80 protein-coding genes (1 of these 80 running past the window's edge) are annotated in these 115,343 nt (G+C 57.4%); 38 read left to right on the top strand and 42 right to left on the bottom strand.

Annotation, left to right across the window (positions count from 1 at the left end; all coding sequences use genetic code 11):
- Positions 1 to 626, bottom strand: a 626-nt coding sequence (locus SFX18_11505) for an aspartate carbamoyltransferase catalytic subunit (GenBank protein MDX1963773.1), incomplete at its 3' end; no start/stop codon positions are given.
- A gap of 297 nt (positions 627 to 923) precedes the next feature.
- On the opposite strand from SFX18_11505, the gene SFX18_11510 reads away from it, so the two are divergent.
- Positions 924 to 2,597: a hypothetical protein gene (locus SFX18_11510; GenBank protein MDX1963774.1), complete on the top strand. Its 1,674-nt coding sequence runs from the start codon at positions 924 to 926 to the stop codon at positions 2,595 to 2,597.
- Here the strand turns inward: SFX18_11510 and SFX18_11515 are convergent.
- The 6 genes from SFX18_11515 to SFX18_11540 all read right to left on the bottom strand — a co-directional run bounded on the left by SFX18_11515 (position 2,594) and on the right by SFX18_11540 (position 11,101).
- Positions 2,594 to 7,099, bottom strand: a complete 4,506-nt coding sequence (locus tag SFX18_11515) for an FtsK/SpoIIIE domain-containing protein (GenBank protein MDX1963775.1) — start codon at positions 7,097 to 7,099, stop codon at positions 2,594 to 2,596. The two genes, SFX18_11510 and SFX18_11515, sit on opposite strands and share 4 nt — an antisense overlap.
- A 319-nt stretch (positions 7,100 to 7,418) precedes the next feature.
- Positions 7,419 to 7,640 (bottom strand): hypothetical protein, encoded by a 222-nt coding sequence (locus tag SFX18_11520; protein ID MDX1963776.1) that lies wholly within the window; start codon positions 7,638 to 7,640, stop codon positions 7,419 to 7,421.
- A 26-nt stretch (positions 7,641 to 7,666) separates the two neighbouring features.
- On the bottom strand, positions 7,667 to 8,293 hold the full coding sequence (locus tag SFX18_11525; GenBank protein MDX1963777.1) for a hypothetical protein: 627 nt from the start codon (positions 8,291 to 8,293) through the stop codon (positions 7,667 to 7,669).
- Positions 8,294 to 8,371: 78 nt separating this feature from the next.
- Positions 8,372 to 8,644, bottom strand: a complete 273-nt coding sequence (locus SFX18_11530; protein MDX1963778.1) for a WXG100 family type VII secretion target — start codon at positions 8,642 to 8,644, stop codon at positions 8,372 to 8,374.
- Positions 8,645 to 8,769: 125 nt separating this feature from the next.
- The gene (locus SFX18_11535) at positions 8,770 to 10,041 is read right to left on the bottom strand and encodes a protein-L-isoaspartate(D-aspartate) O-methyltransferase (protein ID MDX1963779.1); all 1,272 of its coding nucleotides are present in this window, start codon (positions 10,039 to 10,041) and stop codon (positions 8,770 to 8,772) included.
- Positions 10,042 to 10,129: 88 nt separating this feature from the next.
- The gene (locus tag SFX18_11540) at positions 10,130 to 11,101 is read right to left on the bottom strand and encodes an FKBP-type peptidyl-prolyl cis-trans isomerase N-terminal domain-containing protein (protein MDX1963780.1); all 972 of its coding nucleotides are present in this window, start codon (positions 11,099 to 11,101) and stop codon (positions 10,130 to 10,132) included.
- Between the two features lie 259 nt (positions 11,102 to 11,360).
- On the opposite strand from SFX18_11540, the gene SFX18_11545 reads away from it, so the two are divergent.
- From SFX18_11545 to SFX18_11570, 6 genes are all read left to right on the top strand, one after another.
- Entirely contained in the window at positions 11,361 to 12,158 is a 798-nt protein-coding gene (locus tag SFX18_11545; GenBank protein ID MDX1963781.1) for an aldolase/citrate lyase family protein, read from the top strand.
- Positions 12,159 to 12,430: 272 nt separating this feature from the next.
- Positions 12,431 to 16,030, top strand: coding sequence for a hypothetical protein (locus SFX18_11550; GenBank protein MDX1963782.1), 3,600 nt, complete (start codon positions 12,431 to 12,433; stop codon positions 16,028 to 16,030).
- 39 nt (positions 16,031 to 16,069) lie between these two features.
- Positions 16,070 to 16,846, top strand: a complete 777-nt coding sequence (locus SFX18_11555) for a hypothetical protein (protein MDX1963783.1) — start codon at positions 16,070 to 16,072, stop codon at positions 16,844 to 16,846.
- Between the two features lie 155 nt (positions 16,847 to 17,001).
- On the top strand, positions 17,002 to 18,090 hold the full coding sequence (locus SFX18_11560) for a prenyltransferase/squalene oxidase repeat-containing protein (GenBank protein ID MDX1963784.1): 1,089 nt from the start codon (positions 17,002 to 17,004) through the stop codon (positions 18,088 to 18,090).
- Between the two features lie 27 nt (positions 18,091 to 18,117).
- Entirely contained in the window at positions 18,118 to 19,530 is a 1,413-nt protein-coding gene (locus SFX18_11565) for an NPCBM/NEW2 domain-containing protein (protein ID MDX1963785.1), read from the top strand.
- Between the two features lie 190 nt (positions 19,531 to 19,720).
- Positions 19,721 to 21,025, top strand: a complete 1,305-nt coding sequence (locus SFX18_11570) for a glycosyltransferase family 87 protein (GenBank protein MDX1963786.1) — start codon at positions 19,721 to 19,723, stop codon at positions 21,023 to 21,025.
- Here SFX18_11570 and SFX18_11575 read toward each other — a convergent pair.
- The 3 genes from SFX18_11575 to SFX18_11585 form a co-directional block, all read right to left on the bottom strand.
- Complete coding sequence (locus tag SFX18_11575; GenBank protein MDX1963787.1) at positions 20,960 to 22,378, bottom strand: DUF1501 domain-containing protein; 1,419 nt, start codon at positions 22,376 to 22,378, stop codon at positions 20,960 to 20,962. The two genes, SFX18_11570 and SFX18_11575, sit on opposite strands and share 66 nt — an antisense overlap.
- 117 nt (positions 22,379 to 22,495) lie before the next feature.
- Entirely contained in the window at positions 22,496 to 23,959 is a 1,464-nt protein-coding gene (locus SFX18_11580; GenBank protein MDX1963788.1) for a DUF1501 domain-containing protein, read from the bottom strand.
- A gap of 144 nt (positions 23,960 to 24,103) precedes the next feature.
- Entirely contained in the window at positions 24,104 to 26,932 is a 2,829-nt protein-coding gene (locus tag SFX18_11585; GenBank protein ID MDX1963789.1) for a PSD1 and planctomycete cytochrome C domain-containing protein, read from the bottom strand.
- A gap of 538 nt (positions 26,933 to 27,470) precedes the next feature.
- Here SFX18_11585 and SFX18_11590 point away from each other — a divergent pair.
- The 4 genes from SFX18_11590 to SFX18_11605 all read left to right on the top strand — a co-directional run bounded on the left by SFX18_11590 (position 27,471) and on the right by SFX18_11605 (position 32,582).
- Positions 27,471 to 27,659, top strand: a complete 189-nt coding sequence (locus SFX18_11590; protein ID MDX1963790.1) for a hypothetical protein — start codon at positions 27,471 to 27,473, stop codon at positions 27,657 to 27,659.
- Between the two features lie 67 nt (positions 27,660 to 27,726).
- Positions 27,727 to 29,805 carry a hypothetical protein gene (locus SFX18_11595; GenBank protein MDX1963791.1) on the top strand — a complete coding sequence of 693 codons (2,079 nt, stop codon included), beginning with the start codon at positions 27,727 to 27,729 and terminating at the stop codon, positions 29,803 to 29,805.
- Between the two features lie 335 nt (positions 29,806 to 30,140).
- On the top strand, positions 30,141 to 31,280 hold the full coding sequence (aroC, locus tag SFX18_11600) for a chorismate synthase (protein ID MDX1963792.1): 1,140 nt from the start codon (positions 30,141 to 30,143) through the stop codon (positions 31,278 to 31,280).
- Between the two features lie 45 nt (positions 31,281 to 31,325).
- Positions 31,326 to 32,582, top strand: coding sequence for a hypothetical protein (locus tag SFX18_11605; protein MDX1963793.1), 1,257 nt, complete (start codon positions 31,326 to 31,328; stop codon positions 32,580 to 32,582).
- 146 nt (positions 32,583 to 32,728) lie between these two features.
- Here SFX18_11605 and ccsA read toward each other — a convergent pair whose 3' ends face one another.
- The 6 genes from ccsA to SFX18_11635 form a co-directional block, all read right to left on the bottom strand.
- Positions 32,729 to 36,604, bottom strand: a complete 3,876-nt coding sequence (ccsA, locus tag SFX18_11610; GenBank protein MDX1963794.1) for a cytochrome c biogenesis protein CcsA — start codon at positions 36,602 to 36,604, stop codon at positions 32,729 to 32,731.
- Between the two features lie 74 nt (positions 36,605 to 36,678).
- Positions 36,679 to 37,467 carry a hypothetical protein gene (locus tag SFX18_11615; GenBank protein MDX1963795.1) on the bottom strand — a complete coding sequence of 263 codons (789 nt, stop codon included), beginning with the start codon at positions 37,465 to 37,467 and terminating at the stop codon, positions 36,679 to 36,681.
- Positions 37,468 to 37,484: 17 nt separating this feature from the next.
- Positions 37,485 to 37,610 carry a hypothetical protein gene (locus SFX18_11620; GenBank protein ID MDX1963796.1) on the bottom strand — a complete coding sequence of 42 codons (126 nt, stop codon included), beginning with the start codon at positions 37,608 to 37,610 and terminating at the stop codon, positions 37,485 to 37,487.
- A 190-nt stretch (positions 37,611 to 37,800) separates the two neighbouring features.
- Complete coding sequence (locus SFX18_11625) at positions 37,801 to 38,019, bottom strand: hypothetical protein (GenBank protein MDX1963797.1); 219 nt, start codon at positions 38,017 to 38,019, stop codon at positions 37,801 to 37,803.
- 336 nt (positions 38,020 to 38,355) lie between these two features.
- On the bottom strand, positions 38,356 to 39,663 hold the full coding sequence (locus SFX18_11630; protein ID MDX1963798.1) for a helix-turn-helix domain-containing protein: 1,308 nt from the start codon (positions 39,661 to 39,663) through the stop codon (positions 38,356 to 38,358).
- 33 nt (positions 39,664 to 39,696) lie between these two features.
- Positions 39,697 to 40,029 (bottom strand): hypothetical protein, encoded by a 333-nt coding sequence (locus SFX18_11635; protein ID MDX1963799.1) that lies wholly within the window; start codon positions 40,027 to 40,029, stop codon positions 39,697 to 39,699.
- A gap of 545 nt (positions 40,030 to 40,574) precedes the next feature.
- Here SFX18_11635 and SFX18_11640 point away from each other — a divergent pair.
- From SFX18_11640 to SFX18_11660, 5 genes are all read left to right on the top strand, one after another.
- Positions 40,575 to 41,267 carry a 7-cyano-7-deazaguanine synthase gene (locus tag SFX18_11640; protein MDX1963800.1) on the top strand — a complete coding sequence of 231 codons (693 nt, stop codon included), beginning with the start codon at positions 40,575 to 40,577 and terminating at the stop codon, positions 41,265 to 41,267.
- 52 nt (positions 41,268 to 41,319) lie between these two features.
- Positions 41,320 to 41,724, top strand: a complete 405-nt coding sequence (locus tag SFX18_11645; GenBank protein MDX1963801.1) for a 6-carboxytetrahydropterin synthase — start codon at positions 41,320 to 41,322, stop codon at positions 41,722 to 41,724.
- A 546-nt stretch (positions 41,725 to 42,270) separates the two neighbouring features.
- A complete protein-coding gene (locus SFX18_11650) occupies positions 42,271 to 43,614 on the top strand; it encodes a MotA/TolQ/ExbB proton channel family protein (protein ID MDX1963802.1) in 1,344 nt (447 codons plus the stop codon).
- Positions 43,611 to 46,109 (top strand): hypothetical protein, encoded by a 2,499-nt coding sequence (locus SFX18_11655; protein MDX1963803.1) that lies wholly within the window; start codon positions 43,611 to 43,613, stop codon positions 46,107 to 46,109. Before SFX18_11650 ends, SFX18_11655 begins: the two co-directional genes overlap by 4 nt.
- 41 nt (positions 46,110 to 46,150) lie before the next feature.
- Positions 46,151 to 47,272: a hypothetical protein gene (locus SFX18_11660; GenBank protein MDX1963804.1), complete on the top strand. Its 1,122-nt coding sequence runs from the start codon at positions 46,151 to 46,153 to the stop codon at positions 47,270 to 47,272.
- 107 nt (positions 47,273 to 47,379) lie between these two features.
- Here the strand turns inward: SFX18_11660 and bioA are convergent, their stop codons facing one another.
- From bioA to SFX18_11695, 7 genes are all read right to left on the bottom strand, one after another.
- Positions 47,380 to 48,744, bottom strand: a complete 1,365-nt coding sequence (gene bioA / locus SFX18_11665) for an adenosylmethionine--8-amino-7-oxononanoate transaminase (GenBank protein MDX1963805.1) — start codon at positions 48,742 to 48,744, stop codon at positions 47,380 to 47,382.
- 264 nt (positions 48,745 to 49,008) lie between these two features.
- Positions 49,009 to 50,493: an Asp-tRNA(Asn)/Glu-tRNA(Gln) amidotransferase subunit GatB gene (gene gatB, locus SFX18_11670; GenBank protein MDX1963806.1), complete on the bottom strand. Its 1,485-nt coding sequence runs from the start codon at positions 50,491 to 50,493 to the stop codon at positions 49,009 to 49,011.
- Positions 50,494 to 50,502: 9 nt separating this feature from the next.
- Complete coding sequence (gene gatA, locus SFX18_11675) at positions 50,503 to 52,041, bottom strand: Asp-tRNA(Asn)/Glu-tRNA(Gln) amidotransferase subunit GatA (GenBank protein ID MDX1963807.1); 1,539 nt, start codon at positions 52,039 to 52,041, stop codon at positions 50,503 to 50,505.
- A gap of 87 nt (positions 52,042 to 52,128) precedes the next feature.
- Positions 52,129 to 52,419: an Asp-tRNA(Asn)/Glu-tRNA(Gln) amidotransferase subunit GatC gene (gatC, locus tag SFX18_11680; protein MDX1963808.1), complete on the bottom strand. Its 291-nt coding sequence runs from the start codon at positions 52,417 to 52,419 to the stop codon at positions 52,129 to 52,131.
- A 56-nt stretch (positions 52,420 to 52,475) separates the two neighbouring features.
- Positions 52,476 to 52,748: a 50S ribosomal protein L28 gene (rpmB, locus tag SFX18_11685; protein MDX1963809.1), complete on the bottom strand. Its 273-nt coding sequence runs from the start codon at positions 52,746 to 52,748 to the stop codon at positions 52,476 to 52,478.
- A 311-nt stretch (positions 52,749 to 53,059) separates the two neighbouring features.
- Entirely contained in the window at positions 53,060 to 54,538 is a 1,479-nt protein-coding gene (locus SFX18_11690; GenBank protein ID MDX1963810.1) for a hypothetical protein, read from the bottom strand.
- A 601-nt stretch (positions 54,539 to 55,139) separates the two neighbouring features.
- Entirely contained in the window at positions 55,140 to 56,036 is an 897-nt protein-coding gene (locus SFX18_11695; protein MDX1963811.1) for a hypothetical protein, read from the bottom strand.
- A gap of 310 nt (positions 56,037 to 56,346) precedes the next feature.
- On the opposite strand from SFX18_11695, the gene SFX18_11700 reads away from it, so the two are divergent.
- Both SFX18_11700 and SFX18_11705 read left to right on the top strand, forming a co-directional pair.
- Complete coding sequence (locus tag SFX18_11700; GenBank protein MDX1963812.1) at positions 56,347 to 56,949, top strand: hypothetical protein; 603 nt, start codon at positions 56,347 to 56,349, stop codon at positions 56,947 to 56,949.
- Between the two features lie 88 nt (positions 56,950 to 57,037).
- Complete coding sequence (locus SFX18_11705; GenBank protein ID MDX1963813.1) at positions 57,038 to 59,446, top strand: VIT and VWA domain-containing protein; 2,409 nt, start codon at positions 57,038 to 57,040, stop codon at positions 59,444 to 59,446.
- Between the two features lie 638 nt (positions 59,447 to 60,084).
- Here the strand turns inward: SFX18_11705 and SFX18_11710 are convergent.
- Positions 60,085 to 61,446: a hypothetical protein gene (locus tag SFX18_11710; GenBank protein MDX1963814.1), complete on the bottom strand. Its 1,362-nt coding sequence runs from the start codon at positions 61,444 to 61,446 to the stop codon at positions 60,085 to 60,087.
- Complete coding sequence (guaB, locus tag SFX18_11715) at positions 61,382 to 62,860, bottom strand: IMP dehydrogenase (protein ID MDX1963815.1); 1,479 nt, start codon at positions 62,858 to 62,860, stop codon at positions 61,382 to 61,384. Before guaB ends, SFX18_11710 begins: the two co-directional genes overlap by 65 nt.
- A gap of 1,426 nt (positions 62,861 to 64,286) precedes the next feature.
- Between guaB and SFX18_11720 the strand changes: the two genes are divergently transcribed.
- A complete protein-coding gene (locus SFX18_11720; GenBank protein MDX1963816.1) occupies positions 64,287 to 66,815 on the top strand; it encodes a CehA/McbA family metallohydrolase in 2,529 nt (842 codons plus the stop codon).
- Between the two features lie 383 nt (positions 66,816 to 67,198).
- Positions 67,199 to 68,179, top strand: a complete 981-nt coding sequence (locus SFX18_11725; GenBank protein ID MDX1963817.1) for a DUF1559 domain-containing protein — start codon at positions 67,199 to 67,201, stop codon at positions 68,177 to 68,179.
- 64 nt (positions 68,180 to 68,243) lie between these two features.
- Here the strand turns inward: SFX18_11725 and SFX18_11730 are convergent, their stop codons facing one another.
- The 11 genes from SFX18_11730 to ade form a co-directional block, all read right to left on the bottom strand.
- The gene (locus tag SFX18_11730) at positions 68,244 to 68,705 is read right to left on the bottom strand and encodes a chemotaxis protein CheX (GenBank protein MDX1963818.1); all 462 of its coding nucleotides are present in this window, start codon (positions 68,703 to 68,705) and stop codon (positions 68,244 to 68,246) included.
- Positions 68,706 to 68,741: 36 nt separating this feature from the next.
- The gene (locus SFX18_11735; protein MDX1963819.1) at positions 68,742 to 69,107 is read right to left on the bottom strand and encodes a response regulator; all 366 of its coding nucleotides are present in this window, start codon (positions 69,105 to 69,107) and stop codon (positions 68,742 to 68,744) included.
- Positions 69,108 to 69,361: 254 nt separating this feature from the next.
- Complete coding sequence (locus SFX18_11740; GenBank protein ID MDX1963820.1) at positions 69,362 to 69,847, bottom strand: chemotaxis protein CheX; 486 nt, start codon at positions 69,845 to 69,847, stop codon at positions 69,362 to 69,364.
- 16 nt (positions 69,848 to 69,863) lie between these two features.
- Positions 69,864 to 70,691, bottom strand: coding sequence for a protein-glutamate O-methyltransferase CheR (locus SFX18_11745; protein ID MDX1963821.1), 828 nt, complete (start codon positions 70,689 to 70,691; stop codon positions 69,864 to 69,866).
- Positions 70,688 to 71,782 carry a chemotaxis response regulator protein-glutamate methylesterase gene (locus tag SFX18_11750; protein MDX1963822.1) on the bottom strand — a complete coding sequence of 365 codons (1,095 nt, stop codon included), beginning with the start codon at positions 71,780 to 71,782 and terminating at the stop codon, positions 70,688 to 70,690. The genes SFX18_11745 and SFX18_11750 overlap by 4 nt, the downstream gene beginning before the upstream one ends.
- 1 nt (position 71,783) lies before the next feature.
- On the bottom strand, positions 71,784 to 72,152 hold the full coding sequence (locus SFX18_11755) for a response regulator (protein MDX1963823.1): 369 nt from the start codon (positions 72,150 to 72,152) through the stop codon (positions 71,784 to 71,786).
- A 65-nt stretch (positions 72,153 to 72,217) separates the two neighbouring features.
- A complete protein-coding gene (locus SFX18_11760) occupies positions 72,218 to 73,720 on the bottom strand; it encodes a methyl-accepting chemotaxis protein (GenBank protein MDX1963824.1) in 1,503 nt (500 codons plus the stop codon).
- An 82-nt stretch (positions 73,721 to 73,802) separates the two neighbouring features.
- Entirely contained in the window at positions 73,803 to 74,255 is a 453-nt protein-coding gene (locus SFX18_11765) for a chemotaxis protein CheW (GenBank protein ID MDX1963825.1), read from the bottom strand.
- 7 nt (positions 74,256 to 74,262) lie between these two features.
- Positions 74,263 to 76,983, bottom strand: coding sequence for a chemotaxis protein CheW (locus SFX18_11770; GenBank protein ID MDX1963826.1), 2,721 nt, complete (start codon positions 76,981 to 76,983; stop codon positions 74,263 to 74,265).
- A 37-nt stretch (positions 76,984 to 77,020) separates the two neighbouring features.
- Positions 77,021 to 77,539, bottom strand: coding sequence for a hypothetical protein (locus tag SFX18_11775; GenBank protein MDX1963827.1), 519 nt, complete (start codon positions 77,537 to 77,539; stop codon positions 77,021 to 77,023).
- 408 nt (positions 77,540 to 77,947) lie between these two features.
- Entirely contained in the window at positions 77,948 to 79,615 is a 1,668-nt protein-coding gene (gene ade / locus SFX18_11780; GenBank protein ID MDX1963828.1) for an adenine deaminase, read from the bottom strand.
- A gap of 464 nt (positions 79,616 to 80,079) precedes the next feature.
- On the opposite strand from ade, the gene SFX18_11785 reads away from it, so the two are divergent.
- The 8 genes from SFX18_11785 to SFX18_11820 all read left to right on the top strand — a co-directional run bounded on the left by SFX18_11785 (position 80,080) and on the right by SFX18_11820 (position 88,376).
- A complete protein-coding gene (locus SFX18_11785) occupies positions 80,080 to 81,201 on the top strand; it encodes a TIGR03000 domain-containing protein (protein ID MDX1963829.1) in 1,122 nt (373 codons plus the stop codon).
- 263 nt (positions 81,202 to 81,464) lie between these two features.
- Positions 81,465 to 82,301 (top strand): hypothetical protein, encoded by an 837-nt coding sequence (locus SFX18_11790; protein ID MDX1963830.1) that lies wholly within the window; start codon positions 81,465 to 81,467, stop codon positions 82,299 to 82,301.
- On the top strand, positions 82,298 to 83,326 hold the full coding sequence (locus SFX18_11795; GenBank protein MDX1963831.1) for an HTTM domain-containing protein: 1,029 nt from the start codon (positions 82,298 to 82,300) through the stop codon (positions 83,324 to 83,326). The genes SFX18_11790 and SFX18_11795 overlap by 4 nt, the downstream gene beginning before the upstream one ends.
- Positions 83,327 to 83,454: 128 nt before the next feature.
- Positions 83,455 to 84,459 (top strand): aspartate-semialdehyde dehydrogenase, encoded by a 1,005-nt coding sequence (locus SFX18_11800; GenBank protein ID MDX1963832.1) that lies wholly within the window; start codon positions 83,455 to 83,457, stop codon positions 84,457 to 84,459.
- A gap of 48 nt (positions 84,460 to 84,507) precedes the next feature.
- Entirely contained in the window at positions 84,508 to 85,464 is a 957-nt protein-coding gene (gene truA / locus SFX18_11805) for a tRNA pseudouridine(38-40) synthase TruA (protein MDX1963833.1), read from the top strand.
- A gap of 233 nt (positions 85,465 to 85,697) precedes the next feature.
- A complete protein-coding gene (locus SFX18_11810) occupies positions 85,698 to 86,555 on the top strand; it encodes a serine/threonine-protein kinase (protein ID MDX1963834.1) in 858 nt (285 codons plus the stop codon).
- Between the two features lie 443 nt (positions 86,556 to 86,998).
- The gene (locus SFX18_11815; GenBank protein ID MDX1963835.1) at positions 86,999 to 88,021 is read left to right on the top strand and encodes an acetyl-CoA carboxylase carboxyltransferase subunit alpha; all 1,023 of its coding nucleotides are present in this window, start codon (positions 86,999 to 87,001) and stop codon (positions 88,019 to 88,021) included.
- 58 nt (positions 88,022 to 88,079) lie between these two features.
- Complete coding sequence (locus tag SFX18_11820) at positions 88,080 to 88,376, top strand: hypothetical protein (GenBank protein ID MDX1963836.1); 297 nt, start codon at positions 88,080 to 88,082, stop codon at positions 88,374 to 88,376.
- A 415-nt stretch (positions 88,377 to 88,791) separates the two neighbouring features.
- On the opposite strand, the gene SFX18_11825 is transcribed toward SFX18_11820, so the two are convergent.
- The gene (locus SFX18_11825) at positions 88,792 to 89,787 is read right to left on the bottom strand and encodes a CvpA family protein (GenBank protein MDX1963837.1); all 996 of its coding nucleotides are present in this window, start codon (positions 89,785 to 89,787) and stop codon (positions 88,792 to 88,794) included.
- 148 nt (positions 89,788 to 89,935) lie between these two features.
- Here SFX18_11825 and SFX18_11830 point away from each other — a divergent pair, with 148 nt between their 5' ends.
- The 3 genes from SFX18_11830 (at position 89,936) to SFX18_11840 (ending at position 96,792) form a co-directional block, all read left to right on the top strand.
- Positions 89,936 to 91,015: an ADP-ribosylglycohydrolase family protein gene (locus SFX18_11830; GenBank protein MDX1963838.1), complete on the top strand. Its 1,080-nt coding sequence runs from the start codon at positions 89,936 to 89,938 to the stop codon at positions 91,013 to 91,015.
- A 510-nt stretch (positions 91,016 to 91,525) separates the two neighbouring features.
- On the top strand, positions 91,526 to 92,773 hold the full coding sequence (locus SFX18_11835) for a hypothetical protein (protein ID MDX1963839.1): 1,248 nt from the start codon (positions 91,526 to 91,528) through the stop codon (positions 92,771 to 92,773).
- Entirely contained in the window at positions 92,770 to 96,792 is a 4,023-nt protein-coding gene (locus tag SFX18_11840; protein ID MDX1963840.1) for an AAA family ATPase, read from the top strand. The genes SFX18_11835 and SFX18_11840 overlap by 4 nt, the downstream gene beginning before the upstream one ends.
- 101 nt (positions 96,793 to 96,893) lie before the next feature.
- On the opposite strand, the gene SFX18_11845 is transcribed toward SFX18_11840, so the two are convergent.
- The gene (locus SFX18_11845; GenBank protein MDX1963841.1) at positions 96,894 to 98,693 is read right to left on the bottom strand and encodes a hypothetical protein; all 1,800 of its coding nucleotides are present in this window, start codon (positions 98,691 to 98,693) and stop codon (positions 96,894 to 96,896) included.
- 128 nt (positions 98,694 to 98,821) lie between these two features.
- The gene (locus SFX18_11850) at positions 98,822 to 101,125 is read right to left on the bottom strand and encodes a hypothetical protein (protein ID MDX1963842.1); all 2,304 of its coding nucleotides are present in this window, start codon (positions 101,123 to 101,125) and stop codon (positions 98,822 to 98,824) included.
- A 404-nt stretch (positions 101,126 to 101,529) separates the two neighbouring features.
- Here SFX18_11850 and SFX18_11855 point away from each other — a divergent pair, with 404 nt between their 5' ends.
- Entirely contained in the window at positions 101,530 to 103,194 is a 1,665-nt protein-coding gene (locus tag SFX18_11855) for a metal-dependent hydrolase (GenBank protein ID MDX1963843.1), read from the top strand.
- A 205-nt stretch (positions 103,195 to 103,399) separates the two neighbouring features.
- Here SFX18_11855 and dtd read toward each other — a convergent pair whose 3' ends face one another.
- The gene (gene dtd / locus SFX18_11860; GenBank protein MDX1963844.1) at positions 103,400 to 103,849 is read right to left on the bottom strand and encodes a D-aminoacyl-tRNA deacylase; all 450 of its coding nucleotides are present in this window, start codon (positions 103,847 to 103,849) and stop codon (positions 103,400 to 103,402) included.
- A 418-nt stretch (positions 103,850 to 104,267) separates the two neighbouring features.
- On the opposite strand from dtd, the gene SFX18_11865 reads away from it, so the two are divergent.
- Positions 104,268 to 105,122: a fumarylacetoacetate hydrolase family protein gene (locus SFX18_11865; protein MDX1963845.1), complete on the top strand. Its 855-nt coding sequence runs from the start codon at positions 104,268 to 104,270 to the stop codon at positions 105,120 to 105,122.
- Positions 105,123 to 105,193: 71 nt separating this feature from the next.
- On the top strand, positions 105,194 to 106,780 hold the full coding sequence (locus SFX18_11870; protein MDX1963846.1) for an aldehyde dehydrogenase (NADP(+)): 1,587 nt from the start codon (positions 105,194 to 105,196) through the stop codon (positions 106,778 to 106,780).
- Between the two features lie 197 nt (positions 106,781 to 106,977).
- Here SFX18_11870 and SFX18_11875 read toward each other — a convergent pair whose 3' ends face one another.
- Both SFX18_11875 and SFX18_11880 read right to left on the bottom strand, forming a co-directional pair.
- On the bottom strand, positions 106,978 to 108,585 hold the full coding sequence (locus SFX18_11875; GenBank protein MDX1963847.1) for an altronate dehydratase family protein: 1,608 nt from the start codon (positions 108,583 to 108,585) through the stop codon (positions 106,978 to 106,980).
- Between the two features lie 242 nt (positions 108,586 to 108,827).
- The gene (locus tag SFX18_11880) at positions 108,828 to 109,619 is read right to left on the bottom strand and encodes a TerC family protein (GenBank protein MDX1963848.1); all 792 of its coding nucleotides are present in this window, start codon (positions 109,617 to 109,619) and stop codon (positions 108,828 to 108,830) included.
- A 265-nt stretch (positions 109,620 to 109,884) separates the two neighbouring features.
- Between SFX18_11880 and SFX18_11885 the strand changes: the two genes are divergently transcribed.
- From SFX18_11885 to recG, 4 genes are all read left to right on the top strand, one after another.
- Entirely contained in the window at positions 109,885 to 111,138 is a 1,254-nt protein-coding gene (locus tag SFX18_11885) for a putative sugar nucleotidyl transferase (protein ID MDX1963849.1), read from the top strand.
- Between the two features lie 419 nt (positions 111,139 to 111,557).
- Positions 111,558 to 111,827: a hypothetical protein gene (locus tag SFX18_11890; GenBank protein ID MDX1963850.1), complete on the top strand. Its 270-nt coding sequence runs from the start codon at positions 111,558 to 111,560 to the stop codon at positions 111,825 to 111,827.
- A gap of 600 nt (positions 111,828 to 112,427) precedes the next feature.
- Positions 112,428 to 112,916: a ribonuclease HI gene (gene rnhA, locus SFX18_11895; protein MDX1963851.1), complete on the top strand. Its 489-nt coding sequence runs from the start codon at positions 112,428 to 112,430 to the stop codon at positions 112,914 to 112,916.
- Between the two features lie 349 nt (positions 112,917 to 113,265).
- A protein-coding gene (recG, locus tag SFX18_11900) for an ATP-dependent DNA helicase RecG (protein MDX1963852.1) crosses the window boundary here: on the top strand, positions 113,266 to 115,343 show its 5' portion. 58 nt of this gene lie beyond the right edge of the window; only the first 2,078 of its 2,136 coding nucleotides appear in the window; the start codon lies at positions 113,266 to 113,268; its stop codon lies off the right edge, out of view.

Raw genomic sequence — 115,343 nt, forward strand, 5'->3', positions numbered from 1 at the left:
AATGATTTTGGGGCGGCCGGCATTAAGGTTGAAGGCGCAACAAGGCGAACTTCTGCCCCCATCTTCTTAAGCAATATAATATTAGAGCGAGCAACCCTGCTGTGCAAAACATCGCCACATATCGCAATCACAAGTCCATCAATTCTTTTCTTGGCGTGACGAATTGTGAGCGCATCAAGCAAGGCTTGCGTGGGGTGTTCATGCGCTCCGTCCCCTGCATTTATTACGTGAGCCGATACGTGAGCCGCAACCAACTCTGCAGAACCGCTATCCGCATGCCTGATAACTATAGCATCAGAGCTCATTGCATTTAAGGTTTTCACCGTATCAATAAGAGACTCCCCCTTAGAGCTTGAGGAGGTGGAAGCAGAAATATTTATCACGTCCATTCCAAGCCTTTTGCCGGCTATCTCAAATGAAGTGCGGGTGCGGGTGGAATTTTCAAAAAAGAGGTTGGCGACCGTTTTGCCGGTGAGAAGGGGCAATTTTTGGCGGCAATTGTGGGTGGCCCCCTTAAGCGCCGCGGCCAAATCCAACAAATGCGTCAACTCCGCCGCGGAGAGACTTTCCAGGTCCAGTAAATGCCGGTGGGACCAGCTGCCGTGAAAGCGGGGTAAATCAGGCATGGCCGGGTGTTGTGCCAGCGTGTCACTGCTCACAATAGTTCGCTCCTGCGGGATAACATGTTGGCAATTGGTCCACCGCGAGGCCAGTGCCAGTGACCAATAAGGAGAAACGGGAATAACTGACGGATACAAAAGTTAAACTGGGTAGGATTGTACCAGCTAGCAAGTGGCACGCCTAGCCACGGTTGCTCGCTGTCAGCTCCTCTTGTTGTAAATTCCGCTGGACTTTATGATTTGCGGCCTTTCATTGCTCCAGAGAATAGCTCTTCCCGACGTATTTTTGGGAAAGGTATTTGCGTGTCGGATTTTCGCCCCCGTCCCCCGCGGTTTGCGCAATTGCCCTGTCGGCTTGGCTGGCGGTTGTTGCTGCTGGCGTTTTTTGCGCCATTCTGGGGGTGCGCTCCGCTGCGCAGCGATACTTCGGCAGAGCTAGCGGCGTTTCCGTATGCGGGCGGCAGGGAAAAAATCAGCGATGGCCCTAACCAACAACCCCGCCCCCGTGTGGAAGTGATCGCCGAAGACCCTCCGCAACAGCGCGCTGGGGATGATGCGGCCCCCTTGCGGGCAACACCAATAACGGAAAACGAACGCGCGGTCGAGCGGATTGACACCCTCCCCGACAGCAGTGGTTCTAGCAGAAGTTCGCGTGTCCCGGCCCGGAATACAGTCAACGACAATCCCATCGAGGCCGTTACTTCTTCGCCCACCGGCCAGAACGCCCACACGCCATTATCCGCCGCGGCGCAGGCGGAATATTTGCGGGCCTTGGACAAGGCGGGGATCAGCGATCCGGGCGAACGAGCGGATTTATTATCGGCGATCGAAGCGACCGACCCGGCGTATCGGGCGATCTATTTACGAACCTTAACCGCGCGGCGGGAGCCAGCCGTCCCCCGCGCTCCCTCCCGTGCTCCCCGGGCCACGGCGGAAGAAATATCGCAACAAACCAACCTTCCCACCCAGGATGAAAGTCACATTGCCGCGGACCGACAACCACAAGTTACCGCGGTTAGCGCAAATGCCCCTTTCGCCAATCCCGCAGCCGCCCCTACCCCTCCCGTCAACACCGCCGCTCCCCTCCAGTCCGTTAATAGCGCGGCAACCTTGGCGCTCAACGTGCCGGCGGAGTTACCCGACCCTGAAAGCACCCATGTTTCCCCCCGGACTATACCCGCCGCCACGGTCGCCGCGGCGTCCCCCCCGGATTCGCCCGAGGCCGCGCTCTTGGCGGCGCTATCCGCGCTCGAGACCGGTATTCAGCGGGGACAAGGTAATCTGTCCGGCGCGCCCAATCAGCGCGAGCTGATGCGCGTGCGGTTGCTCCAGGCCTTGGCCGGTCAGACCGACGCCGCGCTCGAGCCGATCACGGGGCTAAACCCGCAGCAGCAGGAATTTCTCAATCTGCAAGTCAGCGGATTGGCGGCGCTTTTGGCCCAACAGCCCCAGGCCAGCGCCCCGCGGAGGTTGTCGCTGGCGGCGGAGCACCTCCGCAACGCCGCCGAGCAACTTGGCCAAAGCGCGGGCCTGATCGTCCGCAATTTGCAGTTTTGCACCGAGATCAAGGGCTTTGGCACGTTCACGCGGTTTGCCAAAGAGGTCTTTAAACCGGGGCAAGATTTGCTGCTGTATGCGGAGCTGGATCATTTTACCACCAGCGAGCACGAGCGGGGCTTTCACACCAAATTCGCCGCCAAGTACCAGGTGTTAGATGGCGTGGGGCAGCGCGTGGTCGAACGGGATCTCATCTTGGCAGAGGAAATCTGCCAAAATCGCCGCCGCGACTATTTTGTGTCGTACTTTATCAAATTGCCGGAAAATCTAAATCCCGGCGAATACTCGCTCAAACTGATTGTGACGGACCAGTTTAGTGGACAATTTGGCGAAAGCGCCCTGAAGTTTTCGATTGCCGAACAACAAACGAAAGCCGCGGCGTTGTCCCCGGAAAGCGCGGTCCCCCTGGCGGGCCGCTAAAGGGAATCTGCGTCGTTGCCGGTGGAAATAATCTCGTCCAGCCACTCGGCGCGGGGCCAGGCATAAGGGCGGAATTTTTCTAGTTGGCCGGTCTCTTCATGGGAAAAGAGGGCAAAGTGCCGACCGAGCTTGCTGGCGGCGGGGCTGTCGACCAATTGGCTGCTATCGCTGGGATTCATTTGAAAGAGCACCCGCAGGTCAAATTCGCGCAGGGTGGCCCGGTCCACGGAACGGAGCACATTGGCCAGGGTGTCGCACCAGACTAGCGTATGCACGCCGACGGCGGGCCCTTCACGGAGAATTTTGGCCCAGTTTTTGTCCGGCGAGACCGCCGCGGCCTCGCTCCCAAAGGAATAACCGTAATCATTTTCGTCCCGCCGCAGATCGCGAAAACGGCTGAGGTTGTAAATCACTAGCACTATCGCCGGCGCGCTATCGTCATGCTGAGTGGCACGGCGTTCTACTTCCGCCGCCAAAGCGCCGAGCCGCTCCGCCAGATCGCGCTTGCCCAGGATGACCGTGGGTAGCCGCAATTGCCGGGCGAGCTGCGCCAATGTGGGTTCATCCGGATGCGCAAACGCAGTCTCGTTGGCGCGCCCCTCGAGAATCCATACCCCGCCGGGGAGTGGCGCAGAAGCTGGAGTAGCGGAAAAATCCCCCGCGTCGCCTGCGTCGAGTTTGGCACTGGTGGAGTCTTTGTCACTGGTTAATGCGTCATCCGCGCTTAATTCGGGGGTCACCGCGGGCCCTGCGTAAAATCCCCGCGCCGCCAGACTGACCAGCACCGCCGCCAAGAGATCGGCCGAACGGTCCGCTTCTTGGCCCAAGAGCAGCATATTCCCCCCCGCCTGTCGCCGGAGGGGGGCGGTGGTGGGATCCTTGATGCTGACCGGATCTCCCAGGAATAACTCAATTTCCCGCTGGAGTGGGGTTGCAACTGGGTTAGCGGTAGCGGGCTGATTTAAACCGCGAATCGCCAGCGCGCGGGCCAGTAGGCGGTTTTCCTCGAGATTGGCAGGCGCGCTTCCCTCAAAAATCACTTGTCGCCGCGTTGGCCAATCAGCCACGGCATACTGGTCGCGCCCGGCGCTCTCCGCGGGAGGGGCGGAAGCGGGGGAGGTTAAAGATTTCTCGGCTAGCGCGGCATCAGCCATTTCGCGCAATTGTCGCAGATAATCCTCGCGCTCGACCTCGCTGAGCCAGGCCACCTGAAATGGGCTGTTCCCTTCGAGCCGGCCATTCGCGTCATTGTAAATTGCCTCGCCGGGACGATTGAGCAGCCGCGCGGCGGAGTTGTCGTCGCTGAGGATCAAGTCGGCGTCGCTCTCGCTGCATTGCAAGGCGATCCGCACTCCCATCTGGCTGATCGTGCTGCGGGCGAGTGTAAACGCCCCCCCCAGTGTTTGCGAACCCAACAGCAAATGGATGCCAAACGCCCGCCCTTGCCGCACCAGCCGGTCGAGGAGCAATGTCGCCTGTTGCGATACGCGGTCATCCTCGGTAAAGAATTCTTGAAATTCGTCAATCAATAACAAAATACGCGGCAGGGCGGGCTGGTCGGGGAGCCCGCGGTAACCCTGAATGTCCTGTTTGCCATATTTGCGAAATAGTTCCCCCCGGGCCTGCATCTCGGCATCTAGCCGCGCTAGCGCGCTCAGGCCAAACTCCCGCTCGCTTTCGATGGCGACCACCCGCGCGTGCGGCAAGCGGTATTGGGCGTAATCTTTGAACTCGACCCCTTTTTTAAAGTCAATCAGGTAAACCTCCAACTCGTCGGGAGAAAACGTCAAACAGGCATTGACGATGATTGCGTGCAACAAGGTTGATTTGCCGGAGCCGGTCTTGCCCGCCATGAGCACATGCTGCGAGGTGCCGGAACCCAGCTTGAGGGCCTGGCGTTTGCGCGCGCCTGCGCGTCCCAAGGGAATCTCGATCCCGCCCCGCGTGCTTCCCCGCCAAAATTGCTCGGCGGGGGGTGCGATCATATGGAACGGGACCTCCACCCGCCGCCCATCGCGCGCGGCATGCCCGGCGGCGTGGACCAGGCGGGTGATCATTTCCTCCGGGGGCAAGTCCAGCGGTGCAAGCGCGAATTGGCCAAAATCGCGGTCGGCGTAATGAAACTCTCCATCCTTCCAAACCAGTGTTTCCGCCACCGCCGCCAAATCCTCCAATTGAAAACCGCTAGGCAAGTTTTGCCGCGTATCGGCCAGAAGCAGCACAAACACGCCGCAGCGCGGACCGCTGGCGGCGATGCTTTGCAGCCGCCGCGCGGCGGCTTCGGTAAAGTTACGCGGAAAATTGGCCACCACCAAAAATCGAAACGGTTCGGCCACTTCCCCCGCCGCCAGATTGTAGGCGTCGATGCTGGCAAATTCGTTGCGGAGGTATTTTTGAATGATGGTTTCGATCTGCTCGCTCAGGTCGGTCAGCCGCTGCTCAATATGCAGGGGTTCGGTCCAAATGCGATTGGTGACCAGCGTGTCATCATAATCAGCCAGATGCATCATGCCGGCAAAGTTCTTGCCCAGGCCCACGGGGTCGATAATGGTAAACCGCGATTTAGCCGGGGGAATACTGAGTAGCAGACGAAGCATCAACGCCTGCAAGAGTTGCAAACCGGCGTCGCGCCCTTCGTCCTGGGCTAGAATAACCAGCGAACTGCGGCGGGGAAAATCCAGCACCGCGGGTATGGTCCAGCGGTCGGGCCAAGGCTGGGTGAGGTTTTGGCCGGACGATGGGGCCGCAGCATCGGCGGGGAGTGTCGCGGAACCGGCCACCGAGTCATGTTCGATGGTCAGTTGGCCAAAGGGAACGCCGCGCGGCGCAACGGTCGAGGGGAGCCACTGTTCCCAGCAGGGATCGTCCCAATCAGGGTACAGCCGGGCGTCATGCGCGCGCCAAGCCGCCTCCGCGGCGCGTAATTCAGCCACTTCCGCCGTCCACCGTTCCGCCAGCATTTGCTGGACTTGTCGGCGACGAGCGCGGTTCTCCGCCAATTCTGTCTGAAAAGCTTGGGCGGTCGTGGCTTGGTCGCGCTCGGCGGCGCGCTGGATCGCCGCGAACACCGGCTGAAACTTTTTGTTAATCTCTTCCCGCCGTTCCTGAAAATCTTGCGATAATTCCCCATATTTATCAGAGTAAGTTTGGGTCAATTGCCGTGTCTGCGCTAACTGCCGGGCCTGCAATTCCATGCTTCGCTGGCGAAATTTTTCCTCGCAGCCGTGCAAGTCGCGAGCCAGTTTTTCCCGCAAGTTGCGCTTTTCTCGCTGCATCAAACGCAGCGCATGCTGGGCTAATTCCGTCGCCGCGTCCAGTTCCCGCGCGCGCAAACTTTTCCAGGCGGAAATTTCCGTGGACAGTTGGCCGCGCACCCGCAGCTTGTGCCAAATGGTTCCCGCCAAGCCCGCGGCCAGGCCAATCCCCAGGGAAATCGCCAGGGGAGTCGCGGCGGCTAGCGTGGCGGGCTGGCCCATCCACCACCAGGTGCAGGCCGCCAGTAGCACTCCCGGCAAGAGGGTGAACAGGATGGGCCATGGTCCCTGCAGTAGTTTGATTCTCCAATCAGCACGCAGCTTTTGGCCCGCGGTCAAGGTGCCGGACAAGGCCGCGCGAAAGGCTTCCTGGCATTCGGCGACAGAGCGGGGGGGAGTGGCTGGCTCGGCGGCATTATCGTTAACAGCGGGATGATCGGGCGGGGCGTGCTCGGCATCGCTTTCAGCGAGAATTTGTTCCACCGGCGCGGCCGGGTCGTTGGGGGACGATTGCCGCGCGGCTGATTCCAGTTCACCTGCCCACGCGTGCAATCCCGCGGCTTGCAAGTAGCGCGCGGCCTGGTCAAAGAGCGCTCCCTGTTGCTGAACCTGGGCTTCGATCTGTCCCAGGGCCTGATGATAGCGAATCCGCGGCGTGGGAGAGGTCCCCTCGTAAATGGAGCGAACTTCCCAAGTGTCATGCTGCAGTCGGCGCTCCGAATCATTAACCGCCAACTGCTGTTCGCTGCGCAAATCCTCCTCGGCATGACGGCGCTCTTGATCCAGTTTTTGGCGTAAGCGCGATTCCTCTTGAGCCAATAGTTGCAGTTGTTCGGCCTGTTGCCGCTGGCTGGAATCAAGTTGTTGCCGCAACTGCTCTTGGCCGCGGCGGGTGGCCGTGGCATAGTCCCGTTCCAGGGTCTCTATTTTGGCGGATAGTTCGGCCAGCAATCGTTCATCGGCCCGTCGCTGATTCCACGCCGCGCGAAACGCCCGCCACCAGTGGCGAAGCGCCGTGCCCGCCAGGGGACTTGCGGGATCGGGAGAATCCAAAAGCTCCCATTGCTGTCCAAAGTTGGATAAAAGCCCGCCTAGGGCCAGGGAATCTTCTTGATCGACGTCCGCGGCCAAAACTTTTAACATTGGCTCGGCCGGCAAAGGCGTCCGTGGGTCTATTGTGGGCGGCGTGCCACTACTCGAGTGTGTCCCGGCGGTTTGCCGATCACTGGTGAGTGGTCGATACGACATAATGGGGCGTGGGGGTAAAATGTACTCCGCTCACTCCGTGGGCGGAATGTGTGGAAGCAACGTTATCAAAAAATCAAAAGTGTTGCATCAATCGACTCATGCTTTGTCAACGATTCGTTTTAGGATGAGCCGTAGGGCGCTAGCCCACGGTTGGAGCGGCAAAAACCGTGGACTAGAGCCCAGCGGCTGATTGGCTTAACTCAAATCTTTAACTGTGACAAAGCTCTAACTTACATCTCACGGAGTGAGCTGGGTACTTTTAGCAACTCACGGAGTGCGATGAGTACTTTAAATATCTCACGGAGTGAGCTGAGTACCGTTATTGGCAATCTTGCTCCGCACGTTGAAGTAATACAGCCAATCGCTGCGTGGTATCCAAAAATGTTTGTATTTTCAGCGGCAATGCCGCCAAATGTTCCTCCGCATAGCGGGCCGCGGCGGCATCCCGCCACGTTTCCTGGCAAACTTGCCATTTGACCTGCAAATTTTCCAGGGCGTGGGCGAGTAAACTACCGCCAGTATGAAAATCGGATTGGGGCATAAAACGGCGGAGGAACAACGCTTGCTTTAGGAATTGGAAGATTCCGCGGCGACAGGCTCGCGGGAGGATTGGTCGGCTGGCACTTGTGTAATCGCGGATGAAGTCGCTGGTGGCGGGGGAATTTGCGCATCCTGGCTGGCATCCACCGCCGCCACGGGGGGGATGTCCGGCGCGCGGACCGCCAGGTAATCCTCCACCTGGGCGATGATTTTTTGCAACTGCGCGATTGCCCGGGGCAAGTCTCCATCCAGTAGCGATATTGTCTGGGCAAACCGGGCCTGAAATTCGTTCCAGGCGTGCTGCGCCTCCCGACCCCAGTGCTGCACCGCGGCTAACTTTTGTTCGGTGGTCTTTAACCGTTGTTCCGCGCGGGCCAGGGCTTTTTTTTCGTCGGTGCAGTCGGGAATATGGTCGGACAGTTGCCGCTGAATGCGGGCCTGCCGCAGGTTGTCCTTGGCCACGCCCAGGCCGTCCCAGGCCTTGCGGTTTTCGCTTTTCCAGCGTCGGGGTTGTTCCTTGCAAATCCAATCGACCCCTTGCCGCGCTTCAGTTTCTAGCATTTCCAACGCCTGCCGCGCGGTGGATTGAAAGATGATGAGCGCCGCGCGAAATTCGTGCAGGGCGTCCAGCGATTGTACTTGGGCGGTGGACATGGGGATCGCGTCAAAACCTTTAGAAGTAGAGTATACCCGCGTGATCCATGGCGGGATTTAAGCGACGGCAGGTCCCCCCTAGCGCTGATTCAAATACTCCTCGATCCGTTCCGCCTTGCGCATCAAAAACGGCACATAGAGTTCGCTATGCTGGGCAAAGCGATTAAAGGTCTGCATGAGCTGCGTGAATTCGGCGGCGAATTTTTGTTGTTCCTGGTCGCGCCAGGTTGTTCCCAACGCCTGAAATTGCTTGTTGAGGCCCGATAGTTGGGTCAACAATTCTGTGTTAAAATGCCGCAGTTGGCCCGCAAAACGGCGCACATCGCCGGGATCGACAATTGCTTGGGACATAAGACAGTTCCGTGGGAAAAAGCTAGGTGTTGGGACCGCGCTGCCTGGCATTTTCTTCTTTTGTGCTACCACATCGCGGCTGGTCCCCACCTACGGTGTTTTTACTTTGTGTTGCGAAGGCGAGATCATTTTGGTTGCTCCGCGCGTAGCTCTTGGGCGGTGATGGCCCGCAGCTCGACCGCGTCAAAATCGATCGTGCCGGTCGCTCCGAACATCCCCACATGCACCAGGGCCTCGCGCGCTTGTGCGGGAACGGGGATTCGCAGGCGCTCTTTCTTCCAGGCAAAGCTACCGCTAAACGGACCAATCCAATTGTATCCCACCCGCGCGCGATTTTCGTCAAAAAAGGTGATAGTAACGCACGCTTTTTCATCTTTATTCGCTCCCGCGACTACATTTTCGGCTTGGACATGGCAAGACAACTCGAGCGCGTCGACCTTGCGGCCATCCACGGCCAACCCCTGCATCATCCGCGTCCCCCGTCCGGGAACATCATTGCTAAACCGGATAAATCGCTTTCCCGCGGGAGCTTGGGGATTCTCCATGACGCTCATTTGCCGCGCATAGTACCAGGCCACTGGTTCCTGGCTGTCCCCCGCCAATTCCTCAAAACTGCTGTTTTGAATCTCTGGTTTGGCCGGATCGGGCAGGACTTTGCGTTCATTTTCCGCTTTACCCGTCATCGGCACAAAAAGCGTCGGGCGGAGCAGCTTTTGCTCCAGCTTGCCATCTTTTTTTTGCATCAAATACAGCACCTGCTGGTAGCGCTCACCCACCGGAACCACCATCAAGCCCCCTTCCTTGAGCTGTTCCACCAGCGGCACGGGGACTTCCTCGGGCGAACAGGTGACAATGATCTTGTCAAAGGGGGCATGCTCCGCCCAACCCTGAAAACCATCGCCGATCTTTGTGTGGACATTTTTGTATTTCAACCGATCCAACACTCGTTGAGCCCCCTGGCCCAGGCTTTCGACAATTTCGATGGTGTAGACGTCTTTGACCAAGGGGCTAAGGATAGCTGCCTGGAATCCGCTTCCCGTGCCGATCTCCAACACTTTATCCGTGGGCTGGGGATCGAGTTGTTCGGTCATATAGGCCACCACAAAGGGGGCCGAGATGGTCTGCGATTTGCCAATGGGAATCGCCATGTCAAAATAAGCGAATTGTCGTTGGTTGCCGGCGACAAATTCGTGCCGCGGCGTATCGCGAAAAGCCTGCAACACCCGTTCGTTTTGGATTCCCTGTCCCGCCAGATCTTCCTCGACCATGCGCGCGCGCAGCGCGGTATAATCCGGCTTGCTCCCCGGCCCCGCCGCTTGGGCCAAGCATTTTGGCGCGGCGTTTCCCCCCGCGAGCAAGCCGAGCAGGATCAACCAGCGAGTTGTGAAACTATTCACAAATCTCAGAACTGCCGCGTAACTCCTAGCGTTAGAAGTAGCGCCACGGAACTTTGTTTTTTGGTGGGGGTTCATGCGTTTGCTCCGGCTATTCTTTGACTTCCTTTTCAATTTCCAACAATTCAACTTCGTAAATGACCAATTCATTGGGACCGACATCGGGCAGGCCGGGAAGGGCCGCCTGGCTTCCCTTGGACCCAAAGGCCAGATCCGGGGGAATGTAGACGATCCATTTATCCCCTTTTTTCATGTTGAGTAGCGCCTCCCGCAGTCCGCGTAGCACGCGTCCCACAATCAAGGTAGAGGGCTGGCTCGCGCTGTAGGTATTGATAAATTGCTGGCCCGAGAGAAGCTTGCCGACCAAGTGCAGTTGCACGCTATCCGTCGCCGTGGGGGCAGGTCCATCGCCGGTTTTAAGAACTTTATACTGCAAACCGCTGGAAAGCGCGACCACGCCTTCCTGCTTGCCATTTTCGGCTAAAAACTTTTCCGCCGCTTTTTGATTTTCCTCGCTTTGACGCTTGTGCTTTTCCTCCGCTTTATATTGGGCCTCGGCCATGATCGCCAGCATTAGTTCGGCGTATTCTTGCTCGGTAACCGTTGGTTTAGAATCCTTGGCCAGGCCATCGGTTAGCCCCTTGATCAGCGAGGGGAGGTCAAATTCCATTTCATCCGCCTTGATTCCGCGGGCAATGTCCAACCCATACACATAGCTTTTTTTGGTGTGGTACTCTTCGTCCGTGTACTTGGGCTTGGTTTCGGGGGAGGCGGGAGAATTGGCGGGAGGCGATCCCGCGGAATCAGCGGGCGGCTTGTCGGGCGCGGCTTTGGCGGCGGCATCACCGTTGGGATCGACCTGTGGTTGTTCAGGCTTGGCGGCTTCGGCTTTGGTGGTGTCCGTCTTTGCGCTTCCGCTTTTGCTATTTGTCCCCATGGCCGCAGCGGATTTTCCCGGCGGCACGCGCTTGGAATTGCGAGCCCCCGCGCGGGGTTCTTGGGCATGACCCAGGGTCATACCGACCAGAAAGACGAGTATCCAAAGCGCTGGCAACCGACCCATCCAAGCCAGCCCAACTGGCAGCCTCTGGCGTAAATCTAGGGATGGAAAGTTACGGTTACTGTGTTGATACAATGTGGATGGCATATCAGCTCCCTCGACCGATGACACGGCGTATTTGGCAAATTGTAATTTTCATTGTACTGTAAGGGGCGGGGCGGGGGGGAGGGATTTTGCCAAGCCGCGGCAATTGTGCCAAATTCTGGTAGCTCCCCGCGAGATTTTAACCCGTAATCGCCCGCCTCATTAACAAATTTTCCCCATGCGCACCAATCCCGTCAAACACAAATTACAAAACCGGGAGCCGACCTATGGAACCTGGCTCTCCCTCGGGGATTGGTTCGCCGCGCGGGTCTTGGCCCTGCAGGGCTGGGACTGGTTGACCTTGGATTTAGAGCATCAGCCAATTGACTGGCAGGGGGCGGCGCAGGTGTTTGCCACGGTGGCGGACGCCGGTTGCGTCCCCTTGTGCCGCGTTCCCGAAGGGACGCATTTTTACATCAAGCGCGCCCTGGATGCCGGCGCCTGGGGGATCGTGGTGCCGATGGTTAACACCGTCGAGCAAGCCCGAACCGCGATCGCCGCGGCAAAGTATCCCCCGCAAGGAAATCGCAGCGTGGGGGGCGGATTGCATGCGCTCAACTGGAACGCCCCTCCGGCGGAATATTTTGCCCGCGCTAATGAAGAGATTCTGGTGATCTTGCAAACAGAAAGTCCCGCTGGCGTGCGCCAAGCCGCTGAGATCTATGCCTTGCCCGGTTGTGACGCGATTTTTGTCGGACCAAACGACCTGCGCGCGCAAATGCACGGCGAGGCGGGGCACCCCCCCTCCAACGAAGAATTTGAAGCGACCCTCGCGCGGATCATCAAGTTGGGTGAACAAGCGGGCGTGCCGACCGGCATGCATGTGACGTCCGCCACGGCCGCGCTCGCCCGCGCCGAGCAGGGGATGAGGTTTCTCGCGGTGGGAAGCGACTTGCAAATGTTAGCGCGACAGTCGCAACAAGTGTTAAGCGAGTTATTTCCCCAGCGGGAGGTGGAGGCCGTGGTCAGATACTAAAGTTGCGCAAATTGATTCGTGCCGTTTGGAACGTGCCATGTGACACCCCGGGCAACCGCCAAATTACCCATCTAACATCAAATGGATGCTACCCACCGCGAATTCCTGACCAAGGGTAAATCCGGCCCACCCCTTGACAGTGAACAAAATTATAGATATAATACACTGGCTAGCGAACAGTTTTTTCTGGCAGGAGTTCCTGGTTTTCACCTAAAATAGTTGATGTAACCGACATGTAATTTTTTCTTGTTGCCTATTCGTTGTACCACGCCATGAATTTGCTGGATCACATCCGCGACCTGGGCCAAGCGGCAACCCTGCTCCGCCGCCAGCAGATTTTGGTGTTGGGGGGGACCACCCTGGTTGGTTTGTGGGGACTGCTGGCCGCGGGTGATGCCGTGGTCCAGCCGCGGGACGCGGGACTGCGCTGGATTCTTTTTTTCTTAGCCTTGTTGGCGGCGGGCATGGTCGGTTCTTGGGGAGTACGGGCCTGGAGGCAACTGGGGGCCGATCCATTGTTGCTTGCGCGGCTGATTGAAAAAAAGTATCCCAAGTATCGCGACCGGTTGACCAGCGCGGTGGAATTTTTATTGGCGGATGAGACTGCAGAGCAGGGGAGTTCCCCCGCCTTGCGGAGGCATGTTGTCTTAAATACCGCGGCGGAATTGCAAGATTTTCAGTGGAAAAGCCTGCTAGATTATCGTCCCTTGCGCCGGGCCATGGCGGGATGTTGCGCGCTGTTCACCTTATTGGGGTTAATCAGTTGGCGGTGGCCGACGGAAACGCGATTAGCCACAGAGCGATTGCTGGCTCCCTGGTCCGCGCTCGATTGGCCCCGAGCGCATCGCTTGGCCTTGCGTCAACCGGTCAATCAGGTGGTGCGTGGTTCGGCATTTGAAGTGGACATTTATAATCAAGAAGGGGATTTGCCGGATGACCTGCAAATTGTGTATCGCTGGAGAACTCCGCGCGGCCAGATGCGTTCCGAGACGCAGTCGATTCCCTGGCGCCCCGGCAGCGCGCTGGTGCGGCGCGAACAAGTTTTGGTGCCGTTTGAATTTCGCGTGTTTGGGGGGGATGACGACACCATGCCCTGGCAATCGGTCCGCGTGATCGACCCCGCCCGGGTTACAGATTTTACCATCATCGTGCATCCACCCGCCTATACCGGTTGGCCCGCTTATCCTTCGGGTCCGCAAGTGGTGGCTTTGGCCGGTTCGGCACTCACAATCCAAGGACGAGCCGACCAACCGCTCCTTTCCGCCGTGGTGGTAACCGGGGATGCGCGTATCCCCTTGCGTCTCGGCTCATCCAAGTTGGATTTTTTTGGTCCTGAGCTCCCCCCCGCCACCCAGCAAATTCCCGGGTCCCCCATTACCCCGGTACCTGGCCCCTCTTCTCCGCCGGAAGGTGAAAAATCCGCCCCGCCAGTTCCGCCAGCGGAGGATGCCCCCGCCACAGAGGATGCGCCCGATACCATCATGGCCGGGCAGCTTCCCGCGACCACTTTGGAAAACATTGCGGACTCTCGGGGCATGCGGATTCAACCAGCCTCGCGGACGATCTTGGGTATGAATTCCAATCCGTGGTCCGGGGGTTACGCCCCTGGATTACGGTTTGTTTCCCGGCAAGGCCCCGCCTTGCCACCGACTAAATTACCAGAGGCCCGGCACTGGCTACTAACGGCAAATGCTGATTATCAGGTCACGCTGACGGATAGCCATCGACTAACCAGTCAGGGAACAAATCTATGGAAAGCCCGGGCGGTGGTGGATCAACCCCCGGTGATCGAATGGACCGCCCCTCAAACGGGAATGTTGGTCATTCCCCAAGCCCGCCTGAAATTGCGCGGGACATTGCGCGACGACCTGCGGCTTGCCGGTTGGGGGATTTATTTTCAACGATCATTAAGCGCGGGAGCCGCCACCGAATGGAGGGAGTTTTTTGCCGGGCCGGCAGTCCCCGCCCCTCCCACCACGGATGAATTGGCGCTCATCGCACGGGGCGAATTTCCAGCGGAACTGCGTCCCCTGGAGGAAGAGTGGGATTTGACGCCGTTGCGGCTCCACCCTGGATATCAATTTGAATTTTCCCTGGCCGCCCGCGACTATGCCAATCAAGAAACGCGGTCAACACCGCGAATCCTGAATGTCGTCACTCCCCAGCAATACGCGCAGCGCCTGGCACAGCGCCTGACGGGACTGTTGGCGGAACTGTCGCGCGTCCGTCAATTGCAGGAGCAGGTTCATCGCCAAAGCCAAGATATCGCCTCGGCGTGGCAAGGGACCGCGCTTGCCAACGATGCACCCCAGCCCGCCACCACCCCCATCACTCCCGCGCAAATTGCGGGATTGGCGGCTGCCAGCCAACTGCAAACTCAAATCACGCGCAGTCTGGTGGGGGAGTCGGAAGGCGTGGCGGCGCAGCTTAGATCCCTGCTGGAAGAGTTATATATCAATCGGCAAGAATCCGAACCGAGCGCCCGTCAGGCCGAATCTCTCCTAGCGGCCATTACGCTGTTGCACGAGCGCGACTTGCCCACGGTGGAGCGCGAGTTAGCCCTGGTGGCCAAATCCGCCGGAGAGCTTGCGCCCGCGGGGGGACAACCTAATCCACCTCCCACCGTAAGTAGTTCACCCCAACTCTTGGATAGTCTGCTGGCGTGCGCGCAGGGTCAGCAGAGAATTATCGCCACGCTGGAGGATTTGCTGCTCAATTGGACCGAGGCCACATCCCTGGCGATGGTAAAAGCCGAGTTACAACAGATTTTGGCCGAACAGCAGGAATTATCCACATTGGTCCAGGCCCAAACAGCGGCGGCACTGGGAAAATTGTGGGAAGAACTTTTGCCGGACCAACGGGCGGCCTTGGCCGATTTGCAGCAACGGCAATCAGGTTTGGCGGCGCGTCTGGAAAAATTGCTCCCCCGGCTGCGCTTGTTAGAAACCAAGGAAGACCGCCAGTCGCAACAGGCGGTGCAATACGCCCTGCGGCTGTGGTCCAGGCAAAATCCCAGCGTGCTCCTCCAAACCGCGGCCACCGCCATAGGAGAAAATCGTTTGGGTCCCGCCGCTTCCCGGCAATTGACCGCCACGCAGGTCTTGACCCAACTCATCGAGGCATTGCAACTGCGATACCGCGATCCTCCCGCCGGTCAGGCGAATCAGGCGGGCAATTCCGCAGCCGCCGCAGCCGCCGCCGCACAGCAGGAAATTCAAGAACTGTTGCGGCTAGTCACGGACATTCTCCAACGGCAAACCGAAGCGCAATTAGGCAGCGAACAGTTATTAGTGCGGGCCAATGCCGGAACCTGGAATTCCGCCACGCAGGATGCGCTGGCACAGCTTGCCAATCGGCAAAATTCCCTCGCCCAAGAAACCTTGGTTCTGGCTTTGTCGCTAAAGGCCCAACCGGTTTTGCATTATTCCCTGACCGGGGCGCACGGGGCGATGCAGGGGGCTAGCCGTGAATTAGGTCAATCCACCACACTTACTGCGGCGGTTTCCTTGCAATCCGAGGCGATCGCCAAGTTAAAAATTCTGCAGCAGGGATTAACAGCGGCGGCAAAGTCCCCCCCCGCCGCGCCTCCTTCTAATGCAGCGTCCGCTCCCCCGGGCGCGGACCCACTTCCCCCCGCTCAGCAACTGTTGCAAGCTTTGCGGCTCAAGGAATTGCAGGTTTTGCGTCTGTTGCAGGCCGACCTTAACCGCCGCACGATGGAGCTGGAGGTAAATCGGGTCCCGGGCGAAAATTTGACTCCGGCTCAACAAACTCTGTATGCTAAATTAGCGGCGGAACAAAGTCGCCTCCGTGAACTTTTACGAAAAATGCTGGCTGAGTTGGGCCAGCCAGAACCGGAAAATCCCGAATAGCCATTTGCTGTGGCATTAATTTATCCCCCTTGGATTCCCATGCGATTATACCTATTGCCACGGCGGATTGTGGTTAGCACATTCTTTGGCGCGTTCCTTTTGGCAGGAGGGGGTGAACGCGCGTGGATTTGCCGGGCAGCTCCCGTTCTGTCCGAATCCGCAGAGTCGGGGGGGACAGTCAATTTAGACCAACAACTGTTAGAGGAGCCGCCGACAACCACCCCCCCCGCGCCGGTTATTGGCCAGGGAGGCCCGTTGCCCGATCCATCCCGGCCATTAGCGCCCGGCGACCTGACGCGTCCCCCGTTGACGCCGCTCCCCCCCGTTCCCCCCGATCAAAACCCCTTGTTGCCAATTATGCGGAAAATGGAGGCCGCGGAACAACTGGTGTCGCGGGAGCAATCGGACACCGCCACGCAAAAAATCCAGGCGGACATTTTGAAACAAATCGACGCGCTGATCAACAATTGCCGTCAATGCCAAAACTGCCAGTCCCCCGGCGGGTCGGCGGGGTCACCCTCCGCTAGCCGTCAACCATCACAGCCGCGCCCGGGGAAAAACCCTGCGGGAGGGAGCGCTGGCGAGGCTCCCGCCTTTTCGGGAAGCGAAAAATTGGTGGATCGGAACGCCAAATCCCCCCCAGCGCCAGCGGCACAAAGCCCGCGGGATTTATTGCAATCCAGTTGGGGGCAGTTACCGGAACGCTGGCGGGCGGAAATGTTAGAAGGGCCCGGCGACGAATTTTTGCCTCATTTTGAACCCCAGTTACGCGAGTACTTTCGCAAATTGATGCAAAACCCCGCTGCGCCCCGTTAAGTGGCGGCCAAATTTGGTCACACCCCGGTAACAATGTTTTGGGGGGGCCGCCAACCTGTGTTATAGTAAAGCGCCGTGACCAGCGCGGATCGGCATCAGTGATTCGTGATTCCGCTGTTGAATGATTTCAACATTTTTTACCTAAGCGTGGTGGCATGATGATCCCCGGAACTCGACGAAGCTTCTTACGCGCGGCCCTGACATCCGGATTAACCGCCTGGGGGGCCTCGCAGTTGGGAGGATCGCGGGCTTGGGCTGGCCCCGAGCCTGACGCGGCCTCACTCTCCGCGACCGGCGACGACATCCTCTTTATCACGCCCAAAACGCAGGACGCAATTGACCGGGGCCTCAAGTTTTTGGCCCAACGCCAGCAGGACGACGGCGCTTTTGGCACGAGTGGTTATAGCCGCAATGTCGGCGTGTGCGCCTTGGCCGGGATGGCGTTTTTGTCCGCGGGGAGCATGCCCGGACGGGGACCTTTTGGCGGGCAAATCGACCGCTGTCTGGACTTTCTGCTGGAACATACCGAGGAAAGCGGTTTCATCACCATTCCCGATATGCTGACCCACGGACCGATGTATGGTCATGGATTTGCCACGCTGTTTTTGGCGGAGTGTTTTGGCATGACGCGGCGGGGGGATTTACGTCCCAAGTTGGCCAAAGCGGTCGAACTTATTGTGCAGACCCAAAACAACGACGGCGGCTGGCGGTACCAGCCCCAACGGGAAGATGCCGACATTTCGGTCACTATCTGTCAGATTATGGCGTTGCGGGCGGCGCGTAATTCCGGGTTGCATGTCCCGCCCGAGACGGTCCGTCGTTGTGTCGATTATGTTAAACGCTGCCAGCAACCGGATGGCGGTTTTGTCTATATGCTGCAAACCGGCGGAACCAGCGCGTTTGCGCGCTCCGCCGCTGGCGTGGTGGCCCTGCAAAGCGCGGGTATCTACGAAGGTCCCGAAATCGAAAAAGGTTTGGCGTATTTAATGACCCATTTGCCCAAAGGGGACAATTACCAAAAAGATTCGCATTATTTTTATGGGCATTATTATGCCGTACAAGCGATGTGGCAGGCCGGGGGAGAGTCCTGGGAGCGCTGGTTTCCCGCGATCCGCGATGGCCTATTGCATCGCCAGCAGCAAAATGGCTCTTGGCTCGATCCCATTTGCGCCGAGTATGGCACCGCCATGGCGTGCATCATCTTGCAAATGCCCAACAACTATTTGCCCATTTTTCAACGCTAAACGCCGATGCGCGGGGGATCGCTTTTATTGACACTGTTAGTCGCGGGCTATTGGCTTTGCGCCGGGGCTATGGCGGACGATTCCACCCCCCCGCGTCCCGCCGGTTGGTTATGGACCTGCGATGGCCAAACGCGCTTTGTGCGGTTGCGGGCAATTTCCGAGGCAGGGGAGTTTGCTTTTCAATCCGCGACACTTGACGCGGCATCCGGGCCATCTCCCCGCGCCCTCGCGCCGCTGTCCATGGACAACAACGCCAGCGCTGCGCCCGCGGAGTCATTCACGTTACCGCTGGAAGAGTTGGACCGCTGGGGAAGTTGGCCCCGCGCCGCCGCGGGATTGCAGGTAGAACTGCGCGCTGGGGGCAGAATCATCGGCAGCTTAGTTAAGTGGACGGATCAGCGGGTGCGGATGGACTTGGCGGCGGATGGCGGGGAAATTAACTTGCCACAAAGCGCCATTGCCCGGTTTATCTGGCAGCCGGACGTCTGGAATACCTGGCAACGACATCATCCCACCTTGCGTGTTCCAGATACCGCCGCGGCATTCTCATCTTCCTCCGCCGAACCTGGCGGTGACGCCGCTACCGCGCCGGATGACATAACCTCCAAAACCAGTGATTCGGTCTTGGTGGCAAATAAGCCAATAGAACAGGATCAGGTGTGGTTTATCAATGGTGATGTGCAGTCCGGCACGGTCACCGACTGGCGGGATCGTACGATTTTTTTGCAGACAGCCGCTGGAGAACTTGCGCTCGAAACGGTCAATTTGGTCGCGGTGGAATTTGCCCCGTCCCGATTTGCCGCTCCGGCGGCGGACCTGGCGGAAATCCCGCCGGGAACGAAATTTTGGATCGGCTTGACGGATGGCACGCGGGTTTTGGCGGGATTGCCGCGGGCCACCCCGGCGGGCTTTGAACTGCCGCTGGAGCAGGGCGGCTTTATGAGTGCGTCGGCCGCGGCGCTTTGTGCCATTCAGCCCCTGCATCCCCGGGTGCGGTATCTTAGCGATTTGCCCGGCAGTTATAAACATGTCCCCTGGCTCACCCAGTCTTGGGATTACCAGCGTGACCGCAACGTGTTGGGTGGGTCGTTGCTCTCCGGCGGAGTAGCGGCGGTCAAGGGGCTAGGTTTGCACAGCGCGGCGCGTTTGACGTATGTGCTTCCCGATCATTGCCTGGCTTTTGCCGCCGAAGTGGGGATTGACGACGCGACGGCTGGCGGCGGCGAGGTGATATGCCGCATCTATGGCGACGCGGGGACGGGGGAATGGCGGTTGCTGCGGGTAACGCCGATTGTGCGTGGTGGGGATGCCCCTTTGCCCGTGCGGGTGGATTTGACCGGACAAAAACGACTAAGCCTGCTGGTGGATTATGGGCGAGAGGGAGGGGCTCTTGATCACGCCGATTGGCTGAATGCGCGGGTCATTGTCGCCGCGCCTTGATCCCCCCTCGCGGATGGCAGGTTCTCGGTTGCGCGGTCCCTCTTTTTATGCTAGCACATTTGCTCTCGCGGGAATGACCGGCGGATGTCACGATTGTCCGCTGTGAAGGACTGCCCACCCCCTGGCCGGGTCGTCCAACGGCGGTTATTTTTCCGCCGGTGCTTGTTTGCCATCTTCCCCGGGTACCCCTGTGAGTAGCGCGACTGCGGCCACCTTATCAAGTCTGAGGCAACCAACCATCCCTTGCGGGACCACCGCCAGCTCTCGGCGCTGGCAACTGTTAGCGCTCTGCGCCTGGGGCTTGGTGGGCATGGTTCTGGGCGCGCGACTGGGAATGTTGCCGTATGAGCGCAGCGTGCTCGACGAGTATGCGTTCGGTCCGGCAAGTTGGTGGAGCGATGACGTTTTTGTCTACGAGACCACGATCCATTATTTATACACGCCGACATTCACTGTTTGTTACTCGCTCATCTGGATGTGGCCACCGGGCGTGGCCGCCATCTTGTGGACTATGCTCAACCTGTGCAGCCTGTACGCTGGCCTGCGCGCGCTCAACCAGCGCCTCTTGCCGGTTGTGTTTGCCGGTTGGGGCCCGCGCGAACAGGCATGTTTGCAACTTTTGGCGTTGTGGGGGTGCTTTCGCGGGATGTGGTCCGGCCAGGCCAATGCCCTGGTGGCGGGGCTGGCGTGCCTGGCCGCGGTCGCGATTTACCAGCGACAATGGTGGCGTGCGGCGTTGTGGCTGACTTTGCCCGTCTTTATCAAAATTTGGCCTGTCGCATTACTTTTGTTGTTTGTCGCGGCGTTTCCCCGACAGTTGGCATGGCGGCTAGCGGCGCTTTTTGCCGCCTTCGCTGCGTTGCCGTGGTTCACGCGTGATTGGGCTTTTGTCATGCGACAGCATGTCGGCTATGTCGACATGCTCCTCCACCGCCGCCAACAGATCCGCCTGCACGGCTATCGCGATTTTTGGACAATCTGGGAACAATTTGCCACACCCGTGCCAGCGGCCTATCAGGTGTTGCAAATCGCCTCGGGCCTGGGATTAGCCTATGCCGCGCTCCACTGGGCCAAGCGGGCCAATGACCCCGTCAACCGCGCCAGCATGGTACTACGCGTCACCGCGCTGTGGGCGTGTTGGCAACTGCTGTTGGGACCTGGATCGGAACGACTGACACTGGGGATCTGCGCGCCGTTTGCGGCGGTGGCCTTGATCGCGGGTTGGGGGAGGGGAGTAGCGAGCTGGTCGTACGGAGTGGCCTTGGCCGCGTGGTGCGGCCTGTTTGTGTTGGGGCTAGGAGAGATAGAACGCGCCCTGGCGCGCGTGACACACCCCGCCGTACAGGCCATCGCCCCCGGCGGAGTGATCTTGCTCGCGCTGTGGTGGCTATTTTGGAATCTCCCGGGGGATCAGCCCCGCCCCGCCAGTCTAAAACAGCTCCCGGATCGGACTGCCGCTGTCGATCAAGGGAATCGGACGCCCGCTGTGGTTTAAAAAGTTGATCGTGGGGTCGATGCCCAGGACCTGAAAGATTGTCGCGTGCAGGTCTCCCGGCGTGACGGGCCGATCGATCGGGTGCTCGCCGCGGGAGTTGGTGGCGCCGATGATTCGGCCTCCTTGCACGCCGCCCCCTCCCGCCAGGCAAAACATGGCATTCCCCCAGTGATCCCGCCCCGGCGAACCCATGCTGCCAGGCGCGCCCCCATTTCCGCCATCGTTCATCTTGGGCGTGCGGCTGAATTCGCCGCACAGCAGCACCAGGGTTTTTTCCCATAACCCGCGTTGGGCAAGATCCTCTAGCAACGCGGCAAAAGACCGATCCACCGCGGGAATCATCCGTTCATATGCGGGCTTGATGTCCCAGTGATGGTCCCAGCCCCCGGAATGGATGCTGACAACGGTCACCCCCGCCTCGACCAGCCGCCGCGCCAGCAAGGCCGACTGACCCAGCGTGTCGCGGCCGTAACGTTCGCGGACGGCGTCCGGCTCGGCGGCAATGTCAAAGGCCGCGCGGGCGGCGGGACTGGTAACCAGGTCGAACGCCCGCTGTTGAAATTTATCGAGCGCGGCTTGCGGGTTTGACTTGCCCGTGGATTCCCGAGCGGCGATGTTGGCCGACGCATCCGCCGCGCGGCGCATCTCGTCAATTGATTTGCGCAGGTGCTCGCGGTCTTGCAGGCGGGCGATGGTGACATCGGGCAGGACGGAAAGGTTGGGGACTTGGTAACCGTCGGGGTTGGGATCTCCCGCGGTAAAGGGCTGGTGTTCGGGGCCGAGGTAGCTCGATCCAAAGTAGCCGGGATTGAGGCCCACGCTAGCGGCATGGGGGACGCCGACATGCGCGGGGAGTCCCGCCGTGCGCGGGCCAATCAGTTTTGAAGCCGCGGCGCCAAAGTAAGGATTGCGCGGGGCGGTCTCTAGGCCGTTCGCTCCGAATCGACCCGTCAAAATGGCGTGCGCGGCGGCAAAGTGGTCGCCATTATCATGATACAGGCTGCGGATAATCGAAAATTTGTCGGCCACTTTGGCTTGCTCGGGAAGCAACTCGCTAATTTCAAATCCCGGCACGTTGGTCTTTTGCGGCAGCCAAATGCCCCGATACTCGGACGGGGCCTGAGGCTTCATATCGTACAAATCCAGATGGCTAGGTCCGCCATCCAGCCAAAACAGAATCACGCGGGTGTCCTTATTCACAGTCGTCGGGCCGGCGGCGGATTCCTGGGCGCGCAGGATGGCCGGCAAGCCCAGGCTAGCCAGGCCGGTAAAGCCGATTTGCAAGAAGCTGCGGCGGGAAACGCCATCACAATAGCGGCGGGAACGGGCGGAGGAAAAAGGAATTTGCAACATACGCGTGGCTCCTGGGGTGAGGGAAAGTTCAGGAGGGAAGGGAAAAGCGAGGTGAACAATCGGTTGGGGATTTGAATGATTCCGGATACATGTTCATTTACAATATTTATAAATGATTTACGCGATCAAATCCCGGACGACGCGGCCATGCACATCGGTCAGGCGAAAATCACGACCGGCGTAGCGGTAGGTGAATTTTTCATGGTCAAACCCTAGTAAATGCAAGAGCGTGGCGTGCAGATCGTGGATATGGACTTTATTTTCGACGGCGGCAAAGCCGAATTCATCGGTCGCGCCGTAGACATAGCCTTTTTTCACGCCGCCACCGGCCAAGAGCATGGTAAAGCCGTAATGATTGTGGTCGCGGCCGTTTACCTTGCCCGCGTTTTGGCCGGGAGTGGGGAGTTCCACGGTCGGGGTGCGGCCAAATTCGCCGCTAATCATGACCAAGGTGCTGTCCAGCAGGCCGCTGCTTTTTAGGTCGGTAATGAGCGCCGCGATCCCGCCATCCACCTCGCCCGCTAAGCGGCGGTGGTTGACTTCGATATCGTCATGGTTGTCCCAGGGTTGCCCCTCGCCATGCCAAACCTGCACAAATCGCACGCCCCGCTCGATCAAGCGGCGGGCGATCAGCAGTTGCCTTCCCTGCGTCGACTGGCCATAAGCCTCGAGAATATTTGCCGGTTCGCGACTGGTGTCAAAGGCGTCGGCCGCTTCGGCCTGCATCCGGTAAGCCAGTTCAAAGCTGTGAATCCGCGCATCCAACTGCGCGTCGCCGGGACGGGCGGTTTTGTGCAAACCGTTAAGCTCTTGTACCAGATCCAACTGGCGGCGCTGGTCCTCGCGGGATTGATGCTTGGTGCGGATATGTTCGATCAGCTTTTCCAGGTCGGTATGCTGGGTGTTGATATATGTTCCCTGGTAGATCCCGGGTAAAAAGCCCGCTTGCCAGTTTTGAGTTTCTTGAATGGGATACCCCCCCGGGCACATGGCGATAAACGCGGGGAGGTTCTCATTTTCGGTCCCCAGGCCATAAGTCAGCCAAGAGCCCATGCTGGGGCGCACCAGCCGCGGCTCGCCGCAGTTCATCAATAACAGCGAAGGCTCGTGATTGGGGACATCGGCATGGAGCGAACGCAGGACGGTGAATTCGTCGATCACGCTTCCCACTTTTGCAAATATTTCGCTGACTTCGATCCCGCTTTGTCCGTACTTTTGAAATTTATACGGACTGGGTAACGCCGCGCCGGTCTTGCGCTCGGTCGGACGGTTGTTGGGAATGGGTTTCCCGGCGTATTTTTCCAGCAGGGGCTTAGGGTCAAAGGTGTCCACATGCGAACACCCCCCATTTAAAAAGATATGAATAACACGTTGCGCCTTGGGGGCAAAGTGGGGCGCCTTTGCGCTGAGCGGGGAAGTGTCCGTGGGGGAGGCAGGGGCTACGCCCGGGGACGCGGCGGATGGCTCGAGAGCGCGGGCGTTTCGACTTAGCAAACCGCTTTGCTCTAGCAGTTTCCCCAGGGCCACGGCTCCAAAGCCCAAGCCGCTACGGGTCAGCAGATCACGTCGATTGATGAACATGGAAGTTCTATCTCTGGTTGTTTGTCCGCAAACTTAGAGTTATTGGCTGAATAACGCTAAATCCGAATAATTGAATCGGGCCGTTGGGCCTTTACATGGGGTACTTCTCTTAACCGAGGGGAGCGCCGCGCTTGTCTTATCCACCTAATCCACAAACACAAATTCATTCGTCATGAGGAGCGCCTGGGCCAGTTGCCTCCAGGCATGCTCCGCCGGAGAGGTGGCCACCCCGTCCGCGGGGGTCGGTTTCTCCACAAATTTCAAAGCCAGGCTTTCTTCTTCCGGGGTGGCGCTGCGGCCTAGCACGCACTGATACAGTGCCTGGATTTTGGCGGCGGGATTATCCGCTTTGGCGACGCTCTGTCGTTCAAGGACCCCCTCCGCCATTTCCACCACAAAGGGGCTATTTAAAAAGAATAGTGCCTGCTGGGGAACCGTTGTGTTAAACCGCTGCGGCGTATGGGTGTCGGGGCTGGCAAAATCAAACGTGCGAAAAAAACCGGGTAGGTTTTGCCGTTCGATATGACCATAAATGCTGCGGCGATTGCTATGTTGTTCGACCATTTCGACCGCCTTACCCCCCAGCGTCAAATCTAGCTTGCCGCTTGCGGCCAAGAGCGAATCACGCAATGCCTCGAGGTCCAGCCGCCGCCGGTTTGCTCGCCAATAGTAATCGTTTTCGGGATCGATACTCCGGGCCGCAGGTCGGTCGGCGGAAGATTGCTGATAAACGCTGCTCAAGACTATCTGGCGGTGCAAATGCTTGAGCGACCAGCCGTGCTGGATAAAATCAGCCGCTAAAAAATCCAACAGCTCTCGCTGCGGCGGCGAAACAGTTCGCACGCCAAAATCGCTGGCTGTGGGGACTAGTCCCGTTCCAAAATGATGCTGCCAGACTCGATTGACAATTACCCGCGCGGTCAGGGGATTATCTGCCGAGGCAATCTCGCGGGCTAATTCTAATCGACCACTGCCGTTTTTGTACGAGGGACGCTCGGGCCCGGTAATGATGCTGACAAATCGCCGCGGCACATGCGGGCCCGCCCGGTCGGGATTGCCGCGCAACAGAATCGGCGTAGTTTCGGCAATTTGGGGGGCATCCCGCAGGATCAGGGCCTGTGCGGGAGCCTCGGGTGATTTTGCAAGCTGGCCCACTTCATCCCGCAGCTTTTTTAGTTCATCTTTGACGGGCTTGGAAAACGCCCGATCGAGTTGTTCGGGTCGAATATGAAATGGGGAATTTTCTCCGGCGATGATTTGCCGCAACTCCTCCGCAGCGGGATCGTCCAAGGCTGTGGGAACGGGAAGATTGGCCGCTTGGGCCGCGGCGGTTCGCTCGTTAAATTCCCGTTCCGCGGCGGTCAGCAGTCGGGCAAAGGCGATGGTGAACTGCCGGAGATTGGCGGAGGGGGCTTCCGTAAAGAGTTGGGCGACGCGAGGATTGATTTTTGCGGGTTTTTCCGCCGTCGGGCGGTATTTTTCCCAAATTGGGCCGGCTTGCGCGGCAAAATCCGCCTCCGTGAGCTGGACTAACTCTAAATAAGGGGACCAGATGGGACTATGATCCTTACCCGCTTGCTCTAGCAGTTTTTTCCAGCGCTCGATGATGGGTTTGCTAAATTGCAACTTTCCCAATTCCTGGCTTAGTTGCGGATGCTGGTCGTTGCTGTTGCCCAGTTTGGCCACGAGCAGGTATTCGGCCAGATGGTCGCGCCAACTTTGGCGTAGAGCGGTCTCTTGCTCAGCCCGGTAGTCGGTCAGCTTTTTCTCGACGGCCGCCAGACGGTCCTGATAGGCGGGACTGGGGGGGGAAATGGGAACTAGCTCTTCAACGCAGGCGTCAAATATGCCAAACAACGAGTAATAATCGGCCGTGGGGATGGGATCAAACTTGTGATCATGGCAGCGGGCGCAAGATACCGTCAGCCCCTGGGTGGTTCGCATAAGCACATCAATGCGATCGTCAATAATGTCGAATTTGTTATTGAGGAATCGCCGCCCGAGGGTCAAAAATCCCAACGCCGCCAAGTCCGGCCGCGGTTGATCAGACTGTAGCGGCAATAAATCCGCCGCCAGTTGCTTTATCAAGAACTGATCATAGGGAAGATCATTATTCAGCGCATTGACCACCCAATCGCGATAGACATACGCGAAGGGATAGGCGCGATCCTCCGTAAAGACATAACCTTTGGTGTCGGCATAGCGGGAGAGATCAAGCCAATACCGGGCCCAACGCTCGCCGTAATGGGGCGACGCCAAGAGCCGCTCGACCACTTCGGCGTAGGCCTGCGGGGTGGGATTTTTACAAAACTCATCCACCTCCGTGGCCGTGGGGGGTAGCCCCGTCAAGTCATAATACACCCGGCGAATCAAGCTGCGGGGATCCGCCGGTGGAGCAGGTGTTAAGTTTTTATCTCGCAACTTTGCCAAGATAAATTCATCAATGGGGCTTTTTACCCAATCCGCGGGAATTCCCCCCGCGGCTAGTTCCTCGGGATTATGCCGCGGCACAGCGGGCATCGTTACTTTTTGAAACGCCCAATGGTTTTTGCCCAATTCAGCCGGAGTGCTCTTAGCCTGGGCTTCGGGCTCTTCCGGCCAGGGAGCTCCTTGCTCGATCCAAGAGCGGAGCAATTGCAAGTCTGTATCTGGCAATTTGGCTTCGGGGGGCATCTTGATTTCCCCCTCATGGCGGATCACGGCCAAAATTTTGCTGTTGGCGGGCTGGGCGGGATCAAAAATCGGCCCATCGTCTCCTCCCGCCATGAATCCCTGTTTTTTGTCTAATCGCAGGCCATATTCTTGCTTTTTTGAACCATGACACGCGGAGCAATGGGTGTGCAAGAGGGGACGGATTTTGGATTCAAAATGCTCGATCTGCTCCGGTGTGGGTACCGGTGGGGAAGTGAGTGACTGTTCGGGAATGGCCGGTGGAGGTTGTTCGGCGGCAGTCATCCCTGGCAAAGGGAGCATGCCCAATCCCAACATGGCGACATACCCGAGCCAAGAAGCAATCCTTGGGGGGTGAGCGCAGCGCAGTCTACCAGTGGAAGCATTAACTCCCCGGCCAGCGGAGTCGTAACGGTGCGCGAGCTGAAAAAACATGCAAAACTACGGGTAAAATGAAAGATTTACCAAGGCGGTCGCGGGTGCGCGACCTGCAAACCCGCGACGGGGTCACAGGGACATTTCGCGGGGAAGGAACTGACAAAAATCAAGCACAGGCGGGGATGCCGCCAGGAAATCGTCGGTGCGATTCCCCGGAGCAACGGTGCTTAAAATATAGGTGGCCCTGACCAAATTTAGTTCGATCCGGACCAAGGTCATTATCACCTTTGCCAAGGTGGTTGCCAAGCAAATTTTTGGGGTGGTGCGCTGTTTTTTTGGCTGGTGGACCGCTCCCCGGAGGTGGCATGGGGAGGAAATAGAAAATTCGGGGGAAAACCCGCTGATTGTTTGACAATTCGCGCATACTCAAATAGCATGCAGAGAGAGGAAAAAGGAGTGGAAGATGGCAAATTCCATTCTTTCCGGCAAGAGAAAGAGGCGTCACAGAGGGATTCTCGCGCTGGCCGGATTTTCTGAGGCGATTATCAGGACAATTGCCGCAAGGTTAGATACAGGTCTGATCCCTGGCGGTTTTTTAGTGATGTGTGCCGGGACTTGTCATGATGGGGTTCCCCTCATTATTTCGGCATAACCGCAATCCCAGGTGTCAGCGACCGCTCCGGTTTTGTGCGCACCCGTTTTATTTTTGAGTGAATTCCATGCCACAGCGTCGCAAGGTTTCCCGTCAACGAATCTGCCAGCTTGAACGTTTGGAGTCCCGCTATAACTTGGCCGGGGTGGTCACGATCACTTATGACCCCGCCACGGGCGACCTCATGGCCACTGGGGATGCCGCCGGAAATGAGTTTACCGTCACGGATAATGGCGGCGGCTGGACCCTCACGGGACTTAATGGGACGCAGTTCCTGATGGAAGACGATATGGGGGGTGGCATGGGCATGCCCATGCCGGTGGACTCGCTCATGATCGGTTCGGTCGGGACCGCCACGCTGATGCTGGAGGACGGGGCGGATCTGGTAACCCTCGATGGCGTACAGATTGGCGCCGATCTGATTTTTGAAGGGGGATTGGGGAATGATGAACTGTTATTGACCAATGCCGTTTTTATCGGCGGCAATGGCAACATCAACATGGGTGACGGTAGCAATAAGCTGACAATCGAGTTGGATGTATTCATCCAAGAGCAGCTAAACATTACCGGAGGGAGCGGCACCGACGACATTCTGATATCGGACTTGACTGTCACGGAGTTGATGACGATCTCGCCCAATGGAAATACCAACAACACGACGATTGTCAATGTCATTGTGGGAGAAACGTTTACCTATAACGGCGGGTCGCTGGTGGATAATGTGAATATCACGGATCTGTCAGTGTTGACGGCGGTGACCATTAATTTAGGAAATGGCATCAATGAATTGAATATAGGCGGGTTGGAAACCCTCGAATCCGAGCCAGGAGCGGGATTGGACGTGTTCGGCGGGACCGGAGCGGATACCATCAATATCGATTCCGCGGAATTGTCCCTGGATTTGCTGATTAACGCGGGTAATGGCTTAAATAGCGTGACCGTGACCAACACCACGACGTTGGGACCGGCGAACATCACCACCGGCAATGGCGCGGATTTGATCTTTATTCAGGACTGCGAATTTTTCCGGGATGAAGTGGTCAACGACGTCGACGGAAATTTAAATATCTCCACCGGGAACGGCGCGAACGATATCACGGCCTATGGCGTGGAAGTCTGGGGCGATATCAATATCATCGGCGGCACAGGATTAGAAAAAGTGCTGATCTTTTCGGCGGTGACGGATGACGGCGACGGCGACGCCGACGATCATTTGATTATCAATGTCGGCAATGGCGGTTCGGACATGCGAATTACCAACGCCCTGATCAACGGCAACATTCAGATCACTGCCGCCAACGGGATCGATCAGATCCAAATGGGGCTGTATTTCTCCGTGGCCGAACCACCTCCTTTGACCGGCGATCTGGATGGCGACGGCGATGTGGACGGCGGTATGGTGGTGGTCGCGGGCTTTATGACCATCGACACCGGCAACGGGGCCGACGCCCTGGACATTGCCCTGGTGAATGTCTTTGAGGAAGTGTACATCGTAACCGGCGGATCCGCCGATAATATCCAAATCTACAACGTGGTCTGGAGCGGTGACTCTATCACGATTGACACCTCCACCACGATTGTCGACGATGTGGCCCTGGACAACGATTTGTTGAATATTGGCTATCTTTACTCGCCCATCACTTTGCTAAACATCAATACCGGCGATTTTAGCGATCTGGTCAGTTTTTATGCCAGTGCGATCGGACGCACCCGCATCAATACCGGGGCCCTCCACGACACCGTGGCCATGTTTATCCACAACATCTTTGATGACCTGTTTATCGAGACCGGCACCGGCAGCGATACCGTCCGCATGGACAACTGCCTTTCTAATCTAAATTTCGGCATCCTGTATTACATCGATGCCAATAACGGTTATGACACGGTCCAGGTGAATGGCTCGATCATGGGCGAGCTAAGAATCCTGACCAGCACCGAAAACGACCGCGTCACGATCACCGGCAATATTATGAAGGATTTCTTTGCGGAATTGGGCGAGGGAGAGCTGGACGAACTCTATATGGAATTGAATCAGATCGGCGGGTCGGGTCTGGCTAATGGTGGATCAGGCCGGACGGATCGCCTGGTCCAAGTCAACAACGCCTTTGGCGTCCGCAATACTATTGTTGGCTGGGAATTGCTATAAGTTGTTTGGCAAGCGGCTGTCATTTATCACTATTGCGCCGCAGAATTAGACTCTCCCGCGCGCCGGTTCCGCTCCGGCAGGCCATGCTGTTCGTACGCTTCTTGGGCCGGGTGGTGGATCATCCCCCGGCCCGCTATCATTTTTTCGCGATCAACCAGGCCGCGTCGCGCGGGGGCAATTCAGTCTTTCCGAGTCCTGTTTGGCCTCAATGGATGTCTGCTAGCATGGCCTGACACGCTCTAGCCGCCCTATCGTGAATTCGGGGCCACCGTTAAAATAAATATCGATTTTCAGCCGCGCGGCGCGGGCTTCCTCTCTTTGCTATTTTGCCACTTATGCTTCGTTATTGGACCGCCGGCGAATCCCACGGACAAGCCATGATCGCGCTTGTGGACGGATTTCCAGCCGGCGTCACTCTCGATACCGCCCTTATCAATGATGAACTCCGCCGCCGTCAGGGGGGATATGGGCGTGGCGGCCGCCAGCGAATTGAAACCGACACCGTGCAAATTTTGACCGGTGTGTGGCAGGGGACCTCCCTAGGGAGTCCCATTGCCCTGCAGGTTATCAACAAAGATTACAAACTGGAAAAGCTGGGCGACCTAGAGCGTCCTCGTCCCGGACATGGCGATTTGACCGGGGCGATAAAGTATTTAGGTTCGATTCGGGGAGTCTTGGAGCGGGCCAGTGCCCGGGAAACCGCCATGCGGGTGGCGGCTGGCGCGTTGGCTAAACTGCTTTTGCAAAATTTTGGCGTCACCGTTTTTGGCTATGTCGTGCAATTGGGCGAAATTGCCCTGCCGCCGCTGGCTGGCACTCCCGCGGAATTAGCGGCGCTGCGCGACAGCAGCGAAATCTATTCCCTTAACCCACCGCTTGATGAATCGGCAAAGGAACTGATCGACAAAGTCGGCAAGGAGGGGGACACCCTGGGAGGAATCGTCGAAACGCGGGTAACCGGACTCCCCTTTGGCCTGGGAACGCACGCCCAATGGGATCGCAAGTTGGATGGTCGGCTGGCGCAGGCGGTGATGGCAGTGCAGGCGATCAAGGGGGTGGAGATAGGGCTAGGATTTGCCGCGGCGCGGCTGCGGGGTTCGCAGGTGCATGATCCGATCCAGTACGACGCGGCACAGGCCGATCAGCCGCACCTAGGATATGTGCGGCCGACGAATAACGCGGGCGGGTTGGAGGCGGGCATGACCAACGGGCAGCCGCTGGTGGTGCGGGCGGCGATGAAGCCGATCAGCACGCTGCGCAAGCCGTTGGATTCGATCAATCTGGCGACCAAAGAGCCGGAGGCCGCCGCCTACGAGCGGAGCGATGTCTGCGCTCTGTCGGCGGCGAGCGTCATCGTGGAAAACGTGATCGCCTTTGAGGTGGCCGCCGCCTTTGTGGAAAAATTTGGCGGTGACAGCCTGGTGGAAATGCTGGCCCGCCGCGATCTATTTATGCGGATGGCGCGGGATCGCTAGGGGGTTAGTGGACAAATCGCATTTTTTAGGCACGGAATAACACGGATGTTGCTCCTGCAAGAAGACACTCGTCGCTGGATGTGCCGCTGGAGCTGGCTGCTGCTGGGGTTGCTCCCCACCTGCGTGACCTTGGCCTACAGTTTGCAAAATCTTACCGGTCTTTCTCGGAACGCCGCCGCGGGGGAATTAACCGCGCTTTTAGGTTGGCAGACCACTTGCCGGGAAGTGCGAAGATTGCTGCCCGACAAGGCCGAATACCTGGACGTGCGCTGCATTGATCCCGAATCGGGGATTTGCGTGGCGGAGATCTCGCGCTTAACCCTGCATAAGGCGGGCAATCTGTGGCTGGCAAACATTCCCCGGGCCACGCTGCGATGGCATGCAACAGCGGATTGGCGCGTGTTGCTTTTCGACGGTCCGCCACGCACAAAAACTTTATCAAGCCGGGTGATCCTGGCCATCGACAATTTAACCATTCAAAACGCGGGAAAACGCGAGTTGAATTTAGAGCAGGTGCTCATTCGGCAGGAACAAACAAGCGATGGCGGCCTGTGGCATTTGACAACAGGGACCGGGCCGACACGGACGCCGGGGGTGGATATCGCCCTCAGGCAACCCGTCCGCGCCACGGCGGAAAATACCGGAGATCAGGCCCTGACCCGCGAAAGGGAACTAACGGCAAATTCCTCTCGGTTGCCGCTGCCGCTATCATTGTGCGGCTCGGAGCTGGCGGAAATGCTAGGCCCCGCGGCCACCTTTACCGGCAAAGTCGAGTTGCGGCATGGCCGGGATGGTTGGAGCGGCACCATCCGGGGGAGCCTGGAGGAGATCGATTTAGCAACGGCGGTGGGGGAGCCTTTTGCCCAGCGATTGACCGGACGGGCGACGCTGCTGCTGGACGAACTGCGCTTAGAACGGGGAAGGATCCAATCCGCGAGTTTGGGCGTGCGGGCCAGCATCGAGCAAATGCATAGCCAGCTAGCCGCGTCGCTAGCGGCCACGCTGCATGGGTCGCTAGCGCGGGGGGCGGATCCAGGGCGGGTGATTCTGGAAAACGTCATTTGTGATGCGCAGATTCGGCTGCGTCCGGGAAGATTGCAAGTACGGGGTATGCTACCCCGGGGGGGAATTCTGGCGGACGCGAACGGGCAAATTTTGGCAGAACCAGCGGGTCCCTTGGCCGAGCCGGGATTGTTAATCAAAGCGCTGGCGCCGCCGGATATGCCACTTGTCCCAATCTTACCCGCCACCGCCGCTTGGCTGGCCCGCTTGCCCCAGGCGGCTCAAGAGACACGGCAATAAAACAGCTGTAAGCCGTAAGTGCTTTCTCAAGGCATCGTTGGCGAATTAGCCACTTATCGCTAACCCACGGTAAGGGCCACAAAAAACCGTGGGCTAGCGCCCAGTGGTTGATTTGTATAACTCAAATCTTTGGCTGTGACAAAGCACTAGGCTGACGCCACACGCGACCGCACACTCCACCACAGTGACCGGGGTAGTGTCCCCAGGAGTATGATCCCCATGAGCGCCGCGTCAAAAATAAGCATCTTAAGCAATACCCCCTCGGTAAAGCCGTAGCTATGCAGCCCGACTCCTAGTTCGTTGGTGCCAAAGTACGACCAAGCGGTCACCACCCCGCCAAAAATTGACAGTAGGGCCACGCCCCGATCCTGGACCATTCCTCCCCAGCGGGCATGCAGCACGATAGCGTTCCACAGCACGATAATAAACGCGCCGTTTTCCTTGGGATCCCACCCCCAAAAGCGGCCCCACGAGTCATCCGCCCACAGTCCACCCAGCACGGTACCGATAAAGCTGAAAAGGATCGCAAAGCAAAGGGTGCCATAGATCATCTGGCTGAGCTTCTTTTCTTGTGATTCCTTTAGCAGTGGGGTGCAAATGCCCGCCAAGACAAAGACCGCGCCAAACGCCCCGGCCAACCCGGTAGCCGCGTAGCCCAGGGCGACGGTGGTGACATGCGTCGCCAGCCAAAAGTTAGTGTCCAAGACCGCCTGCATGACGCCCATGGTGTCGCCCCCTGTTTTGGACCAATCGGCAATATCGCCATACAGCCCCGTGGAAATCAAAATGGTAAAAAAGCCCATCAGCGCGGCGACAAAATTCCCCAGGTGCGTGCGGGAAAACCATTCCAGGGCCAGGGCCAGGATCACACAGCCGCAGCCGATAAAAATCGCGGAGGAATACAAATTAGTCACCGGCGGTCGGCCGGATAGATACACCCGGATGGACAGCCCGATCAAATGCATGGTTAACACGCCGAGGAGAAACCAGAATACGCCGGATTGCAGGCCCTTGCCCCAGGTGGTGTCGGCGAATAAGAATCCAGCCAGGGCCAGCACGCCGCCGATCAAATACAGGATCATGGCGGTGGAGAAGGGATTCCAGTGGTTGTACCAGGCTTCGGTTTCGAGCGCGGCGGGGTCGTAGTTGGCGGAGTTGAACCTGTGCCCGGCCAACATTTGCCGATAATCGGCGACCGCCTGGTTAAAGGCGGCGGGTTGGTTGGCCGCATACGCCGCCAGAATGGACTGGAACTTCTTGGCAAAGGGATTTTCCCCGCCAGCGGGACGCAGAACTTTGCGCATTTCTTCCAATTCCTGGACCACCGCTAGCGGCAGCAGTTCCTGCTCAAACAAGTCGGTCGTGGGAAGATACCCATCTGTTTTTAACAGCACATTGAGCGCGCTGGCGGTCAATTTTTGTTGCTCGCTGATTTTTTTCAGGTTTTCCGCCCCGAATTCCGCTGGAATTTCATAAGGAATGAATTGCGGCTTTTGCAGGCTGATATCTTGCAGGTTGTTAAAGTGCATCAACAGGCCAACATCCCCCACCATCTTGGGCGGTATCGCTTGGCGCAGTTGGGCCAGATCGATCTCCCGCGGCGGGATCACTCCCGACTTTAACGCGTTGACCACGCCCAACCGCACGTTCAATTCCATCGCTTTGCGTTCGGTGGTGGTATAGTCGCGCAGGTCCTTGCCCTGGGCGCTGTGGGTGTATTTATCCAGGTTGGCCAGGTTTTTAAAGACTTCGGCCAGGGAGTAAAAATGTTTTTCGCGCCGTTCGAGCTTTAGTTCGTCCAAAATTTGATCGTTTTCGATATAGATAAAGCGTTGATCGGCAAAATCATGGGAGCCAGTGTAGAGGTCCAAGAGCCAGCGTATCGCCGGCTGGGTTTTGTCATTGGTGTCTTTGAAATTTTCCCGCCGCGAGATAATCGTCAGGGCGTTCCGTGCCAAGGAGTCAAAGGGCTTCATCCGCCCCATGAACACCGCGGGAAGCTTGCCAAATTCGCGCAGGTTCATTTCTTGGGCGGTATCCACCGCTGGTTGCCGCGAGATAACTAGCGATAACCCCATCACCGCCAGGGCCAACGCGCCCCCCGCCACCCCTGACCAGAATGTCAGCGGCGAAAACCACGCGCGGGGTCGGACTGCCGCGACGGGGGCTTCTTGCCGATGCAGGTAACGCAACAGCGTCACCAAAAAGTGAAACATCAACCCCGTTCCCACGATCATGCAGGCCAGATAGGGGATCATCCAGGAGGTATTTTCCACGATTTGCAGGCTGGTGAATTCCGCCCCGTAAATGGGGTCGCGGGTATAGCCCGATTGATAAAAAGTTTCTCCCGCGTGCCGCAGGGGATCGTTCATCTTGATATGCTTGGCCCGTATCGGCTGGCCGACAGGATCAAACATTTCAATGTCCGAGGAATAATTGCGAGCGGTTTTGCTGCCTAAGTAATTATCCCCCCGCACTTCCGAGACGTACAGCGCATAAGGTTTGTAATCCCGGGCAAATTGCAGGTTAAGATCGTAGGGCTTGCCGTCAAGCTCCACGCGCCGCGGCGTAAACGGGGAGGACTCGCCGCGCCCCAGGTTTTCGTAGGGAGTGGCATAATACTGGCTGGCCCGCAGCGCCTGCCAATACGTCCCCAGCGGCGTCGTGGCGCCCGGCGCAAACAGCCGCACTTTGACCGCGGGCGTGTTGACCTCTCCCCCGCCGGTCCCTGTCACGGCGGGGACTTGCTGCGGTTTCACGTACAGCGTTTCGCGGCCATTAATAAACTGCAGGCCGCTGGCGGCGTCACCGGGCTGCCGCATGTCCACGGTGGCATTGACGAAAAATTCCTCGACTTCGATTTCCAGGGGCAGGTTCGGGTCTTGAATTCGCGATTTGTTGTTGTAGGCCGCCTGCAAGCGACTGGCGGGGACGCGGATCACTTCAAACTTTTCCGGGTTTTGCGGATCCACATGCGTCAGGGTCAGTTCCGTTTTATTCAAATTATAGGCCACATAGTTATAGCCCCCTTCCGCGATATCCATTTTCCATTCGGTGTGAAACGCATACACAATCAATTCATTCACCAGCAGCAGCATCAGCCCCGAATGCAACAACACCACCCCCGCGCGCTTGCTAAATAAAAACCAGCAGCCCGAAAGCAAAATTCCCCCCGCGATTGTCGCCTTGATCAGTTGCCACAAAATACGGGAAGAGTTGTCGTTCACCGGCGGATCACCGATGGCCACCAGCCAGCAAAACAGCGCAAAGGTCAACACCCCCGCCCCGCCAATCAAACACTTTTCGATGAATTGCCGCTTGTCCAAAGCCACCACCAAATAGCCCGCCATCGCCCACAGCGCCGCCAGCCCAATCTTGATCCCCAGCCATAATACTCGATACGGCTGTCCCCCGGCGTCGTCGATATAGCTATCCACGTGGGTGACAATGACCATCAGGCTAAATACCGTCCCTAGGGCGATCAGGCCCAACCCGGCCCCCAATTTCCAGCCACGGGCCTGCGTGCGAAATTTTAACCCATGCGCGGCCAGCAGATTGAGGGCCATCAGCACGCCCAGCGTCATCCCGCCCGGAAAGGGAAAGGCAAAGCCATCGGCGAAAGTATTGCGCCACCATTCCAGCGGAACCAGGTCCCGCCAACTGTCGCGGGTCGCTTTTTCCCAGTCCTCCACTTGCTTGGTCAGGTTAAATTCTTGCCCAAAGAGCTGGGTCTTGGCAAAAAATGACTCCGGGACCAGATCGCCCAACTGCACCCAGGCGATCGGCGTGCGAAAGTACTGTCCCACCGCGACAAAAGTTTCTTTGCGCCATTGGGCCAGTGTTCCCAAAAAGACCAGGATCACGGTAAGGCTCAAGAGCACCACGGTCAGCCGCAACGAGGCCAGACCCTGCAAACTCGCCAGCCAAAATGGGGTGGCCGCAGTCCGTGTGCGAATAGGGGTCGCCACTTCGACGGCGGGCTGGGACTTGAGGGCGGTTAAGGGGAGGGCTTGGGTGGCCATAGCAATGGTATTGTTAAGGATCGATTCAAATTGAAAATGCCAGGCACGGGGTATAAATCTAGATCAACGACGGCTTAGGGATTGCTGACCGGCGCGGGGTTACTGGGCGGATTCAAACCAGCGGGACGGCGCCCGGTAAACTTTCCCGCTTGATCAAAGAGGGTGACCGTGGCGCTGGGTGATTTTATGATGATGGAATTTTGGGGAAGTTCCGCGGAGGTAAGGGGTGGTTGTTGAAACTGGCTCCGCCAGCGGTTGATGTTTTGGAGCGTGGCCTCGTTCCAATCGCCGGTATAGGAAAGCTCCGATACGGCAATTTCCAGCGGTTGGCTGCCGATTTGCCAGCGGATCTTGGCCACCCCGCCAAAACCATCCTCATACGGTTCTACGTTCCAACCCGCGGGAAGTTTCCACGCGGGCAGGTTGTTGCTAATTTGCCCCGGATCCACGCTTTTCAAAAAATCCTGAAATGTCTCCGTGGCTTGGGCCACTATTTCCGGCGGTCCCAGCAATTTAAAACTGTAATAGCGGGGTTTTTCGGGGACGGGGACCAGAGCCGCCAACATTCGTAAAGGGGCCGCGGATGCCGCGGCTGATGGTGCTTCTTTGCCCGGTTCACCCAGGAATGACTGCACTCCCTGGATAAATTGCTGATCTTGGGCTCGTCGTTTTTGGTTCAGCTCTTGCTGAATTGCCTTGGCCCGCGCGGGGGCCGGGACCATGACGACTTCGCGGGTAATCGGTTCTTCGCCACAGCCATTACAGACCAGACAGGCCGCCAAACACCACCACAACCCCGCCAAAGGTAGCCGGGGAGTCATGCTTAATAGCGGGCCGATCATCGGGCGTGGCGGGGATCGCATGGAGAGTGCGGCGGTGGTTAGGGATCGATACACGAAAAAGTACTCCCCCCCGAGGGCATGTCAGCGGGACTGGCATCTTGAGCGGGGGCCAGGGCCTGCCGCCACGCGAATGTCGCGGCAAACCATATCAGCGCGTCGGGCAAATAAAGGCGGGTCCCGGAATTGCCTTAGGCTAAACAGTAGTTATGCGCTATGGCGGCCTCCCCCACAACGATTCCAGGAAGGAGTGATCTCCTATCCTGATTATAAGACAACTCTCGAAAGAGACCTAGTCACCCGCGGGAAAATCAATTTCGCGGGAAAAAAACGCCCAAGAGAGAGCCTGGGCCTGAATTAGCGGCGAATGGTGTCCAGGCGGGCGTGAATTTCGGCTAACTCGATCTCCGCCTGCTTTAATTTGGAGGCCAGTTGCTCTTCGCGGGTGCGATATTTGGCTAATTCCTCGGTCTGGATGCGATTTTGCTCCAGCAAAAGGCGATTTTGGGTTTCGAGGACCCCCGTTTCGCCGCGATACGACAAACCGCAGCCCGTGGCACAACCCAACAGGAACAAGAGGAGCGCGCCGCCCCTGATCAAGCTCGGTAAAGACCTATGATTTCCCCGCATTCACAATCCTTTGCGAAGCAATTTGGCTTAATAATAAGCTATGCCAGAATTCCTGTTTATTCGGACTGTTTGCATTTCTGCTGCTGACGATGATCCAGGGGGGGCTCGCCGAGGCTCGACCCCCGCCACCCCATCAAATGCAGAATGCAGAAGTATGAATGCAGAATTGAGTGTAGTCATTCTGCCTTCTTCATGCTTCGTTCTTACTTCTAACTTCCTACGGGGGGCTCGCCGAGGCTCGACCCCCGCCACCCTCCCTTTACCATCCTCCCGTCTCCCCCATTACTTACCCTCAAACATCCCCAGCAGCGAATCCATGATGGCACTATTGTAGGCGGTGGTCCCGTGCCAACTCCAAATGCTTTGGCTCAGGTCGTACACCATGATCCCGCCCAAGAGTAAAAACACGATGCAGGCGAGGAGGCTAAGGATATTCCAGACGGAATAGGGAGCTTCGGGGATGCTGGCGACCGGCATCATGGCGACGCCCGCAGCGGGCATGGCGCCACCGGCCAGCGCGTCGGGCATTCCCAAGGGGGATTCCGTGAGTAAATTATCCCCCGAGGAAAACATCGCGCCGCTTGCGGAAAGGTCTTCCTCCGAGTCCAGGGCGATGACTTGCGATCCGCTGTCGGAATCGTCATCGTCCATACCGCCGGGGGTCAGGGCAAAGTCCTCATCCGCGCGGAGTTGCGTCGCCCCCTCGACATCGACATCATCCTCTAGCGTGATCATGTCATCTTCGCCGATGACCAGGTTGTCCTTGTTCTTGCCGCTAGAACCCAGCGTCAAGGGTTGTTCCAGGGACAAGCCGCTATCCGCGGGATCGACCAGCATGATGCCGCTGTCGGCGGCGTTCAGGGTCAGGTCGCTGCCGCTCCCTCCCAGAACCAATTCGTCATCATCGCTCAGCATCAGGCCGGAATCCCCCTTGGTGGTGTCAAATTCCGGATTTTTACGGGCCCGGTCGGAAGGCGAATCCCCCAGCGAAATTTCGTCATCGCTGGATAATTTTAGCTCTCCCGAGCCTAGCGGCGCGCTGCTTCCCAGGGCGTCCACATTCAGTTCGTCGGCAAAGATATTGCTGCCAATGCCGCTCCCTGTCCCCATGCTAATTTTGGAATCATCCGCCAGCGATAAGCCGCTGAGGCCGCTCAGATCGCCGCCGCTTCCCAGCAATTCGATGTCACTGGCCTGGCCCCCCGTGGGACCGTCCGCCCCCTGCAACCGTAAATCGCTATCCCCGGCCAGGCGAATGTCGCTGTCGGCCGCGGCCTGGGCGTTCTTTTGCTTGCCAATGATGGTGCTTTTGGTCGTCTCGGCCGATTCCCCCAATTCCGCCTCGCTTAGCAAAATGGAATCCGGCTCGTTTTCGTCGATCAACTGGATGTCGTTAAGATCGGTTTCCCAACTGCTGGCGCTGTCGTCCTGGTCCCGTTTATAACGTTCCAGTTCGTCGGTGTCGTATTTCCACTCACCGCCGTCGCGCTTGGGAAACAGCTTGCTGCGGTCGCGCAGCGAGTTAATTTCCTCGACGGATTTTCCCAGGATGCGGGCGGCTTCTTCGGTATCAACAAGACGTTTGGCCATGACAAGAACTTGGGTAAAAAAATCTGAACGTTGTTATTTCTGTTCTAAAAGTGTGCGAATTTCCCGCGGCAGGGGATTAGCGCTGTTGTATTCCAGCAGTTGCATGTCCCAGGTTAAATTTCGCGCGCTTTTAAGTGTGATGACGCCCGTCGCCAATTCCACCTGGTACACGCATAACGCCCGTCGCCGTGGATCCAACACGGTCAACAGTTGAAATTTTTCCGTTACCGCGGTGTGTGTGATTAGTTCGCAGCCAATCTGTGCTTCGTGCGCGGACTGGGCGGTGACATTCCAGGGTATGCACAGCGCCCCGCCCAAACAGACAAGCGCAAAGCCCAAGACCCCCCCGAGGACGGTGTGTCGCATGCCAAAGCTCCTACGAAAAGTTACTGAGGTGCCGTGTCAGGCGGGCAACACACCTAAAATTCATTGTAAATGGCCAAGTTTGCCATACAAGAGTTGCCCGCGGATGAATCCCCAAAACGGGGTGAATTCTTAGCGAAAACAACGATTGTGCCAAGCACAACCGGCGTAAACGGACTTTGATCCCCGGGTATCCCATTTTTTATCCTCTGGTCAAATCTGTCACGTTCCGCGCAGCATGATCAGGAAGACCACGAGAGACACCGGGAAAAGTCCCCGTAATTTAATGCTAACTCTAATTCCGACAATAGTTTAGCAAGAATTTGAGGTTTGCGGCAAGGGCGCTTTTCGGCCTGCATCAACCAGCTTGCGGCAATCAGGTCCAGCCGTTCTTCGCCGCTCCCCCGTGTGGCGACCCCACTCGTCCGTTATTCCCCGGGGGAATAAAATGACATTGTCCTAATTCAGGGGAATGGTTGGTGGTGAATCGTAAGCTGCCCCCTTGTCACCGATTTTTTTTGGTATTTTGCCGGGAAAGTTGAATTCGCATGTCGCTACCGCCACCGCGGGGGCCCCTGGGTGTACTTGTCAGCGGGGGACTGGATAGCTCTATTTTGCTGGCAAATTATTTAACAAATGGAATTGCGGTCCAGCCGTTATATATTCGCACGGGGACAGTGTGGCAAGCGGCTGAGTTGGCCCATTTGCGGCGTTTTTTGCAACGAATAGCGGATCCCCGGCTGGCCCCGCTGGTCTGTTTTGAAATGCCGTTGGCCGATGTGTATGGCGGGCATTGGAGCATGACGGGGGAGGCGGTCCCGGGCGCCGAGACTTCGGATGAAGCGGTTTATTTGCCGGGTAGAAATGCTTTGCTCCTGTTAAAGGCCAGCGTCTGGTGCCAACTAAACGGGATACAACAATTGGCCTTAGCTCCTCTAGCGGGCAATCCCTTTGCCGATGCCACACCGGAATTTTTTGCGGCGTTTCAGGCAATGATCAATCTGTCCGCCAGCCCGCCGCTCTCCATTTTGCGCCCCTTTGCCACCCTGGATAAAGTGCAAGTGATGCGTCTAGGACGAAATTTCCCCCTCGAAGAGACATTTTCGTGCATCGCGCCCGTACGGGGAAACCATTGCGGCCAGTGCAATAAATGCGCCGAGCGCCGTCTGGCTTTTTTATCCGCGGACTTGCCCGATCCCACCCGTTACGCCGGAACATCGCGGCTGGCTCAAATTCGCTAAGGCGGAACCTAGAGATTTTTCCGAACTTTTTACACACCCAAGGGTGCCAGACATGTATCGCGTTTCACGGCAAATCGACTTTTGTTATGGGCATCGGTTGTTAAATTACGATGGCAAATGCCGCTATTTGCACGGGCATAATGGCCGGGCGATCATCACGATCGAGGCGGCACAACTAGACGCTAGGGGCATGGTGCTGGACTTTACGGATATTAAGCGGGTGGTTAGCGAATGGATCGACCGCGAGTTGGATCATCGGATGCTGCTGCACCAGGATGATCCTTATGTCCCGGTATTGCGGCAAATGGGGGAACCGGTGAAGTTATTGGATGTTAATCCCACGGCGGAAAACATTGCCCGCCTGATCCATGAATTTGCCGTGTCGCAGGGTTTTCCCGTGGTCGAGACGAACTTGTGGGAAACACAAAACTGCTATGCCACGTACCGGTCGGCGTAGATTCTCTTCCTCTTTGTTGCCAACGCGCTCCGAGAATTGCGCGATAAAATAAACAGTCCGGCGCGAACCACTCCCGATTCGGCCGGACTGAGTTTCCCCCCCTGGGATATTGGATTCTCGCTCGTGGCTTGCTGGCACGCTCCGAGAATTGACTGGCAGTAGGTATTATCGTCCCTCCGCGGGTCGAACTTTGGTAAACTTTGCGGGTTACCCAAACCTGCGCGGTTAAGCGCGCGGCCCGCCGCATGGGATAAGTCTTTCTAGCGAGGGCCATGGTGTGATCTCTTGCTTTGTCACCACCGCCGCGCGCAGCGGGGGCCAACTGACCTAAAAATTTTTTCAGCGCTAAATATCTGATAAGCGGCGTAAGCTTTGCCGATTATGTAAAAGAACCGGGTGTTTTCGCGCCCGCGTCGCTTCCCTCTCCGTGCTAGCAGCTAGCACTTCGGGAATGAGGTCGACACAATCCGCGCTTTTGTGTATTTCCCTAGGGCGTTACGCGGCATTAATCACGGTCAATTATTGTCTTCTTGCAAGGTTTGTCCCATGACCCGCATGCTTTCAGCGATTTGGCGCTCTCCCCTGTTGTGGGCCGCGGTCTTGAGCGTGTTGTTTTATTCCAGTCTGGAAATCGAGGCGCTCCGGCATCCCCTGGTTTTGCGCTATTTTGCCGGACACTGGGTCGAGTATGTCGAAACCGCCGCGTTCTTTTTGGGCTTGTGCGTGCTGTATGTCAAATGGCAGGACATCGTGCGGCAAAAGCAGGCCAGCGAACAGACGTTGTTGCCGATGACTCCGCCCGGGGGCCAGTTGGTCGCGGATTGCCCCAAATTGCTGGCACATTTGCGGGAAAAGAGCGGTGAAACCGCCGATGATTATTTGCCCCGGCGGCTGCGCGACGCCCTGGAGGCGATCTTTCGCCGCGGCACCCCCGACAAATTGGATGATGAGTTAAAATATCTTAGCGACCTCGATGCCGCCCGTTCGCAACAAAGCTATTCGCTATTGCGGATCATCATTTGGGCGATCCCGATCCTGGGCTTTCTGGGGACGGTCATCGGCATTACCGAGGCTATCGCCAATCTCTCGCCGCAACAGTTGGAGGAATCCCTGCCCGAGGTCACCTCCGGTCTGGGCGTGGCGTTTGACACCACGGCCATCGCGCTGGCGTTTTCGATGGTGCTGATGTTTCTGCAGCATTATGTCAACCAAATCGAGGAAACTCTGCTAGCCCGGGTGGATAGCCAGGCCACGCTGGAACTGGGCGGACGATTTCCCCAGCAGCTTTCACTGGACGATCCCTTGCATCAGGCCGTGCAGCGGCTGGTGGGGGCGATCCTACCCGCGCAAGAGCAACTGTTGCGGCAGCAAGTGCAACTGTGGCAGACCTCCCTGGCCGAGGCCAACGAGCATTGGCAGTCCGTCACCACCAGCGGCGGGGCGCAACTGACCCAGGCCATCGGCGGCGCGCTAGAGGAAAGCCTGTCCCGGCATGGAGCGCGATTGCAAGAAATCGAAACCGCGCAGCAAACGCGACTGCGGGAAATCGCCGATGCGCAAGCCGCGCGCCAGGAAACACAATCCACGAACTGGCTGGCGGGTCTGGACCGCGCCACCGATAAACTGGCCAAGCAACAGCACGAACTGGCCCGCCAGGGGGAACTGCTAATCAAGATCGTGGACGCCACCCAGCATGTGGGTGAATTGGAAACCAAGCTCAACGACAACCTAACCACCCTGGCCACCACGCAGCAATTGCAGGAGACTTTGTTAAGCCTGAGCGCTACCCTGCAACTGTTGGTCGCGCGGATGAATCCCTTGTCCGGGGAAGCGGCTCAAGTGGAACTCCCCCGCGGTGGCGTCAAAAAATCACGAGGTCAAGCGGCATGAAGCGTGCCACCGCGCCGCAACAGGGAATCTCGCTCTTTCCCTTTTTAGCCGTGTTGCTTTGCACCATGGGGGCCTTGATTGTGCTTTTAGTGGTGATCAATCGCAACTCGCGGCGGCAGGGGCTGGCTTCGCGCGCGCAGGCCCTGGCCAAACAGAACAGTTCACCGGCGGAAAGCGTCCAGCCGTCTCCCGCACCAATCCCCGCGCTATCCTCCAGCGCTGCCGCTGGTGACAAAGCCACATTACAGCGGGATTTAGCCAAACTGGACACCCAGCTAGAAGCGGCCCGCGACGCCGTGGAGACGCTCAATTGGCGGGTTGGCCATTTACAGACCACGCGCGATAAATCCGCGGAAGATGTCCGCCAAGAGCGTTTGCGCCTAGGATCCGCCGAAGAGTTGTTGCGCGCCGCCGAACAGCAAACGCGGGAGCTTTCGCGGGCATTGCGGGAACTCACCCCGCAAGCGGCCAGTCGCCAGTTAAATCGCCAAGAGTTGTCCGCGCAATTGACCGCCGCGCAGCGCGAGTTCCAATTATTACGAGAAAAAATAGCCGCCAAACAGCAACAGGCCGCCGCCGCCACCCCTAAATTTTCGGTTGTCCCCTATGACGGGCCAAATCGGACCAATCGTCGGCCGATTTACATCGAATGCACCGCGGAACGGATTATTCTGCAGCCGGAAGGGATCACCCTAACGGCGCGGGATTTTGTGGGTCCGCTGGGTCCGGGAAATCCGCTGGCCGCGACGGTCCGCGCGATTCGTGATGAATTAGTCGCTCAGGCCCCCCCCAATCAGCCCGCGACCGAACCTTATCCGCTGTTTTTGATTCGGCCGGACGGCATTGCCGCGTATTATTTAGCCCGCGAAGCGATGTCCAGTTACGCGCATGAGATCGGCTATCAAGCGGTTGACCAGGAATGGGAATTAGCCTATCCCCCCGCGGATGCCGCGGTACAACAACGCGCGACCCAGGCCCTGGCCACCGCCCGCAATTTATACCAGCAGTATGTCCAGGCCCATCCGGGCCAAGCCGCCGACCAAGCCAAGGTCGCTTATCGTGTGTCCCCTGTTACCGGTGGTTTGGTCCCCGCGCAAGGGGGGCTCGGCGAAACGCTGCGTCCCCGAGCTACGCGCCCCACAGGGGGTGGTCCCGGTGGCGGAGGGAATACTGGTCTGGTGGGCAATAACGGGGGAAATTCTGTCAATGGCGTGAGTGATGCTGGCGGTGGGATTAATGCGCCATTAACGCGTCTCAGTCCCACCAACCCCGGACAGCAGTTATTGGGGACGCACCCCGCGCTAGCGGGGGCCAGTGGTGTTGACTCGACGACCCCCGAACCCTGGCGGATTACCCGTGGCGAGGGGAATGCCAATCGCGGTGGGACCGGCATGAGTGCTGGCAGCGGCCTGAATGCGGGCAGCGGCACTGGGCCTGGAAGTGGCAATGGCCTGAGCGGCACGGGCAACGGCGCCAATGGCGCGAATGGACTCAGGGGGACTGGCAATGAACCAGGAGAGCCGGGGGCGAATAATGGCGGTTCAGGGCTTCTTGCAAATACCAACAATTTCACAGGCAGCGCACAGCCTGGCCAAAATCCCGCGAATCTAACCGTAAACTCCAGCACGGGTAGTAACAGCCCGCCGGGAACAACTGCGGGCAATCAACCAGCCGGCAATATCACATCCAACAGTGCTGCTTCGTCCAGACAGAATAACTCCCCAGGAGGCGGAAACTTACCTTATGGAAATGCGGTGGCCGACGCCGGTCAAGCTACCGCGACAAATCGCGCGTCCCCAAATGGATCGAATGGCACTGGAAGGAATGGCAGTGCGGCAAAGGGGAGTGGAACGACTACCAACGGAGCGACGGGGGATACCGCCAACGCTTCAGCCAATGGCGGTTCCGCGGGGAGCGGCGCGGATGGCCCCCCGTCCGGCGGGACCAGTTTTGAATCGCTAGCGGGAATTTCCACTAGTGGTGGCGGCACGCCCAACGCTCCCAGCGAACAACCGTTTCGCCGGACTGCCGATCGCGAGCGGCAAAATGCCAAGCCAAACCAAGAAACCCGCAGCCTGGCCGATACGCGCGGCAACAACTGGGGGTTAAAGCATGCGCGGCAGGACGCGCAGCCCCTCATACGTCCCTTGGGCGTGCAAATCACGGACAAGCAATTGATTTTGGCTGCTGATCCCGCGGCGGATGATCCGCAAAAAGTGATTCCAATGGTTGGAGCAACGGATGAAAGCATACGCGAATTTACTGCGGCTGTGGAGCAGCGCATCAAAAAATGGGGCCTGGCCGGACACAGGCTGTATTGGAGTCCCGAGCTAAAAGTCACCGTGGACCCCGCCGGCGAAGAGCGCTATGCTGAATTTGTGCGCCTGCTCGAGCGGAGCGGTTGGGCCATCACGCGTAAAAATCCTACCAATGGAATAAGCATCCCGGCGACCGCGACCGCGCCAGTTACAACGCCCGTTTTCCCGCAACGTTAAAAAAAGGCTGTCACAACGGCGCTCCGCCACACAGACACTTCATGCCACGCAAACCTGAAGAAATCGAAGCGGTTGGCCAGGATTCCTTTTTGGACGTGATCACCAACGTCGTGGGGATCATGATTATTCTGGTTGTGATCACCGGCATTCGGGCGGGCAAGGCTCCCCCCGCGGCGGAATCCACCGCTGTTGTCCACCCCTCGGTACCACCCGCGGCGGCTAAATATCCCACCGCTAATAATGTGGTGGATCCCACAGAGCTAGAAAAATTGCGGTCCAAGCAAGCCGCGGCCCGGCGGGAGCTGGAGGCATTGAATGCGGAATTGCGGACCGCCGGGCGGAACAATCGCGCGCTGGAGGAAGAAGTACAAAAACTCGACCAAACCACGGCGCAGCTTAAGCAACAGTTTGAAATCACCCTGGCCCGCCGCTCGCAATTTACCAGTCTGCTGGCCGAGGGAGAATTAAAACTGCAAAGCGAGCGGGCCCGCCTGAGCGCGGAAGAACAACGGGATTTTGATTTGCAGCGGCAATTGGCGGCCGCGCGGTCCGAGGTGGCCGCCGCGACCGCCGCGCTCTCGCAGCCTGTCCCGACGGCCGCGCCCCCGGCGGTGGAGATCGCCGCCTATGCCACGCCGCTGGCAAAGGTGGTGGATGGCGAGGAGGCGCATTTTCAGATTAAAAATGGTCGGATCGCCTATGTGCCGATGGATGAATTGATTGAATTGGCTAAGAAGGAGTTGAAGCCGCAAATCGACCGGGCCAATAGCATCACGCTGCTGCAGGAATTGACCGGCGAGGAATTTCGCTGCGGTCCGCGACGCGGTTTTGAGCTGCGGTACTCCCTGGATATCTTGTTGGACCGCGAACAATCCCGCGTCAAAGTGGCCTTGCGGCGGTTCGAATTGGTCCCGGACCAAGAAAACCTGGGCGAGACGCTGGAGGAAGCCCGCCTACCGAATTCGCAATTTCAGCGGGATATTCGGGAATTTAGCCCGCGCAATGTCACGATCACGCTTTGGACGCATCCCGATAGCTTTGCCGCGTACCGCGCGGCGCAAACACTTTTGCAAAACCAAGGCTATGCCACGGCGGGACGCTTTTTGCCGCCGGGAACTTATATCGCCGGTTCGCCCAATGGCAAAAAGTCGTTAACGCAATAGCGGTAATAATTTTCAGAAATAGCCACGGATGAACACGGATATTCGCGGATAAAATCCGAATAAATCTGTGTTCCGTCAGTGAACATCCGTGGCTAAAAATCTGATATTCATTCTAATCCTTCCCTGGCAAACTCTTCCTGAATCGACTCCTCGACCGCGGCGCAGATTTGATCTAGCTCCGCCAGCGTGGTCGTCAGCGGCGGAAAGATCACCACCACATTTCCCAGTGGTCGCAGCCAGACCCCTTTTTCCAAGGCCCGCTGGCACACCCGCCAGCCCCGGCGTTCCGTCCAGGCAAACGACTCACGCGTTGTCTTATCGCGCACTAGCTCGATCCCGACGATCATTCCCCGCTGGCGGATATCGCCCACGTGGCCATGCCGCCCGATGCGGTCCAGGCGTGCACGCAGACGGTCGATTCGGGGAGGAAGATTTTCCAGGATCTGTTGAGTTTCCAGATATTCCAGCGTGGCCAGGGCCGCCGCCGCCCCCAGGGGGTTGCCGCCGTAAGTGTGGCCGTGAAAAAATGTCCTCCCCGCCGCAAAGTCCCCCAAAAATGCTTGGTAAATCTGTTTGCTGGCCAGCGTGGCCGCCAAAGGCAAATATCCGCCGGTTAGCCCCTTGGCCAGGCACAGCAAATCCGGCGCGACCTGTTCCTGTTGGCAGGCAAACAGCGTCCCGGTCCTGCCGCAGCCGACCGCCACCTCGTCAGCGATAAGGAGCACATCGTAGCGCTGTGTCAGCTCGCGCACTTTTTGCAAATATCCCACTGGATGGGCCAGCATCCCCGCCGCGCACTGCATGAGCGGTTCGATAATCATGGCCGCAATCGTGGCGTGATGCTCCGCCAGCAGTTGCTCCAGCTGGGCCGTATAATAATCGCGGGCCTGCTCGGCGGTGACGCCCGGCGGCAGGCGGTACAGGTCGGGCGCGGGGAGCCGTCGCACGGGAAACAGCAGCGGATCAAACAAAGCGTGAAAACGGGCCACCCCCCCCACGCTGACAGCTCCTAAGGTATCGCCATGATACGCGTCGGTCAGGGCAATGTATTCGGTCTTGGCGGGACGGGGATCGGGCCGTTGCCGCTGATATTGAAAGGCAAGCTTGAGCGCGACCTCCACGGCGGAGGCCCCGGAATCCGAAAAAAACACGTGTTCCATCCCCGCCGGAGCCAGTTCCGCTAGTTTGCGCGCCAGTCGCGCCGTCGTGGGGTGCCCCATGCCTAGGAGCGTTACATGCGCGACCTGGTCAAGCTGTTCACGAATCGCTTTGTCAAGCTCTGGCACGCGATGCCCCAGCAGGTTGCACCACAAACTGCTGACACCGTCGAGATACGTTTTTCCATGAATATCCACCAGCGTCCGCCCCTGCGCGCTGGCGATCAGAAACGGCTGGTACTCGGCCATTTGGGTAAACGCGTGCCACACATGGTCGCGGTCCCAGTCGGCCAGTTGCTGGGGCGAAGAAATCATGAAATCAAGCGACAGGTAAGTTTAGCCACGGATGAGCACGGATTTTCACGGATGAATTCAGGAAATATCCGTGTTACATCAGTGAAAATCCGTGGCTAAAAATTGGTTTTATGATTGAGCGAGCCACTGCAAATCAATCCAAATCTGAAATCTCAAATTTGATAATCTCAAATTTCAAATCAAATAATCTGAAATCTCAAATTAGCAATTCTTGAAATCCGTGGCTAAAATCTCTCTTCCCCCTCGTGGCACTTAAACACCGATCTACGATCCCATTTTGGCAATCAGCTCCAGGCACAGTTCGCGCACGCGGGCGGGGTTGACATTGGGATTGAGCTTTTTGGCCTGGCCCACAAATCCCCCCGCCGCTTGCAGTTTGCCCGCTTTGACATCCGCCACAATCCGGGGATTATCGGCCAGTAATTTTTCGCACAGGGCCACGAGTTCGCTCTCGTCCACCCGCGTGATGCCCAGTTTGGCAATGGCGTCCGCGACGGACAAGTCCTGTGCGAGCATGGCCTCGAACACTTCGCGGGCCTTGCTGGTGTTGAATTCCCCCGCTTGGACGCGTTGGATAAGCTCCGCCAGCGCCGGCGGACGGATGGGAAATTCGGCCAATGGCACCTGGCGCTCATTCAGGGTTCGGGCCAGATCCTGCGTCACCCAGTTGACGGCGGTTTTGCCATCGCCGATGAGTCCGGCCAATTCCAAAAAGTACGCGACCATGGGTTTACCCGAACTTACCAGCACTTCGCAATCGTAGGGTGTCAGGCCAAACTGTGCCTCAAACCGCGCTCGCAGGGCGGGGGGGGGCTCGGGCAGTTGGTCCCGCACCGCCGCAATTTGCTCGCGGGTGACGGTCACAGGGGTAAGATCGGGATCGGGAAAGTAACGGTAGTCGGCGGATTCCTCTTTTTCCCGTTGGGGACGCGTCACGCCCGCGGTGTCATCCCAGCCACGGGTGGTTTTGTGCCCGCCGGGCTGGCCCAATTCGATCTGGCGTTCCCGCCACAGATCGTATTGACGGTCGGCCTCGTAGGCAATGGCCCGCTCGACGGCGCGAAAGCTGTTCATGTTTTTGATTTCGACGATTGGCGTTTTGGCCAGGCGTTCGCCGGGAGCGTCGATATGCAGATTGACATTGGCATCGACCCGCAAAGAGCCTTCCTGCATATTGCAGTCGGATACTTCCAGGTATTCCAAGAGCAGCTTGAGTTCGGTGAGATAAGCTTTGGCCTCGAGCGCGGAGCGCAAATCCGGCTGGCTCACGATTTCCAGCAAGGGAGTGCCGCAGCGATTGAGGTCGATTCGGCTATCGGCCCGGCCGGTCGCCTCATCATGCATGCTTTTGCCGGCGTCTTCCTCCAGATGCGCCCGAATAATGCCGACTTTTTTAGCCGGAAAGCGCTCCTTGGGATCGCTGATCGCCAGCCACCCGTCAAACGAAAACGGCAGATCGTATTGGCTGATTTGATACCCCTTGGGCAGGTCGGGATAAAAATATTGCTTGCGGTCCCATTTGGTATAAGGGGCAATCTCGCAATTGAGGGCCAGCGCCGTCCGCAGGGCCAGTTCAAACGCGCGGCCATTCATCACGGGAAGCACCCCCGGCATGCCAATGCAGACCGGGCACGTCTGGGTGTTGGGCGCGCCGCCAAAGCGCGTGCCGCACCCGCAAAAGAGCTTGGTCGCCGTGCTCAATTGCACGTGCACTTCCAGCCCGATGATCGTGGTGTAGGGAACGCTCATGGAGGTAGCTTACATTTTTGGCCGGCGGGTGTGCCAGTCGGTCGCGGTTTGGAACATGTGCGCCGCGCGCAGCAGGCGGTCTTCTTGGAACGGGGGGGCGGTCAATTGCAGGCCAATCGGCAGGCCCGCCGCGCTCATACCGCAGGGAATGGCAATCCCCCCAATCCCCGCCAGATTCGCGCTCACGGTGTAAAGGTCGTCCAAATACATCGCCAGCGGATCGTTGGCTTTTTGACCAATGGGAAACGCGGTGGTGGGGCTGACGGGCCCGACGATCAAATCGACATGCTCAAACGCCCGGTCGTAATCCTGGCGGATCAGCCGCCGCACCTTGAGCGCTTTGACATAGTATGCGTCATAGTACCCGGCGGAGAGGGCGTACGCCCCGATCATGATGCGCCGCTTCACCTCCGTCCCAAAGCCCTCGGCCCGGCTCTGACGGTACATGCGCACCAAATTATTATCCACTTTGGCGGCGTCCGCCGCGCGCCCCGCCGCCAATAGCTCTTTCCTTTCGGCGGCTAGCTCCGCGGTCAATGGTCCCATCTCCGCCCGGCGGCCATAATGCACGCCGTCATAACGGGCTAAGTTGCTCGAGGCCTCGCACGGGGCAATGATGTAATAAGTGGCCACCGCATATTGGGCGTGTGGCAGTTCGACCTCGCGCACGCTGGCGCCTAGTGTCTCGTACACGTTAATCGCGGATTTCACGGCGGCGGCCACTTCGCCATCCAGGCCGGCGGCAAAGTGCTCGGGCACGATCCCCAACCGCAGTCCCGCCAAAGGCTGGGTCACCGTTTGCGAATATGGGGGCACCGCCGCATTTACGCTGGTGCTATCGCGCGGGTCGTGTCCGGCGATAACCTGTAGTAAAAGGGCCGCGTCCCGCGCGGTGTGCGCCAGCGGACCAATCTGGTCCAAGCTGCTGGCAAACGCCACCAGCCCATAGCGGCTGACACGCCCATAGGTTGGTTTCAGCCCGGTTACGCCGCACAAGCCGGCTGGCTGGCGAATAGAGCCGCCGGTGTCGGTGCCAATGGAGAGCGGGGCAAAGTCGGCGGCGATGGCCGCCGCCGCGCCGCCACTGGATCCGCCGGGGATACAGGCGGTATTCCAGGGATTGCGACAGGGAAAATAAGCGGAGTTTTCGTTGCTCCCCCCCATCGCAAACTCGTCCATATTTGTCCGGCCCAAGAGCACCGCGTCGGCCGCTGTCAGTCGCTCAATAATACCCGCGTCATAGGGAGAGCGAAAGTTTTCCAGCATCCGCGACCCGCAGGTCAGCAATTCGCCCCGCTGCGCGATCACATCTTTCACCGCCACCGGCAAGCCACCGAGTAGGCCCACGGGTTGTCCCGCTTGGCGCTTGGCGTCAATCGCGCGGGCCTGGGCCAGCGAGGAATCGGCATCCACCCGCAAGAACGCCCCAATCCGCGCATCATGGGTGGCAATCCGGTCCAAATAATGCCGTGTTAGCTCCACGGATGTCAATTGGCCCGTGCCGAGAAGCTCTAACAGTGAGCTGGCGGTGGATTGGGTAAGGTCCATAAAATTAGCCAACCCCACGGCGGCACAGAGCGCCGAAATAATCTAACGCCGTGGAATAAGCCAAACCGGGGTCGCCGCGCCGCATGGTCATTCTCCTAGAACGGCGGGGACCAGGTAGCATTCGCCATCGGCCCGGGGGGCATTGACCAACGCGGCTTCCCGTGGCAACGACGGAATCAATTCATCAGCGCGAAAGACATTTGTCAGTTCGACCGCGTGGGCCATGGGACTGACATCGGTGGTGTCCAATCGGCCTAGCTGTTCGACATAATCCAGGATCGCACCGAGTTGCGGCGTGAACAGATCAATTTCGGCGGGAGTCAGCCGCAACCGAGCCAGCAGCGAGACTTTTTCGACATCGGCCCGGGTCAGGGACATGGGAATTGGCCTGGGTGCGCAAGAATATCCAGCGGCAAAAACAACGGCAAAGATTACTAAACTTTGGCGGCTTTGGGGTCCAGGCGAAACGGCTTACGCTTCACTGTTTTCACAATGCGGCCGCTTTTGATGCACTGGGTGCAGACCAACTTGGTGGAGTTGGTGCCATTGACCGTTACCCGCACGCGCTGCAAATTAGGCAAAAACTGCCGCCGCGTGATGCCGGTAATTTTGGTACCGACCCCGCCCAGGTACTTGGCCTTGCCACGGATGGTCACTTGATTGCCAACCTGGGGGCCTTTGCTGCAAATTTCACAAATGCGTGCCATGGAACTGCCTAATGTGCTTAAATGTCTATTTGTCACCCGCTACCCAGAGCGGATTTAACAGAATCTTAGATTGTAGCGGAAACGAATTGTACCGCAAGTGGGCGTTTTACCGCGTTGTGCCAAAAATAACCCGCGAAATGCGGTGGCGCGGGGCCTCCCGGGGAACGTAGTCATGCAAGGTGCCCCTGGGTTACCGCGCGGCGGTAAGCCAGGGGTTATGACGGCGACGGATACTACCGCCACCGTGGAAGTTCACATCGTGGAAGCTAACACCGTGGAAGTTCACACCGTGGAAGTTCACACCGTGGAAGCTAAACCTCATCGGTATGATAACTGGCGGGGTGGGCGGCGGAGATGTGCTCGTATTCGCGCAGGACGGTCGAAAACCCCTCGGGATAATCGGGGTTGCCGGGAATTTGTCGCAAAAACGGCGATAACAGCGCCCGCAACTCTGAATCTGTCACCGGCAGACCGCCATTGATTGCGTCATCCACGGCGTGCGCGATCGCCTGCCATTGGTCCCGCTTTTGGTCCTCGCCCAGGGTTGCCAGATCGCGCACCAGGGGGCGGACCTTGCTCAGGTGTTTGGCCCGGTCCCTATCTTTTTTACGGGTGATGCCAAGTTCTTTGTCCAGTTGGACAATCCGGTCGCGCAGTTCGTTGTATTTGGTGGGGTTGGCCGTGTCATCGGCGCGCATGTAACGTTGGATAAAAATTTGCAAGGCCGAGGCGGTCCGTTTTAGCCAATGAAAAACCGCGTTTTGGTCGTTGTCATTGGGACCGTCGATCCGGTACACCGCGGAGCGCAGGGCGGATTGGGCCTCGGCGGCTAGCTCCATCGCGCGGTTGAAGAGATCGGGAAAGACTTCGGCATCGGGAAGCATTTCGCGCAGCAGGGCCGCGGTCTCGCCCAAGACCTCAAAGCAGCCAGCCAGATCATCAAACATGTTCAAATTCGCCGGCGAGGGCCCGCTGGGATGATTCATCCACAAGAAGCATTCGGGAATTTGCTTGGCCAGGGCGATGATTTCGCGGTCCTTGGGATCGATTTCCAGGCGGAAATCCGCGCCCGAGTTGATCATGCGCCGCCGCTCCGCCGCCCAGCGGGCTCCTTTGGCCTTGAGTTTGCAGCGGTCCTCAATGAGGGTGAGTTCCATTTTATCGCTGGTGATATTGCGGGGGTCCCAGCCTCCACCATTACTGCGGCCGGGGTCATCATACCCGCGGGGCGTCTCGTAGGATCCGCGCGGCGCGGGTCCCCGTTCAAAATTTCCCCCTCGTTCGTAACTTGGCCCGCGATCGTAGTTCGCGCCCCTTTCGTAGTTTCCCCCCCGGTCAAACGAGGGACGCTCATAAGTATTGCCGCGGGATTCGTAAGGGGGACGTTCGTAGCCGGTCGAGCGGTTAGAGTCGTATCCCCGCGGCGAAGGGGCGTCAAATTTGCGGGACGGGGGTTCATAGGATCCCGGACGGCCATACTCCGACCGATTAGCCGGATAATAGCGATTGCTATCATTATAGTTGGATTGTTCGTAGCGCGATCGGCGGTAATCTCCCTCGTAGCCCCCTTCCCGCTCGCCCGCCTGCTGTTGGTCTTGTCCCCCCAGGTTTTCCTCTGCCTCGCGATCTTCTTCGTGATTGTTTTTGTCGTCGGACATTTCCTCCAACTCGTCCAAAAAGTCATTGGCAAAGTTGACCAGATCTTCGCGTAATTTGACATCTTGACGGGCAAGCTGGATCAGACGCTCGGCAACGGAAAGGAGGTTTTCGCTCAATTGACGATTCAACATTTTTTTGCACACACCAGAAAAAGTTTGTTAATAATACGGACACTAAAAGCGTTAAACAAAAACAAAAAACTACTATGTTTGCCCCCGCCGCGCATGCCTTTTGGTTAATTCAATTACGTTTAAGGATGAATCACCGTTTGCTAAAAAAAATTGTTCAGGTAACAAAGATTCTAGTTTCGGCTTTTTTCCATATGATGGTTTTTCCCATCCCAGAGGGGGAAATGCCGCACTTAAATCGTTAAATTTTTTCCTTATTCGGTAGCCGACAATATCATGCGGTTACCGACTTTTTAGGAGTGCCCTAGCTTAACGATGTTGTGTTTGTGTAAATCATATCCAGGAATTTTGTTACCTGAAACTTGTTTGTGACCCGAAACATGTCGGAACAACAATAAATCGCGGTTATGCACCTTAAATCGCTAGGATCATACGATTTTTATAGCACTTTGACAACGTCAAGGGAGGCTTTTTTCATTCTAGCAATAATTTTTATGGATGTAAATTTTGATTAGCCAAAACTATTAGTATTTTCACGACAAAGATCACCAAATATCAACAGTCGAACGAATAACCGGCGTGGCAACTCTTTTGACCGAACGGATTAACGTCCTTCGGGAGGCAATCCAATATGCGCTCCGTCCGGGGGAAGGCCTGACGCGCTGGTGGGGCCATTGGGTCCAATGAGGCCTGGTGTCGTATCAACCGCCGGTGCCGCAAACACCGGCCCAGCGGTATGGGGGGTTAAACGGCCCGCCCGAATGGCGTCGGTAGTGACGTTAAGTCGTTCGGCGATCCGTAATAACATTTCCTGTTCCAGCGGCTCATCCCGACCCGCGGGGATCCAACCCAATGTGGGGGGGGGATTCGCCACGGGCCGGGCGTCATCCCCCACCGCGCGGCCCAACACTGGCTCGGCCTCGGTCCGGCGATCGGGAGATGTGTCATGCCGCAGGGTCGCCGCGCCGGCGGTGGCATGCGCGGGACGGGGGAGGTCTTCGAGTTCGCGCTGGACGACGACTTCAATTTGAAAACCCTGAATGTCGGGAATGACGCGCACGCTGGCACGACGGCGATATGACTGCAACGTGCTTAGCCAGCGGTCACTAAGGGTCACACCATCGCTGCGCCACGGTTCAAAGATGGTGGCCGCCGTTTGGGGATATGTGTCGATGCGTCCCTCGGTGAGAATCTCGCCCGTTTGGCGCACTCGTTCCTCGCGTTCGATTTTAAAATAATCGTCCACCACATCGACAATCTGATCCCAGGCAAAGTCCCGATCCGCCACCGGAGCCTGAATGGGATTCGTCACCACGGGCAGGCTTTGCCAGCCAGTCGCGGTAAAAGGCTTTGGCGGCGAGTAATAAGGGACGGCGGGTCCGATCCCTACTTGGGGGGGATTGAGCGGCGGCATGGGCGTGCGGGGGCCCCCTTGGCAGCCCGCCAGGAGCGCCAGGGTCATCCAACCCAGGTGAGGACCAAGCTTTGCCATGCGTGGCATGAACCAGCGATTCTGTTAATCGGCCATTGGAAAAAACTCGGCCAATAGTGCCAAAGCGGACCATTCGACGCAAGGGAATTTTTCAGGAAGGGCACTTTGTAGCCCCCCTAGCACCCCCAATTTTCCCACATTCGCATATTTTCAGGGCGGATTTTATGTGTTGCTGGTCGCTTGATAAGGGGGCATTTGGGGCTTGTGACAATCGCGTGACGCAATTTTCCCCTGGATATGGGAAACTATTGGACTGTCTCATGCGTCTCAGTTGTACCTTGGAAACCGTGGCGGCATTTTTTTACCCCCCTGGTGTGTCATGAAACTCGGGCGCGGCATTGCGATCATGTTATTGGCGTGGGTGGGGCTATTTCCTGTGGCGTCCTTTGCCGTGCCGGTGTTTCCCCCATCCCCTACGGCGGAATTTGTGGAAAAGGCTTCGGAAATTTTAGTGGTGGAATGCTTGAATCCTGGTTTCGAGCTTGGCCCAAAAGAAGACGGTATGACCCTGATTGAGGTCAAGATTGTGCATGTTATCAAAGGGGACCGCGTCAACGGAAATCGTCCCCTGGGAAAAACGCGGTTGGCCACGATTGGCCAGCCGATGCAGTCCGGGAAGCGGTATATGTTGGCCAGTTTTGGCGGGGATGCCTTTGGGACGGGATTTGTCGCGCAAAGCGAGCAGGCGGTGGTGGAGCTACCGGCGGATTTTGACCTGGCCACAGTAACCAAAACAGACAACCAGACAGAACAAGCCACCCCGAGCCATCAGGCGGCATCGCCGGACAAATCTCCCCGGCCTATGACCGCGGTGGAGCAAGTCAATTCCATTGTGACAGCGCGGCGGACAGAAGTGGAACGACAACTGCGTCTCCTGGAGCGCGAGCAGCAAACGCTGGGTGGCTTTCAACCTAGGAAATAGCGACAGGCGATAAGCGTGAGTTAGCAGGCAAGTTCGAACGAATACAGACATGGCGGTAACATCACACACCACTTTTTACAGGTGCCTTATGAATCGGTTGACGCGGGGATGGAAATTTTTGTTAGTTCTTTGTGGATTATTGGCCTGGGGAGGGAGCCTTTTTCCCGCGGCACTGCTGGCGCAAGGACTCTTGATTCATATTCAGCCAGCGGATCATGTGCCGCTTCCGCGGCCGATAATTATCTATCCGCCGCATCCCCATCCCCACCCGCGTCCCCGTCCGACGCCCGTGCCGGAAAGCACCTACAAGATCAAAGCGCTCGAGGTCAACGCCCGGATTAACGAGCAAGTGGCCAGCGTGCAGGTCAGCCAGTCGTTTGTGAACACCGGCAGTCGGCAAATGGAAGTGAGCTTTGTGTTTCCGCTGCCGTATGACGGCGCGATTGACCAATTGACGCTCTTGGTGGATGGCAAGGAATATCCGGCCAAGCTGCTGGATGCCAAGGCCGCCCGGTCGCAATACGAGGCGATCGTCCGCAAGAATCAGGATCCCGCGCTGTTGGAATGGCTGGGGACGGGGATGTTTCAAACCAGCGTGTTTCCGGTTCCTCCGGGGGCGGAACGCAAAGTGACGTTGCGCTACACGCAACTGTGCCGCAAGCTGGACGGGATGACCGATTTTCTCTTTCCCCTGAGCACGGCCAAATACACCAGCGAGGCGATCGAAGAGATCAAATTTCAACTGCACCTCGACAGCAAGGTCGAAATCAAAAACATTTATAGTCCCAGCCACGCCATTGATATCCAGCGTCCCGACGGGAAATCCGCGGTGATTAGTTATTCCGCCAAAAGCACGATTCCCACGGGGGATTTTCGCCTGTTATACGATGTCGGCGCTGGCCAGGTAAACGCCAGCGTGATTGCCTACCGGCCCACGACCGACGAGGAAGGGTATCTACTGCTGTTAGCCAGTCCGCAAATTGCGGCGGACATGGCCGAGCGGCCCAAAAAGACGGTGCTGTTTGTCGTGGATAAGTCTGGCAGCATGAGCGGCAAGAAGATGGAGCAGGCCAAAGGCGCGCTGAAATTTGTGCTGAACAACCTGCGCGACGGGGACACGTTTAATGTCATTGCCTACGACGATAAAGTGGAAAGCTGGAAACCGGAAGTGCAGACCTTTGGCGACGAAACCCGTAAAAGCGCGCTCGGGTATGTCGAGGGGCTGTATGCCGGCGGCAGCACCAACATTAGCGGCGCGCTCAAAACCGCCCTGGCCCAAATTCAGGATGCTTCGCGTCCCAACTTTGTGATCTTTTTAACTGATGGCCTGCCGACCGCGGGCGAGACCAACGAGCAAAAGATCGTCACCCAGACCCGCGAGCTGAACAAGCTCAAGGCCCGGATTTTTGCGTTTGGCGTCGGTTACGACCTGAATAGCCGCCTGCTGGATAAACTGGTGCGCGAAAACTTTGGCCTGAGCGAATTTGTCCGGCCCAATGAGGATATCGAAGCCCGCGTCAGCGCGCTTTATAATCGCATTGGCGCGCCGGTCATGAGCGATGTGGCGATCAAATTTGACCTGGATGGCCACAAGACCGAAGATGGTCCGCTGGTCAATCGCCAATACCCCCAGACCATCACCGATCTGTTTGCCGGCGAACAGCTGGTCATCGTGGGCCGCTATAAAAAGCATGGCGCGGCCAAGGTAACCGTGACCGGCAAGGTCGGGGGAAAAGAGGTCACGCTGGATTTTCCCGCGAACCTGGTGGAAAAAAGCGCCGACGATAGCAACGGCTTTGTCGAAAAACTCTGGGCGATGCGGCGAATCGGCGAGATCATGGATGACCTGGACCTCAAGGGCCGGAACGAGGAATTGGTCAAGGAACTGGTGACGCTTTCGACCAAGCATGGCATTTTGACCCCCTACACCAGTTTTTTGGCTGATGAAAACACAAATTTGCGAGATGTGACCAGCAACCTGCACGAAGCCGACCGGCGGTTGCGGTACTTTGCCGAATCCAACGGAGCGGGAGGCGTGGAGCAGCGGATTTTAAAGAATGAAATTGCCAAGGCGAATCGCGCCCCCCAAGCCCCGGCGGATAACGCCCAATTGAACCAATTTAGCTTGCAGGCGCCCAGTGCGGCCACGGCAGGACGGGGAGGATTTGGCGGCGGGGCAAATGCTCCGGCCGGCGCGGCCTCGGCGAGCGGAGCAGTTGCCACTGGCCCGACGGTCACGCTGCAGAAGGACGAAAAAGAGTCTCTGGCCGTGACGCAAAACGTCCGCCAGGTGGGTCAAAAGACGTTTTACCTGCGCAACGCCAATTGGGTGGACTCCCTCGCGAACGAAAAGCAGGAAAAGGAAGCCAAGAAGATCGAGCGATTTAGCATGGAGTACTTTGATCTGATCGACAAGCATGGCAAGGAAGTGGCCAAGTACCTCGCTCAGGATGAACCGCTGATTTTGGTCCTGGACGGCGAGGCATACCAGTTTTAGTGGTGTCGCCCTATCACGACAGAATGTATCCCTCTCACTCCGTGAGAGGTTTTTCGAGTAGCCCTCTTACTTTGTGAGAGGGCATTTTTTGTGGGTTATGGTTTTTGGTCTGGTTGTTTGCTTTTCTCTGAAACAAATGTCCCCTCATTCGCGCTGTCTTTTATTTCTCTCACGGAGTGAGAGGAGTACAATGTCGCCCTCTCACTCTGTGAGAGGGCTTTTTTGTGGTATATGGTTTTTGGTTTTTAGTACGTAGGGTTGGACAAGCGGCTAATGAAGTATTCATCTGTAAGGATTCTACTCCGCGCTGTCCCACCTTCAGAGATAAATCGCAGATGTTGGGACAACGCCGAATTACGCGAATGGTGCTAGCTAGGCTATCGGCGGCTGGTCCCAACCTACAGACTATATTACGGTTGGTCAAAGCGGATCTATCGGGCCGTTGGCCCTTCCATTTCTACTTCCCATGAACCTAGGGCGACGCTACGCTTGACTAGTTAAAAAAACAGCAAGGCTGGGATAGGTTGGGCCTTTGGCCCACAAAATACAATTGCGATCCGAGGGGGAGAGCGTCACCTGGATTACCAAAAACCAATCACCAAATACCAAAAACCAGCCACCATTCCTCCAGCCTCCCCTTACGGCACCGCGTAAATCGCCCCGGCGGTAAAGATCCCTTGCGTGGCCGCACCCCGCAGGCTGAGCGGGAACGGTTCGATCATATACGGCGCGCAGTTGCCGGGTCGGTAATAACCCAGGGCATACTGGCATTCGCAGATCGGGTCCACGCCCATGTGATAGGGCAAGAGCGGAATCGTGCCAAAGAAGTGGGCGGATTGCAGGACGGGATCGAGGACCGGTCCCCAGGAGTGGCCATAGCGCTCGGCCTGCACTTGTTCAAAGTACAGCGGTTTGTGGCACAACGCGGAGGCTTTCCAGGTGTAAGTGATGCAGCCCCAACTGCGATCGCCATGATAGATGCTGCCGCTTTCGATCGCGCATTCGTAGGGTATTTCCCCTTTGGACGTCGGACTAAGATCCAAGATCCTGGTTCCCAATGTGATATCCAAAAAATCCTTTTCCGCCGCCTCTTGCTTGTTCTTGCAATCTTCCTGGGTTTGTCCCGATGATTTTGATGGTGCCGCCGCGCCACTGCCGAGGGGCGCGGGACTGGCGGAGTCAAGCGCGCGATCGCCGGGTAGCGTCGACCGCTGGGGGTCGGGTAACTCGGCCGGGGGCATGGGCGAAGGCTCGGGCTCGGTCGCCAGGGGATTGTTGATGGCCGGTGGCGTGGCAGAGTTATCCCCGGGGTTGCTAAAGGGATTGCCCGGGGAGGGGGTTTCAGGGGCCGCGCCGTTTTCCAGGGGATTGGCCTGGTTGGTGTCCGCCGAACTGCCCAGGGGGGCTGTAGCTTGCAGTCGCGCGGTCCGAGCGCCTGTTCTCTCACGGGTGCTCATGACGGAGGTTCCCGGCAGCGCCTTGACGCCCGCGTTTTCCACCGGTGTTAATTGATGCACGGGCTGGACGTAATCGCTGTGTCCCGACAGTAACTGGGGCGCGCTGGCGGAGTTGGATTGCGGAGCGACCAGCGCCGGGCCGGTAGTTGGCATTTGCCCCGAAGTTGGTTTGAGCACGCTGGGGGCGGAATCAATCTCCGCAATCCCCAGGGCGGGTCCGCTGGAGGCGTTATGGCTGCTGGGGCGGACCGCGGGATCGACGCGCTTGCCGGTGGTGCGGGCGGGACGCCATTGCTGATTGGTCAGCCGCGTAACCTTTGCCGGTTCGGCGGCGATTATCCGCGGGGAATCAAAAAATTCCGCGCAACAGCCCAGGATCAGGCTGGCGGCGGCGGTGCGACCGGCGGCCTGCAACAGGCCCAAGAGCCGGGCCCGGGCCAAAATGGGGCGATCCGCGGCCGGTTGGGGCGGGCGGGAATTAGCCTGGGTCGGCGCCGCGGACGGCGCTGTAGTTTGGTGACTCTTGCGTAATGGCGATGTCATGCGGATGACTCTCCCGTACGCTCGCGGCCGAGACCTGGATAAAGCGGGCATCCTTGCGCAAGTGTTCGATGTCCTTTGCGCCGCAGTAGCCCATTCCGGCTCGCAATCCCCCCACGAGCTGATAAATGAACGTATTTAACGGTCCCTTAAAGGGCACGCGCCCTTCGACTCCTTCCGGCACCAGTTTGTCGGGCCCGCGTTCGGACGCTCCCTGGCGGTAGCGTTCGCTCGAGCCTTTGACCATCGCGCCTAACGATCCCATGCCGCGGTACGCCTTAAAAGCGCGTCCTTGGTACAGGATTTGTTGGCCGGGACTTTCGGCCACACCGGCCAATAGCCCCCCGATCATCACGGTATGCGCTCCCGCGGCGATGGCTTTGGTCACATCGCCCGAATAGCGGATGCCGCCATCGGCGATAATGGGTATGCCCGCCCCGCTGGCCGCCCGCGCGGCTTCCATGATGGCGGTGATTTGCGGCACGCCCACGCCGGAAATGACGCGGGTGGTGCAAATCGATCCCGGTCCGATGCCGACCTTGACCGCGTCGGCTCCGGCCTGGATCAGGTCGCGGGCGCCGTCAAACGTGGCGACGTTGCCGGCGACCACCTCGATCCGGTGCTGCTGTTTGATCCGTTTGACGGTTTCCAGCACATTGGACGAATGCCCATGCGCGCTGTCCACGATCAGCACATCGACCCCTTTGGCGATCAGGCTGCTAGCACGGTCGTAGTCGTGCACGCCGACCGCGGCTCCGACCCGCAGGCGCCCTTGCGGGTCCTTGCAGGCGCGCGGATAGCGCTTGAGCATGTCGATGTCCTTAATCGTGATCAGTCCCGTCAGTGTGTATTCTTCGTCAACCAGCAAAAGTTTCTCGACCTTATTTGCCATCAAAATCTTTTCAGCTTCCGCAAGCGTTACAGTCCCCGTGGCCGTTACCAATTTGGTACGCGTCATAATGTCCGCAATCGGCAATTCCCCCGTATCGAGAAACCGCAAATCCCGCCGCGTGATAATGCCCAAGAGCTTTTTGCTAGCATCCACGATGGGGACGCCGCTGACATTGTGCTGGGCCATGATTTCCCGGGCGCGGTCCACGGTGGCCGTGGGGGGCAGGGTGACCGGGTCGGGGATGATTCCATTGGCCGAGCGTTTGACCTTGTCCACTTCCTCGGTCTGGCGTTCGATGGACAGGTTTTTGTGAATGACGCCCAAGCCCCCTTCCTGCGCGAGCGCGATCGCCATTTCGGCCTCGGTCACGGTATCCATGGGGGAGGAGAGGATGGGGATATTGAGTTCGATGTTGGTGGTCAGCCGGGTGCGGACATCGACACTGGCGGGGACGACATCGCTGTAGCGGGGTTCCAAGAGGACGTCGTCAAAGGTGATCGCCTGCGAGACGATTTTTTCGTACATGGGAACCTCCGGGGCTGGAAATGCAAATCCGCTGGGTGTCAGCGTCGCCGACATACGGCGGTAGACGGGGATAAGCCCCTCATTATGTCGGATAAGTTCCCTAGGCAAAAGGGGCGCGGGGGTGGCCCGTGGGACAAGAGGCGTGGGACGCTGGAAGCGGGGAAAATTGATTAGCCGCGACGCGCAGCGGAGCGCGGTATTTATGTAGCGGCGAATTTCACTTGCGGATCTGGCACTTGGTTGCTGGATTTTAGTGTTTTGATTTAGGACTTCTTACCTCGCAGATGTTGCGGAACTCAGCCCAGGGTCACTGTGTGTTCCCTGGGAAAGCGTAGTCATGAGTGAGCAGTTGTTATAAAATCATGGCTTATCGCCGTTCTACGTCCAAGGAGGAGTATCCTGGGGAACTAAAATGCCAAAGCATTTATATTGTAAGTTTGCATCTCCCGTTGATGTATTCCACGTGGCAACCATGTTGCAAAATGCAATAGGAGGAACTAGCACAGAACCTCAAAGCCGATGGAAGTTAGTGCAAGAAAAAATAGATAACATGCCAAACCATTCTGATACTGACTCACCTAGGAAAGCCAGCATGCAACGAATTCTTGATGATGACGTCGCCAAAGCTGGTGAATGTCTCCTGTTTTCATCAACGATGAATGGCAATGAGTGCAATTTCGGTATTTTTAGTAGTCGCATACATGTAAATTTTAGTGACAATTTAGAATTTAAATACATTCTACAACTATGTGACATAATCCACTCGATAAATGCTACTAAGGAGCTACAGATATTTTTGTAATCTCTTCAATGGCAGTGTAGCGAATAGCCGAGCTATATCACCAACTGGCTGGCTCTGGAACTTGTTCCGGTGTGTTAAGCACAAGAAGCGTAGTCATGAATGAGCAGTAATTTTAAAATCATGTCTTCCCGCCGCCTCCGCGACCAAGGAGGGATATCTTGGGCTATTTGGAATAATCGGGGCATGTCCACTGTAATTTCAAATTGAAGTCTATGTATCGGGCCGTTGGTCCTTGCCATTTGTGAGGCTTGCTTGACCTAGGGCGACGCTGCGCTTGCCCTAGGCTGGAATAGGCCGGGCCGTTGGCCCGCAAAGAATCGAGTGCCGTAGGCCGACACTTGCCTGGGTCATAAAAATCTCGGCACAACACGAGGAAGCTAGCGTTTTCAATACGGATCACAGGGGCGGAATTGCTAGGCTATCCACGCTTCACCCATATTCGTCCGTGGCAAAAAACTACCCGGTTATTTCCGTAAAAAGGAGGTCGATTTTGAATAATTGCTTGCGTGTGTCGCACCCAAGCTTTACCTTCACTGAAAGGGCATTGGTTGCACCTCTGCTGCGTAAACGGCGGATCACGATCAGCCCACAAAAATCTCACACACAGCTTCATCCATGCTCACCATGCAATCCTATCCACTTCCACTCAACCCGTTTCCCCTTGGTCGATTTTTGTTGATCCCGCTGGGCATTGCTTGTTTGGCAATTTGCTGCCTCGTTGGCTCTCCTGCGGCGGAAGAATCACCCCCCGCGGACCAAGCTGCTCCCGCGACACTGCCGACTCAGCCCATGTCCGCGGCCACGCTCGAGTTTCTTCCGGTCGAGGCGCAGCCGTTTTTTGCCGCGACAGAACGGCTGATTCAGGCCCTGGATTATGTCGGCGCGCCCCTCTCCGCCGCGGATGCCGCCGCCATCGCCACCGCGATCAAAACCGCCAACGAACAGTCCGCCACCGCCGCCGAACCCCAAAAGTCCCAAATTCTTCGCGCCGCCGCGCGGCAAGTGCAGGCTGTTTTAGACAAATCCACCCTGGTCGCCGTGACCATCAATCCTGAAAGCCGCGTCTCCGTAGCCGCTGGTCCCGCCCGCCGCGAGTTAGTCCAACAAGGCTGGCGCACTTTTCTGGTCAAGGTGCATAACCAACCCCGCATCACACCCCAGCTACGCATCGATAGTCCCAACGCCCAACCGCTGTATCAGCAAGGGAGTGGCGGCCGCGAACGTCCCCAAACCACCGACAAACTGGTCGCGCCCGCCGATGTGCCGGGGCGCTTTCTTAGTCTGGAGCAATTTACCAAGCAACCTCTGCGGGCGGAGCTTTCGGGCCTGGAATGCGAGTATCGGATTTTGCAGTTATACAGCCGCGACGTGGGCCGTCGCGAGGCCACCCTGCAATTTGACGTGGGGCAGGGGACCCAGGATTTGGGTTTTCGCAACGAATTGCCGGTGCTATTTGAAGCTGTTCCCGCTTGTGAAGTGGTGCTGACCGTCCAGGACCACGATGGCACGCCCACCACGGCCGCATTTGTGGTGCGGGATGCGTGGGGGCGGGTCTACCCCAATCCCGCGCGGCGGTTGGCGCCGGATTTTTTCTTTCATGAGCAGATTTATCGCGCCGATGGGGAATCGCTGCATCTACCTCCTGGCGAATACAGCGTCACCGTGGGCCGTGGCCCCGAATATCACACCCAAACCAAAAAAGTCAGCGTCCCGGCAGCGGTAAGCCACCGCGAGGTTTTTCGCCTGAACCGCTGGATTCATCCCAAAACCCGGGGCTGGTTTAGCGGCGACCATCACGTTCACGCCGCGGGATGCGGCCATTATGACAGCCCCACCGAGGGGGTCGGCCCCGCCGATATGCTGCGGCATATCGTGGGCGAGGACCTAAACGTGGGTTGTGTGCTCTCTTGGGGGCCATGCTGGTACACCCAAAAGCAGTATTTTGAGGGAAAGACTTCGGCCTTGTCCCGGCCCAATTATCTGATGCGGTATGATGTGGAAGTCAGCGGGTTCCCTTCTTCCCATGCGGGGCATTTGTGCCTGTTGCGGCTAAAGGAGGACGATTATCCCGGTACGACCGAAATTGAACAGTGGCCCAGTTGGACGCAGCCAGTGTTGGCCTGGGGCAAAGGGCAGGGGGGAGTCGTCGGTTATAGCCATAGCGGCTGGGGACTGGCCTTGCCAGATATTATGCCCAATGGCGAGCGCAAGTTTGGGGGCCAACCCTGGGGGGGCGCCCCCGCGGGATGGCAGGGGAGGGCGGCGGATACGCTGCCGGACTATGCCATGCCCCCGTTCGATGGGATCGGGGCGAATGAGTTTATCGTGACATTGCCCAATGGTCAGTGCGATTTTTTGTCCGCGGTGGATACGCCGATCGTGTGGGAGCTGAACATTTGGTATCACACCCTCAACTGCGGCTTGCGCGGGCGGATTAGCGGCGAGACGGATTTTCCCTGCATTTATGGGGATAAAGTCGGCCTGGGAAGGATTTATGTTAAATTGCCCACGGATCAACCGTTGGACTTTGACGCCTGGTGCGAAGGGGTCAAAGCGGGGCGGAGCTATTGCGGCGATGGGCTGAGTCATTTGTTGGACTTTCGCGTGAACGATGTCAGTGTCGGAGAGCCAGGCAGCGGCGGCAAGCTTAGCCAGCTTGATCTGCCGCAGCCAGGCAAGGTGACCGTCACCTGCGACGCGGCGGCTTTATTGGCGGCGGAGCCGACCGAGGCGACGGAACGGATTCGCGCGGCGCGGCTGGATAATAAACCCTATTGGCATATCGAGCGGGCGCGGGTGGAAAAAACCCGCCAGGTGCCTGTGGAGGTGATTGTCAATGGGCGGCCCGTCGCCAAGCATTTATTAACGGCCGATGGCACCACGCAAAGCCTCAAATTTGACGTGGAACTAACAGAGTCCAGTTGGGTGGCTGTGCGAATCTTTCCCAGTTGCCATACCAACCCGGTGTTTGTGGAGGTCGCCGGCCAGCCGATCCGAGCCGATGCCAAAAGCGCCCAGTGGTGCCGCGACGCGGTGGATGTATGTTGGCGGGCCAAGCAGGGGCAAATTCGCGAGAGTGAGCGCCCCGCCGCACGCGCGGCCTATGACCAGGCCCGGGCGTACTATGAAAAAGTGCTGGCGGAGGTGAAGTAAATATCGTAGGACTGAGTCAAAGTTAAAGAATAGAGTCAAGCAAATCAGCCGCTGGGCGCTAGCCGAGGGTTTTTGCCCCTTCAACCGGGGGCTAGGGCGCTATGGCTCATCCTAAAACGAATCGTTAACACAGCAGTAGCGCGGAACTGGTTCAGCCAATGATGCTGTTACCGCGCCATGCGATTGCAGTGGAATACGATCCGTCCGACACAACTCCGCGATTGGCTCTCTCCGTCCCCCTCGATCACAGCGAAATGTTGATTTCCCGCGCAAACCCGCAAATTAACTTAAATTTCAATTTCTCATCAATACCACACATTGGTATGATATAAATTCCCGTTCATCGGGGAAACTTCCTTTGCCGCAAATTTTAAGGTGCCAGCATGAAAAACTCCCCCCGCGGGTTTACGCTTGTGGAACTGTTGGTGGTAATCGCCATTATTGGCATTTTGGTGGCGCTGCTCTTGCCAGCGATTCAAATGGCGCGGGAGGCCGCGCGACGGACCACCTGTGTGAATAATCTCCAAAACATCGCCAAGGGATGCATTCTGCACGAAGGGGCCAACAAGTTTTTTCCCACCGGTGGCTGGGGCTGGAACTGGGCCGGCGATCCCGACCGCGGTTATGATAAAACGCAGCCAGGGGGCTGGGCGTTTAATATCTTGCCCTATATCGAGGAGCAGCAGACGCGGGATATCGGCAAAACAGGGAGCAAGGCGGATTCCGCCAAAAAGCGGGACGGCAACATGCGCCGCCTGGCCACGCCGGTGCCGATTTATAATTGCCCCAGCCGCCGTCGCCCGTTTCAATTTCCCTATCCCAACAAACATTACATCAACGTCTCTCAAAACGCCAACTTTATCGCCAAAACCGACTACGCGGGGAATGGCGGCAGCCAGGGGTTTGAGGCGTTTGAAGGTCCCGCCGCCTCGGCCTTGGGCTTGCCGGATAGCGCCGTCGAAACCCAGTTTCCCGGTTCCGCCAAGAAGACCAACGGCGTCTCTTATTTACGGAGCATGGTCAAAATAAAAAATATCACCGACGGCACCAGCAAAACCTACCTGGTGGGCGAACGATTTTTGTTTACCGACACCTACGAAACGGGCCGGCATGGGGATGACAACCAAAGCTGGGACACCGCTTACGATTGGGACACGTATCGCTGGACCAACATTCCCCCGGAGCCGGACACGTTTTTAAATCAGCGGGAATGCTGCAATCAGCACTTTGGCGGGCCGCACTTTACCACATTTTTTATGGCCTTTTGCGACGGAAGCGTGCAGCAATTGGGCTACGAGATTCACGCCCGGGTGCACCTGGCGTTGGGTTCGCGCAACGGGGGGGAATCCGTGGGCAAATTTTAGTCATTTGCCGCTGGTTGTGGTCGGTCGGCGGCAGACTAGCAGCGCGGCATGCCGGCTGCGCGGATCAGTTTCCCTCTGACAGACCGACTTCCACGCACACCGGTCCCCACGCGCTCTCAAAGGGAATTAGCAAGGTGGGGGCTCCCGAGGGGAAATTAATCGAGTTTCCCTTGCCGCAAATGACCGTCGGCAGGCCGATGGAAAGCTGGTATTCCTCAAGTTGAGTCTTGGCCGCCCCCACAATCATATTTGTGAGTTCCCCGACGGCGTCCACCACCTCGGAGGTTAACTCCGAAAAGCTTGTCCCGTGTAGATTTCCCGCGAGCTGCAACGCGGTGTCGCTACTAAAGCTCAGCACGACCATGCCGTGGCATTTCCCGGCTAACCCGATGAGTCCGCAGACCTCGTTGGTAGGCTCGCGGGATTTTTTCAGGCTTAACTCGCCTCGTTTCAGGGTTGTCCCCAGCATTGTCTGAAAGACATCATGCGTCGCCAAGACAAATGGATTGATAAACTCGACTCGCATGGATTCAGGTCCAATTCTGGTAGGCGGAAACAATGACTAAACAAGGGAATATTTTTGCAGCTTTTCCCGCAGCGTGTCCGCGGTAAATGGCTTGATAAGATAGTCGGATACACCCGCCTGGATCGCTTCGATAACGCGGCTTTTTTCGCCTTCGGTTGTGATCATATAAATCGGCACTTTCGACCCCGTCGCCCGGATATCGCGGGTCAATTCGATTCCGGATTTATTGGGCATATTCCAGTCGGTGATGACAAGTTCAAACATTCCCGCCTGAAAAGCGGCCAGACCTTCGACGCCGTCGGCGGCTTCCACGACATCGTTAAATCCGACAGCCTGCAGTGAGCGGATGATAATCTTGCGCATTGTTCCGGAATCATCCACCACCAATACTTTGTTGCTCATAACGCTCCTCTGTGGGAAATAATGCACCCGAAAAGTCAATTATGCCCCAGGCCCAGGGGGGACCCCCCGGCCGCTGATCTAACATAGCTTGTAATTTACCAACGGAAGGCCGGCGTATTGTCAATGCGATCGATTCAAGTGGGGCGATTCAACCGCTAGGTGCTGGTGCATGGATTTTGCCGCTCCCACTGCGGGCTAGTGCCCCACGCTCATTCGAAACCGAGCGTTGATGGAACACTCGCGCGTTAATAACCTCAGGCCGCGCTGGGGGAGGGGGCGACGCCGTCAGGTTGTGTAATTCTTTCGTAGAGTCTGATACGCAAGGGACCCACCGGGGAGCGCAGGCAAACATCCTCAATCAACATGGCCTTGTGGATATGCAGGCCATAGTCGCTGCCCGTGATAATCGTCGGCAACGATAAATACGATGGTCCCGGAAGCGTTCCTTTCAGGTTTCCCCCGATCATATTCACCAGTTCGGCCGCTACCTCGCACAAGTCCGCCTCATCCGCGTTCCGGGCAGGTATACCCAGCATCGTGGCGGCGCAGTTCCGTGCTAATTCAGGAGAGATCGCCAGCACGGCGGTTCCCATCCATTGGCCGGCGATTTGCACCGCCGACAACAGCAGTTCCCCTTCTTCGTCCGCCTGAGGTTCGTCCCGACACAACTCGAGGTTCAACATCGTCGAAAAGATATTAATGGCGATCTCTTCGATCAGGTTATCGTAGGCCGTCTCCATGTTGGTTCCCTTGGATTTACTTGAGGCGATAAAAAACGCTTTGTTCAAATTGCACACGCTCAAAATCGTTGCTCAGGCCCATGGTCGTTTCCGCCGCCCCCAAAAAGAGCAAGGCTTGTGGTGCCATGATTTTGCGCACTTTTTCGAGGATCATTTTCTTGGTATCGGGGGAAAAATAGATCAGCACATTGCGTAGAAACACAATATCCATACGGGGCATGGCGGGCCAACTCTCGATAAGATTGAGTTTCGAAAAGCGCGCCATGCCGCTTAATTCGGGCTTTAGCTTCCAGTGGATCCCCTCGCGCTGAAAGTATTTCACCAGCAACCCCGCGGACAAACCGCGGTTAACCTCATTCTGCGAGAATTTGGCTTCCCGCGCGCGGTTGAGCACATCCTCGGAAAGATCTGTGCCGAGCAGTTGCACGTTCCATTGCGTCAAAACGGGAAAGTGCTCCCGCAGGTACATGGCCACGGAGTAGATTTCCTGCCCTGTGGAGCACGCGGCTGACCAGATGTTCAACCGCTTTGTTCCCCCGTTCCGTTGCAACAGTTCCGGCACGATCTGCTTGCGCAGCGCTTCAAACGGATGGATATCTCGAAAAAAGCTGGTCTCATTGGTCGTCATGGCCTCCACGAGTCGACCTTCCAGGTCGGGCCGACTTTTGCCGCGGATCCCCTGGATGAGTTCGTCGATCGAGGAATAACCGCTGGCGCGGGCCACTGGCGTCAAACGTGCTTCGATCAGATAGCACTTGGTGTCGTCCAGTTCGATCGCCGCGCGGCTTCTGACCGTCGCACATACAAAGGAAATGGCATCCGCTGATAATGTCGAGGTGCTCATGTAATCCTTTCCAGTAGAGGCGACCGCCGCCGCAGCGCGGTAACCATGCGCGTGAGCTCTCCGGCAATCCGGGGCAACGGGAGCGATTGGTGGGAGAATCCGGCGACGGCGACAGCCCGGGGCATCCCCCACACCACCGACGTGGCTTCGTCCTGTGTCAGCACCGTGCCGCCAACCAAATAAATATCCTGCGCCCCCCTTAAGCCATCCTGTCCCATGCCAGTTAATACCGCGGCCAGGCAGCCTGATCCAAACACTTTTGCAGCCGAACGGAACGTGACATCCACCGCGGGTCGGCAGGAATTTTCCAGCGGTCCTTGCTGCAACACCGTTCTGATGGCCAGCCCCTGGCGTTCAAATTCCAAATGATAACCCCCCGGGGCTATCAAGACCCGGCCGGGCAAAAGTTCTTCGCCGGTGGTGGCTTCGCTAACTTGCAGCGTGCAGATTTGATTGAGTCGATCCGCCAAATGTTTGGTAAAAACAGGCGGCATATGCTGGACTACGACGATTGGCACCGGAAATTCCGCCGGCAAACCTGCCAAAATGCTTGCCAAAGCTTGCGGACCTCCCGTCGAACTACCCACAATCACCACTTCACAGGATTGGGGCAAGCGCCGCTCAGCGCCTGGCAACTGTGGGCGAGCCACCATCCGCCCGGTCGTCCCGGCAGACGGGATGGCCTGAGGGCAAAGTGCCTTGATTTTTGGCAAAAGCTGGGCTTTTACGATCTCGATACCCGCGCTGACATTTCCCACATTTGCCGGTTTGGCCACATAATCCGTGGCTCCCAAGGCCAGGGCGTCAAACGTCGCTTTGGCTCCCCGTTCCGTCAGCGTGCTGAACATAATGACGGGCAGCTTGGGGTAGGTTTTGCGCAATTCCGGCAATGTCCCCAGCCCGTCCAATTCGGGCATTTCGATGTCCAGGGTCACGATATCCGGATTAAGTTGGGGCAGCTTGGCCAGGGCCAGTTTGCCATTGGGGGCGGTGCCCGCCAACTCGATGTCCGGATCCTCTTTCAGGATGTCCGTCAGCAATCTACGGATCACAACCGAGTCATCAACAATCAGTACGCGTATTTTGCGCATGTTACTTGATCACTCCCACGAGCCGCAGCTTGTCGATCAGGCTATCCTTTTGAAACGGTTTCATCAAATATTCATCCGCTCCGGCAGTGAGGGCCCGGAGCATCTGATCGGGTTCGGTTTCGGTGGTGACCATCACGACCGTCATCCCGGCAAGCCGAGCATCGTCGCGGATCGCCTTGACCAGTTCCAGTCCGTTCATCTCCGGCATGTTCCAATCCACCAGCACCAAATCGGGAAGCGGCTGGAGCCGCAGCCGCTCCAGCGCTTCGCGCCCATTGCAGGCGGAAACCGTCTCAAAGCCCAATTCGGCCAGGATGTCCCCTTCGATCCGCCGGATCGGCCGGGAGTCGTCAACAATCATCGCCAGCATGTGGAAATTCCTAAAAGCCCAAGAAAGATTCAACAAATTTTGATCAACTGGCGTTTCCGCCACGACTAACATGCCAGTGAATTACTAGTAGAGTGACTGGTTCCCAACCGCTGCAATTCAGTGGCCATCCGGGCCAATTCGCCGGAAGCTTGTTGGGAATTATTCGCGCCTTGCATGGTGTTCTCGGCGGCTTGGGCAACGGAAGTGATATTTTGCGCGATTTCGGCGGTTCCTTTGGCGGCCTCGGAGACGTTGCGGCTCATTTCATTGGCGGTCGCCGTTTGCTCCTCCACCGCGCTGGCAATGGTGTTGGCAATATCATTAATTTGGGCGATCACATCGGAAATTTCGCGGATGGATTCCACCGCGCCTCGGGTTCCATTTTGAATGGCTTCAATTTTATGTCCGATGTCCTCGGTCGCCTTGGCTGTTTCCTTAGCCAGTTCCTTGACTTCGTTGGCGACCACGGCAAAGCCCTTGCCCGCCTCGCCGGCGCGGGCCGCTTCGATCGTCGCGTTAAGGGCCAATAGATTCGTCTGTTCGGCGATTGAGGTGATCACTTTCAGCACTTTGCCAATTTCAATGCTACTGTCATCCAGCTTGGAAACGCATCCGCTAGCGGCTTGCGCGGCGACAACCGCTTGTTGCGCGACTCGCGCTGAATCGCTGGCATTCTTGGCGATTTCACGAATGGCGCTATTCATTTCATCAACGCCGGTGGAAACTGTTTGCACATTCTTGCTGACTTGTTCCGCCGCGGCGGAAACTACATTGGCCTGAGCCGAAGTTTCCTGGGCATTAGCGCTCATCTGCGTGCTAACCGCGCTCAATTCCTCGGCGGAGCTTCCCAGGGTGGCAGAGTTATCCGCCAATTGTTTAATCAGATTAAGCATCTCATTCTCTTGGCGGGCCATGGTACGCGCCAACCAGTAGGTAAAACCCGCCACAGTCCCCAGCAGTATCAAACCAACCAAGAGCATGGTCGTTTGGCGAGTTGCGATCAACGACGCGACATCTGCTTCGGTAGCGGAGGCATTCGCCGTGGCGAGCTCGACTATTTTATTAATTGAGGCACGATGTTCCGCGTATAATGGCGGCAATAGCGTGTTGATTATCTTTTGAACCTCCTCTCGATCTCCCTTTTCAATCGCGGGAATCAAGCGATGGTCGATCACGGAAAAAAATTCCTCCGCGGGCTTGCGAGAAGTTTCGGTGACCTCGACTTTTACGGTTCCAGACTCCAAGTTTTGCATCCAGTAGTCCTGCCGAGTTGAATAATCCCGCTTCAGGTTCTTGTATTGGGCGGTCAAATCCTTGATGTCTTCCGCGTTTTTACCATCGGCCATCAAACGGGCGGTCAGATAGGTTTCGATGATGTAGTTTGGGGGCGGCAAAACATCCGCCAGCAAATCCTTGTTCTGGACGATGCGCAGATAATGTTCGCCATTGACCTTGACGGTGTTCAATGTCGAGTAGGCGACAAGGCCAAAAACCAGAAAGCCGATGGCAAAGACAGTCGTTAAGAGAGTCAATTTGCCTTTCATACTGAGATTGCGAATGAATGACATGGAGCGGATCCTCGGAAAACTGGGTGGTAAAAGGTGGTTTGGGTGTGACGATAGCGAACAAATGATCAATCCAAAAACATGCTTAAACGGCGGTTAACGCCGCGCAGCTCTCGGCGATGGTCCGCTCTGTGTCCAACTCTAACAACAGTCGCTCGGATTGCTTGTAAGTGCCGCGAATCAATTCGCGGACCTTGGCCCGGGCCGTGGCTGGGGGAGGCTCAAATGTTTCATCACGCACCTCCACAACGTCTCCAATGCTATCCACCAGCAGGCTGATGGCGTTCTCTCCATCGCGCACCACCACGTTCATTGGTTGTTGGCCCGGTTTTCGCGGGGGAAGTTCCAGGCAGGACCGTAAATCGATCGCGGTGACAATCTGGCCGCGCAGGTTGATTAATCCCCGGATCGCCGGGGTCGCCAGGGGAATCCGTGTCATTTCTTGATAACGGATGACTTCCTGGACTTCTTGCACGTCGATCCCCAGATACAGGGTGTCCACGTGAAAAGTGCAAAATTGACGGTCTTGATGACTCATAACTCTCCTAAGCGGGTGTGAAAGCGGCGGATGACCGGGGCGATGCGTGGCGCGCCAAGCTAGGCAAATTCAGCACATCCGTCACGCGTTCCTGAATCACCATCGTGCCCAATAAATGCTCCCGGACCGGCTTTCCCGGGACAAAATTCAATTCTGTTTCCACGATGTCCACAATCCGATTAACCACAAATCCGCAGTGATGTTCCTGGTCGGCGTACACGATAATCTGCAATTCGGATTGTTCCGACCGTTCGGGCTGGTCAGGGTGTCGGCCAAAGACATCCCCCAGCTCAATCAACGGCAGGATGCTGCCGCGGTATTGGATCACCGGCTGGTTATGCGCGTATTCAATCGCCGCCGCAGAGGCCTTTTCCAGGCGGGCGATCATCGAAGTGGGGAGCGCGAAGCGGCGTGAGTCGCCCAGATCCACGACTAGCAAGGTTTGCGACTCAGCGCGGGACAGGGTATCGGCCTGGCCGGGGCCGCCGTGCGGTTGCTCGCGCATCTCGGCGTTCAGCCCCGCCGCCATCGCGATTCCCAACACATCGAGGATCAAGGCAACGGTGCCATCCCCCATGATCGTGGTGCCGGCATATTCCCCCAGTCCCTTGAGTTGCCGGCTGAGCGGCTTGACCACGATTTCCTCGGTGTCATTCACCTTATCGACCACCAGGCCGTATTGCCGGTCGTTGGATCGCAGGACGACAATATTAACTACCTGATCACCGGCCGGGGATTCTCCCCCGACATTTCCGCCGGACAGGCCCAGTCGTTCCGCCAGATTGATTAAGGGGAGCAGCTTGCTGCGCAGGCGGAATACCGGCGCCCCATGCACGTATTCGATTTGCCGCTGGACTGCTTCCCCCTCCAGGCGGACCAGTTCCAGCAAGCTCACCTGCGGGATCGCATAGCGGTCCCCCCCCGTGGTGACAATCAACGCGGGAATAATCGCCAGGGTCAGCGGTATCTTGATTTTGATGGTTGTTCCCCGGCCTGGTTGGCTTTGCAAGTCCAGCGTGCCGCCGATTTTTTCAATATTTGTTTTAACGACATCCATGCCGACCCCCCTGCCGGACACATTGGTCACTTTTTCCGCCGTGGAAAAGCCGGGCAACAGAATCAACTGCGCCGCCTCGCGGTCGGAGAGCCGAGCGGCCTGATCGGCGGTGACAATCCCTTTTTCCACCGCTTTCTGGCGAATCCGTTCCAGGTTCAGCCCCGCGCCATCGTCGATGATCTCAATATTGACTTGGCCCCCTTCGTGATAAGCTCGTAAACGCAGGCAGCCGGTTTCCGGCTTTCCGACGCTGCGCCGCGCTTCGGGCGATTCAATGCCATGATCCACCGAATTGCGAACCAGGTGCGTTAGCGGGTCTTTGATCGCCTCTAGGATCGTTTTATCCAGCTCCGTCTCCTTCCCCTCCATTTCCAGGCGGATTTGCTTCCCTAACTGCGACGCCAGATCGCGAATCACCCGGGGAAATTTGCCCCAGACATTGCCGATGGGCTGCATCCGGGTTTTCATCACCCCTTCTTGCAGTTCCGTGGTAATCAGATTGAGCCGTTGGGCGGTGCTGATAAACTCGGCGTCATGCGAGCGATTGGTGTGCTGCAGAATCTGATTGCGGGCCAGCACCAACTCGCCGACCCGCGTCATCAGTTTGTCGAGCAAGGCGACATCGACGCGAATGGTGCTGTCTCCCGCCGCAAGTTGCTGTTTGTCCGTCAGGGCGTGTTCGGGCGTTTCCGCGGCGGAGTCGTGCGTATTTGCGTGCGCGGCGCTGGTCGGCGGCGCGGAACGGGCCGGGGCGCTGGGGCCGGTGGAGGGACGCGGAGGAGCGGACTGCAACAAATCCGGCGCGTCATTCCGGGCGTGTTCCCCCGTTGGGCAGACGCTTTGCGCGGCGAGCAAGCGCTGGACGATGGAGTCCGTTTCAAATCCGATGTCGGTGCCGGTGGTTTCTAGCAAGCGCAGGCCTTCACGACATTTATCGGTGGCGGCCAAGAGCGCTCCAGCGATTTCAGATGTAAACGGCAAATCCCCGTCACGCAAGCTCCCCAACAGGGTTTCCGCGATATGCGCGAATTTTTCCATGACGGCCAGTCCCAAAAACCCCGCCCCCCCTTTGATGGTGTGCATCGTGCGAAAAATTCCCCGCAGTAAATTTGTCGAGCCGGGGCTTTGCTCGAGTGCCAGCAGATCCCGATCCATTAAGTCGAGATTGTCATAACACTCGATAATGAATTCACGGGCGGCCTCGCTCAAGTGGAAGGTTGCGGAAACAACGGGAGGGGTTGATTCCTCGGACTTAACGGCACTGGCTGGATTAACGGCTGGTTCGCCGCCGACCCGATATTGCTGCAAGCTCTCGACATATTGGCTAATATCGGCCTCATTCGAGGTCTCCACCGATTCAATTAGCCCTTCCATAAAATCCGCGGCATGCAGAATTGTGTCGACTAGCTCCGAACTGGGCAGCACTTCGTGATTTCGCAGGCGATTGAGCACTTCCTCCAAACCATGGGCCAGTACACCGATCCGATCCAATCCCAGAAAACCGGCGGTCCCTTTGATGGAGTGCATGGTGCGAAACACGGCATTCACCAACTCGACATTGATGTCGGCGCCCCCTTCTTCGATGGCCAGCATTTGTTGTTCGATATTTGCCAGTCCTTCTTGGGCCTCCACCACAAAATCGGCAATCAACTCTGCATCCGATATGTCCATGTCGCGGTTCCTTCAATCACAGATGTGCATTAATAGACTAGTTAAGGGCGGTTTCGACGAAATTGATCTCCGCCACAAGATCCGCATCCAAGGCGGTTGCTTCTTTTTCGATGAGCGCTGCTTGATGTGGACTAATCACATTCTGTGTGACCAACGCGTCCAACAGGTTAGGAATGCCGTTCGCCTGCTCCAGGAGCAGCTCATACACGTCTTGATATGTCAGATACCCCAGCTCGACGGCGGTTTCCCCAAACATTTTGCCCCGGCAATCCTGTTCTGCGAGAACGGTAAATACCTGGGCCATTGTTAATTTTCCTTTTACCAGCGCTAATTTGCCAATTTTTGAAGCTTGGGCCAGTCGCCAATGGTTTGCCCCGCGTAATTGATCGATAGTTGCCCAGCCATGTTCCAGCACTGCAAGAGCCGTTTCAAAAGTGCTGTTCGTGTAATGTTTTACGAGATTAGACATGTTCCCGGCCTTCACAATCGAAAATTGGTGATGGAAACAGGACAAACCGTTGTACATCTTGAAGGCCAGCGCTGGCTGGTCCTGCACTACAATAGATTGCTATAAAAACCAAAAGGTGCTGTGCAAGTAAAATACTTATGAAATCTATAAAGTTGCTTTTCAGAAGTTATGCAAGATGACAGTTATTCCGGTTATGCCATTGCCTGGATACTTATTTCGTTCAATCCAGGAAATACTAATAAATTCGTGATCGACGTGGGGATTTCTTGCGTATCGGTAACGTTTGGGTCTTCATAAAGAAACACAGCTTTCATCTGACAATTCTAGTGCTACGTCAACCCTTTGTTTTCCCAAAAAGAGGCCATACCCCAGGGCTACTTCCCGCGGCTGATTTGCCCACCTCGAATTGATCGTTTTGACCAAGCGCTTGTCCTCCCATCAATCATCCCCCTTCCCAGGGTTTACGTGAATTACATTCTTCACTCCTTAACACACTTACTTTCCCTCCTCCACCAGGCCCACGTAACCAAATTTGTGGACGTCAAAGAGTCCCGCGGGTCCGAGCTTGAGCGCGGGAATAACCGTCAGGGCCATAAAGGAGAGCGTCATGTAGGGGGCAAAGAGGGGGGAGCCGAGAGATTTGGCCGCGGCGTCCAGGCGCGAATAATCCGCCGCGATCCGTTCCCCGGAATCACCGCTCATCAGTCCCGCGATCGGCAGCGGCACCACATCCACGGTATCGCCAGCCGCCAGCGAGATTCCACCGCGGGCGTGAACCAGGGCATTGAGGGCCAGACTAATCTCGGCATCGCTGGCGCCGACCGCGATCAAATTGTGCGAATCGTGCGAGACGCTCGAAGCAATCGCCCCCCGGGCCAAGCCAAAATTCTTGACCAGGCAAACCGCCGGTGGTCCCCCCGTGTATCGATCCACCAGGACCATTTTGAGCAGGTCGCGCTGTTGGTCAGCCAGGATTTCGCCGTTTTGCGCGTTTGCCGCCGCGCTCAGCGCGTTGGTGACCAATTGGCCATCGAGCGCCTCGATGACGCGCACCCGCTGCGCGGCGTGAACGCCGTCGGTCCAGCCCGTCGGCGTTGGCAATTTGAATAAATCCGGGCTAACAGGCGCGCATTGAAAGTTATTCGCCATCACTGGCTCGACCCGCGGCAAGAGCGTGCCTCCATGCTCCGCGACCAGTTCGCCATTGATCCAAGTGCGCAAGACTTCAAAGTTGGTCAAGTCCCGCACCTCGACAAAGTCCGCCCGGTCCCCCAGGTGCAGCAGTCCCACGTCCAGTTTGTAGTGGCGGACCGGTGTGACACAAGCAGCGCGCAGGACAATCATGGGATCGATACCCGCGGCCACGGCGCGGACGACCAGTTGATTGATATGTCCCTCGACCAGATCATGCGGATGCTTATCATCACTGCAAAACATGCACGCGTCGGGAAATTGCCGCAAAAGCAAATGCAACGCCTGAAAATCCTTGGCCGCCGAACCTTCGCGGATAATCAGCTTCATCCCCTTTTGCAGTTTCTCCAGCCCCTCGTCATACGCGCGGCTCTCATGATCGGTGCTGATCCCTGCGGACAGATACTTATTTAGATCCGCCCCGCGCACGCCCGGCGCGTGACCGTCAACCGGCTTTTTACGCTGATGGGCGGCGGCGATCTTGGCGTGGACCTGCTCATCCCCCATGAGCACTCCGGGAAAGTTCATCATCTCGCTCAAGTACTTGATTCGCGGATCATCCAAGAGTGCGGCGACACCCTCGGCATCGATCGCCCCCCCCGCCTTGTCAAAGGGCGTGGCGGGGACGCACGACGGCGCTCCAAAGTTGACCTTGAGGGGGGTTTGTGCGGCGTTGTCCACCATGTACCACACGCCCGCCCCCCCCAGCACGTTCGCTATCTCATGCGGGTCCGAGACCGTTGCCACCGTCCCATGCGGCGTGGCCAGGCGGGCAAATTCCGTCGGTACCAGCATCGAACTTTCAATATGCACATGCGCATCCACAAAACCCGGAATCAAATACGTGTCCCGCGGAGAATCGGCATAGACGATTTCGGCGATCCGCCCATGAGCGACACGCACGGTGCCGGGACGAATTTCTCCCCGAACCACATCCACGATATTGGCCGAAATTTCCGGGGCTGCGGTCATGCAAAAAGTCCTTAAAATCAGGAAACGAAGGGTGAGAAGCGAGCGTGTTGCGCGATGTTTGCAAAATTTCAGGGCAACCGCGATTGGCCTAATTCTCCCGCTTTTAGGCGATGACAGCAAGGATAGCGAGGATTTGAGGCTGAATACCCAATTCAAAATATGTTAAAATGGATAAAATGTGATGCATGCGCAGATTGTGACAACGGGCTAAATTTATCCATCATTTTCAAGTTTTCATGCTATGGAATGGGTATTCTCGCTAGTAAACTTGTTAGCAAAAATACTTAAAAATCCGTAACACATTATTATTTAATAACTTAGAGGATTAGAACGTCTATTTTACCCAAGCTGCAAATCTTACCTAAACGCTTGATTTTCAATAACTTGCAAGTATGTTTGTAGGTGGATCGTCACTGGTCCGGGAGGACCAAGTCTTCTCCTTAATAATACGGAGCATTGATCGTATGTTGCGAAATCTGGCTTACAAGTTGGGCGTGGTGGCAGCTATTGTGATGGCCCTGGTTGGTGCGGCGGTTCCTGCGGAAGCGGGCTGGCATCACCGACATGGTGGCTGGGGTAGTTCTGGCGGTTGGGGCGGCAGCTCCGGCGGCTGGGGCAGCTCGGGTGGTTGGGGTGGCAGCTCCGGCGGCTGGGGTAGCTCAGGTGGTTGGGGTGGCAGCTCCGGCGGCTGGGGTAGCTCTGGCGGTTGGGGTGGCTCTCATGGTTGGCACAAGCATCATCGTCGGTATGCGGTCAGCTATGGCAGTTGGGGCGGTAGCTCTGGCGGCTGGGGTGGTAGCTCTGGCGGTTTTTATTATGGCTCTAGTGGCGGCGGTAGCTCTGGCTACTCCACCTACTATGCACCGACCTATGGCGGGTCTTCGGGCGGAACGATTTACTCTGGATCGGTAGGCGGCACCATTTACCAAGGCGCCTCGCCGATCATCCAGCTTCCTTCCACCACGACTCCCGCGACTCCTGGCACGGAAGGGGCCACGCCCATGACCGCGCCAGATGGCAGCGGCACAAACGCCCCCGTGACCGACCCGGCATCGGCTCGGATCAATCTGTCGGTTCCCGCGATGGCCAAAGTGTTTGTCAATGGCCATGCGACCAAAAGCACCGGTCCGAATCGGCAATTTGTCTCGCGTGGATTGCAAGCGGGCATGAACTATAACTATGAAATTCGCGTGGAACTGGATGGCCAAACCATTCATACCGAAACCGTCACGCTGACGGGTGGACAGTCGCTGGCAGTGGCGGCTACCGGTAATAGTGGCACGCCTGTGGCGGTAAAACCGGCGGACGCTCTCAAGACGACGGTGATCATCAAGGTTCCCGAAAACGCCAAGGTGACACTAGCCGGACTGCCGACCGCCCAGACCGGCACCACGCGTGAATTTACCACCGATAAGCTGTCGGCTGGCGAAGCCTGGGAAAACTACACCATTTCGGTCACCGCCGAAGTGGACGGAGCGGTAAAAACCGCCGAGAAAACGATCACGGTGTATGCGGGTGACGTGCGGACCGTGGAATTTGACCTGAATGTCGTGACGGACAATATCACCCGGACGGCGTCGAAGTAGTTTACTGCTAGTTGCAGGAATTTAGGGCAAATTCCTGTACAAGCGGGATGTCATCTGTTTGAATCCCCCCAACCCCGCGCGAGGCATCTCGCGCGGGGTTTTTTAATGTACAGCCCGACGCGTGAGCAAGGGAACGTGGCTGAGTCCCTGGCTGACGCTGCGGGCTGAGTAGCAGGCAAAAACTCTACCGATTGTGCCGATTGTGACACCCAGGCTGGAAATCGGTGGCGAATTGCTTCTTATGCCCCGCGATGGTCGATACCATGGCTATGCCCGCCACCGGATCAAAACTGTCGAAGGCGCAACCCCATCGCGTCTCAAATCCGCCGCATCAGGTCCGTGCGGGGGAGTGGTCGGTCTGGACGCGGCGGGTTGTGTCGGTGCTGTTAGTCTGGCATTTGTCGGCGCAGGTGTTGGCAACTTGGACCGGGGCGGAACCGGTTAGTACCCTAGGCCGGCTGCTCTCCGATCCGTTTCGGCCATATATCACCGCGGCTAGTTTGGACCAAGGGTATCGCTTTTTTGCGCCTGATCCCGGCCCCAGCCATATCTTGCGGTTTCAGGTGTTGGATAAAAACCAACAACCGTTGCCGCTGCCCGAGTGGTTTGCCACGGATGAGACCCGTTTGACGGGGCAGTTGCCCCCCCCCGGGTTGCGGGTGACAGTTTTCGGTGGTCGCCCAAGACTTTTGTACCATCGCTATTTCATGCTGACCGAACAAGTCCTGCGGTTGTTTCCCCAGCCCGGTTTGCCTCCCGCGACTAGCTCCGCGCAATTGCAGCACTTTCGTATTGTGATGAATAGCTTTGCCCAGGAGTTGCTGCGACAACATGGGGGAGAAACCGCGCGGCTGACTTATCTGCGGCATCATTTATTACAGCCGGATGTGGCAATGCAAGAACTGGCCGCCAATCCCGGCGGCGGGCTGGAATTGCTTTCTCACCCGGAATCTTATCAAGAGCTGTGGAGCGGTCAGTTTACCAAGGGCCAAACGCTGGAGTTGCCCGTTTGGCCGGCGGATGCCACGCCCAGTGAGCCGCGGGAAGAGGAAATCCAGCCTGCGACAGCGACCAGGGCAGGGGAGGGGAGGGGGGCATGAGCCGCTTGTTCGCCTACGTTCGCGAATGTTACACGACGGCCACGGATAGCTGGAACGAATTTTGGTTTGCCCCCGCGCGGCCGCTGCCGCTAGCGTGGATACGGATCTTGACCGCGATCTCGCTACTCTATGCGCATGCGGTTTGGACCGTGGATTGGCGGGGATTTTTTGGCTCGCCGGGATGGTTGTCCCCGCAAGCGCGGCAGGTGATTCTGGGTCCGCAAATCGCACCCTATTATTGGAGCCATTTTGATTGGATCGACAGTCCCGCCGCGCTGTGGTTGATTCATCTTGCTGGCTTCGTGGTCTTGATCGGATTGTTGATCGGTTATCAAACCCGCGCGTGCGCGGTGCTCGCCTGGCTATTGCAGGTTTCTTATGCGCATCGCAATCCCTTGGCCAACTTTGGCCTGGACGCGGTGCATGGCATGTTGGCCATGTATCTCATGGTGGGCCCCAGCGGCGCGGCTTGGTCCGTCGATGAGTGGATGCGGCAAAGAAGCAAAGATAAGCGCGGAAACTTCGACCACGGCAACAAACAATCAACACCGCCGCCGCGAAAAGTTGGTTGGTGGCAATCCGTGCGCGGCCTCGAGGCACCCCCCAGTAGCGGCGCGCGGCTGGCCACGCGGCTGATCCAATGCCACATGTGTCTGATCTATTTATTCTCCGCCTTGGGAAAAATTCAGGGTCAAACCTGGTGGCAGGGGACGGCCATTTGGGGGGCGGTCGGCAACCTGGAATATCAAGCCTGGGATGCGACCTGGCTGGCTAATTACCCGCTCTTGGGAAATTTTGTGACGCACCTGACCGTGGTTTGGGAATTGGCCTACTGTGTCCTGATTTGGCCCCGTTTATGGCGGCCAGTGATGCTATTCTTGGCGGTGGGCCTGCATGTGGGCATTGGCCTCTGGCTGGGGATGCTGACCTTTGGGCTGGCGATGCTGATCGGCAATCTGGCGTTTGTGTTGCCAGAGTGGTGGGAGCCAGAGAATGAACCAATTTCCCCCACGTCCCCTCTATAATTGCCCCCCCGGGGAACCTATACTAAAGCCTACAATTTGCGGGCTTTTAGGAAGCAATAGCAGCAGGGCAGGGGGGTGGCCCGGTACAAGCAAAAAATACTTTTAATTTTTTCCGGAGTTTTTCTACCGTGATCCAGACTTTGGCCGTGGTGGGCGCGACAGGCGCCGTGGGCGGAATCATTTTGCAACTTTTGGAACAGCGCAAATTTCCCGCCCAGCGCTTTAAGCTGTTGGCCTCGGGCCGTTCCGCTGGCAAAACGATCAAGTTTTTAGGCCAGGACCACGTGATTGAAGAACTCCGCCCGGAGGCCTTTTCCGGCGTCCAAGTGGCGATTGGCAGCACGCCTGATGAGGTGGCACGCGATTTTTGCCCCTGGGCGGTGGAACGGGACTGCATTGTGGTGGACGAAAGCGGCTATTGGCGCATGGATACGACGGTGCCGCTGGTCATCCCGGAGGTGAATCCCCGGGCCATCCACCAGCACCGGGGGATCATCAGTAGTCCCAATTGCTCCACCACGCAACTGGTGATGGCGCTCAAGCCGTTGCATGACGCCGCCCGCGTGCAGCGCGTGGTGGTCAGCACCTATCAAGCGACCAGCGGCGCGGGGGTGGCGGGGCAGCGCGACCTGACCACCGGCACGCACATGTTTTTGCATGGCCAGCCGCACCAGTATGAGACCTTTTCCCACCCGATCGCCTTTAACCTGATTCCCCAGATTGGCTCCCACAAGGAAGCGGGCTACACCAGCGAAGAAATGAAAATGGTGTATGAAACGCGCAAGATCCTAGGGGATGAAACGATCCAGGTCTGTCCCACGGCGGTGCGCGTGCCGGTCAGCAACTGCCATAGCGAAAGCATTTTGGTCGAGACCGAGAAGAAGCTTACCGTGGCGGAGGCAACGGAGTTATTTCGCTCGTTTCCGGGGATTGTGGTGGTGGACGACCTGCCAAATAAGGAATACCCCATGCCGCTCAACTGTGATGGCCGGGATGAGGTCTTTATTGGCCGGATACGCGAAGATCTCTCGAGTCCGCGGGGATTGGCGTTTTGGTGTGTCAGCGACAATCTCCGCAAAGGGGCCGCCACCAACGCCGTGCAAATCGCTGAGCTTTTAGCCAAGCAAATCTGATCATATTGCCATAGTTGTAGTTTACGAATCAACGAACTCAGGCTTTCCATGAAACCTTCCGAACCGCTGGCCATGGCACATGGGATGAATCCAGCGGAGCAGGGGGGGGAAGCCGCCGCTTCCGCCGGATTTGACGCTGCTCCCTCGTCCACGCTGCGCGGCATCAAGCTGACCGTGGCCTACGATGGCTCGAATTACCTGGGCTGGCAGTCGCAATGCAATGGGCGGACGATCCAGGAAGTCCTGGAAAAAGTGGGCCGCCAAATCGCCGGTGAAAAAGTCAACATGCACGCCAGTGGCCGGACCGATGCCGGAGTGCATGCCCTGGGACAGGTGATTAGCTTTCGCACGCACGCCCGCCACACGCCAGAAGTTTGGCTGCGGGCGTTTAATGGTTTTTTGCCCACCGATATTGGCGTCATCCGCGTGGAAGAAACCAGCCCCGTGTTTCACGCCCGCGTGCATGCGGTTGGCAAATGTTACCGCTATTTGCTGCATGATGGCCCGCGGCCCGAGGCACTGGCGCAGCGGGCATTGTGGCAATACTCTCGGCCGCTGGATTTAGCGCGTATGCAAGAGGCCGCCAGCCTTTTACAGGGGACGCACGATTTTTACAGCTTTCAGTCGGGGGGTTCGCGGCGGCGCACCACCATCCGCACCGTGCGGGACATTCGGTTGTGGCGGCCATTTGATCCGGCGGCGGCCGCTGAATCCGCTACGGCGCAATCACCCACCAGGTTTTTGTCTTATCCAGCCGAAGCGCGGCCCTATCCCCTGTTGCTTCATCCCGCGGGGTTGATCGTGCTCGAGATCACCGCGGACGGTTTTTTGTATAATATGGTCCGTACCATCCTGGGAACGCTGGTGCAGGTGGGAACAGGCCGCCGAGCGATCGACTGGCCCGCGCAGGTCCTCGCCGCGCGGGACCGCCGTCAGGCTGGCCAAACCGCGCCCGCCCAGGGGCTGTATCTGGTCTCGGTCGATTATGGGGACGGGCATCCCTAGCACATCTGAGGCTAATAACTGTTTTTTTCCAAATCTTGATAACCCCAATAATGACTAGCTAAAGGCCTGGTTAGCATTTTTCGATTGTTCAAACGGCGTCGGCCAACTATCCTAAAGTATGGGGTGGTCACGTTGTCGCGGGTAGCCGCCGGGGCCAGCTTTTTTTATTTGCCATTCATTCACCCCGCGAGATAACGATTAACGCGGCTGTCTTTCGGTCGCTTTGCGGATTTATGCCATTTCAGCCCAGCTCTCAAGCTTATTTGGGTTCGCACCGCTTGCTTAACGCCATCGGCAGCGGGCGGCACTGCGCGGTCTGGGACGCGATGGTTGACGCCAAGGGGGAACGGCGCGCGATTAAAATTCTTTTAAAGCTTGAGCGGGAACAAATTCAGCTCATGCGGCACGAATTTGCCGTGGCGCAGGGGCTGGATCATCCCAATGTTATCCATATCTACGAGTTTAACATCCATCAGGAAACGCCGTATCTGGCGATGGAATATTTTCCCTCGATCAATCTCAAACAGTATTTGCTGCAGTACAAAGTAGAAAAGCTGCAACCACAGTTAAATTCCATTTTGGTCCAAGCCGCGCTCGGTTTGGGCTATTTTCATGACCGGGGTTGGGTCCACCGCGATATCAAGCCGGATAATTACCTGATTAGCGAGGATATCCGTATCAAGCTGATTGATTTTGCCCTGGCTGAAAAAAAGAAATCGTTTTTTAGCGGTTTGTTGGGAGGGCGGGGGAGGGCGATCCAAGGAACCCGCAGCTATATGTCTCCCGAGCAAATCCGCGGCGAAGGCCTGGACCAGCGCAGCGATATTTACAGTTATGCCTGCACCGCTTATGAACTGGTCACCGGTCGCCTGCCCTTTACCGGCTCTAACACCAATGAACTGCTCAATAAGCACTTAAAAAGCACCCCGCCGCCACTGGAAATGCACAATAAACTAGTCACCCCCGGCTTTTCGGCGCTGATGAAAAAAATGCTGTCGAAAAAACCTTCCGATCGCCCGGCCAATCTCAGTGAGGTGGCCGCCGAAATCAAGGCCCACGGTGTGGTGAAGGGGGGGGAAGTAAATTTCTAGTGCGTATTCTCGATAAAGATAGCGCGGCTAACATTTTGTATATGCTCATGGAATTGATGCTTTATCACGGCCTGACTCAACCGCGTTGCGGTAAGATGTGTACCGCAACGCGGATCTGGATCATAGCCCAGCGGTTGGAGCGCAGCGAACAACCCTGGGTGTGTTAGCAAAATCAATGACACCGTACTCCAACGGAGTTCCGTAAACTTTTGGCAATTTAGGAAAAAGCCGTTCTAGGATTACTTGCGATTGATTAACACACTCTTATTTTGGACTGATTTGCCGCAAAATTGCCCCGTATTTTATGAGTTTTGTTAATTTCTGGCAGAAGTGGTGATAATCGGGATTTTTGCGATTGCCGCAATGAGGTAAACTGGGAAAAAGTTTAGCCGCCCCGCACCCCGGCGGCGCATCTTTCCTAGACTGCCTATTTTGTGATTCTTATGCCAGCCGCACTTCATCAACTCGCTTTTGAAAAACCGATTTATGAACTCGAAGCGCAGATCGCTGCGCTCGATAGCCAGCCGGACAAAAGTCCCGAATTGATCGAAAGCATCCGACAATTACGGCGTGAATTGGCCGAACGCAAGCGCAAAATCTTTGGCGATTTAAATCCCTGGCAAACGGTCGAGGTCGCCCGGCATCCCGACCGGCCGATGACCACCGACTACTTAAATCTGGTGTTCAGCGAGTTTGTCGAGCTGCACGGGGACAAATCGTTTGGCGATGATCGGGCGATTCGGGCCGGCTTTGCCAAGCTCGACCAGTACAAAGTCGTGGTCATCGGCCATCAAAAAGGCAAAACCCTGGCCGAACGGCAGGCGTGCCACTTTGGCTGTGCCCATCCCGAAGGCTATCGCAAGGCTATGAGCAAAATGGAACTGGCCGCCAAATACAAGCTGCCGCTCGTCTGCTTTATTGATACCCCGGGAGCCTATCCCGGCGTGGGGGCCGAGGAACGGGGCCAAGCCCAGGTCATTGCCGAAAGCATGTTTCTGATGTCGCGGCTGCGCACGCCGATCATCGTGATTGTCATTGGCGAGGGAGGCTCCGGCGGGGCCTTGGGCATCGGCGTGGGGGACAAGGTCGCGGTATTGCAGCATGCCTATTATTCGGTGATTAGCCCGGAGGGGTGCGCGGGGATCTTGTGGAAAAGCCACACATTTAAGGAGCAGGCCGCCGCCGCGTTAAAGCTGACCAGCCAGGATTTGCTGCGTCTGGGAGTGATTGATGATGTGATCGAGGAACCACTGGGGGGCGCGCACCGCGATCATCCACAAATGGCTGCCCGTATGAAGCAATACTTGCTGCGCAGCCTCAAAGAGTTAAATGCGCAGCCGCTCGATCAATTGTTGGCCGGTCGCTATGAGAAATTTCGCCGAATGGGGCAGTTTCTAGAGGGAAATCCGCTGGAACAGGCGGAGCTGAACGGCGCCAGCCATCACATGAGCGTGGCGGAAGGTTAATTTACGCCGCTGGCGGGGATTATTTCGCGGTTTCCGGACCTGATCGAAGGGGGCGTCGATGGGGCTGTTTTTACGCACCTACGGATTGGCATTTTTGGCCGTGATCATCGCCGCCAGCGCGATTACGCGCTATATCATGCTGGCCGAATGGCTGGGCCTGGTCTGGCTCCCCATCTGCGCCATCTTAGGTCTGGTGATGTTTGTCTGGAGCGAAGAGTTCGCGGATATTTACCGGCAGGCTTCCACGGGAGCGTGGATTGATTTGCTGGCGGTCATTTCGCTGGACTATGATCTGGTCAAAATTGTGGGGGGCGGGCTGCTATTGTGGTGCGCGTACCAGACCTGGATGTTGTGATTGGCTGCCCACCTGTGCCGGCGCGGGAAGTGGCGGGTGGAACTCCCTGGCTGACGCGGAATTCCCTTGCTGACGCTGCGGGCTGATGTGTCAGTGGTGATGTTCAAATAGCACTGTTCAAATAGTGATGTTCAACATCAGAGCAGGGACCGAATCAAAGCCGGCATTTACCCCCCCCGACCCCAGCATGCAACGTCCGATAATCTCTCTTATGTTCGGTTCGGGATGTCGTTTTTGGCCGAAATAACGGTTCTTTGGCGTATGGGGGCCGTTCTGCCGCTCTCCCCCAGGAGTGCTTCTGGCGATATGAACTCTAATGGAGGCAATCGACCTCCGCTGCTTCAATTCCGACGATGCCGACGTCGGCTTTGCGAACTCACCACTGCTCCATTACTCCACTCTCCCTTACTCCAGTTCATGGCAGCCGCGAACTAAACCCCGGTGACTCGTTTGCGGACGTCGGCACGACTCGTGGATCTGGCAGGGGGGCTAACCGGGGGTCGCTGGAAAACGGCGGCCTGGTCTCCCCGGCTGGAAGCAACGAGGGGAACGACCCGGTGGGTGTCTGTGGGGGCCAACTGCCATTACTGGGGAGCGGTTGCAGCGGTGAACCCCCGCCACCCCCCCCTGCTCCGTTGGATCGGCCTGCGCCGCCGGCCGGATTCGGCCAGATCGGTTGAGTCGGTTGACCGGGTGTTGCGGGCTGCGTCGCGGGGTTATTTGGCTGCGAGGATGAGGTTCCGCCATTCCAGAGCGAATTTGGCCAGCCATAAGGGTCGAATTGCGGCCAGCGAGTGTCGATCGTCGGCGGTTGCGGCGGCGTGGAAAGGGAATTCAGGGGCTGATTCGACGGCGTGGAGGGGACGGAATTTGGTTGGCTGGAGGTGGCCACCCGCTGGCGCAACGCCTCGTCCAGGGGACCCAGGTACGGGGCCAACATTTGCTGAAGTTCGGGGGGGAGCACGCTTTCGGCCTGGGCCAAGAGGCTGCCAATCGCCCGACCGGAACGCGTCCCCAGGACATACGGGCGATACTCGGGCAAGAGCGTCACCACAAAAAAAGTGACTGCCACGCAGATAAACACCCCTTTGGCCGCGCCGACCAGCGCCCCCAACTGGCGATCAAAATCGCGCAGTTTAATTTGCTGGATGGTTTCGCGGACAACGCGAAAGCCCAACCAGATCGCGGCGCCGGTGATAACATACAGGGCCAGCATGGCCAAAAAGCGATTGGCCGGGGCGGAATCGCCAAACCAGCCGGTCCCGGCCAGCGGTTCGCTAAACCGTAACGAGACAAAGTAGCTGACCGTCAACGACGCGACCGCCGCCACTTGCCAGGCTAGCCCTTTCCAGTAGCCATACATGGCGGTAAAGGCCAAAATCCCCAGCATGAACAAGTCGTAAAATTCCATGGTGACACCGCAACTGGTCTATCCCGTGGGAAACACGATCCTTAGCATAAAATAAAGGGCCAGTATAAGCAGTGGCGAAAATCTCACCGAGAGCAGTTTACGGGGCAGGGGTGCTAGCAAGAAATCCTGGTGTCTTTAAACGAGAACGATGAATAAACCGCACGCTAGCATTGAAGGTTGTCTTTTCGGCACTGCCGTCGGCGATGCGTTGGGACTGCCTTACGAAGGTTTATCCTCCGCCAGAGCAATTAAACTATTGGGCTTACCGACACATTATCGGTTTTGTTTTGGTAAAGGAATGATATCCGATGACACCGAACATACGGTCATGATGGCGACTTCCATGCTTGCCACTTGGGATAAGCTTAAAGAGGCTGGAACAGACGAACTTTTAGAATACTTTGCCACATGTTTAAAAGCTTGGATTTTAGGGGTGCCCACAGGAGTGGGGTTGGCGACCTTGCGAGCGTGCTTGAAACTATTAGTCGGAGTAAATCCCCAGCGAAGCGGGGTTTTTTCCGCGGGAAACGGTCCCGCCATGCGAGCCGCGATTATTGGGGCATGTTGCGAGAATTACAAGCAAATTCAAGCAATTGTCAAATCCTCCACGTCCATTACGCACACTGATCCTAAAGCGGAATATGGCGCGCTTGCGATTGCTTTTGCGGCATGGCATGCTAAAACTCACAACAATATTTCCTTTGATGACTATTTACGGCATTTGGTCCAGTATTTACCCGATGATCCCGTCGCAAAGCAGTTGATTTCTCTTTTACAGCAAGCGCGAAGTTCACAACTTCAGAATCAATCCACGAGTGAATTTGCGACTGCGTTGGGCTGTCAACACGGTGTTTCTGGATATGTATTTCACACAGTTCCCGTGGCCATTCACGCTTGGATCTGTTATCCCGGGGATTATCGCTCTGCCGTGACAGCCGTCATCCGTTGTGGGGGTGACACCGATACCACAGCCGCAATTGTGGGAGGAATTGTGGGGAGCGCTTGTGGTAAGGCTGGAATACCCGCTGAATGGTTATTGCATCTATCGGATTGGCCAATCACACACTCTTGGATGAATGATTTAGCACAACAATTAGCGGCTAAAGTCCAGGGACAGAAGGCTATGTCAGTCAGGATGCCTATGATTTGGTGTTTTTACCCTCGCAACTTTCTGTTTTTATGTATTGTCCTTATGCACGGTTTTCGTCGACTATTTCCTCCCTACTAACCCTTTCTGATTAGATTGGTTTAATTATACCCTTAAATTTATCGGCATTTTTCAGCTTCCCCCGCCCCCCTTGCTAGCAAAAATCGCTGTAGCCGAATTCTCTCAGATCGACTAAATTCACCCAATGACCTGGGTCGCGGGGCTTGCCCCGCTTGCCAGCGACTGCTGTGGTACAGGCTTTCGATTGCCAACCCACGTCTCGATCAAACACCGGATTGCGACTGAATGTTTGTAAAGGAAAGAGATGAATCGGGCCTTTGGCCCTGACAATTTACTGGACTTAACACCTAGGGCGACGCTGCGCTTGCCCTAGGCTGATATAGGTCGGGCCTTTGGCCCGCAAAGATTGAAACGCCGTTGTACCAGACAAACAATAACGATTGGTCACCCAACAATACCCCCCTGCCCTGTTAAACACTACTGGCCAAAGGCGTGTGGGCGGGTTTAAGAAAAGATTCCCACGATTGGGAATCGCATGATTGGCCAGATTTGTGCAGGGAGGCACCCTCAATGTCGCAATCCGCTGTCGAATTTATGCAGTTGTCCGAGCTGCGGTTGGATCAACCGTGCGGCGGACTGGTGGAAGTTCCCGACCTGTTGCGGGAAACCCTGCTCGACGCCCCGTATCGCGCGGCCAGCCGCGCGTTCGACCTGGCCCTGGAACAAGAGGTCGATTTTGTCCTGTTGTCCGGCCACACCGCCGATTTGCAACGGGCCGGGCCCCGCGCCGCGATCTTTCTCGAACAGCAATTCACCCGCTTGGCCGAAAAGCAAATCCCCGTCTATTGGGCGGCCGGGCCAAAGGATCCCGCTTGGGAGGAAACGCTGGATGGCCAATGGCCGCGCAACGTGCGGATCTTTCCCCGCAACCATGCCGAAATTTTTAACTTTGAACGTTACGGCGTCCCCTTGATCCGTCTAGTCGGACGGTCCGGCGAAGCCAGCGCGTGGCATTTGAACGACCATGTCATTACTGAATCGCCCCTCTTTACCATCGGCCTGGGCCTGGTCCCTCCCGCGCAGCCCGATGGCAAGCGGTGGGATGTCGATTATTGGTGTTTGCATGGGCAGGCCTCCGCCACTCCGGCGGAACGGCAGCATCTACCCCAGGTGGAACATGTCTGGTTCCACGCGGCGGGCAGCCCCCAGGGGCGTTCGTTTGCCGAGTTACACACCCACGGCTGCACATTAGTCAGCGTGGGGGAGGATCGCAAGGTAAAAATGCGAACCTGCGCCACGGACGCAGTCCGGTACTTCGACGAGGTGGTCACCTGCGGCCCGCGAATGGACCACAAGGCGTGCGAAGCGGCCGTTTTGCGGCGGGGAGCGGCCCTGCGGGAGCAGCATCCCACCGTGACCAGCATCGTGCGCTGGACGATCACCGGCGAGGCCGAACAGCTTCCTCCGGCCTGGCCCGACGAATGGAGCGTGGAATTACTCGCGCAGTTGCGTCGGGACTTGGCTGGCGGTTCGCATCCCTTGTGGAGCAGTGGACTGCGGGTATTTTCCGCGGAAATTCCCGCGGAATTACTGGCTCAACGGACGCTGCTTGGGGACTATTTGCGTTCGCTGGGTGAGTATGAACAGATGGTGCGGGACCAGCGGAGCGCGGCGGATTGGCCGGGCCTGGGAACGGCGGTCGCCGCGCCGGTGGCGGAGTATTTGAACTGGCATGATCCAGCCGTGCGGCGGCAATCCCTGGCCGAGGCGGCATGGTGGGGCATTCGCTTATTAGGCACCGAGGAGGTGGCGGGATGAATATCAACTCCCTGGAAATTCATGGATTCGGCATTTGGAAAAACTTGCACGCCGAGCGGTTATCCCCCGGCTTGACGGTGTTTTATGGCCCGAATGAAGCGGGCAAAAGCACGATCATGCAGTTTTTGCGCGGAATGTTGTATGGCTTTACGCCTGGTCGGCGGGCCAAGTATCTGCCTCCCGTCCAGGGGGGTCGCGCCGGTGGTGAATTGTCGCTCTTGCATGACCGTGTCAACTGGACATTGCGCCGTTGGGACGAACAGCAGTCTGGTCTGGGAGAGCTCTCCCTGATCGGCGCCGACCAGCGCACTTACGGCGAGGATGCGCTCTTTGGCCTGTTGGGCGAAGTCGACGAAAACACCTACAACAATGTTTACGCGCTGAGCTTGCAGGAATTGCAGGAACTGGCCACGCTGCAAGAAACCGACGCCGGGCGGCTCTTGTATGAAATTTCCGCCGGGCTAGAACGGGTGTCGCTGGGGGATGTGCTGCGCGAATTGCAAACATCCCGCGCGCGGCTGCTCAATGACGGCGAGCGTCCCGCGCAACTCACCGAGTTGCTTAGTCAGCGGGACCGCTTGCGGAGCGAAATGGACCAACTGGCGGGGGAATGGCGCAATCGCCGCCGTTTACAGGATGAGCGGACCGAGTTGGAAAAAAACATCAGCGCCGCCCAGCAGGAGCAAAAGATTCTGCAGGACGAATTGCGCGTGGCGGAAACGGCGTATTCGCTGCGGGACCTGTGGTCGGCCCGGGCCAAGCTGAACGAGCAATTATTGAATCTGGGGGCGATCGAAAACATTCCCAGCGACGCGGTCGAGCGCATGGATCAGGCCCGCGCGACATTGCGGCGGGCGGCCCAACGGCGTCAAAAGCTGCAAAAACGCCAGGCGCAGCTGCGCCAGCGGTACGCCGGTTATGCGCTGAACCAAAATTTGTGGAAGCAAGCTCCGCGAATCCTGGCCCTGGCCGAGCACGAGCCTTGGCTGGCAGCCTTGGATCAACAGGCCCGGGACGCCAAACAGCAGTCGGCCCAATTAGAGAAAAAACTCTCCGCCTTAAAACACCAGCTCAATGTGGCGAATGAGCTGACCCCCGTCGCGCAAGAAACCCAGGTCCGCAAGTTGTCGGGCGTGCTGGCCGTGGCCAAGTCTTTGCGTCAGTCGGCGCTGCGGCTGAAGGATGTGCGGCAGTCGGTCCTCAATACCAGCGGCACGCGCGATGACACCCAACTGGAGATTGACGAACTGCTGGCCGCCCGCGGCGAAAGCAGCCTCACCGCCGCCCTGGAAAAAACCGGCCAACTGGCCGCGCTCTACCGTCGCCGGCTGCACCTGGATGAACGCCTGGCCCAAATGGAACGCAACCGGGCCGACCTGGAATTTGACCTGCGCGAATACGACGAACTGCAGATGATTCCCACTTGGGCCAGCGTGGGCCTGGGGGCGGTCTTTGCCTTTGGGGCGCTGATGATCATGGGGGGGTTGTTTTTAACCGCCAGTTACACCGGTGACCGCAACTTTTTAATGATATTGATTGGGGCCGCGGCCACGTTGGTCTCGATGCTGTTCAAATCGCAGCTTGAGCATGCCTCCGCCCGCAAGGCCGACGCCTGTCAAAAACAACTTGGCCTGGTGCGGAGGCAAATCGAACAGGCCACAGCCGAGATCGCCGAACTGGACGGGCAAATCCCCGAGGGGACCGGCCCTCTGGCGGCGCGATTGGAATCCGCCGAATATGAACTGGCCCGCCTGGAGGAACTGGTGCCGCTGGAATCGCGCCGGGTCAGTTCCCATCAAGAGTCCATCAACATCCGCGAACGGCTCAAACAAGCCCGCTTGGGCTACCATAAAGCCCGCAAACGCTGGGTGGCGGCGCTGGTGGCGGCTAAACTGCCCGAAACGTGGTCCCCCCGCCAAGTGCGCGAACTGGCCCGCCAATACCAGGACTTGGGCCACATCCACAAGCAATGGGAACACACCCAAGCGGACCAGGATCGCCGCCTGCGCGAAGCGACCGCGCTGCAGACGCGGGTGGAACAACTGTTCGTGGAGACGGGGCTAGTCCCCGAGCAACAGTCCTTGCTGGACAACATCCGCCAATTGCGGCGCGAGCTTAACGCGCACGAAACCCAATCCGCTGAGCGGAAAAATTTGCGGCAGCAGCTATTAAAAAACCGTTCTCGGTTAAAGAGTCTGGCCCGGGTGATTCATAAAAATGAACTGCAACGGGATCAGCTTTTACGGGCGGTGCACGCCACGGATGAGCGGGATTTTCGCGAGCGGGTGGAAAAATACCTGCAACTGGCCGATTTGACCAAGCGCCGGGACAATTACGCGCGGGAAATCCACGCCGCGATCCAGGGTTTTTGTGGCGAGGACGACTTGCTGCGGTGGTTCAAGTCCGGCTCGCGCGATTCGCTGGAAGTCCGACTGCCGGAACTGCGGCAACGGTTGGATACCCTGCAGGAACGCTTGCGGCAATTATTTGAACGCCGCGGCGCGCTGGCCCAACAGTTAAAATCATTGGCCGAGGACCGCCGCCACGCCAGCAAGCAACTGGAACTGAACATTGTCGAGGAAAAAATACGCGAGGGGGTCGCCCGCTGGCGGGCCTTGACCGTGACGCAAACGGTGCTGGATAACCTCAAGGCCGAATACGAACGCGAACGCCAGCCGGAAACCCTGCGCGAAGCCTCGCGCTATTTGCGGCGGCTGACGCTGGGCCAGTATGAACGCGTCTGGACGCCAATCGGCGAGCAACGGCTGTGCGTGGATGACCAGGCGGGGCAAACCATTCCGGTCGAAAACCTGAGCCGCGGCACGCGGGAGCAACTCTTTTTAGCGCTGCGGTTGGCGTTGACGGCGGGCTTTTCCAAGCAAGGCCGCAACCTGCCGCTGGTCCTGGATGACGTGCTGGTGAACTTTGACGATGTGCGGGCACCCGCCGCCGCCGAAGTTTTACGTGATTTTGCCGCGGAAGGTCACCAGATTTTGCTCTTTACCTGCCACGAGCATATTGGCCGGATATTTAAGTTACTGGATGTTGATGTCCGCCGCCTCCCCACGCACGAGCAGCCGGATATTTGGCCGGAATTTGTCCTGGCCGACCCGGAGACCAAAATTGTAGAGGTCATTCGCGAGGTCCCGAAAATTATCGAAGTTCCCCGTGCCGAACCGGTTGCCGTGGAAGTGGAAAACAGGGATTCGCAGCCCGAGCCCGAAGTTCCCGCCGAACCGTATCCCCCCGCCCAGCCAGAGCCGCGTCGCCGCCGCCGCCGCGCGCGGGGGGAAGAGCTTGCACCCGATGCACGATTCGTCGAGCCGGTGGATTTGCCCATCGTCCCGTTACCGATTGTCGAATTGCCGATCGTGGCCCAGCCCCCCGCGCCGCCGGTGGAGACAATACGCGCCGCCATCGATTTACCGCGCCATTTTCCCCAGCCTAAGCCGCAAAAGGCGTACATCCCCGAACCGGTGGTGATTTACCGGGAGGCGGTTCGCCCCGCTCCCGCGCTGCCGGCGCGGGAACTTCCCGCCACGCCCGAACGAACCCAGGTGCTGCAGGTATTTGAACAGGTCTTTGTGCCGCGGGTGAAACTGCCCGTGTCGGCGGCTAACGTTCCCCAGCCGCCAGTGTATTCCGTGAATTATGCCGAGCGACAACCGCGTCCTCCCCGGGTGGAGCTGGCGGGCGCGGCCTCCGCTCCCCTGCCCCGCCCCGCGGTCCGTCAGCCGCAAGTGGCCGCTGTGGAATCCCAATTACGCGTCGATCCCCCGCAAAGCCCCCGCGCGACCTGGGTGGCCAAGCGGGTGAACTGGAACGCGGAAGAATTTGAAGGGGAATTGGACGATCAAGTGCGCCGCGAACGGGCCTTGCGCCAAGCCCTGGAACGGACTGACGTTACCGCCCGGGAAGCCCAGCCCGCCACGATGAATAGCAATGCCGACACGCTGCCAGGTTGGCAACTGGTCAGTAACGGCACAATGGAAAAAATCGCCGTGGAACGCGTTTCTTAGCATGCATAAAGCAAAATGCCCGGGCGGATAAGATCCGCCTGGGCATTATTTAGACATGACCAGTCTAGCTTGCCTTTAGGCTTGGGTTATAACCTTCTCCCTTAGAAGGCTCGATTTTGTAAAATTCCCTGGACGTAGCTGGACGTGGCGGTCATCAGGTCGATCAGCACAACGCTGTTAGTTTCTAACAGGTTGCCGCTGGTGCTAATCGTCAGACCGACCGGGGGAGCGGCGGGAAAATCCGGAATCTGAGGCATGATTTGGCCATTTCCCTGGGCGGCCATGGCTTCGCGCATCAGCGAGGTGATCAGGTTGACGTAACCACCCAGGCTAAGCAAAAACACGCCGTGTCGTTTGGCTGGGAGCAGTTTGAGCGTGGCTTCCACGTCGGATTCAGCCGCCAGGGGGTTGGGTGTTTTGCCGTAATCCTTAATAAAGTCCCTTAACAGGGCTTCGTTATAGCTCAGCACGATGGTTTGGTCGTCGATAGCCAACATGGTGATGGTAATGGAGTCATTTCCCCCCAGCAGCCAGCGGCGCAGCATTTCGTTGATTTTTTCGGCCTCGGGTCCGGCGGCGGCCTGGCCCGTGCTGGCCATGATGGCCTCGAGTGGCATATTCAAGGTCAAGGCGGGACGGTCGTTGATGGTCGTGCGTTTCGGCTCAAAGGCAAAAGGCTTGGGGGCCGACTTAAACAGCTCATTCATCGCGGCGTACATTTCCTCGTACGCCAGCAGCGATTTTGGCGCGTCCTTGGTAGCCAGGATCGCTAGCGTGCCGTCGTACAACCCCTCGCCGGGACCGGCCTGGCCCATGACAAAGGCTCCCCCGAGCATGTTTTCATTGGACTTTTTAGCCGCGTCCACCAGCGCCTGCAGCTTCGCGGGATCGACTTTGCCATCGGCGGGGACGGCGTTAAATATTTTGGGCAATAATTCGCCGGTTAATTGTGAATAATCGTTGACCGCCTCGGGAGAGGCGGACATTTCTCCCGCCACGACAAACGGCATGGCCGGCAGGTGCTTTAGCCCTTTGGCCATGGGTGCCGTGGGATGGCCTAAAAATTTGGCCACGGAGCCGGCTTCCTTAAAAAATGTCCGTGTATCCGTGAGCAGATTGGATTCCTCGTCAAGTTGGACGCCAATGATTGACAGTTGGGCTTCGTCCTTGAGCACAGTGAAAACCTTTTCATAGATATCAAAAACGCCGGTCGCCATCTGGGCGTTGGGCGCGTTGGCTAAGACGCCTTTGAGTTGTTGTAAGCCGGATATTATCCCTTCCATGGCTTTTTGGATGCCGGGTTGAAATCCGATGACCAGCACATCATATTTGCTCCCCCAGGCGGCCTGGCTGCGTAAACTTTCTTCGCTCGTGGAGCTATCCTTTAGAAAAGCCTCAAACGCGTCCTTGTAGTCGGGGCTGGTAATGACGGCATAATCGCCGCGCAGGGCGACCAGCGCGCTGCCAAAGGGAAAGGTCACTTTCTTGTGGCCGTCGGCGTCCTCGACTTCGCTATAGTTATCCAAAAAGTCCGCATACTTGCTGACCGGGATTAGGGCAATCGGCGCGGGAACCGGCTCGTTAGGGTATATACACAGGACAATTGCCCGCGACTCGTCCACGCCGTTATGGGCGCCGGTGGTCAGCTTGATCTGGGAGATGACATCCGGGGCGGGAATTTGCAATTCATTGGTCAGCTTGGAGATTTTCTCGTTTAATTCACCCGGGTTGCGAAAAACGATCGCCGCCCAGGATTTACCGGGGATGATGCTGCCCGGCGATTGATCAGCGGCCTGCGCGGGAAGTGCCGCGCACAGCGTGGAAACCAAACAAGCAAACCCCAGGCAAATCGCGGAAAACCAACGCGATTGGGGAACATAGCGGGTCAATGAACGAGTCATCATCGTTTCCTTAACAAAGTTAATTCGAAGGGTAAATGTAATCTATACAGATAATTGGCGGGAAACTTACTTTCCCGCCTTGCATCATACAGCAACCGGAACATTATCTCAAATTTGGCCTTGTAACCCTAATTGGTCAGGCTATCCTGCCATTCCTTAAAATCATTTCCATAAGTGACGGCGCTTTTGAGGAACTCTCCCGGCACGACAATCTGACATTCCACGGCGGTCGGGGCCACGCGATAGGTCAACCCCAGCGGCGGCGAGGAGGGGAATTCTGGCGGCGGAGTCAGTTTATTGGCGAGTTGCGGGATAAAATCAATAAACACTTCAAAAATCATCGATTGGTAGGAATTGATCATGGGAGAAATATTAACCAGCAAAATCGCGTTATGTTTGGCGGGGAGCATTTCGAGCGTGGGGAGGATCTCGGCATCCTGGCTGAGCGCGTTTTGCTGCTTTTCCATTCCCGCCATGACATCCTCTAAAAATGTCTGGTCATGTCCGTACAGCACGGTGTTTTCATCCCAAGTCACCCAAAAGGCGTCCACTTCCAAATCGACGCCATACATCCGCTCGAAAAATTTGCGTTGAACCTCCCGTTCGCGGGGGCGAAGCGGCAACGAGCGAAGGATTAAGTCAAAATCGATCTTCATTTGCGTGGCGGGCTTGTCCCGAATGGTCAGTTCCTCCAATTCGCCAAAGCGGCTTTCCCCCGCTAGTTCCTCGTCGATCTGGATTTGCAGGTGGTGCAGTTCATCATACAAGCGGCGAAATTCCGCCGCGTTCTGAACGTCATACGCATAAAGTGTGCGGGTGTAGACGTTATCATCGCTAGAGTCCAAGGCGCCTTGGTAAAGCGTGATGCTGCGAATGTTCTTCGCGATTTCACTTTGGACCTTGGCAAATTTTTTGGCCAACTCCACGGGGATTTTGACCCCTTCCTCGTCGGCCAACTCCTCTTCGCCACTGTCCCCGGCGGGTTTCTCCCCTTGATCCGCGGGTTTTTTGGCCTTGGGTTTTTTGGTGGCGGGTTTCTCGGTGGGGGATTCCTCGGGCGGGGTCTCCGCCTCGGGTTCTTCTGTCACGGGATTTCCGTTTTCATCAAATTTGGGAGTGGCGGGGGACGTGGCGGGTTTTTCGGGTTTTTCGGCCTTGGGCTGTTCGGCATCCTTCTCCCCGGCGGCGGTGTCCCCATCCCCTTCCCCTGCTGGTGGCTCCTCCGAGGGCATGTCATCTTTAGCAGGGGTTTTTTTCTTGTTTTTGCCAGAAGAGGGCTGGCCTTCGGCATCCTCGTCTGGGTCATCCTCTCCCAGGGCATTTGCCAGATAGTATTCCTCCGGCAGTTCAAAGTTTCCCTCTTTGAGGTAACTGACCTCGGAAACAAATATGATCGGACCCTGGGGCAAGCTGTTAAGATTGAGCTTGGACGTTTGGGGGTAGGTTTGCGACCAGCGCGAGATGCTGCCATTTGCCCGATGGAGCGAGCGGATCGTCAACCCCATGTTGGATTCCTCGTCAATCCGAAAGGCAAACGCCAAAAACTGGCATTCCGCCTGAACCGCTTTGATGGTTTCCTTGGTCACGCCGATGACCACCTTGGTAAATAACTCGTTGGCCTTGGTCTTTTGAGACTCCAGGCGGGCCTTCATGTAAGCTTCGACAAAGTCCTGAAAGATCGTGGTAAATTCCAGGATGCCGGACTTGAGCAACACCACGGTGGCGTCATTTTTGGAAATCCAATCCTCAAAGGGCTTGATCGCCTGTTCGGCCCGGGTGTTTTCCTTTAAGAACCGCTCCAGGATGTCGGCGTTGTGCCCCTCGCTCAGGACGGCATAGTTTCCTTTTTCGGCCAGGGCGCCGCTGGCCGCCCCGCCGGGAAGCCGCACTTCCTTGAGCTTGCCGCGGGTCTGCAACACGTCGAAATTTTCTAAAAACGCCTTTTGGCTGGTCACGGGAACCATCAAGATCAAGATTGGCCCATTATTGCCCGGATAAATTTGCCCGATCAGCGGACGTTTCCAATCGACACCCTCGTCAATCTGAAACAGTGCCTTGAGCACTTCGATTGGTTCGGGAATGGGCAATTGCAAAATCTCTATCGTTTGCTTTAGCTTTTCCTGCAATTGCGCGACTTCGTTTACCACGATAAAGCCGTGCGACTTGCTATTGATCAAATGTCCTATTTTAGGACGGGGCTTCGCGGGTTGGCTGCCGGGTTCGGTGCTCAGTTTGGGTGGCTGCTTTTCCGAATCGCTTTCTTCCGGCTGGGTTACTTCCGTATTATCCGGGGTGGATGAGTCACTCTCCGCGCCATGTAGCCCAAGAGGGAGCCAGGCCAATAAGATTGCCAGTGACGCCAGCCTGCGCCAGCTTTCGCGCGGGAAACAACAGCCGATGGCCGTAAATGCCTGTCGTGCAAATCTGCCCATAAATTCCCCACTGTTTAAAAATGCGGTAATGACGGTTAGCAAACCGAAATAGTGGACACGATCCCGGGGATTGCCAAGGATAAGGAAAAAAAGTTGCCAGCTAGCATGGTAACGTCTGGCGGGGAGCCGGGGCAACTAACGATCGCGGAAAAATCCAATTTATGATGTCCCGGTTTGGTTTCTGTCCGCCCCGCCCCGTCTGGTCGATTGGAAAAAACGCGGGTTATCACCCATTGCTAGCAATTTGTTAGCAAACGGTCATTCCGGCACATTCTAAGTTTGCGGGACGCTATTATTTCCGTTAATTGTTCGCGATTTTTCCTAACTTGCTCTTGGTCCGTACCCGCATCCGCGTGTAAAGTTGGGCGGTTTTTTAATTGTTCCCGGGCCTTGCGAGCAGTTCCATGGCGGATTTTCAATCCCATATTACGACCAGCACGGTGGTGGGAATCGCCGGCGGGTTGGCGGCCAATGCCTTTTATGACGTTCCCGCTCCGACCTGTGTTTTGGCGGGGGGGATGTGTAGTGCGGCGGGGATGCTGCCCGATCTGGATAGCGAGTCTGGCGTCCCCCTGCGCGAAAGCATCGCCTTTGCCGCGGCGGTGATTCCGCTGGTCCTGATTGAACGCTTTGCCAAATTGGGCTGGTCGCTAGAGGTCATGATCCTGGCGGGGGCGGCGGTCTATCTGTTTATCCGTTTTGGCGTGGCGGAACTGATCAAGAACTTTACCGTGCACCGCGGCATGTTTCACAGCATCCCGGCGCTGTTAATTAGCGGACAGTTGACGTTTCTGATCTACGATAACGAAAACGTCTTTTACCGGCTGTTCGTGGCGGGGGCGGTCATGGCCGGGTATGCCTCGCACTTGCTGCTCGACGAATTTTGGAGTATGGAATTTGGCTATGGCCTGCCGCAATTTAAGCGGAGCTTTGGGACGGCAACCAAATTCCTCAGCGGCTCTTTTCGCGGCAATTTAGTTGTCTATAGCCTGGTCTTTGGATTGGGGTACCTGGTCACGCAAGAAACCGGCTGGCGCGAATGCGTTTCTCCCTGGCTCAATGGGCAGGTGTCGCTGGCCCAGGAACGGGTGCAGTTTCGGACTCGATTGGGCAATTGGCGAGAACGTTTTTTTGAAAATCAATATGGGGGCATTCCCGCAAACGCGGCCGATCACGCGGAACAACGCCAACAGGCCTATGCCGCGGGGCAAAATTCCGCTTTGCCCAACTTTACCCAGCCTAATTTGACGCAGCCCCAGTCTGCGGCCACCCACCCTGCCCCGCCGGCGCTACAATCGTCGCCTGCCAATGCGGGCGGCACTAATAATTCCCTCGGCCACAATCTGGGGGGGATTGCCATCCCTCAACCTCCACCGCAGGAACCCATCTCCAGCACTTGGCCCCAAGTGGCCGACGCCATGTCGCCCCCAGCGGCGGTGCCGCACCCATGGGTGACAGAACCGGGGGCCCCGTTGCAGCCGCACAGTTGGCCGACTTCCGCGATTCCCGTCGCGCACCAGCCACCCCCCAACTTTACCGTGATGCAGCCAAATTTTCCGACGTTGGCGCCTCCGGTAAAAATTCAAGAGCCAATTGCCACCACCCCCCGCGCGCCGCAGTTAACAGCTATTCCCACGGGTTGGCCAAAAGACGCGGGAAATGCGTTTACCAAGGAGAATGCCCCCAACTTTGCGGGAACTCCTTCAACCAGTCAGTTAAGACCCCTAGATGACATATCAGCATCACGGGAGATCAGCCAACCCGCCAGTAGTTCCGCCTGGCCCACGTTGGGAAATGGCTCCCCTCCCCTGGCCAATGCGTCGCCAGCGGCGGGCAATTTTTCGGCCACTCCGCGGGAATTTGCCATAGGGCAAAACACCGGCACGCAGCCTTCATCACCGCGTCCCTTGATGTCCCAGCCCGCCACGCCCAATCTCGAATTTTTGCATGGGCCAGAGGGTTCACCGACTGCCCGGCAGATTGGCTCGGAAATTTATGATTACTTTCCGACGCTAAGGCAATGGCCGACGCAGCCAATTACAAATTACAAATTACAAATTACGAATTGAATACAGCAGTATTTAGCAAACACCCTCGCTCCCCAGCACCTCCGCACCTGCTTATGCTAGTCGCGGGGGCAAAAGCAAGTTTTGTCCCCGCCACCCGCTCGCGTACCGGCGGACTAACGTCTCCCGCCTCCCGCCTCTCGTTTCCCACACCGCCGATGCCATCGGCGGCTTTGTTGACTAAAGCCCGTGCCATAGTATAACCCATCTAAAACAACTTACGGCTATCTAGCAGCAGCGTCACCGGGCCGTCGTTGACTAGCTCGACCGCCATATCGGCTTGAAATTGCCCCGTGGCGGTCGTGATTCCCCGTGCGTCTACAAGTTCCACCAATCGTCGATACAGCGCCTCAGCCACATCCGGGGCCGCCGCGCTGGAAAAACTGGGACGCCGCCCCTTGCGGCAATCGCCCAGCAATGTGAACTGGCTTACGATCAGCATTTGGCCCCCCGCTTGGGCCAGGTTGAGATTCATTTTTCCATCGGGATCGGCAAAGATTCGCAGTTCGCACAGTTTTTCGGATAACTGGACCGCATCCGCCGTCGTGTCGCCGTTTTCCACCCCCAAGAGCACCAGCATCCCCCCGCCAATCTGGCCAATGACTTGACCAGCCACGGTGACACTGGCCCGCGAAACTCGTTGCACCACAGCGCGCATAAGGTTGTTCTGTGCTGGATTGTAAGGATGTTGTACGATGGATTAGGTTATAGGCCGCGATATAGCAAATCACAATCCAACTTGCTTAATCCCGCGCATCTGGCTCTGGCACCCTACTTAGGCTAAATTGAGCTTTGGCTATCCGTATTGGTAACCCTTCAAATCTTCGCGACTTGCGAAGATTATTCGTTGACCAAACATATTGGGCCAAAGGCGTTTGATTTTTTGCGGGCCAAAGGCCCGACCTATCTCAGCCTAGGGCAAGCGCAGGGTCGCCCTCGGTAAATGGGATAAGAAAAATGGAAGGGCCAACGGCCCGTTTCATCCACTTTAACCAACGATTCAACCGTCCCTTAGGTTTCGGGGCTGAAGCCCGAACTACGACTATTCCGTCACTTTTTTACGAGGCCGGATCCTGATGCAACTGGCAAAAATTCGCTACGGTACCTGGGGAGAATCACTGGGCGTGGTGAGCGATCATGCAGTGACCCCTTATGCATTTAACCAGCAGTATCCCACGCTGGCGGCACTCTTGGAAGCTTCGGACGTGGCGGCTGCCGTCGGGACGCTGCAACCACGCGGGGCGGCGGTCCCCTGGGCTAGTGTGAAATTTCAAGCACCGATTGACCAGCAAGAAGTCTGGGCCGCTGGCGTGACCTACAAGCGGAGCAAGGTCGCCCGGATGGAGGAATCGCAGGGGGCCGCCAGTTTTTATGATCTGGTCTATGCCGCACCGCGGCCGGAACTTTTTTACAAAGCCAGCCCCCATCGCGTGGTCGGACCGGGGGAAAACATTCGCATACGCCGCGACGCCACTTGGAATGTCCCCGAGCCAGAGCTAGCCCTGGTGCTCAATTCCCGCCACCAGTTGGTGGGCTACACCATTGGCAATGACATGAGCAGCCGCGATATCGAAGGCGAGAACCCCCTCTATTTGCCCCAGGCCAAGGTCTATAATGCCTGTTGCGGGCTGGGACCGGTGGTGACACTAGCCGCGGATGTGGCGGATGTGACCCAACTGGGGATCTCGATCGAGGTCCAGCGTGGGAAGGAACGGGTATTTGCGGGGGAAACCAGCATCGCCCAAATGGCGCGGACGTTTGATGACCTCATCGGCTGGTTGGGGCGGGACCAGAGTTTCCCCCAGGGAGTGATTTTACTCACTGGCACGGGCATCGTCCCGGGAAATGATTTTACCCTGTTGCCCGGCGATCGAGTGACGATTCGCATTGAGCAGATCGGCGAATTGACTAACACGGTGATCCAGGGCTAAGAAAGAAATATTGCGTACATAAATCATCAATCACCAGGACAGAACATCAATAAACAGAGGACAGGCCAAAGATGGAACCTATTTTAATTGACGGACAATGGCGGGCCAGCGCCGGGACCGAGGGCTTTGCCCCGGATAATCCCGCGACCCGCACCCCCCTGCCCCAGAGGTATCCCATTAGCCCCTGGGCCGATCTGGATGCGGCCCTCTCGGCGGCGGCATCGGCGTATGCGCAGTTGCGTAACTGCCCGGCGGGTCAGATTGCGGACTTTATGGAAAGTTATGCCAGCTTGCTGGGGGAACATGCGGCGCAAATCTGTGAACTGGCCCATTTAGAGACGGGGCTGCCGATTAAGCCGCGCCTCGCCGATGTGGAACTTCCCCGCACAATCAATCAGCTACGCTTGGCCGCGACCGCCGCGCGGGATGGCACTTGGGCGTTGCCGACGATCGACACCGCTGCCAAAATACGATCTTGCCTAGGCTCAATTGGGCCGGTAATTGTGTTTGGGCCGAATAACTTTCCCTTTGCCTACAATGGCGTGGCGGGAGGGGATTTTGCCGCGGCGATTGCTACCGGTAATCCGGTAATTGGCAAGGCGAACCCCGGCCACCCCGGCACCACTAAGCTGTTGGCCGAGGTGGCTCTGAGCGCGGTGAGTCGGACCGGTTTGCCCCCTGCTACCGTGCAACTGGTGTATCGAACCAGCCATGCGGACGGCGAGCGGCTGGTCAGCGATCCCCGGACCGCGGCGATCGGCTATACCGGCGGACGAAACGCGGGCTTAGCGCTTAAGCATGCCGCCGACAACGCGGGTAAACCGATTTACCTGGAACTTTCTAGCGTCAATCCCGTGGCCATTCTGCCGGGCGCGCTCCAGGAGCGGGGCTCGGCAATTGTCGAGGAATATTGCGGCAGTTGCCTGATGGGAAGCGGGCAGTTTTGTACGAATCCGGGGTTAGTTTTACTTTTGGCGGATCCCGCCAGCGATGAATTTGTACGCGGCGTGACACAAAAATTTCAAGCGGCCCAACCCGGCACGCTCTTGGGGGCCACCGTCGAACGGCAGTTGCACGCCGCCGTGCAAAAAATGCACGCAGGTGGAGCCAAAATCTTGTGCGGCGGTCAACCGACGGGTGAGAGTCGCTACGCCTACGCCAACACTCTGTTGCAAATCACAGGCGCGCAATTTTTAGCTGAATCCGAGCTGTTTCAGACCGAGGCTTTTGGCAATGCCGCGTTGTTTGTTATGGTCGCTACCGCCGACGAAGCCGCCGCGGTCTTGCGGCAGTTGGAAGGGAACCTGACTGGCAGTCTCTATACCGGCATGACGGGCGACTTTGCCGCGCAGGACGCGCCGCTGTATGCCCTGCTGGAACCAATTTTACGCGATAAAGTGGGCCGCCTGCTCAATGATAAAATGCCCACCGGCGTCGCCGTCAGTCCCGCCATGAATCATGGCGGACCCTACCCCGCCACCGGACACGCGGGCTTTAGCGCCGTGGGCGTGCCGGTCAGCTTGCGGCGGTTTGCGGCGCTGCACTGTTATGACAATGTCCGCGAACCTCGTTTGCCGCCGGTTTTAAGGGATAAAAACTCCACCGGGCAAACTTGGCGGTTGATCGATGGCAATTGGACGCAGGGAGACGTAGCGTAAATGCAGAATTATGAATGAAGAATGCAGAATTAAGCACTTCCCTGTCCCGTCCCGACTCTCAGCTTATTCGGCAACAGAGTTGCCTCCTACAATTTTTCCCGCATCTCACGACCCGCGCCCCGTCTCCCGCTTACTGGCGGACTGACGTCCACCGCTCGCCTTCGCCGCACCAGTCCCGTCCGGCGGACGGGACCTACTCACAGCGTTGGCCCCAGCATCCAGGGTTGAAATTCCTCGGTCCCCAGGTCTTGCGCTTCACTTTTACTCGGTTTGCCGCTGGCCAGGTCTAATAACGCCTGAAAAATTTCCTGCCCAACTTCGTTGACAGGCTTGCCGTGCAAAATATCGCCCGCGTTGATATCCATATCGGCCTGCATCCGTAGGTACATCGGCGTGTTGCTGGCGATTTTTAACACGGGACTGGGCTTAAACCCAAAGCACGACCCCCTTCCCGTGGTAAACGCCACCAAGTTCGCTCCCCCCGCGACGATGCCCGTTACGCTCACCGGATCCAAACCCGGCGTGTCCATCACGACCAGCCCGCGTTCGGTTACTTGTTCGGCGTATTCATAAACGGCATTCAGGGCCGTGGTTCCTCCTTTGATAATGGCCCCGAGCGATTTTTCATAAATCGTGGTCAATCCGCCAGCCTTGTTACCGGGAGAGGGGTTATTGTCCGGCGTGCAGCCATACATCCCCGCATACCATTCCCACCAGCGAATCCGGTCGAGCAGCTTCTGGCCGACGGCGGGCGTCCGGGCACGCCGGGTGAGGAGTTGTTCCGCGCCGTAAATTTCGGTCGTTTCGGCTAGGATGACCGTCCCTCCGGCGGCCACTAGCATATCTGCCGCATGGCCCAGGGCGGCGTTGGCGGTGATGCCGGAGTTGCCATCGGAGCCGCCGCAATTTGTCCCCAGGATGATCTGGCTAGCGGGACAAGGCTGCCGCGAAAAAGCGTTCACCCGCGGTAATAGTTGCTCCACTAGTGCGATTCCCGCCCGGATTGTGTTTTGCGTCCCCCCCAGGTTCTGCATGACCAAGACCGGCGGGGCGTAACTGGCGGGCTGTGATGATGGCGTAGGACTAGTTTTTGCGGTGTTCGTTTCGCCCACTGCCGCGTCGTTTTTTGCGCTCCCTCGAAAATCCCCCACTTGCACCAACTTGGCGTCCTCAATGAGCGCACCGGGTGTGACTGTTTCGCAACCCAGGCCAATCAGCAGATATCCGCCGATGTTGGGATGTTTGGCCATGCCCCCTAACACACGATTGAGCAGGCGATGAAATTCACCGCGAAATTCGATGCCGCAACCATGCCCATGGGTAAAGGCGACGACGCCATCCACATTGGGATAAGCGGCCAATCGTTCGCGGGTAAAGTGGGCGGCGACGCGTTTGGCCACGGTGGCGGAGCAATTGACGCTGGAGATGACCGCCAGATAATTGCGTGTTCCCGCCCGTCCGCCAGGACGTGGATAACCGAGGAATGTCTTCCCTGTCAGGGGGGTGGGATCCGGCGGAATGGCGGTGGCCAATTCGTGTTCGCCCGCGAGTTTTCCGGCGGTGAGATTGGGGCTATGAATCCAGTCCCCGCGGCAAATTTCCGTGGTTGTCGTGCCGATATACTGGCCAAATTTTTTGACGGGCGCGCCCTCGGGTAAATCGACCAGTGCGACCTTATGACCGGCGGGGATGTTTTCCGCTATGGTGAAATTAAATTCCGCCACTGCCACGCGTTCCCCTTCCACCAAGTCGCGCGTGGCCACGGCTAGCGGATCATCAGGATGCAGATGCAAAAGCGTGGGCATGAGTAGGTCCCGTCCGCCGGACGGGACTGGTTTTAAAGGGGAGGCGGGATGCGAGAGGGGGCGAGCGGTGGACGTAAGTCCGCCGGTATGCAAGAGACGAGAGGCGGGAGGTTAGGGGTCAGGGACGAAGGGATAGGGGCAGAGATGCAAAGCCGCCGATGGTATCGGCGGTGCGTAGGTGGTAAATGGTGAAAAGGAGGTGGGAGATGTGGGCCGAGGGTTGCATTATTAATTCTTAATTTTTAATTATTGACCGGCGGCGGCTCCCGCAACTCCACGGGCTTTTGGTTGCTGCGGATGCGGATATTGATCAGTTCTACAATCAGCGAGAACGCCATGGCAAAGTACACATAGCCCCGGTCCAGGTGGCTACCCGTCCCTTCCGCGACCAGCAACACGCCAATCAAAATCAAAAAACTGAGGGCCAAAATTTTGATCGTGGGATGCCGGTGCACAAACCGGCTGATCGCGCCGGAAAAAATCAGCATTACCCCCACGGCGATCACCATGGCCACGACCATGATCCAGATTTGTTGGGCCATGCCCACCGCGGTGATCACGCTATCCAGCGAAAAGACAATATCCAGCATGATAATCTGAAAGAGGATCCAGCCAAACTGCGCTTTGGCCGGACTCCCCCCATTGGTTGTGGTATGTTCTTCCCCTTCGAGCTTGACGTGAATTTCGTGGACGCTTTTGGCAATGAGAAACAACCCGCCAATTAACAGCACTAGATCCTTGCCCGTGATGTTGTTGATCGCTTCAGGATGTTCAATGCCCAATTGCGAATATAAGCTTTCCGGAATGCCCAAATCCGTCAATTCAAACACCGTCCCTTCCAGCGCCATGATCCAGCTAATGGCAAACAACAACAGCAGCCGCATTCCCAGGGCCAGTCCCAAGCCCAATTGCCGGGCCAGGTTTTGTTGTTCGGCGGGCAGTCGGGTGACTAAAATGGCGATAAAAATGACGTTGTCGATACCCAGCACAATTTCCATGAGCGACAACGAAATCAAGGGAGCGACCCAATCCATAGCTCTAGCTTTCAAAGATGTTGTGCAAAATTTATAACCGGGAAAACGCCGTAGTGGAATTCGCTAGAATTCCGACACCTCGGAACTTTTGCAAGTTCCGCTACGCCAACCGACGGCTTACGTCTACCAAATTCCGCGTCAATAGCGTAATTTACAACCCGGGGGTTGTGTCCAGCCCTTGTATCCTAGAAAAAGCGCGGACTAGAGACAAGCTGCAACGGGTTAGACTAAAAACTGCGGCGTTTTTCGTTTTTTATGGTTTGTCATGACCATTTTGCTATTTGAGGACGAGGGCGTTGCCCAATTACTCCCCCTGACACTGGGCAAGCCGGCTTTTGCCCTGAGCTGCGCGGCGGAGCGCTTGATCGACCTGTTGCGGCGAAATTTGACGGTTCCGGTGCGGGGTCTGGTCCGGCCGCATCTTCGCGCGCTCGAGGACGTCGACTATCCCGCGCTTTGCGCTAGCGCGTCGGAGTTAACCGGGCCTGGCCTGTTGTTGAATGCCCGGCTGGTTCCGGCCTTTAGCCAGTTAAATCCGATCCGGCAGTTGCTAACCGCCCCGGCGGAGTCAATCTGGACCAAGGGAAAAACGCTGGTTGCGGCCCGGGTTTCTAGCTTGGCGGAATTTGCGGCCATCCCCCCCGCGAGCTGGTTTGACATTTTTCACACCCCCGCCTACGCGGCGCATTTGGCGGACGATTGGGATCTGTTTGATTATCCGCATGACATTTTGCGCTTTCACCAATCCTGCGTGGCGGAGAACCTGACCGCGCGGATCGCCGCGGGGACCTTTCAACAGTTGCAGGATGGCCTGTTTGTGGGGCCAAATGTGCGCCTTCCCCAGCAATTAGTCTGCGACACGCGGTTGGGGCCGATCCTTATCGAGCGGGACGCCAGCATCGGCCCGTTTTGCTACCTGCGCGGACCGTTATATATCGGTGCGGCGGCCCGGATCATGGAACACGCCGCGCTCAAGGACGGCACCTGCCTGGGCCACACCACCAAAGTTGGCGGCGAAGTCGAATCCAGCATGCTCGAGCCATTTAGCAATAAGCAACACCACGGATTTTTGGGGCACAGCTACGTTGGCAGTTGGGTCAACCTGGGAGCGGGCACCTCCAACAGCGACCTCAAAAACACCTATGGCATCGTCAACATGCAGTATCGCGGCCAAAAGGTAAACACCGGCCTGCAGTTTATCGGCTGCATGATTGGCGATTACGCCAAAACCGCCATCAATACCAGTATCTTTACCGGCAAGGTCATCGGCGCGTGCAGCATGGTGTATGGCTTTGTCACGGGAAATGTCCCCAGCTTTGTCAATTACGCCAGGTCCTTTGGCCAGGTTTCCGAAGCCCCGGTGGAGATCATGATCAACACCCAAAAGCGAATGTTTGACCGTCGGGGGCGGGAGCAGCGCCCCTGCGATATTCAGTTGTTGCGGGACATGTACGAACTGACCCGCCACGAGCGGGAGGACTTTGGTGAAACGCTAAGTTCCGAGCCACTGAACTGGTAGATCACGCTAGCAGCGCGGCGGCTTGAGAAAAAATTACAATTATTCCGCAAATTCGCAAATAGCTAGCACAAAAATTGGCGAACTGGACCAATTGTCATTAAAACCTTACAGCCACACTGTTTGGGAATGCGATGAACGAAATAGTTAGATGAAATTAGCCTACCCAAACGCACTTCCCTAGGTTCGACACGGCAATCGCTATTTTCCAAATTGGGCAAATTTGGCAAGATACCCACTGGATTGCCTGGTTTACCACGCGACTGCAAGATTTACACGGCAAACTTGGCCTCCCGGCTAAAACCGCGTGTGTAAGCCGCCACCAGGGCACGGATGATCGAACGACCAGCGTTGCGTTACGCAGGACGAAACCCGTCCGCGCAACCCTTTAGAACCGCCTCCCACGAGAAAGGATTCTCGCCATGACCACGATTTTTCCTTTGGCGTGGTGGATTGTTTGTTCTATCCAATTGCTGGGACTGGGAAGCGCGGCCCTGGTGCGGATGAGCACCGGTACCATTCTGGAATATTGGGGTCAAACGTTCTTTTTTAGCAACCTTTTGGTATGTGGCATGACCACCGGTTATGCCGTGCTGCTAAGCTCGGGCTGGTGGATGGTGTCCGGCGGGGTCTTTGCCGCGATGGTCCTGGTCGCGCTTGTGGATTTTCGGCCCAATCGGCTGAAGCTGTAATTGGCCGCGGGGTCGATATTCTAACGCGACGCGCGAAGATCATTCGTTGACCAAGCATTTGCGGGCCAAGAACGCTTAACCCTGTGTGGGCCAAAGGCCCGATTCATGATGCAAGTAGCCTAGGGGTCGGGAGTGGCTGGCGGTGCAAGCTTACACGAATCGTCAGTAAACATAGCCGGCTACTTCTTAGATTACCAAGATTTCCGGAACTCCGTTGGAGTTCGGGATCACTTTTTTGCCCGCTAACCCAGGGTAGTCGCTGCGCTCCAACCGCTGGGCTATGTTCCAAAACCGCTTCGCGGTATCCATGTACCGCAACGCGGTTGCGCAACTCAGCCCAGGGTTACCGCGGAGCGGTTACCCTGGGAATAGTGCTCCCGACCCCGTGGTAATCCAATCCCCCGGGTTACGGGCAAAAGCCCGCACCACGTTTATCCGTGCCAATCCGTGGCTCTGTCATTCCATTCTTTTCATCAAAAATCGGCATCTGGCCAATGGCCGCGATCTGCTTCGCTCACGCTGCGGAATCTGATATAATCGCCCCCATATTCGAAAACCGCTTTGTCATACGGCTTGTTCATCACTTTGGGGTAGTTCGCCTTGGCCGCCAAAACCACTCGCACGGCAAATTCTCTTCCCGCCGAGGTCCTGCTGTACACCGATGGCGGCTGCAGCGGCAATCCCGGCCCCGGAGGTTGGGCGTTTATTTTGCGGCATCCCGCCACCGGCAAGGAATTGGAACAAGCCGGCGCCGAACCCAACACCACCAACAACCGGATGGAGCTAACCGCCGTGGTCATGGGTCTATCCGTCCTCAAACGTCCCACACGGGTAGAATTGTTTACCGATAGCGAATACGTCCGCAAGGGGCTGTCCGAATGGATGGCCAAATGGAAAGCCAACGGTTGGAAACGTAAAGAGGGACAGCAGTGGAAAGAGGTAAAAAACGAGGATTTGTGGCGAAAATTGGATGGTTTGATTTTGTGCCACGAGTTGACGTATACTCGCGTGGCGGGCCATAGCGGCCATCCCGAAAATGACCGCTGCGACGAATTAGCCGTCGCCGCCTATCAAAAATACTTACGCTAAACGACCATTCAAACAAATCAGCTCATTCCGTTTGCCGCTCGGGAGCATAGCTTGAGTCGGCAATTTGCTTCGTCCGCCGCCGTGCAACTTGTATCACCTAGCGCGAACTTTGTCCGCAAGTTAAGGGCTTTTGTGTTGAATGTTTGTAGGCAACGCCATAAATCGGGCCGTTGGCCCTTCCCTATTCACTGAATATAAACCTAGGGCGACGCTGCGCTTGCCCTAGGCTGGGATAGGTCGGGCCGTTGGCCCGCAAAGAGTCAATCGCTTTTGACCAGCAACTGCTTGCATAACGGAAAGTATTCGCGCAACTCAAAGAATTCAACGATTAGTCATACGGGGACTCCCCATGTCCGCCCCATATTTTCAGTCGGATGCTCCGGGGGAAGCCGCGCCACCCCCCCCTACCCCGGCCGAACGCTTGGCCACGCCGGTCGAGTACCTGCGCGGTTGCGGACGGGAACGCGCGCAGGTCCTGGCCAAATTGGGCATTCACTCCGTGGGGCGGTTGTTATTTCATTTTCCCCGCGACTACCAGGATTACCGCGATTTAATCCCCATTGCCGAATTAAAGGCCGATACCACGGCCAGCGTGCGCGGCACTGTCAGCGAGGTGAGCGAACGCCTGACAAAATCCGGCACCCGCATGTTAGGCGTGCTGATTACCGATGGCACCCACGCCCTGCGGGCGCTGTGGTTCAATCAACCGTATTTAAAGCCCAAATTTCGCAACGGTCAAAGCGTGCTATTGTCCGGAAAAGTAAAGCTAAGCGGCATGCGTTGGGAAATGGCCCACCCCCGGATTCAATGGTTGGAAGAAGACGAAAATGTCTCCCAGGGGCGAATGCTCCCCGTGTATCCCCTGTCAGAAGGGATCACCCAGGGTCAAATGCGGTATTTATTGCGCGTGGCGGTGGAGGCCTATGCGCACGACATGGACGAGGTCTTTCCCGCGGAGCTGCTCCAGCGGTGGGATTTGTTACCTATCGCCACCGCGCTGCGGCAAATTCATTGGCCGGAAAATCCCGCCGAGCTAGAGCAAGCGCAGCGGCGGTTTGTGTTTCAAGAGTTATTGGTGTTGCAGCTAGCCCTGGCCCTGCGCCGCCAAGCGCAGCATATCCAGTTGCATTCGCCGGCGTTGCCGCTCTCGGCCAAAATTGACGCTCGGATTCGCCGGTTGTTTCCCTTTGAGCTGACCGCCGCGCAGGATCAGGCCATTCGCGAAATCGCCGCCGACCTGGGACGCACGGTCCCTATGAACCGCCTGTTACAGGGAGACGTGGGAAGCGGCAAAACCATTGTCGCCGTGTATGCCATGCTGCTGGCGGTGGCCCACGGTTATCAGGCGGTCCTCATGGCTCCGACCGAAGTCTTGGCCCGCCAGCACGCCCGCACCCTGGCGCGGCTCTTATCCGGCAGCCAGGTCCGCGCGGGACTATTGACCGGCACGCTGACACCCCAGGAACGGAGCGCCACCGTGGCGTCAATTCAAGCGGGGGAAACATCGATCATTATTGGCACGCAGGCGGTGCTAAGCGAGGATGTCCGCTTTCAGCGGTTGGGCCTGGTCGTCATTGACGAGCAGCACAAATTTGGCGTGAGGCAGCGCTCGGGGCTGCGGCAAGCGGGTCAAAACCCGCATTATTTGGTAATGACCGCCACGCCCATTCCGCGGACGATCACGATGTCGCTCTATGGCGATCTGGACACCAGCACCATTCGCGAAGCCCCCCCCGGCCGACAGGCAATGTACACCTACGTGGGAACAGCGGATAAACGGCCGCGGTGGTGGGACTTTGTGCGCAAAAAATTTAGCGAAGGACGCCAGGGGTATTTTGTCACTCCGCTGGTGGAGGAGTCCGAAAACTGGGACGCCGCCAGCCTCAACCGCGTGCATGGGGAATTGGCCCAGGGGGAGTTGCGCGACTACCGACTGGGTATTTTACACGGCAGGATGAGTTCCCACGATAAAGACCAAACTATGCGGGCGTTTGCCGCGGGCCAACTGGATGGATTGGTCTGCACCAGCGTGGTAGAGGTGGGCGTGGATATCCCCAATGCGACGCTCATGACGATTTACGACGCCGAGCGGTTTGGCCTATCGCAATTGCACCAGTTGCGGGGGCGGGTGCATCGGGGTAAATATCCGGGCTATTGCTGTTTGTTGCCCGGCACCGACGAACTGACCGAGGAAGCGGCCAAGCGTCTGCAGGCGATGGTGGACACGTATGACGGCTTTGCCCTGGCGGAGGTGGACTTTGACCTGCGCGGGCCGGGGGAGCTGTTTGGCACAAAGCAACATGGGCTTCCCCCGTTTTATGTGGCGGATTTGCAACGCGACCGGATTCTGGTCATGGAAGCCCGCGCCGCCGCGCAACAACTGGCCAGCGTCGATCAAGGCCTACAACTGCCCGAACATGCCAAACT

The sequence above is a fragment of the Pirellulales bacterium genome, assembly GCA_033762255.1.
Lineage (GTDB): Bacteria > Planctomycetota > Planctomycetia > Pirellulales > JALHPA01 > JANRLT01.

Excerpts from the sequence above, each read along its gene's own strand:
- bioA (MDX1963805.1), bottom strand. The coding sequence starts at position 48,744 with ATGATTTCTTCGCCCCAGCAACTGGCCGACTGGGACCGCGACCATGTG.
- SFX18_11635 (MDX1963799.1), bottom strand. The coding sequence starts at position 40,029 with ATGCGACACACCGTCCTCGGGGGGGTCTTGGGCTTTGCGCTTGTCTGT.
- SFX18_11755 (MDX1963823.1), bottom strand. The coding sequence starts at position 72,152 with ATGCTGGCGATGATTGTTGACGACTCCCGGCCGATCCGGCGGATCGAA.
- SFX18_11790 (MDX1963830.1), top strand. The coding sequence starts at position 81,465 with ATGGCTATGCCCGCCACCGGATCAAAACTGTCGAAGGCGCAACCCCAT.
- SFX18_11840 (MDX1963840.1), top strand. The coding sequence starts at position 92,770 with ATGAATATCAACTCCCTGGAAATTCATGGATTCGGCATTTGGAAAAAC.
- SFX18_11645 (MDX1963801.1), top strand. The coding sequence starts at position 41,320 with ATGTATCGCGTTTCACGGCAAATCGACTTTTGTTATGGGCATCGGTTG.
- SFX18_11575 (MDX1963787.1), bottom strand. The coding sequence starts at position 22,378 with ATGTTGCAAATTCCTTTTTCCTCCGCCCGTTCCCGCCGCTATTGTGAT.
- SFX18_11720 (MDX1963816.1), top strand. The coding sequence starts at position 64,287 with ATGCAATCCTATCCACTTCCACTCAACCCGTTTCCCCTTGGTCGATTT.
- SFX18_11850 (MDX1963842.1), bottom strand. The coding sequence starts at position 101,125 with ATGGGCAGATTTGCACGACAGGCATTTACGGCCATCGGCTGTTGTTTC.
- SFX18_11630 (MDX1963798.1), bottom strand. The coding sequence starts at position 39,663 with ATGGCCAAACGTCTTGTTGATACCGAAGAAGCCGCCCGCATCCTGGGA.
- SFX18_11640 (MDX1963800.1), top strand. The coding sequence starts at position 40,575 with ATGTCGCTACCGCCACCGCGGGGGCCCCTGGGTGTACTTGTCAGCGGG.
- SFX18_11540 (MDX1963780.1), bottom strand. The coding sequence starts at position 11,101 with ATGGGTCGGTTGCCAGCGCTTTGGATACTCGTCTTTCTGGTCGGTATG.
- SFX18_11515 (MDX1963775.1), bottom strand. The coding sequence starts at position 7,099 with ATGTCGTATCGACCACTCACCAGTGATCGGCAAACCGCCGGGACACAC.
- SFX18_11550 (MDX1963782.1), top strand. The coding sequence starts at position 12,431 with ATGAATTTGCTGGATCACATCCGCGACCTGGGCCAAGCGGCAACCCTG.
- SFX18_11885 (MDX1963849.1), top strand. The coding sequence starts at position 109,885 with ATGACCATTTTGCTATTTGAGGACGAGGGCGTTGCCCAATTACTCCCC.
- SFX18_11760 (MDX1963824.1), bottom strand. The coding sequence starts at position 73,720 with ATGTCATTCATTCGCAATCTCAGTATGAAAGGCAAATTGACTCTCTTA.
- SFX18_11555 (MDX1963783.1), top strand. The coding sequence starts at position 16,070 with ATGCGATTATACCTATTGCCACGGCGGATTGTGGTTAGCACATTCTTT.
- SFX18_11650 (MDX1963802.1), top strand. The coding sequence starts at position 42,271 with ATGACCCGCATGCTTTCAGCGATTTGGCGCTCTCCCCTGTTGTGGGCC.
- SFX18_11695 (MDX1963811.1), bottom strand. The coding sequence starts at position 56,036 with ATGCCACGCATGGCAAAGCTTGGTCCTCACCTGGGTTGGATGACCCTG.
- SFX18_11615 (MDX1963795.1), bottom strand. The coding sequence starts at position 37,467 with ATGCGATCCCCGCCACGCCCGATGATCGGCCCGCTATTAAGCATGACT.
- aroC (MDX1963792.1), top strand. The coding sequence starts at position 30,141 with ATGCTTCGTTATTGGACCGCCGGCGAATCCCACGGACAAGCCATGATC.
- SFX18_11810 (MDX1963834.1), top strand. The coding sequence starts at position 85,698 with ATGCCATTTCAGCCCAGCTCTCAAGCTTATTTGGGTTCGCACCGCTTG.
- SFX18_11655 (MDX1963803.1), top strand. The coding sequence starts at position 43,611 with ATGAAGCGTGCCACCGCGCCGCAACAGGGAATCTCGCTCTTTCCCTTT.
- SFX18_11730 (MDX1963818.1), bottom strand. The coding sequence starts at position 68,705 with ATGCGAGTCGAGTTTATCAATCCATTTGTCTTGGCGACGCATGATGTC.
- SFX18_11795 (MDX1963831.1), top strand. The coding sequence starts at position 82,298 with ATGAGCCGCTTGTTCGCCTACGTTCGCGAATGTTACACGACGGCCACG.
- SFX18_11835 (MDX1963839.1), top strand. The coding sequence starts at position 91,526 with ATGTCGCAATCCGCTGTCGAATTTATGCAGTTGTCCGAGCTGCGGTTG.
- SFX18_11690 (MDX1963810.1), bottom strand. The coding sequence starts at position 54,538 with ATGTTGAATCGTCAATTGAGCGAAAACCTCCTTTCCGTTGCCGAGCGT.
- SFX18_11595 (MDX1963791.1), top strand. The coding sequence starts at position 27,727 with ATGCCACAGCGTCGCAAGGTTTCCCGTCAACGAATCTGCCAGCTTGAA.
- SFX18_11745 (MDX1963821.1), bottom strand. The coding sequence starts at position 70,691 with ATGAGCACCTCGACATTATCAGCGGATGCCATTTCCTTTGTATGTGCG.
- SFX18_11815 (MDX1963835.1), top strand. The coding sequence starts at position 86,999 with ATGCCAGCCGCACTTCATCAACTCGCTTTTGAAAAACCGATTTATGAA.
- ade (MDX1963828.1), bottom strand. The coding sequence starts at position 79,615 with ATGACCGCAGCCCCGGAAATTTCGGCCAATATCGTGGATGTGGTTCGG.
- SFX18_11590 (MDX1963790.1), top strand. The coding sequence starts at position 27,471 with ATGGCAAATTCCATTCTTTCCGGCAAGAGAAAGAGGCGTCACAGAGGG.
- SFX18_11700 (MDX1963812.1), top strand. The coding sequence starts at position 56,347 with ATGAAACTCGGGCGCGGCATTGCGATCATGTTATTGGCGTGGGTGGGG.
- SFX18_11890 (MDX1963850.1), top strand. The coding sequence starts at position 111,558 with ATGACCACGATTTTTCCTTTGGCGTGGTGGATTGTTTGTTCTATCCAA.
- SFX18_11660 (MDX1963804.1), top strand. The coding sequence starts at position 46,151 with ATGCCACGCAAACCTGAAGAAATCGAAGCGGTTGGCCAGGATTCCTTT.
- SFX18_11770 (MDX1963826.1), bottom strand. The coding sequence starts at position 76,983 with ATGGACATATCGGATGCAGAGTTGATTGCCGATTTTGTGGTGGAGGCC.
- SFX18_11530 (MDX1963778.1), bottom strand. The coding sequence starts at position 8,644 with ATGTCCCAAGCAATTGTCGATCCCGGCGATGTGCGCCGTTTTGCGGGC.
- SFX18_11560 (MDX1963784.1), top strand. The coding sequence starts at position 17,002 with ATGATGATCCCCGGAACTCGACGAAGCTTCTTACGCGCGGCCCTGACA.
- ccsA (MDX1963794.1), bottom strand. The coding sequence starts at position 36,604 with ATGGCCACCCAAGCCCTCCCCTTAACCGCCCTCAAGTCCCAGCCCGCC.
- dtd (MDX1963844.1), bottom strand. The coding sequence starts at position 103,849 with ATGCGCGCTGTGGTGCAACGAGTTTCGCGGGCCAGTGTCACCGTGGCT.
- SFX18_11830 (MDX1963838.1), top strand. The coding sequence starts at position 89,936 with ATGAATAAACCGCACGCTAGCATTGAAGGTTGTCTTTTCGGCACTGCC.
- SFX18_11765 (MDX1963825.1), bottom strand. The coding sequence starts at position 74,255 with ATGAGTCATCAAGACCGTCAATTTTGCACTTTTCACGTGGACACCCTG.
- SFX18_11725 (MDX1963817.1), top strand. The coding sequence starts at position 67,199 with ATGAAAAACTCCCCCCGCGGGTTTACGCTTGTGGAACTGTTGGTGGTA.
- SFX18_11825 (MDX1963837.1), bottom strand. The coding sequence starts at position 89,787 with ATGGAATTTTACGACTTGTTCATGCTGGGGATTTTGGCCTTTACCGCC.
- SFX18_11520 (MDX1963776.1), bottom strand. The coding sequence starts at position 7,640 with ATGCCCCAATCCGATTTTCATACTGGCGGTAGTTTACTCGCCCACGCC.
- SFX18_11865 (MDX1963845.1), top strand. The coding sequence starts at position 104,268 with ATGCAACTGGCAAAAATTCGCTACGGTACCTGGGGAGAATCACTGGGC.
- truA (MDX1963833.1), top strand. The coding sequence starts at position 84,508 with ATGAAACCTTCCGAACCGCTGGCCATGGCACATGGGATGAATCCAGCG.
- SFX18_11545 (MDX1963781.1), top strand. The coding sequence starts at position 11,361 with ATGCGCACCAATCCCGTCAAACACAAATTACAAAACCGGGAGCCGACC.
- SFX18_11705 (MDX1963813.1), top strand. The coding sequence starts at position 57,038 with ATGAATCGGTTGACGCGGGGATGGAAATTTTTGTTAGTTCTTTGTGGA.
- SFX18_11585 (MDX1963789.1), bottom strand. The coding sequence starts at position 26,932 with ATGCTCCCTTTGCCAGGGATGACTGCCGCCGAACAACCTCCACCGGCC.
- SFX18_11880 (MDX1963848.1), bottom strand. The coding sequence starts at position 109,619 with ATGGATTGGGTCGCTCCCTTGATTTCGTTGTCGCTCATGGAAATTGTG.
- SFX18_11785 (MDX1963829.1), top strand. The coding sequence starts at position 80,080 with ATGTTGCGAAATCTGGCTTACAAGTTGGGCGTGGTGGCAGCTATTGTG.
- SFX18_11710 (MDX1963814.1), bottom strand. The coding sequence starts at position 61,446 with ATGACATCGCCATTACGCAAGAGTCACCAAACTACAGCGCCGTCCGCG.
- SFX18_11605 (MDX1963793.1), top strand. The coding sequence starts at position 31,326 with ATGTTGCTCCTGCAAGAAGACACTCGTCGCTGGATGTGCCGCTGGAGC.
- SFX18_11870 (MDX1963846.1), top strand. The coding sequence starts at position 105,194 with ATGGAACCTATTTTAATTGACGGACAATGGCGGGCCAGCGCCGGGACC.
- SFX18_11875 (MDX1963847.1), bottom strand. The coding sequence starts at position 108,585 with ATGCCCACGCTTTTGCATCTGCATCCTGATGATCCGCTAGCCGTGGCC.
- SFX18_11820 (MDX1963836.1), top strand. The coding sequence starts at position 88,080 with ATGGGGCTGTTTTTACGCACCTACGGATTGGCATTTTTGGCCGTGATC.
- SFX18_11580 (MDX1963788.1), bottom strand. The coding sequence starts at position 23,959 with ATGTTCATCAATCGACGTGATCTGCTGACCCGTAGCGGCTTGGGCTTT.
- SFX18_11740 (MDX1963820.1), bottom strand. The coding sequence starts at position 69,847 with ATGGAGACGGCCTACGATAACCTGATCGAAGAGATCGCCATTAATATC.
- SFX18_11845 (MDX1963841.1), bottom strand. The coding sequence starts at position 98,693 with ATGACTCGTTCATTGACCCGCTATGTTCCCCAATCGCGTTGGTTTTCC.
- rpmB (MDX1963809.1), bottom strand. The coding sequence starts at position 52,748 with ATGGCACGCATTTGTGAAATTTGCAGCAAAGGCCCCCAGGTTGGCAAT.
- guaB (MDX1963815.1), bottom strand. The coding sequence starts at position 62,860 with ATGTACGAAAAAATCGTCTCGCAGGCGATCACCTTTGACGACGTCCTC.
- gatC (MDX1963808.1), bottom strand. The coding sequence starts at position 52,419 with ATGTCCCTGACCCGGGCCGATGTCGAAAAAGTCTCGCTGCTGGCTCGG.
- gatA (MDX1963807.1), bottom strand. The coding sequence starts at position 52,041 with ATGGACCTTACCCAATCCACCGCCAGCTCACTGTTAGAGCTTCTCGGC.
- SFX18_11750 (MDX1963822.1), bottom strand. The coding sequence starts at position 71,782 with ATGCGCAAAATACGCGTACTGATTGTTGATGACTCGGTTGTGATCCGT.
- gatB (MDX1963806.1), bottom strand. The coding sequence starts at position 50,493 with ATGAGCGTTCCCTACACCACGATCATCGGGCTGGAAGTGCACGTGCAA.
- SFX18_11525 (MDX1963777.1), bottom strand. The coding sequence starts at position 8,293 with ATGTCCACCGCCCAAGTACAATCGCTGGACGCCCTGCACGAATTTCGC.
- SFX18_11735 (MDX1963819.1), bottom strand. The coding sequence starts at position 69,107 with ATGAGCAACAAAGTATTGGTGGTGGATGATTCCGGAACAATGCGCAAG.
- SFX18_11855 (MDX1963843.1), top strand. The coding sequence starts at position 101,530 with ATGGCGGATTTTCAATCCCATATTACGACCAGCACGGTGGTGGGAATC.